We start from the raw sequence: 115,343 nt of genomic DNA, 5'->3' as shown, positions 1-115,343 counted from the left end.
TTCGCTAAAGATATGGGCGTAAAAGTGCTAAATGTCGAGCCTGCAGAGGAACATTTGGATATTATTTCTAGATTGTGTGATAAATACGATATTAAGGCAGCACTTCATAATCATCCCCAACCCTCGAAATATTGGACACCGGATGTTGTCCTCGCTTCGCTGAACGGTAGAAGCAGTCGTATGGGAGCGGCAGCTGATGTTGGCCATTGGATGCGTTCAGGGTTAGATCCGGTAGCATGTTTAAAACAACTGGAGGGTCGTCTTTTTCATTTACATTTTAAGGATTTGAATACTTTTGGAGATAAAAAAGCACATGACGTGCATTGGGGAACAGGAAAACTTCCGCTTCAGGAAGTTGTTAACGAGTTAAAACGTCAGAAGTTTTCGGGGATGCTCTCCGCAGAGTATGAGTACAATTGGGAGAATAACAAAGACGATGTAAAACAAAGCGCAGCAAATTTACGAGCGATATTGTAAATAGTGTAATACATGAAAAAAGCAGATAATAGATCTGCTTTTTTCATGTATTACTTATTCGCCGATTACTTCTTTGAACGCAGCAGGATTGTTTTTTAGAAGATAAGCCATACTTCGGATCACCCTATCATGTTTTTTGACGAACGGATTTTCTTCGTTCCAGACATATCCAGCAAGTACAGCACATATTTTCTCCTTCACGTCTTGATTTTCAGGTCGATGAAAAAATAAGGTTTGTAGGTTTCCGGTGTACCATTCCTTTACGTAGGTCGTGAATACGTCTATTCCACTTTGCATATATGCTGCAAAATCTTGCTCCCAATTGACGTTTTCGCCGTTGATTTGTTTCCAAGCTAGTTTAGCAGCTAAAATCCCCGACTCGGTTGCAAAACAAACTCCCGAAGAAAATACCGGATCCAAAAATTCTGAACTGTTGCCGGTTAGTGCAAATCCTTCGCCGTACATTTTGGTTACTGCAGCTGAATAATTTTTCAGATGAACAGGATCGAATAAAAATGAGGTATTTGCAAAACGTTGCACGTAAAAATCAGATAGTTGGATCGCTTTACGCAATGCTGCGGTCGTATCACCATCAGTAGATAGTTTGTCGATAAAATCCGTGTTTGCTACAATTCCAAGGCTCGTGTTTCCATTGGAAAAAGGAATAACCCATAACCAGACTTCGGTGTCTAGAACATCGAATGAGATCTGTGTGCCTTCTGTACCTTCCGGTCTGTTGATGTCATTTACATGCGAGAAAATAGCGGAATGTGGGTTGAGTTGAGAAGGTTTGTCTAAGTGTAGTAGCCGCGGCAATACACGGCCATATCCACTAGAGTCAATGACAAATTTGGCTTTGATTTGAGACGAATTTCCTTTTTTATCAACCAGGGTTGTTATAGAATCTGTTCCCTGAAATGTAATATCGGTAACAGTAGTTTCAAATGCGATATCTACTCCCTTTTTTATAAGGGAATTTGCCATGACTTGGTCAAAGTCTGCTCGTGGAATTTGCCATGTCCAGTCCCAACCGTCACCAAATTTCCTGCTGAAATCAAAAATACTGATAATATCCCCCTTAATAAAACGTGCTCCGGGTTTTGGTTGAAAGTTTTGCATATTCAGATCATCAAACAATCCTGCTTCATCAAAATGGTCCATCACACGGGGGATTAGGCTTTCGCCGACAACCAAGCGAGGAAATTTTGTTTTTTCAACTACTTTTATTTTTGCTCCCTGCTTTTGTAGATACCCTGCGGCAACACACCCGGAGGGACCGGCGCCAATGATTAAAATATCAACATCACTTATACTCATTCCTAAAGAATTAAATTTAAATATGTTACTTTTGCGATGCAAAGCGAGAGCAAAAGTAACATATTATCTTAACCGAAAAGAAGATAATCTTAAGTTTGAAAAGTTATAATAATCACTATTAATGATTGCCATCAATAAAGAATTGACTCTGGAAGGGTTCTCAAATATTTTACTGGGTCAACAAGAAGTTACTATTTCTGAAGAAACATGCAAAGTCGTGAAAAAAAGTCACGATTTTTTAAAATCATTCATCGAAAATAAAATAATCTATGGTATCAATACCGGATTTGGCCCCATGGCTCAATACCGGATCCAAGATTCTGACCGCATTCAATTACAATATAATTTGATTCGCAGCCACTCTGCAGGTACTGGGGAATTGTTGCCGCCGGATGTGGTGAAGGCCGCAATGCTAACTCGTCTAAGCAATATTTCAAAAGGTAAATCAGGTATTCATATCAGTGTTGTTGAACGGCTACAGGATTTTATTAATCTGGACATCACACCGGTGATCTTTGCACATGGAGGTGTAGGAGCAAGCGGCGATTTAGTCCAGCTTGCTCATTTGGCACTTACGCTGATTGGCGAAGGTGAAGTGATCTACAAAGGTCAAAGAAGGGAAACAGCGACTGTGTTTGCCGAATTAGGGTTAGCGCCAATCGAGGTTGTCATTCGTGAAGGTATTTCGTTGATTAATGGGACTTCGGTGATGACTGGTGCAGGATTAGTCAACTATTTTCATGCGAAGAAATTGTTGAAATGGTCGGTGGAGATGTCGTCTATTATGAATGAATTGGCGAAAGCTCATGATGATCATTACTCGACTACGCTCAATGAAGTCAAAAAGCATCAAGGTCAACAGGATATTGCCCGCATGATGCGCGAACATCTCAGTGACAGTCAGCTGATCCGTAAACGTGAAGATGATTTATACTCGGGCAATAATCTTGAAGAGATTTTTAAAGATAAGGTACAGGAATATTATTCACTTCGTTGTGTACCACAGATTTTGGGACCTATTTTGGAAACAATCGGTGGTGTGGGCAGCGTGTTGGAAAATGAAGTTAATTCGGTAAGTGATAACCCCATTATTTCAGTAGAAGATGAAAATGTGTATCACGGGGGGAACTTTCATGGAGACTATATTTCTCTCGAAATGGATAAATTAAAGTTGGCCATTACCCGTCTGACTATGTTGTCTGAACGTCAGCTGAATTACTTGATGAATTCAAAAATAAACGAGATCCTTCCTCCATTTGTGAATATGGGGAAATTGGGTTTTAATTTCGGAATGCAAGGGGCGCAATTTACAGCTACATCAACGACAGCCGAAAACCAAACGTTATCCAATTCGATGTATGTGCATAGTATTCCGAATAATAACGATAATCAGGATATTGTAAGTATGGGTACAAATGCGGCCATGATCACCCATAAAGTCATTATCAATGCCTATGAGGTTTTGGCGATTCAAATGATATCTTTGGCACAAGCTGTTGACATTTTATCTTATCAAAATTTAGTATCTTCAAGAACGAAAAAGATATATGAGGATATTCGTCAGATTATTCCGGTCTTTTCAGATGACAAACCGCTTTACCCGGCTATTAAAGCGGTAAAGGAATATTTAATGAAGTAAATTTATCAGTATGATCTGTGCATTAGTAACGGGAGGTTCTAGAGGGATAGGACGCGCAATTTGTGAAAAATTGGCCGCAGATTCTGACTATTACATCTTGATTAATTATCAAGGTAATGAGGAAGCAGCGAAGCAATGCCTATCACTAGTTGAAGGAGCTGGTGGCAAAGGAGAGATACTAAAATTTGATGTGTCGGATTCCGAAGCGGTAGAAACAGCATTACAATCTTGGGTTGATAGAAACCCGGAAGCTGTTGTTGAAGTCATCGTTAATAATGCAGGTATAGCGCGGGATGGTTTATTCATGTGGATGAAAAAAGCAGACTGGCAATCGGTACTCGATATTTCGCTTAATGGCTTTTTTCATGTTACAAATTTCTTTATCCAAAAAATGCTGCGTAACCGTTATGGGCGTATTATTAATATTGTATCCGTGTCGGGGGTGAAGGGTACCGCAGGACAAACGAACTATTCGGCAGCGAAAGCCGGAATTATAGGCGCTACGAAGGCGCTTGCGCAAGAAGTTGCTAAACGAAATATCACAGTCAACGCAGTGGCTCCAGGATTTATACGTACCGATATGACCGCGGATATGGATGAAAAGGAACTCGTAAAGATGATTCCGGCGAATCGTTTTGGAGAGGCTGAAGAGGTAGCAGACCTAGTTTCTTTTTTGGCTTCAAAAAAATCTAGCTATATTACAGGTGAAGTTATTAATATTAACGGAGGTATTTATTCTTAAGTAATTATGGATAAACGGGTCGTGATTACAGGAATGGGCATCTATTCCTGTATAGGAACAAATTTAGCCGAGGTAACGAAATCGCTTTTTGAAGGTAAATCCGGTATTGTGGTCGACCCGGAGCGGATTTCTTTTGGATTTAAATCACCACTTACAGGGATGGTTCCAGCTCCCGACCTGAAAAAGATATTAAGTCGTCGTCAGCGAATCAGTATGGGCGAAGAATCCGAATATGCGTACATGGCTACGATGGAGGCCTTACAAAATTCCGGTATTGACATGTCTTATTTTGAGCATAACGAAGTCGGGATATTATTTGGAAACGATAGCGTTTCGAAGGCCGTTATCGAAGCAACAGATATTGCTAGGGAAAAGAAGGACACCCAATTAATTGGCTCTGGCGCTATCTTCAGATCAATGAACTCCACTGTAACCATGAATTTAGCGACCATTCTCGGATTAAAGGGCGTTAACATGAGCATCAGTGCCGCCTGTGCAAGTGGTTCTCACGCAATAGGCCTCGGGTTCATGTTTATTAAACAAGGACTTCAGGACGTTATTATTTGTGGAGGTGCACAGGAAATAAACCCCTATGCAATGGCAAGCTTTGATGGATTAGGCGTGTTTGCAACGGATATCGATCATCCTCAAAAAGCTTCCCGTCCATTTGATGTGCACCGAACGGGGCTTGTTCCGAGTGGAGGGGCAGCAACAATCATTTTAGAAAGTTACGAATCTGCTGTAAGCCGTGGCGCTCCTATTATTGCTGAAGTAGTGGGATATGGTTTTTCATCAAATGGTGGACATATTTCCACACCAAATATCGAAGGCCCGACTATTGCCATGCGTCGTGCCCTTGAACAGGCTGGTATATTCCCTGAACAAGTGGAGTATATCAATGCGCATGCCACATCCACGCCACTGGGAGATGCCAATGAGGCAAAAGCTATTTTGGAGGTTTTTGGTAAAAAGCCTTATGTAAGTTCTACTAAATCAATGACTGGGCATGAATGTTGGATGGCAGGGGCAAGTGAAATTGTATATTCAACATTGATGCTTCAAAACGGTTTCATAGCACCTAATATTAATCTGGAATCGCCAGATGATGACGTTAAAGAATTAAATTTAGTTTCTACAACAATTAAAAAAGAATTTGACATATATTTGTCTAATTCTTTTGGATTCGGTGGTACCAATTCAGCGATAGTGGTTAAGAGATTTAAATAAATGAGTAATACAGATATTAAGCAGAAAATAAACGACATATTGATTGAAGAATTTGAGGTGGATGAAGAGGTGATTAAACCAGGTGCCCCATTAAAGGAATCATTAGATTTGGATAGTTTAGACTATGTGGATTTAGTCGTTTTGATCGAATCAAATTTTGGAGTTAAATTGGGAGAAGCTGACTTTTCGGGTATGACGACCTTCCAAGATTTTTATAATGTGATTGAAAAGAAGATCGCGGCGAAATAATTGAATATAATATGAGCCAATGGGACGGAAAGTCTAAAGGAACACTCCTTGGCTATAAAATATTTGTTTTCTTGATCAGAAAACTTGGCGTCCGTACTGCTTACGGACTTCTTGTTTTTGTGGCATTTTATTATTTCATTTTCTACCCGGCTAACTTTAAAGAAATTTTCTACTATCTCCATAAACGTCAAGGTTTTTCAAGATGGACGTCTTTCTGGAAAGTTTACCAGACTTACTTCGTATTCGGACAGACTATCATAGACAAAGTAGCCATCTCTTCAGGATTGAGGAACCGTTTTACATACGAGTTTGACGGCATCGAGCACTTAAAACAAGCGTTGGAAGAGAAAAAGGGAGGCATTTTAATTAGTGCACATGTTGGTAATTTTGAAATTTCCGAACGTTTTTTTTCTGAACTTAATGTAGATTTTCAAATCAATCAGGTTACGGTAGACCAGGAAGTCTCAATCATCAAAGAATATCTGCAAAGTATTGCCGATAAATCCACGATTAAATATATCTTTATTAAAGACGACTTGTCGCATGTATTTGATATAAATGATGCGCTATCGAATAATGAATTAATATGTTTTACGGGAGACCGCTATTTTGATGGATCTAAAGTGCTGGAAGGAGAGCTTTTAGGTAAGAGCGCTATTTTTCCGGCAGGACCATTTCATTTGGCGTCTCGCTTGGGTGTGCCTGTGATCTTTGTATATGTGATGAAGGAATCTAATCTCCACTATCATTTGTATGCGCGTGTGGCGGAAGGTGTCAAACGTAGGGATGCACAATCGGTACTGAGAGCATACACGGCGAGTGTAGAAAAAATAGTAAGAAAATATCCCTTACAATGGTTTAATTTCTTTGATTTTTGGAAGAGAAAATAGTAACAGCAGATGAAGAACGTTTTAGTAATCTACTTTAGTCAGTCTGGACAACTGCAGGAAATTGCACAATCTATTTGTGGTCCAATGCTAGCCGATCCGGAGATCAATGTAGATGTTTATGAGATAAAAATGGTGCATTCCTTTCCTTTCCCCTGGACAGGAAGTGCATTTTTCAATACTTTCCCCGAGACATTTCAACAGATTCCCGAAGAAATTCACCCGCCTTCTCCAAGTGTTATGGAAAAAGAATACGATTTAGTATTGTTTCACTATCAGGTATGGTATCTGAGTCCTTCTATTCCCATCAATTCTTTTTTGAAAAGTAGATATGCCATGCCTTTGCTTAAGGGAAGGTCGATCATTACGGTAAGCGGAACCCGTAACATGTGGGCAAAAGCGCAGGATAAGGTAAAAACGCTGATCGTATCCAATGGAGGTGTGTTAGTCGGGAACATTGCGCTAACGGATCGGCATCCCAATTTAATCTCTGTCATTACCATTGTAGACTGGTTATTTTCAGGAGTGAAAAAGAAAGCTTTTGGAGTTTTTCCGATGCCGGGAGTTTCCGAGGAGGAAATTAAAAGTTCAGCAAAATTTGGTAGAATAATTATTCCCTATTTAAAAAATGGTAATTTTGAAAAGCTGCAAAATGAATTGGTAGAGAATGGGGCGGTAAAATTTAGCTTCTTCTTGGTTTCGATGGATCAAAAAGGTAACCGTATGTTTGATATTTGGTCCAAATTGATTTTAAGGAATCCTAAAAAGAGGAAAGCATTGGTAACGATGTTTAAATATTATGTGATATTGGCATTGTATGTGTTGTCACCGATTGTATTTGTTATAGAATTAATATTATATCCGGCACTATATTTTATAAAAATTAAAAAAGACAGAGCACATTATCTAGGAGTTTAAATGAACGAAGTATATATTAATAGAATCAGTAAATTTTTGCCTAATGATCCTATTTCTAATGACGAAATGGAGGATTATCTAGGAAAGATTAATGACCGCGAATCGAAAGCAAGACGGATTGTGTTGCGAAATAATGGTATAGAGACCCGATATTACGCACTTACTAAAGAGGGGAAGCCAACTCACACAAATGTAGAGCTGACGGCTAATGCAATTCGTAATCTATTGGATGATGAATTTTCTGGCGATCAAATCGAATTGATTTCCTGTGGTACATCTTCTCCAGATTATTTGATGCCTTCTCACGCGGTAATGGTTCATGGCGAATTGAAAAATGGCCAATCAGAAGTGAATTCCGCCTCCGGAAATTGCTGTGCGGGTATGAACGCATTGAAATTTGGCTATCTTTCTGTAAAGTCCGGAAACACGACCAATGCGGTGTGTACGGGGTCGGAGCGAATGTCTTCGTGGATGTTAGCCGATCATTTCAATAAGGAGGTTGAAAATCTTAAGGAATTGGAGGAGCAACCTATTATCGCATTCAATAAAGATTTTTTGCGTTGGATGCTTTCCGATGGTGCTGGTGCGTTCTTATTGCAAAATAAACCGAAAGGGGAATTGCCGTTAAAAATTGAATGGATAGAAGGGTACTCGTATGCGCATGAACTGGAGGTGTGTATGTATGCTGGCTCGGAAAAACAAGAAGATGGCTCCTTAAAATCATTCAGTGATTATCCTGCTGAAGAGTGGTTGAATCAATCCATTTTTGCGGTGAAGCAGGATACCAAGTTATTGGATAAATATATCCTGGATAAAGGGGTGGAAAGCACCAAACATGCGCTGGCAAAACATCATATCACGCCAAATGATATAGATTATATTTTGCCGCACGTCTCCTCGCACTATTTTGTAGATGGACTTTACGAACGATTAGTGAACGCGGGACTCGAGTTTACGCGGGAGAAATGGTTTTTGAATTTGAAGACCATAGGAAATGTAGGGGCAGGGTCGGTGTATCTTATGTTAGAAGAACTCGTAAATTCGGGCAAGCTAAAAAAAGGGCAGCACATCTATCTGTGTGTTCCCGAAAGTGCACGATTTACGTATTCATATGCTTATTTAACCGTTTGTTAGTCCAAATATGAACTTGCCCATCCATGACGATCAAATTTTGAAGTTAATCCCGCAGAGGCATCCTATCATTATGGTAGATACGCTATATACCTATGTGGAAGATTACCTTTTGTCTGGTCTTCATGTTCGTGCCGATACATTGTTTGTTGATATTGAAACGCTTCAAGAATGTGGATTGTTAGAGCATATGGCGCAATCGGTAGCTTTACACACAGGCTTTGATTATTTCCGGAGAAATGAAGAAGCTCCTACAGGCTATATCGGATCTATGCAGGGTGTAGAATTGCTTGCCTTGCCAAAAGTGGGTGATGAAGTACAGACCGAAGTACAGATTATTCAGGAGTTTATGGGTGTTACCTTAGTGAATATCACCTCCAAAGTAAGGGGTGAGGTGATTGGAAAGGCACAAATGAAAACGGTTATAGCTTCGAGTTAATATGTCATCGGCAGATAATATCATCGAGATACAGGCATTTTTACCACATCGAAAGCCCATGCTTATGGTAGATCACATCGCAGAAATATCGCCCGACCATGTAATATGCCATTTTTTGATTCGGGCAGACAATGTGTTATTAGCTGATGATCTTTTCCAAGAAAGTGGGTTAGTAGAAAATATGGCTCAGGTATGTTCTTCTATTGTCGGACAAACCTATTATGAGAAGGACTACAACGCGGAAGTCGACGAGCGGGCGATTGGATTTATTTCGGGCATAAAAAGTTTGCGTATTTTAGCACTTCCGCAGGTAGGAGATCTATTGATTACGGAAGCGACATTGACATCGCAGTTTGATGGGCATGACTACAGTATCTGTACCATGCAGGTGTCCAGCAGGATCGGAGAAAAACGTTGTGCAGAGGCGGAGATCAATTTATTTTTAAAAAAGAGGAATAAATGAAGAAATCTGAAGTTCCACAGGATGATGGAAGAGTAGTTCAAAAAGGATCGCGGGAGTTGTATTATGCACTGGATGAAAATGGCGAATATACAACGGCATTGAGTACGGGTTGGGAAGCCAAAAATATCGTGCAAGACCATACGATGGAAGTTTTGCAGCAAGAAATAAACAGGGCCAGGGCAGATGTTAAAGCGGGGTTGAGCAGCCCAATTCAATACTTTATGTTACTCAACCGGATGGATTGGGGTTTACTTGCTGAATATACGGGGTATTGGAAATGGCGCGTGAAGCGACATAATAAACCCGAGGCGTTCAGAAAGTTATCAGATAAACAATTGCAGAAATATGCAGACGTGTTCGAAATTACTGTGGAGGAATTAAAAAATTATAAAGGAGATTAATGCAATTAGATTTTACACATCACCAAACGGCTCATTGTGAAAATGGTGTTGCGTCAAATTTATTGCGCAACAAGGGCTTAAATATTAGTGAGCCGATGGTTTTTGGTTTAGGGTCAGGATTGTTTTATGTATATCTTCCCTTTTTAAGGGTTAGCAATGCCCCCGGATTAAGCTATAGGCCTATGCCGGGATGGATATTCGGAAGAATGGCGCGTCGGTTAGGCATTAAAATAAAACGTCAAAAGTTTTCGAGTAAAGAGCGGGCGCAACAGCAACTGGATGATAACTTAAAAAATAATATTCCTTCGGGATTACAAGTGGGCGTATATCATCTGCCTTATTTTCCCGACGATTACCGTTTCCATTTCAATGCCCACAATATTGTTGTATATGGAAAAGAGGAACATGAATATCTGATCAGTGATCCAACCATGGAGGGTGTAAATCGCTTGACAGATAAGGAATTGGAAAAAGTTCGCTTCTCGAAGGGTGTACTAGCACCAAAGGGACATATCTATTATCCAACGTATATCCCACGGGAAGAAACGATAGATTGGGAGAGGGCAATCCTCAAATCCATTAAAAAAACCTGTAATGATATGTTGGCACCTGTGCCTATCATTGGGGTTAGGGGAATGCGGATGGTAGCCCGTGCAATATTAAAATGGCCAAAGAAACATGGCGTTGCAAAAGCAAATTATTATTTAGCCCAAATGGTACGTATGCAAGAGGAAATTGGTACGGGCGGAGGAGGTTTTCGCTATATTTATTCGGCTTTCTTGCAGGAAGCGAGTAAAAAGATCAATAACCCTCGTTTGCTTCAGCTTTCGGTAGAAATGACTGAAATCGGTGACTTATGGCGTGATTTTGCTGTAGCGGCCTCCCGTGTTTATAAAAAACGTAGTAACCAAGAAAATATGTATGTGGCCTTATCTACGGATTTAATGAAATTAGCTGATCTAGAAGAAGCATTTTTTAAAAAACTTAAAAAAGTAGTTTGATGGACGTACAGGCTATTATCCATGTAGAGAACCTTTCTAAACAATATAAGAACAGTGATTTCGTGGCTGTAGATAATCTGTTCTTGGATATTCAAAAAGGCGAAATTTTTGGCCTCTTAGGACCAAATGGAGCAGGTAAAACTACATTGATTTCTATGCTCTGCGGTCTGATAAAACCAACTTCGGGACATTTTTCCATTGATCAGAAGACCTACAAAGAAAATGGTTTAGCGATACGTAAATCTATTGGTGTAGTCCCGCAGGAGTACGCGCTTTATCCTACCCTGACTGCGCATGAAAACCTAAGTTATTTTGGGGCTATGCATGGGCTGAGAGGACGAGGTCTTAAGGAACTAGTCAATGTTTCACTAGAAAAGATGGGACTGACGCGTTTCGCGAACAAACAGGTAGGGACATTCTCGGGTGGTATGAAAAGGAGGGTAAATTTACTGGCTGGTGTGCTGCACCGTCCTAAAGTGCTTTTTCTGGATGAACCTACGGTAGGGGTCGATGTACAATCCAAAAATGCAATTATTGATTTTTTAAAAGAACTTAATGGGCAAGGGGCAACCATTGTTTATACATCTCATCACTTAATTGAAGCACAAGAATTATGTGATCGGATCGCTATTATCGAGGGCGGTAAAATAATCGCTCAAGGTACACCAAATGCATTGATTAACTCGGTTGTAGATGCACGAAATTTAGAAGATGTTTTCATTGCAATGACAGGAAGGGGGCTTAGAGATGGTATATAAACTGGGAATGGCGGTCAAAAAAGAATTGCTATTGCAAATACGGGATATCGGTGGGCTCATCATCCTCTTTGTGATGCCGTTGTTGCTTCTTATCACGATTACCGTCGTGCAAAAAGGATCTTTTGATTCGTTGACAGGTGCCAAAATTCCGGTATTACTGGTAGACAATGATCAGGACTCTATCTCGTATGCTATCCAAAAGGAATTGGGATCAATAGGAAACTTTACTTTAGTCAATCAAATAAACGGTATACCGGTCATAGAAGAAGAAGCGAAACAGGCCGTATTTAAGGGCGATTTCCAACTCGCGATTGTATTACCTGCAAATATGACGTCGGATTTGAACAGGCAGGTGCAGCAGAATGTGGATCGCATTATGAGCGAATTCAGTTATGCAGAGGAAGATACCGTAGCCGTTGAAAATCTACCGGTAGCCGGCAAAGAGATTAGACTATATTTTGACCCCGCGACTCAACCTTCGTTCAAAACCGCAGTAAAAAGCTCTATTGATAAACTAGTTGCCACGATCGAAACGGGACGCATCTATGCTAAATTTCAGGAGCAGCTCAGCGATGAGGTAGACGATGCATTTGAACAGAAAGCATTCATCTCCTTTAAAGAAATCGGTCCTGAGAAGGAAGGCGAAGAAATAAAACCCGATGCCGGCCAGCATAATGTACCAGCATGGACGTTATTTGCGATATTTTTTATCATCGTTCCGTTATCTATTAATATTGTAAAGGAAAAATCGCAGGGTACGATGATTCGCTTAATTACAAATCCTGTTCCCTATTATGTATTTATTTTGGGTAAAACGATTAGCTATCTTTTTATTAGTCTGATACAGTTTTATCTGATGTTAGCCGTTGGTGTCTACTTATTTCCACTAATGGGGATTCCGGCTTTTGAAATAGACAATAACTTTTTGAAACTTTCGGTGTTAGCGATATTTTCTGGGTTGGCTGCGATTGGAACAGGTATAGCTGTAGGGACGATTGCGACTACACAAGAGCAGTCAGCACCCTTTGGTGCTACTTTCGTTGTGATATTGGCGGCAATTGGCGGGGTGTGGGTTCCCGTATTTATTATGCCCAAGGTAATGCAAGTTATTTCTAAGATTTCACCGATGAATTGGGCGTTGAACGGATTTTATGATGTATTGCTTCGGAATGGATCATGGATAGACATCATGCCTGAGATTATTTTGTTATTTTTGTTTTTCGGGCTTACCATAGCCATAGCCATTATATATGATAAAAAGAAAAGAACTATATAACGAAATTCTTCACCTCAGCGTTTCGAAAGAAGTGAGTATTCGCTTTAATGAGGTGGATTCGTTGGGTATCGTATGGCATGGTCACTACATTTCTTATTTCGAAGATGGAAGAGAAGCTTTTGGCGTGTTACATGGAATAGATTATCTTACGGTACAACGTGAAGGTTATACTACACCGATTGTAAAATCAATCTGTGAGCACAAATTGCCACTTCGGTACGGTGATGTATGCCGTATTGAGACCACCTTTGTGGATACACCTACGGCTAAATTGATCTTTCGGTATCGTATTTTTAATGCGCATAATCAGTTGGCATGTACCGGAGAAACTGTTCAGGTTTTTTTAGATGCAGCGAACAATCTAGTGTTAAATACACCGGCTTTTATCATGGATTGGAAGAAAAAAATGGGTTTATTATAGCGTGTTTTCTCCTATATACATATCGGATATGAATTGTGTAACTCCTTTAGGTTTGGATTTACAGCACAATTGGACTGCCTTATTGGAAGAGAATACCGGGATTGATGTGCATACAGTGGGGAGTTTTGAAAATATCTATACGGCGAAAATAAAAAATCTTCCAACCGTTCAGCCAGATTTGACTTATTTGGAAACCATGCTCTATTTGGCGCTAAAACCGCTGATAAGATCAAAAATCCTACATGCAAAAACAGGATTTATTCTGTCAACAACGAAAGGGAATATAGATTTTTTATCGGAGGGAAAATCAGAAGAGGCAGAGTTGAATAAGCTGGCTGTTAAAGTAGCGGGTCTTTTTGGATTTATTACAGCGCCTATCGTAGTCTCACATGCATGTGTGTCAGGACTTTTAGCCGTTTCGGTTGCGAAAAGGTTGATACAGATGGGACAATTTGATGAAGTTTTCGTGCTGGCGGGGGATAAGGTAAGCGAATTCGTAATATCTGGATTTAATGCATTTCAAGCGATGAGTGCCAAGCCCTGCAAACCATTTGATGCAGAACGTGATGGTGTAACACTAGGCGAAGCTGCTGGCGCTATTTTGGTGACCAAATCGCCGGAACATGCGTTAGTAGAAATTGTAGGTGAAGGGGCGATCAACGATGCCAATCATATTTCGGGCCCCTCGAGAACGGGAGAAGGATTATATCGAAGTATTTCTTCGGCGTTGAACGAAGCAGGTATCGACGCCTCTGCGATTGATTTTATATCAGCGCATGGAACAGCTACATCCTATAATGATGAAATGGAAGCAATCGCTTTTGACCGTTTGGGAATGCATGAAATTCCGGTCAATAGTTTGAAAGGATATTATGGACATACGCTAGGCGCTTCTGGGCTGTTGGAATTAATTGTTTCTATTCTATCCCTGCAGCATAACAAATTGATCCCCACCAAAGGATTTGTAAGTAGGGGCACGTCGAAGGATGTCAATATCATCACCCAAAAGATGGATGTTCCGTTAACCTATATGTTAAAAACGGCTTCGGGCTTCGGTGGTAGTAATGCCGCAGCAATTTTAAAAAAAGTTAATGGATAGTCCATTGTACATATCGCATTATTGTAAAATAGAAAAGGGACTTATTTCTGTTGATGGAAATGTTATTTTTCATGCAGGCGAAGCTCAATTTTCTGATTTTATCAAGCAGGCTTTTAAGTACCAACAGCTAGATTATCCCAAATTTTACAAAATGGATAATCTAAGCAAACTGGCTTTTTTATCCGCCGAAGTGCTGTTAAGAGATGAGGAGGATAAAGAAGATATTGCATTGGTTTTGGCCAATAAATCGGGAAGTTTGGATACGGATGTAAAGCATCAGGAGAGTATTCAAGATGCCGCTAATTTTTATCCGAGTCCGGCTGTTTTTGTATATACGTTGGCCAATATATGTGGAGGTGAAATTAGTATCCGCCATGGTATGAAATCCGAGCAGGTCTTTTTCGTGAGTGATGCATTCGATGCCACCACGATTTTCAACTATGCGACGTATCTATTAGCAAGCCAGAAGGCAAAAAAAGTATTATGTGGCTGGGTTGAACTTTTCGAAGAAAATTATAAAGCAGTTTTGTATCTTGTTGAACGTTCGGGAACTAAGCTACATACAATAAATAATATTAATCAATTAGTTAAAAATTAAAAATGGAAGAGTTAAAAGAGGAACTAAAGGGTAAAATCATTGAAGTATTAAACTTGGAGGATGTTGCGGTAGCTGATATCGATGATTCTGACGCTTTATTTGGTGATGGGTTAGGTCTGGATTCTATTGACGCATTGGAGCTTATTGTACTTTTAGATAAAGAATATGGTATTAAATTGAGTGATCCTAAACAAGGTAAATCCATCTTCGAATCTGTAAATACCATGGCAGAATATATTGCTAAAAACCGAACAAAATAAGAGCCTGTTTAAATTTTATTGCTCACTACATGACAAAAAATGAAAATCATATAAAAACCACGAAGTGCTCTGCGAAGCAAAACGCGTCATTGCGAGAAGGTACGACGAAGCAATGACGGTGACAGATTTTTTGTCATGTACTAAAATATTATTGTTAAAATTTTAAACAGGCTCTAAATATGCAGAACGGTATTGCTATCACAGGTATGGGAATCGTATCGGCTATCGGATTATCGGTGGCTGATAATCTCAATTCTTTACGCAATGCACAGAAAGGGATTACTCAGGTAGATAATTTCGAGACTTCTTTGCGGGATAGGGTGCGCGTAGGGGAGATAAAGCTATCCAACGAGCAGTTGAGCGAAAAATTGCATCTCCCGATTGATAATAGTATGACACGTACGGGTATGTTAGGGGCTTTGGCCGCCCAACAGGCTGTAGCAAATGCTCAGATTGACGTGACATCACAAAATTATCGGACCGGACTGGTTTCTTCAACGAGTGTCGGAGGGATGGATATCACCGAGAAGTATTTTTACGCATACGAAAACCGACCCGAGCTTCATCGCTACATTGCCAGTCATGATGCCGGTGTATCTTCTCAACATATCGCCGACCACTTAGGCCTGAAGGGCTTCGTTACGACGATAAGTACGGCCTGTTCATCTGCTGCAAATGCCATCATGTTGGGTGCTCAACTGATTAAATCCGGTAGACTGGACCGCGTGATTGTAGGAGGTACGGATGCATTGAGCAAGTTTACATTGAATGGATTTAATACGCTAATGATTCTGTCAGATACCTACTGTAAACCCTTTGATCAAAACCGAAAAGGTTTGAATTTGGGTGAAGCAGCAGCATATTTGATCCTGGAATCGGATGAAATCGTCCGAAAGGAAAATAAAAAAGTGCTTGCTTATCTTTCGGGATATGGCAATGCCAACGATGCTTTTCACCAAACAGCCTCGTCCGAAAATGGTGAAGGAGCGTACCTGGCGATGCAAAAAGCATTTAAAATAGCTAGACTAAGTCCGCAGGATATTGATTACATCAATGCACATGGTACGGCAACACCAAATAATGATTTGTCGGAAGGCCGTGCCTTGATTCGGGTATTTGGTGAGCGGGTGCCGGCATTTAGTTCGACCAAAGCATATACGGGGCATACATTGGCTGCAGCAGCAGGAATAGAAGCGGTCTATAGTATATTGGCCTTGCAAAATGATCTCCTATTTCCGAATCTCAACTTCGAAACACCGATGGAAGAATTTCAATTGTTGCCGCAAATGAGATTACTTCACCAATCCGTAAATCATGTATTGTCCAATTCCTTCGGGTTTGGAGGAAATTGTTCTACTTTAATATTCTCAAAAGCCTAATGAAGAATCCGTGTTATATTAATGGAATAGGAGCGGTCAATGCACAAGGTACTTGGAGCGATGATCCTTTTACCCATATAGCAGAGATCAGCAATCCGTTGACCATGGCAATCCAGCCTTCTTATAAAGAACTCATACCCCCGGCAATGATTCGAAGGATGTCAAAGGGGATTAAAATGGGGATATTTGCTTCGCAACAAGCTTTGGATGACGCAGCGATGGGTCAGGTAGATGCGATTATCACGGGTACGGGTTTGGGGTGTTTGGAGGATTCCGAAAAATTTCTGAGGAATGTGTTGGATAATGATGAACAGTTTTTGACGCCTACTTCATTTATTCAATCTACGCACAATACTGTAGGTGCACAGATTGCGCTAAGATTGGGATGTAAATCGTACAATTTTACCTATGTGAACGGAGCGACATCGTTTGAATCTGCTTTATTGGATGCCCTTATACAAATGGAATCTGAAGAAGCAAATCACGTTTTGGTAGGTGGAATAGACGAAATTGCTGGGCAGACTTTTGTTCTTAAGCAGTTAGTCCAAGAGGTGAAGGCCAATGGAACAGAAGAAAAGCTTAGGGATTCGCAATCTCCAGGAGTCAATTTCGGAGAGGGTGGAACCTTCTTTGCGTTGAGTACCGCAAAAAAAGACAATACATATGCCCAAATTTTAGACGTATCTATCCAGAATAAGTCAGCAACAGAGGAGCTCACAGACTTTGTTACGTCTTTTTTAACCCGAAATCAAATTTCTTTAGCAGATATATCTGCAGTTGTCATAGGCAATAATGGCGATTTGGTATACGATAAATACTATACCTCCTTTTGCACTTTATTCGCGGACAAACCGCAGATTTTCTACAAGCATCTTGTTGGGCAATCGGATGTAGCGGCCGCATTTGGACTAGCTACGGCTGCGTTTGTTTTAAAGAATCAGATCATCCCAGAAGCTATTCAATGGAATGCAGTAAAACATTCTGCGTTGAACTATGTTTTACTATATAACCAATACTTGGGAAAAGATCATAGCCTCACTTTATTGCACCATGTGGAAACATAAAAACATAGTCCCCATTTTACTTGTGCTCGGAATTATAAGCGCATTACTCGCTTTATTTGCCGTTAGCTCATGGTGGTGGGTGTTTTTGGTTGTGTTCGTATGGTTGGGCATTACGACATGGGGTTCTTTTGATGTCCGACAAAGCTATTTTACAGATGTATTTTATAAAAAACAACGTGAAAGCCGTCGAAGAATTGCGCTTACTTTTGATGATGGGCCTACCCCGATGACACTTGAAATTTTGACGTTACTAAAACAGTATCAAGCTAAAGCCACTTTTTTCTGTATTGGAAAACAGATTAATAAACATCCGGATATCTTTAGAAAAATTATAGAAGAAGGGCATACGATCGGCAACCATACGATGAATCATTCTAAAGGATTTGGTTTTTTGAATGCACATCAAGTGGAACAGGAAATTGACAGTTGTGATGCATCTATTAATGATATTGTGCCGCATAAACCACGTTTTTTTAGGCCGCCGTTTGGTGTAACTAATCCTTCTGTCGCTAAAGCAGTCCAAGAGACTAAACATCATGTGATCGGTTGGAGTAATCGTTCGTTGGATACCCTAATTACGGATGAGAATAAAATATTTGATCGTGTGTCAAGACGTTTGGTGCCGGGAGATATTGTTTTGTTTCACGATACATCGAATAAGACGCTTCGTGTGGTAGTCCGTCTCTTAGAATACATGCAGCAGGAAAACTTCGAATCGGTAACGGTCGATGAATTGTTAAATTTGCAGGCGTATGAACATTAATATAGTTGTATTTACTTTTTTTTGTTGTTGGATGTCGATAGGTTTCGCCCAGGAGCAAAAAATGTCAGTTTCAGATATCGCAAATTTCCAAAGTGCTATGCGTAAGTCCGTTCAGTTGAAAACATTAGCGGCCGATTTTACACAGTATAAAAAAGTGAGCTATGTAAAGAATGAACTGGTTTCCTCAGGCAAGTTTTACGTGAAGAATCCAGATAAATTGGCTTGGATCTACCGTAATCCAGTCTCTTCTGCCTTAATTTTTAAAGATAAAAAAATCACGATAGAAGAAAAGGGTAGTAAAAAAACGATGGATGTGTCGCGCAGCAAGCAGTTTGAGAAGATTAGTCAGGCTATCCAATCCAATATGAACGGGGGAATCTATCAAGGTAACGAGTTTTCATCTTCTTATTTCCAAACCAATAAGCAGTATATTCTTAAGTTAGATCCTATAGCAAAGGACGTGAAAAAAGCGATGAAACAGCTCGTCCTTTATTTTGATAAGTCTAGCTACCAGGTTTCTGAAGTAAAGTTATTAGATAACGCTAACGGGTTTACCCGATTTGTCTTTAGTCATCATCGGGTGAATGAAGCCATTGCTGATGCTATTTTTGAGTTGTAAAAATCTAGTTCATAAAAGAAAAGGGTGAGCTAGTGCGATTTTAAATCTCTAGGATATTACGCCTTCTGTAATCGCTAAAAGTCGATCCCTTAGTAATAAGCAAGCACCTATTGCCGCATGTTTTTCACCATGTGTAGATACAATAAGTTTGGTATCTCTATGGACGATGGATAGAGAGTATTTATTGATTGCATTTTTTAAAGGTAGGCTAAGGTATTCTTCCGATCTGGCCAATATACCCCCGATAATAATGAGTTCGGGATTGAAGATGTTGATCAGTGCGGCTACACCCCGTCCCAATTTTTCGCCAATTTCGTTGATGGCTTCAATAGACAAGGTGTCATCTTTTTTTGCCGCGTGGACAATGTCGTGAAGCCGGATGTCTTCTACGTTTTGGAATTTTTTTGTCAAGAGGCTTGATGCTCCATTTTGAATTTCTTGCAGTACCTTGTTACGAAGCGCATACCCTGAAGCTTCTGTTTCCAGACATCCTTTTTTGCCACACTTGCAGATAATATCGTTATCAAAGATGGGAATATGTCCAAACTCACCCGAAAATCCAGATTTTCCATAGTACAATTGGTTGTTAATCATAATGCCAAGTCCGATGCCATTGTCCACATTGATAAATAAAACATCTTTCTCAGTAGTCACCAGTTCGCTCGAGAATTCACCGTAAGACAGCGCTTTTGTGTCGTTCTCCAAAAAGGTCGGGATCCCGAGTTCTTTTTCAAAATAGTTGGAAAGTGGATCTTCGTAAAAATTGAAGTAACTATAGGAATAACCAGTGCGGTAGTTGATGCGTCCGGACAGATTAACACCTATCCCCAGCACTTTTTCTTTCCGTACATTATGCTTGTTGAAGAAGTCGTTGATCTCCTTACAGATATTATTGAGAGACTTTTCATTGTTTTCCAGGTGGAATGGGATCTCATCTTTGTGAGCGACGAGATCTTTTTTCATGTTGATCATCGCTATGCTCAAATAATCATGACTCACCTGAACACCTACAAAATAAGCAGAATTGGCCTCCAGACCATAGTTGTTTGGTTTTCGGCCCACATTGGAAGTTAGCTTACCATAGTCTTTTACCAATTTTTCTTCGATAAGCTCGTTTATGGAATCGTTTATCTTCGGGATACTGACATTAAATTCTTTGCTCAATTCTGCGATGGTTCCTAATTCGTGTGTGGCGAAATAAGCTAATAATTTCTTCTTAAGTTGTATATTCTTATAAGCAACACCACTGATGTTAGCCTTATGAAGATCGGAGAGAAAACTGGAGCTCATAGTTAAAATAAATCTTTTGTGCAATAGAACTTGTAAATATAATAAATATTACGATTCGTGCCGCTATTCTAAAGCATTTCTCTGTTAAAAATAGAACAATATTAAAAAAAATTAATAATTAGTTGTTTTTAATAAAATTTATTTATAAAATTGAATTCTGTTTCAGCTGTTTCTGTTAAGCTGGTATAAACAAATTGTGATAACTAAGTTCTTCTATAGGAAATACTATTAATTCAGGTAACGTGGAAAATAATCAAACAAAAAAACTAAGTCCGGCATTTTGGATACCGACAACGTGGTTTGCGATGGGGCTGCCCTTTGTGGCATTGTCGGCGGCTAGTTCTCTTATGTATAAGAATATGGGTGTATCGGATACCCAGATCGCTTTTTGGACCTCATTGATTATGTTGCCCTGGACTTTGAAGCCCTTGTGGGGCCCTTTTTTGGAACTGTATAAAACGAAGAAGTTTTTTGTATATACCACGCAGATCTTTACAGGGGTGCTCTTTGGACTTGTGGGTTTAACCTTACAGCTGGATAGCTTTTTTGCCTTTTCGATAGCTGTGCTGACGATCATTGCTATCAGCGGTGCGACCCATGATACGGCAGCTGATGGGGTGTATCTCAACGAGCTCAGTGCGAAGACACAAGCTAAATATGTGGGTTGGCAGGGTGCCTTCTATAATATCGCTAAGGTGTTTTCTGGAGGTGCTTTGGTGTATTTGGCGGGGGAACTAGAAACAACAATCGGTATTGCCAATGCTTGGATGGTCGTCATGTTTGTCTATGGTGTTATTATGGTGTTTTTGGGCTTGTATAATATGCGTGTGCTTCCTTCCAGTCAGCAAGTGGCAACAACAAGTTCGCTCAAAGAAGGTTTCGACACATTGAAAGACGTGGTGATTACTTTTTTTCAAAAGAAGAACGTGTGGTATAGTTTGTGTTTTATTGTATTCTATCGATTTGCCGAAGGACAGGCCATCAAAATTATACCTCTATTTTTTAAAGCATCTCGCGCCGAAGGCGGGTTAGGTCTCAGTACCTCCGATATAGGTTTGATGTATGGTGTTTTTGGCGCTGCAGCCTTTGTGTTAGGTTCTATAATAGCAGGTTATTACATCTCTAATAGGGGGCTTTCCCGTCGGACTTTGTTGATTTTGTGTTCGTTTTTTAACCTTCCTTTTGCGGCTTATGCATTTTTGTCCATTACCATGCCTACTGATCTGTTAACTATCGGTACGGCGGTTGTTATTGAGTACTTTGGGTATGGGTTTGGCTTTGTAGGGCTTATTTTGTTTATGATGCAGAATATTGCCCCCGGGCCTTATAAGATGGCTCATTACGCTTTTGGCAGTGGTCTAATGAACCTAGGTTTTATGATTCCTTCTATGGTAAGTGGCTTGCTGAGCGATTATCTGGGGTACAAAGAGTTTTTTATCTGGGTACTCATTGCGACTATTCCGGCTTTTATTGTGACCTGGTTGGTGCCCCTGCGTAAGCCCGAGGAGGCCGATTAATCGTTGCAGCTAACTATCGGTTTTATATAAATAAATCTACTTTATTGTTATCGTTATTGATAATATATGCTAATTATAGCATTAATTTTAAAAAAAATTAATAATAAGTTGTTTGTTTAAAATATTTTTTCTTATTTAGTAGTCTAATTATATCTGTGATTATGAAATCGATTTATTCATTTTTATTGCATATCCTTTTGTTGTTATCTGTGTCTTGCCAATCAGATATCACCAAAGAGATACCTGCTTTAGTTGATCAGAATCCTCTAAAAGAAGACCAGTCCGTGAAATTTCCTAATCACTGGATAAAGCAGTCGGGAATCGACGAGTTGAACGGGGTAGACTTGTATAAAAGCAATACGACTGTTGGTGTCAAGAAAACAAATATGTATGTGATGGTGATTGATCCAGCTAAAGTGGAGATGAAACCAATATTGTCTTCTGCTATCTATGGCAAAAGGGTGTCCGCATATTACAACGATGAGCCGGGTACAGTATATGCAGCAGTGAATGGTGGATATTTTTGGGACGGGACATCGTTGAGCGTGGTTCGCTATAATGCAGAGATTTTATCAGACAATATTCGCGCTATTTATCAGACTTACAATGGGCAAAATACAGCGTATTATCCAACACGAGCTGCATTTGGAATAGACATAAATAACAAGCCTACTGTAGGGTGGGTGTATAGTATTCAGAATAAAGGCCCTCTCTATATTTATCCTCAGCCTAGCTCCAATGCTGCAGGAACTATCCCGCAGCCTATGCCTACAGCCAGCTTTCCCACCGGAGGAACTTTATGGGATGCTCATTCGGCGATCGGTGGATCTCCTATGTTGGTCAAAGATGGTGCAATAAGATTGACAGATAAAGAGGAAATGATATCCGTAGACAATACATCTTCCAGACCTAGGACGGCGATTGGTTATCTGGAAAATGGTTTGGTTTTAGTTTTTGTTGCAGAAGGTGGCAATACAACGGAATCTGTCCCGGGATTAACATTACTAGAGGTTGCCAATCAAATGATGGATTTAGGTTGTAAGGGGGCCATAAATTTAGATGGCGGTGGTTCTTCTACTTTATATGTAAACAATAAACACACGATCAAACCTTCTGATCCTTCAGGAGAAAGGACAGTCAAGAGTGCCTTAGTTTTTAAGAAAAAATAATTTTTATGCGTGTACTTATATTTTTTGTATTTAGTTTTTTTGCTTTTCAGGAGGTTTTTGCTCAATTAAAAACGGATGTGATTATCGTCGGTGGCGGTGCTAGTGGAACGATGTCTGCGATTCAGGCCTCTAGACTAGGTGTAAGTTCTATCGTGATAGAAGGGACGGTTTGGTTGGGAGGAATGTTGACATCGGCAGGTGTTTCTGCCATAGATGGCAATCACCAGTTGCCATCAGGCTTGTGGGGTGAATTTCGTGAACATCTTTATGCACACTATGGAGGGCCAGAAGAGGTGCAGACGGGATGGGTGAGTAAAACCTTATTTGAACCTTCTGTCGGTAATAGTATTCTGCAAAGGATGGTGAAAGAGGAGAAAAATATCCAAGTTTTTTTCGAGTCTCGTTGGTCTGACGTAAAACGTGTAAATGAGGGCTGGACCTTAAAAGTGACAACAAAAAATGGTAAGACCACGACCATCGAAGGAAAGGTGTTGATTGATGCAACAGAGCTTGGGGATATAATGGTTGCACTGCAAGTGCCCTATTATTTGGGTATGGATAGTAAGTCTTTGACCAATGAACCTTATGCTTTGGCAGAAGCGAATGATATTGTACAGGATCTGACCTATGTGGTGACCCTGAAAGATTTTGGAAAAGGAGCCAATAAGACAATTAAACAGCCAAAAAACTATAACAAGGAAGAGTTTGCAGGAAGTTGTGATGTGTCGGATCCAGCCACCTTAAATAAAGACAATAATGATTGCTTTAAGATGTTGACATATGGACGCTTGCCTAACAATAAATTTATGATCAATTGGCCGAAAAAGGGGAACGATATCTATTTGAATATCATCGAAAAGACACCGGACGAAAGAGAGAAATTATTGGAGGAAGCGAAGCAGATGACATTACGGTTTGTCTACTACATTCAATCGGAGCTTGGTTTCACAAACCTGGGGATAGATTTTGATGAATATCCGACAAAAGACGGTTTTCCGATGATCCCTTACCACAGGGAGTCCAGGAGATTGCAGGGTAAGTCGTTATTTTCTCTGCAGCATGTCATGACTCCGTTTGATACGCCTGAAGCGTATTACCGTACGGGCGTGGTTGTGGGCGACTACACCGTGGATCACCATCATTATAAATATGGTAATGCTCCAGAAATCGATTTTGTCAAGATACGTGTACCTTCTTATAATGTACCTCTTGGGGCGTTGCTACCGAAGAGCTATGAGGGATTAATTGTGGCAGAGAAAAGTATAGGGGTAAGTAACATTGTGAATGGCGCGACACGTCTACAGCCTGTGGTGTTGGGGATCGGTCAGGCTTCGGGTGTTTTAGCGGCGCTAGCCGTAAAACAAAGCAAATTACCGTCTGAAGTATCTATCCGAGATGTACAATCGACGTTGCTGGATCACAAGGCGTATATCATGCCTTACATAGATGTGCCACCCACAGATCCTCAATTCAAAGTGCTGCATAAAATCGGTGCTACGGGCGTCTTGAAAGGTACGGGTATTCCGTATAAATGGGCAAATCAGACTTGGTTTTATCCAGAAAGGGAAATCAGTGAGTACGAATTAATGCAGGGTTTACGCTTGTTTTACCCAGAATTGGAATCCAACTGGAATGCTTCGGGTGAGGCGCTTACGGTAAAAGGATTGCAAGAGATTTTAGCTTACGTTAAAAAAGAATTGACGCTCCCAGAGATCGGTCAAACGCTTCGAAAGGAAGGGTTTCGCGGCCCTGTTGAAGCCGCAACATTGCTCACCCGTAGATGGACGTCCGTTTTGCTGGATACACACCTTCAGCTTTTCGACCAGCATGTAGATTATAAAGGAAATATTATACAACAAAAATAAATTTTAAACCCTTAATTATGATGAATTTAAACTTTAAATCGTCTTATCTTTTTAAGACATGCTGTTTGTTTTTCATGCTCATGCAGGTTTTTGTCGTTCAAGCACAGGTTCAGGTGAGCGGAACTGTTCATGGAGATCAAAATGTTCCGATTTCAGGAGCTACTGTAAAACAGCGTGGAACAACGAAAACGGTTTTGACCGATGGAAGTGGAGCCTTTCGATTGAATGTAGAGCGTTATCCTGTAGAAATCGAAGTAACGTATATTGGTTATCAAACAAAGTCTTTAACCATTACAAATAGTAATGCGGTAACTGTATCGTTAGATAGCGAAACTTCAGAAATCGATGAAGTCGTGGTGGTTGCCTATGGTACGCAGAAAAGAAGGGATGTTGTTGGTTCTGTTGCCCAGATTAATGGTGACGAAATTAAAAAAGCCCCTGCTATGAATATTACAAATACTTTGGCAGGGCGATTACCGGGATTGGTCTCTTTGCAGACTTCGGGAAGACCAGGGAACGACGATGCAACGCTCTATGTACGAGGTATTAGTACGTACGGGAGCAATAGAACGCCTTTGATCATTATTGACGGTATTCAAAGACCATCCTTTAGTCATTTGGATGCCTCAGAGATCGAGGCGGTTACGATATTGAAGGATGCTGTTGCTACTTCCACTTATGGCATTCAGGCGTCCGGCGGAGTTATCCTGATTACGACCAAGCGCGGAAATACAGGTAAACCGCGTTTCTCGTATGATGCTGCATTAAATATCGGGCAAAATACGCGTTTTCCTAAATATTTGAATGGACCAGACTATATGGAGTGGTTTAATAAGGCTATTGAAGTAGATAATGATTACCGTGAGCAGAATAACATTGCCGCCATACCTTATCTTTATGCTCCGGAATGGATTGAAGCAGTCAGAAATGGGACGAATACAAATCCATTACTCGGTGATACCGATTGGGTAGGTATGCTGTTGGCAAATAATAGTAAATCACAACATCATGGTCTAACTATTGACGGTGGTACCGATCGCGTTAAGTACTTTACTGCAATTGCTCATTTGGATCAGGACGGCGTTATCAAGAATACAAACTTCAAGCGCTATAATATTCGTAGTAATGTGGAGACGAAGATCAATGACTACATTACGGTAGGCGTTAATCTGGGCTTGCGTCAAGAACAGACAAATACGCCGGGTATATCTCCCGATCATGGAGCTTTTTCGAGCCCTTTTGATCAAGCAGTACGAATGTTACCCAACGTTCCCATGTATGCGGAGAATGGATTGCCTATTACCTACAATGCCAATGGAGGATACGTCAATCCGATTGCTTCAGTCGAAAAATCTGGATACCAACGAACGAGGAGAAATGTACTAGAGGGAACGGCAAATCTGAACGTGAAGGTGCCGGGAGTCGAAGGATTAGAGGCTCGTGTTATTGCGTCTTATGATGTGGCAGGTAGGGAACAAAAAAGTTGGTTGACCCCCTACGAAACGATGGGGTTAGGACGGGATCAGGTCACAGGAACTTTTCTCTACATGAATACCTTGCCGGGAATTACAAAAAATACGTTGAGGCAGAACTATAGTGCGAATTATCGTAAATCGTTCCAACCAGCAGTTAGCTATAACCGAACATTTAACGAAGATCATTCGTTAGGAGCCCTATTGGTTTACGACTGGTCTCAAGCAAGCAGTAATATCTTTTCAGCAGGTGTCAGTAATTTGCCGATTACGCTGATTCAAGAAATGGATTATGGTAGCGTTGCTACTGATGATCAGATAAGACCTACGGGTTCATCTGGATTGGTGGATTCGAGAGCTGGTTATATTGCACGATTGAATTATGGATACAAGGGACGTTACTTACTAGAAGCTGTGTCTCGTTGGGATGCGTCGATAAATTTTGCGCCACAGTATCGTTGGGAGATCTTTCCTGCGGCTGGACTGGCTTGGGTAGCCAGCGAAGAGAATTTTGTTGCGGATAACTTTTCGTTTCTTGATTATCTAAAATTCAAAACCTCCGTAGGGCGCTCAGGAAATGACCGTCAGGGATACGGAAGTTTTGCATATTTACAGACACTTTCTCAAACGGCTAGTCCGTCGGTTGTTGTTGACGGGGAGCCTGTTAGAGCGGTATTTACTAATGCGTTATCCAATCCTGATTTGAAGTGGGAAACCACGACTACCTACAATGTAGGGTTTGAGTCCATCTTTTTGAATGGAAAGTTTGGATTTGATTTTGAATGGTTTTACAAGTACACAAAAGATATCTTAGGAAGTCCTACTGGGCTTTATCCTATGTCGATTGGCGGGTACTATCCGTCCATTGTAAACATTGGAGAATTTGATAATCGGGGATTTGATGCACAGCTTCGTTTCAACGAAAGCTTCGGGGATTTTAAGGTTCGTTTGACTGGTAATCTGAATTGGTCTCGTAACCGATACTTGAAATTCGCTGAAGGGGATAATATTACTTCTTGGCAAAGCTTGATCGGTAAACCGTTGGGTACAAAAATCGGTTTTATCGTAGACGGTATGGTACAGACTTGGGATGAAGCTAGAAATACACCGTCGCCTTCATCGGGCGTAGTTGCTCCTGGTTTTTTCAAATATAGGGACTTGAACGGTGATGGAAAGATCACCAGAAATGACGACATGACTTATGTGGGACGGGCAAATGTACCAGAACTTATGTATGGCTTTAACATCGATTTATCTTACAAAGGATTCGATTTGGCGGCCTTGTTTCAAGGAGCCGGTCTATCTAGTGTAAATCTTGCGGGAACTTATGCCAGTGGGGTCGACGATAACACCAATTATACCCGGACATTTTACGGATATGGAAATTCACCTTACTTTTTAGTAGAAAATGCATGGCGGCCGGATAATACCGATGCTGAGTTCCCAAGGCTCACGGCGAATAGAGGTTTGTTTTCTCCCCACAATGCCCATAAAAATTCCGCATGGGAGAGAAGAAGCGATTATTTGCGGTTAAAGTCTCTGCAATTGAGCTATACATTTCCAAAAAAATGGATGTCAATTGCTTCGATAGAAACGCTCAGGATACATTTCACAGGCTCTAACCTAATGACTTGGGACCACCTGAAATATTTGGACCCTGAAATGCCGAATGTCAACAACGGCTTTTATCCACAGCAACGTATATATGCTTTTGGCGCTAATATTACCTTTTAAAAACACTGACGATGAAAAAGACAAAAAAAATAAGCCGATTTCTTGCAGGGCTCGCTTTCATAGTAGGAATATCACCTTTTCAAAGCTGTGATATTGATGTAATACCGCAAGATCGATATGTGGAAGAATTAATTTGGAGCGATCCGTCCACAATAGAAATGTATGTGAATGGCCTGTATGCTGAGTTTAAGACCTTTGAATTTGGTCGAATATCGAATCTAGGTTATGATAATGCTACCGATGCTTTGACGGATATCATGAAGTACAATTCGACGACAGCTGGAAACGGAACAGTTAATATTCTTGCTTCCAATGCCAATCAGTTCGGTCCGGGTAGTGTAGGGATCAATTACTGGGGTAATGGATATACCAGAATTCGTAGAATTAATGAATTTTTGGATGGGTTGTATACTAAATCATCGTTATCCGATGGAGATAGATTGAAGTATGAGGCTGAAGCCCGTTTTGTCAGGGGGTATACCTATTTTTGGTTGCTCCGCTTACATGGTAGTGTTATCTTATTGGATAATTTATCACAATACGCTACGAAAGACCATGCACGCTCTAGTGAAGAAGATGGTTGGAATTTTGTTGCCGCAGATTTTGCCTTTGCAGCGGAGCATTTGAATAAAACCAATTTGTCAGGAAGGGCTACTAAAGGAGCAGCGTACAGCATGTTGGCACGCGCTTGGATCTATGCGGCATCTATAGCGGAAAATGATCGGAAACAGTTCAACTCCGATCCATTGACTGGTATTCCGCAGGAAAAAGCGTTGGGCTATTATACCAATGCGATGAATGCGGCCAATGAAGTGGTCAAGTTGGCAAATGAGGGATTGTACGAATTGGATGCTAACTTTGCCTCAATATTTCATAATAAAAACACGAAAGAAGCCATCTTTCGCGTGGATTTTTCTGCGCCATTAGTAAGACATCAATACGATCTTGGATTTGCTCCACCACGAGATGCGGCAGGTACACTGGTTTACGGTGTTCCAACAGCAGAGCTGGTGGATGAGTTTGAGATGAAAGATGGAACCAAGTTTTCTTGGGGTAACCCTACTCACCAAGCAAATCCATATGCAAACAGAGAGCCACGCTTTTATGCGACGATTCTGTTCAATGGAGCCAAATGGAAGAATAGAACAATTAATACAACGGAGGCGGACGCGGTAGAAGGTATCGTGCAGTACGGTCTATCAGGAGACCCGAAGCGTACTGTGACTGGGTATTATACTAGGAAATTATTGGATTCAACAAATACAAATTTTGTTGTCAATGGAAGTACACAAAGTTGGATAGAATTGAGGTACGCTGAAGTGCTGTTGATATTAGCGGAGGCTCAAGCCGGAGCAAATCAATTGGGCGATGCGGTAGGTACGCTTAATACGCTTCGTGGTAAAAGAGGTCTTCCCAATGTGTTTTCAAATACCAAGGCCGGTGTTATGGAGTTGATCGAGCATGAGCGGATAGTAGAACTGGCATTTGAAGGGCATCGGTTCTGGGATTTACGACGGTGGAGAAAGGCCCACACGGTACTGAATGGGGTGCAGTTTACAGGACATAAGGTAGTTCCGGCAGGTAACTCATTCAGTTATGAAGTTGTATCTGCCGACAATACAAACCGGAGCTTTACCGGGGCATTGTACTATTTGCCTATTCCCGAAGCAGAAGACTTAAGAAACAATGCCTTAGATCAAATAAAAGGATGGTAATAACGTTAGAAAAAATAAAATGAAAAGACTTGATAAAAACATAAAGATATTCCTTTTTCTAATAGGGACGCTATCTATATTATCCTGCCAAAAGCCGGAATATAGAGACCGGTATGAGGAAAATCTCATCAGTGATATATTTGCTACCCATGATGGAAGAGGGAGAGACCGTTTATTTGAAGCAAGGGTAGTTGATGATAAAATTTATATAGACGTAGATTATTATCATCCTATTGATTCGGATAATGAGGTAAATCTGTCTAAGCTGTTTCTACGTGCCACAGTGCCTGCTGATGCTACAGTTTCCCCTTCATTGAGTGAACTTTGGGATCTCACGACACCTAAACAGTTAACAATCACATCTGGGGCTGGTTTGACTAAAACATATACCGTCATCGCGAATAAGCAAGGCAATACAGATGTTTCTAATGCAACGTTGAAGTTTGAAGACGTAAATGGAGATAATCAGGAAGTATCTGCTATTATTATTGGCAGTAATATCAATTTTTCGCTCGTACCAGGGACGGTCATGAATAATGCAAAGTTATCTTATACAATCAATAGACATTCTTCCGGCTCTGTAGCAAATAACGGAAATATTGATTTGAGCTCTCCTAAACCTTTTACGGTTTCGTCTGTAGGCAATGCAAGCAAGCAGTATACGCTTCAGGTTGTTGAGGCAGTGAAATTGGCTAAAGGTATTCGTCCCGGTAGTGCTAAGATTATGTTTGCGAAAAAGCTGAAAAGTGACTTAGGTATTTCGGTAGACAATATGACGGGTGGTATTGCAGCGACAGGTCGCTACGTGGTATTGAATACAAGAGATCAGAATAGTATCTACATCGATGCGTTTACCGGAGCGAAAGTCGGGGAAATTGATTTAGGTCCTGTTAGAGGTAGTCTTCGTAATTTCTATACAACAGCAGATGATGCAGGGAATATTTTTGTGTGTAACTTGACTCAAAATGATGGTAATGTATTTAATATATGGAAGCTATCTTCGGTGACGAGTGCCCCTCAATCCTTTATCTCATGGACTACCACTGGTGCTTATGGTAGAAAGTTGTCTATTATCGGAGATGTAAATACCAACGCTATCATTACTGTACCGGTAGTGGGGGCTTTGTCTAGCAATTTCGCCCGCTGGAGAGTAGTGAACGGGAGCTTGGTGTCGCAAACACCCGAAATCGTCACGATATCGGGATATTCTTGGAGTAACAACAATATTGACGTGATCTATACCTCGCCAACAAGCATCACTAGCGAATACTTTGCTGTTGGGTATGCCGGCAGTAATCCGATAAGTAACAGTTTGGCTAGGGTAAATGGCGCGACCAACTCCGTCATGACTACCTTAAGCCAGTTAGGAACCAATTTTATCAGTAACGCGGTAGATTATATAACATTCAACAATGGGAAGTTTGTGTCATACAACCATGTAAATGGCCAGCCTTGGGGTTCCGCAGATCAGGTGTATCTGATCGATGTTGATGGTGGGTTTTCCGGTGATCCTTCTCTTTCTCCTTCGACAACTCCAGGATTAGTATGGGCTGCCGAAAAGGGCAAGTACGGATGGGTGGCTGGAAATGTACAAAATGGTAATGGAACCGGCGATGTTGCGATGACGGTCTCTGAAAATGGCTACTTCTTGTATTTATACTTTATGTTTACCAACGGATATGTGGTGGGCGTACAGTTTGATTGTGTGGATATTCAGTAAACAGAACGAGCGGTTAACTATGGCAATACGGAACTTCATATTCCGTGTTGCCTTTAAAAATTTAAGATATGAGACATACATTATTTATTTGGGCAATTGCACTCTTCGCAATGGTGTCCTGCTCAAAAGATGAGAACCCTGATAAGAAAGGCCCGGATACGGAAAATCCCGATCCAATTGAAAATAAGCGAGAAGTATTGGTTTGGGTCGACGCCAGTTCTAATGTTTTCGGAACCTATGGACGGTTTGATACTAAGGAGGGAATCACTGAAATCTTGGATATACTAAAAGATGTAGGAACTACAGGCTTGGTTGTAGGGGTAAAAGCAAGTTCAGGCTATACCATGTATCCCAGCGAGTACACAACGGAGGTTACCCAACGGGATGGAAAGACCCGATTGACCGATTATGTTCCATTTATAGTGTCGGAGGCAAAGAAAAGAAACTTTAAAGTGTATTTATCCATAACAACCTTTGTAGATGGTGATCGTAGGGGATTTGGCTATGTCTATGATAACCCCACCTATAGAAGCAAGTACGAGTCGATTGTGGTGAAGAATACCGCAGGTGAGTTAGGGCCTATTTCCGAAACGGGCAAAAATATTTTTGTCAATCCTGCCGCTCCTGAGGTTCAGGAACGAGCTTTAAATATTGTAAAAGAAATTGTACGTAAGTTCGATCTAGACGGGATGATCTTGGATTATGGTCGCTATACAGATGTTTCTGCTGATTTTTCGGAGATAAGTAAACAGCAGTTTATTTCATTTTTGGAAACTAAATATAACGATACACAGGCGAAAAACATGAATTTCCCAACTGATATTGTCTCGTCTTGGCGGGAAAATTCGGGACAAATACTTCCAGCAACAACAGGTAAGTATTATAAACAATGGTTGATTTACCGGGCACAGGTCATCAAAGATTTTATGATTAAAACTCGGACGGCTGTCAAGACGATCAAACCCAATGTAGAGTTTGGCGTATATGTGGGCGGTTGGTACAGCACATACTATCAAGTGGGCGTAAACTGGGCTAGTAAGGATTACGATCCTTTTCAGGACTTTGAAGTTCGCTTTGACTGGGCGTCACCGGGCTATGGTGCTACTGGTTATGCCGAAGAGATGGATATATTGATGACCGGCAATTACTTCACGCAAATTAAGTTGGCTGATAACCCTGTTACGTCGACCATGAAATATCATTGGTGGAGCATCGAAGGATCACTGAATGGGGCTTCTTATATCACTCGAAATAAAGTGCCGCTATTTGGTAGTCTAGATATCGGTAATGTCAGTTATGCCAATACGGGTGAGATCACGAAAGCTATTCGTTACGTCTTGTCCAAGACCAGCGGCGGTATTATGTTGTTCGATGTGGTACACATGTATGCCCCGCAATACAATCAGCTCAAAGAGCCTTTGTTTGATGCGGTCAAGGCAGGTATTAAAGGGAATTAATGATGAGGAGAAGTATCGGAATACTTGTGCTATTGTTGAACTTCGGTTTGATGATAGGTACATCTTATGCGCAAGAAGTCGCCGAACAACATCGGGAAAGAATCAAGCAGTTAAGTCCGTCTATCGAAAAATTCGAAGTTGAAGATGCGAAGAACGGCGTTGCAACTGGAGGTATCCTGTTCGTGGGAAGTTCTTCTTTTACGCGTTGGTATCATCTGCAGGAGTCTTTTCCGAACCATCAGGTTCTTAACCGGGGTTTTGGTGGTTCGCAGCTGTTTGATATACTTTACTTTTTTGATCGGGTGGTGATGCCTTACAAGCCATGCCAGATTTTTTTATACGAGGGGGACAATGATATCGCTTCAGGAATGTCTCCGGAGGAGTATTTGGAGGATGTCATCACATTTGTTCGCTTAGTCGAGGTAAAACTGCCCGGTACCCGGATCAGTATACTATCGACCAAGCCTAGCCCCGCTCGTGTGAAATGGCAGACTAATTATTTGAAAGCCAATCAACTCGTGCGAAATTATACAGAAACTAAACCACATCTTCAATATGTCGATGTAGCCCAGATATTGTATGACCAAAAGGGTGTACTCCGTCCAGAACTGTTTGTGGAAGATCTGATACACCTGAATAAAAATGGGTATGACATATGGGAATCTATTATAGCGCCTTATCTCGATGATAAGGCATTAAAAACAAAGAAATAATACGAATGAGATATTTGATTGCATGTATGATATTGGCTTTGGGAGTACTTTTCAGTAGATGTACACCCGATGGAAGTCAAGGAAAAGAATTCGAAGATAGAAATATCTTGTGGTTTGATGCTACGGCCAACTTTGATCGGTTTTGTGATAAAGATTCTATTTTGTTTTATCTTCAAAAATCGAAAGACGTAGGTATTACGGATGTCGTGATCGATGTGAAGCCGATCACGGGCGAAGTTTTGTATCCCAGTAAAATAGCTCCTGTCATGACGTCGTGGGGCAAGAGTAATGTAGTCAAAGATACCACATGGGATATGCTGGCCTTTTTTATAGAAGAAGGACATAAATTGGGGTTGAAAGTGCATGCCTCTACCAATGTATTTGTTGCTGGGCACAATTTCTTCGACCGGGGTGTGGTGTATGCCGATAGCCTTAAGGCGAAATGGCAAACCTTGTCTTATCTTCCTCAAGGCTTGACCCCTATATCTGCGCAGAAGAACAAGTATTCTACGATGTTGAATCCCGCTTTACCAGAAGTACAGGGATACCAGCTTTCGATTCTCAAGGAGCTTGTGGCGATGTATCCCAAACTAGATGGAATAATCCTAGATAGAGTGCGTTTTGATGATCTGAATGCTGACTTTTCCCTTGCGAGCAAGGAAATATTTGAAAGCTATATTGGTAAAACAGTAGAAAATTATCCAAATGACATTTTTTACTTTGAGGAAGCCAAACGGAAAGAAGGACCACTCTATAAAGATTGGTTAGAATGGCGAGCTAAGGTTATCCACGATTTTGTCTATACGGCACGGCAAGAGCTGAAATCTATCAATCCCGATATTGTCTTTGGTGACTACACGGGTTCATGGTATCCTTTGTATTTTGATGTGGGTGTGAACTTCGCCAGCAAGGAATATGATCCGGACAAAGAATTTGACTGGGCGACACCTAAGTACAAAGACTATGGATATGCAGAGGCTTTAGATTTGTTTACGACCGGTAACTACTATTTTGAAGTAGAAAAATCGGAGTTATTGGCACAAGCAGATACGACAGAGAAAACTCTAGAATCTGGTCTTGTCGTGAAGAAAGAAGACTGGTATACGGTAGAAGGGGCTGCCGAATTGGTCAATCGTGTGACGATGGGCAAAACACCTGTCTACGCAGGGTTGTATGTGGAACAATATAAAGATCAGCCAGAACAGTTTGTCAAGGCATTGCAGATGTGTCGCAAAAAGTCTCAGGGATCGATGATTTTTGATATCGTCCATATCATTAATTATGGATGGTGGGATCAAGTTAAAGCCGGTTTAGAAGATTAATTTTTATGATGAAATCGAGTATATTACTAGGGCTGATTGTTGCGGTTTTTGTACAAGGTGCAGCAGCCCAAACCAAGATCCCTGCGGATAAAATAACTAAAATACTGGTGTCTGCCAAACGCGGTGATGTCGTGGTGTTGGATGACTTCCTGACAATGGATTTCCCAAAGATCAGCTATGATAAAACGGTAGTTCCAGGCCCGCAATATATCATCTCTGATGATCCTGAATATATACGTATTCCAGAAGCAATAGCCATGCAGGAAAGTGTCGATCCAGGTGCGGTGCGACTGTACGTATATAATGTGAATGGCGTGAAGGAACCTCAAAAAATACCAAGGAAAATAACTGCGGTAATAAAGAATATGGGTAAGGAGAATATGCATTTGAGGATGTTGAGATATTCTTCTCAAAAGCCGAGCCTGAATTACTTCCATATCGGCAAGCAAGGTCTATACGACTATTTCACTTCTTATGTGGAGAATCATGTTCGGACAGTCAAACCGGGAGAAGTCATTGCGATTGACGAGCAATTGGAGGAGAACGTGGTACTTTACGATGAGTTGGTTCATGGATTTTATGAATTTGTTGTCGATCAACCTGGATTAATCAGCGTGCTGCAAACATCGCCAGAGAAGGACGGTCCGAATGCTTTTCATGAGATTGATACGATCATACCGTTTAGCCATGTGAATGCGGGTCGCGGTATATTTCCAATATCTAACTATAAAGTCACAAATAAAGATATCGTAGATACAAAGGATGGAGTATCCCAATTGATCGTAGCGGATGGAGAGGATGACCCTTGGATTACAGGGACAATAGGTGACAGAAAGGAATTTGCGAAAAATGCAGGCAATTATGGTGTGTTGTACAATACCCATATCAAATGGAAAAGTACGGATGGCAAAGGATTGGCATTGATTACCTGGAATTGTCGATCGGCGGATAACCAATGGTGTGGCGGCATGGGGTTGACCATGGAAATGTTCGATCAGGAGGGCAATAAATCCGTAATTCAGTATCCTTCCAATCAGTTGGTTACGAAAGCGGCTCCTGAAGCGATTTTGCTTGGTGTATATAAGCCAGATCCTACGAAGGATATTCAAGAGATTAACTTTACTTATTCTCCTCCAGGAGCTTCCTGTTTACCAACACCGTTAATTTTAGTTCCTATAGACCTTGTTAAGTAATTTTTGTGATGGTTTTTCGTAGATTACTCTATTTCATTTTTCTTTCTCTATTTGGCTTTGCTCACGTGCATGGACAATCCCGTATTTCTGGATATGTACTTGATGACAAAAAAGAGGGGGTTGAAAGTGTAGTTGTAAGCTGTGGTGTTCATATGGCTCAAACGACAAAAAAGGGATACTATGAACTAGAAGTTTGTGCCGATGAACAGTATGTGCAAATCTCGGTTCCAAAAGGCTATTTGGTTAAAAACGAGGGTACCGTCCCTATATTCTTTCAAAAGATGGATGTAAATAAAAAAGTTTACAATTTTCATTTGATAGAAAACCAAAAGGATGATATTAATCATGTTTTTTTTGCACAGACAGACGTGCAGGCTGCAAGTGAAGCGGAATATGATCTATATCGAGAACACATCGTTTCGGATATGCATGCTACAATTCGTCAGTATACATCCGAAGATGTTTTTGGGTTGGATTTAGGGGATATCGTAGGAGACAAACCGGATTTGTTTCCTTACTATCTCCAGTCCATGAAGTCATTGCCTATGCCCTTCTTTCGGGCGATTGGAAACCATGATATGGCGTATTGGGGACGTTCTCATGAAACCTCCGAGAGACACTTTAACAAGCATTTTGGTCCGACGGTGTATTCTTTTAATAAAGGTAATACTCATTATATCGTATTGAATAACAATTTCTTTATTGGTAGAGAGTATTTTTATATGGGTTATATTGATGAAAAAACTTTCAAATGGCTTGAAAGAGACCTGTCGTACGTTTCGAAAGATCAATTGCTCTTTCTCATTCTTCATATCCCAACCCGTCAAGGAGAAAATAATTCGTCTTTTACCTACAACTATTCGAATATTGGCGGGCAGACGGTTAATGCATCGGCTTTATACGATGTGCTCTCTCCTTATAATACCCATATTCTATCAGGACATATGCATTGCAATTTAAACGTCGTCCATAAAGAAAATCTTTTCGAACATGTTACTGCAGCTGCGAGTGGAACCTGGTGGCAGGCGGATATATGCACAGACGGTACCCCAAGTGGGTATGCTGTATTTGAGGTCAGTGGTAATGAAGTAGAATGGTACTACAAGAGTGCTGGTTACGATCGATCGCATCAACTGCGGGCCTATTACGATGAGGAGACAAACTGCGTAATAGCAAATGTGTGGAACTACGATCCGAAGTGGAAAGTTGAGTGGTTGGAGAACGGGATCGATAAAGGGAGTATGGAGCAGTATGTAGGAGTGGATCCATTAGCAAAAGAGTTGTTTTCGGATAAGCGTAAATTAAAGTACGATTGGATAAGCCCTTCTTCAACTAAACACTTGTTTCGTACAACAGCAATAAATGCTGACTATGATATAGAGATTCGTATAACGGATCGATTTGGTAAGGTATATACACAATCTTTAAGTAAAAAGAGATAGAATATATGACTGTCAATAGGAATTACGGCATAGACTTCCTTAGGGGGATTGCCATCATCGGTATGGTGCTGGCTGCGGTTATCCCGTGGACAAGGGATTTCCCTGGATGGATGTATCATGCACAGGTGGGACCTCCAGATTTTAAATTTAACCCTAACAATCCGGGAATCACATGGGTTGATTTGGTATTCCCATTCTTTTTGTTTTCTATGGGGGCAGCATTTCCTTTGGCATTACGAAGTAAGCTGCTAAATAAGCAGTACGGGACAATTTTATTTGGTTTGATGCGTAGGGGACTATTGCTGGTGTTTTTTGCTATTGTACTAGCTTATTTAACGCCCGAAAATTTAACAGCTGCGAATTGGATCAATTACTTGACTGCATTGGTTACATTTTTTGCTTTCTTCTTGGTCTTTATGCGTTTTGATGGGAGTCTAGTAAAGAAATATGGCCTACAGCTTCTGGGATTTCTATTGATTGGTAGCTTGGTATGCTACCATAGTGCCGTTGTGGGCAATGCCTTTGACAAGGCGAAGAGTAATATCATTATTTTAGTGTTGGCCAATATGGCCATCTTCGGATCCCTATGCTGGTTGCTGACAGCGGGTAGTTTTGTAGCGAGATTGGCTATACTTGTTGCTTTTATTGGGGTCTGGTTCTCAAAGGATGTAGAGGCTAGCTGGACACAAACATTATGGAGCTTCCACCCGTCGGTCAACTGGTTCTATAACTTTTCATTTTTGAAATATTTATGCATCGTGTTGCCGGGGTCTATATTGGGCGATCTGCTGATACAGCATAAAGCAATAGCGAACAATAATTATTCTGGAGAGGACAGGTCAAAAGTTGGATTGTTAAGCCTGTTAAGTTTGGCATTTGTGGTTTTTCATATGGTCACCTTGTATATGCGCTTACTACATCTGAATTTGCTTGGACATATGCTGTTTGTAGTATCGTTCTATTTATTTTTTAAACGAAATAAAAACGGTCAATTCTCTTTTTATCGACTATTGATAGGCTGGGGAATAGGGTTTGCATCTGTAGCCTTGTTTTTCGAGCCACTGGATGGAGGAATAAAGAAAGACCCCTCTTCTTTCAGTTATTGGTTTTTGAGCAGCGGGCTGGCTTTTGTCTTCTACATATTCTGTGACTATTTGACCAAGAATTTTCCCAACAATAGGGTGATATCTGCAATAGTGAAAAATGGACAAAATCCGATGATTGCCTACTGTGTGTCTGCTTTTTGCATTACGCCTATTTTGGGGTTGCTATATATGCTTCCTGTGTTTGATCAGTTAATGGATGTAAGCCCTTATCTATGGCTAGTGAGGACTGCACTCTATGTTTTTTTGATGGTGTTGATAACGAATGTGGCAACAGATAGGAAATGGTTTTGGCGTTCATAATGTTTAATGAGATAAAGATGAAGTATTTAATTGGTGTTGCTTTATGGTTTTCGATACTTGGTGTTTCGGCACAAAGTCTGGTTGCTATTGATAGCAACTATGTGTTTTCGGGTTATATGGAGAGGTTAGGGCAGTACCGACAAATGCCTGTGCTGCCCCGTGCGATTGTTTTTTTAGGGAATAGCTTGACCGATGCGGGCAAGTGGAACGATATCATACCTGGTCAACCAGTGTTGAATAGAGGGATCAGTGGCGATATTTCTTATGGTGTATTTGCGAGATTGGATGAGGTTGTTCGTCATCAGCCTAAGAAGGTGTTTTTGATGATAGGCATCAATGATCTGAAGCGAGGTGTGCCGACAGAAAATATTGTCCAAAACTATATACGTATCGTGCGTATAATTCAACAAGAGTCGCCTAAAACTATCATTTATCTCAATAGTATCTTACCGGTCAATCCGAGTAAATTAATAGAGTCGTTCAAAGCGGTGAAAAATAGCGACATCGAGATTTTGAATGATGGGTTGAAATCGATTGCCCAAAATCAGAAAAGCATTCATTTTGTGGATCTGCATCAGATTTTTGCGGATGACAATGGGGATTTAAAAGCAGATGTTACACCGGATGGTATTCATCTGGAAGTATTTGCTTACGTGGAGTTGGTTAATTATTTGAAAAAAGTAAAAGCACTGTAATCATGAAGAAGATCGCAATGATTGTGTTAGGAATGTTGGGGATTGTACAGCTATATGCTCAAGACAGTACCTATAACAATTGGTACTACGAAGGTCGGGAGAAATTATATCAGGAACTTGAGGGGACGAGATACGACGTTGTTTTTTTTGGTAATAGTATTACAGAAAGAGGACCTTGGCAAGAGTTGATCGGACGTAAATATACAGTCGGGAATAGGGGGATAGGAGGTGATAATACATTTGGTATGAAAGCCCGTATTGCTGATGTTGTGAAGTCAAAACCGAAGAAAATATTTTTGATGATGGGGATCAATGATGTGGGAGGTGGACTGCCTGTCGAATGGAGTCTGAGAAATTATGAAGAGATCATCCGAATCATCCTCAGCGTAAGTCCTAAGACAAAAATATACGTCCAAAGCATTTTACCTCTCAATGAATCGGTTTTGAAATATGACTACTTGTTTGGAAAAGAACAGCTGATCAGAAATTTAAACAAGGGTATAGAAGAGCTGTCCCACAAGTATAATCTGACCTATGTCAATGTTAAGGAAGAGCTGGCGGATGACGATGTATTGGAGAAGGAATATACGATGGATGGCATACATGTCAATACGGAGGCTTATATCCGCTGGGTGAATTATTTGAAAGAAAAAAAATATTTATAGATGAAGATAACAGGAACTTTTTTGGATGAGATCAGCCATGATATACCTCACCAAAACTGGGGCGTAGAAGAATGGGATCGTGATTTTGGATATATGAAGGCTGTAGGAATTGATACGGTCATCTTGATTCGGAGTGGATATCGTAGGTTCATTACCTATTCATCCTCTTGGCTGATCGATAGCATGGAATGTTATGAACCACCTGCAGATTTAGTAGAGATGTTCTTGCAGTTGGCGGATAAACATGGTATCAAGTTTTTCTTTGGTCTATACGACAGTGGAAAATATTGGGATACAGGTGATATGCAACATGAGATCGATGCCAATCGATTTGTGATAGATGAGGTTTGGGAGAAGTATGGACATTACGAAAGCTTTGGTGGGTGGTACCTGAGTATGGAGATCAGTCGCCAAACGAAAGGTGCGGCCGGTGCTTTCCGTATTCTGGGTGAACAATGTAAAGCCGTCAGCGGCAACCTGCCTACTTTTATATCCCCATGGATAGATGGTAAGAAAGCCGTCATGGCGGCATCCTCGACACTGACAAAGACAGATGCTGTATCTATCAAAGAGCATGAGAACGAATGGAACGAAATTTTTCATGAAATACATCATGCTGTCGATGCGGTAGCATTTCAAGATGGTCATATTGACTATCATGAGTTAGGAGACTTCTTTGCGGTGAATAAGATGTTGGCGGATAAATATAAGATGCAGTGCTGGACGAATGCAGAGTCATTTGACCGTGATATGCCCATCAAGTTTTTGCCAATCAAATTTGAGAAGCTGCGATTAAAGCTAGAGGCTGCACGGAAGGCCGGATACGACAAAGCAATCACGTTTGAGTTTTCACATTTTATGAGCCCACAGTCAGCTTACACACAAGCAGGGCATTTGTACAACAGGTATAGGGAATATTTAGAAACATTGAAATAGTATTGAAGAAAAATGAAGGAATTTGTAGATAGATATAAAGCAGAGCTACTGGAAAACGTAATGCCATTTTGGGTGAAAAACTCAAATGATAACGCACATGGTGGTTTTTTTACATGCTTAGAGCGGGATGGTCGTGTTTTCGATACGGACAAATTTATGTGGTTGCAAGGGAGGCAGGTGTGGACAATGTCTATGCTATATAACCAGGTAGAGCAAAATGAGACGTGGAAGGATATGGCCATACAGGGAGCTTCTTTTATACTGAAGAATGGGCGGGACGAAAATGGCGATTGGTACTTTGCATTAGACCAAGCGGGCAAGCCCCTGGTGCAGCCTCATAGTATTTTTTCGGATTGTTTTGCCAGTATGGGCTTAGGATCATTGTACAAAATTACGGGAGAAGATCAATATGCGCAGGTTGCACATGATACGTTCAAACGCATATTGGAGCGGCAGACTAATCCTAAAGGAAAATATAACAAGGCATACCCTGATACGCGATCGCTAAAGGGATTTTCTTTGCCGATGATCCTGAGCAATCTGTCCTTGGAGCTTGAACATATTGTCGGTACGGACACGGTAGAAAATTTGATCGACCAAGTTATTCACGAAGTGATGGAAGTTTTTTATCAGGCAGATACAGGTTTGATTATGGAAAGCGTGCATTTAGATGGGTCTTTTTCGGATACATTCGAAGGGAGATTAGTCAACCCGGGGCATATCATTGAAGCCATGTGGTTTATGATGGATTTGGCAGATCGTAGGGGTGACCGGACGCTGATGAATAAGTGTGTGGAAATTGCATTACGTGCACTAGAGTATGGCTGGGATGATAAATATGAAGGTATTCTTTATTTCAAGGATATCTTGAATAGACCTCCGCAGCAGTTGGAATGGGACCAAAAACTTTGGTGGGTCCATGTCGAGGCTTTGGTATGTATGGCCAAAGGTTATGCTTATACCGGAAATGAGAAGTGTAAAGTATGGTTTGAAAAATTAGATCGTTATACATTCAAGCATTTTGCGGATTCTGCCTATGGGGAATGGTTTGGGTATTTAAATAGACAAGGAGAACCGTTATTAACACTGAAAGGAGGCAAATGGAAAGGATGCTTTCATGTGCCTAGAGCTCTTTATACTATCTACACGGTATTGGAAAAAGTCGATGACAAAAAATTATTGGTAAAGTAAAATGGCACGTTTAAATTTATTGGAAGAGACAAGGTTTGAGAAGCTACCGGTCTCAGTATATGCTGACCAGGATGCAGGCTCGATAGAAATCGCTGCTCGGATAGCGGCATTGATTGTTGCAAAACAAGAGAAGCGAGAAGTAGCTGTGCTGGGTTTGGCAACTGGAGCTTCGCCTGTTAAGGTTTACACAGAGTTGGTTCGCTTACATAAAGAGGAAGGACTTAGTTTTAAGAATGTAGTGACATTCAACCTGGACGAATATTTTCCGATGTCTCCTACATCGGACCAGAGCTACGTCCGTTTTATGAAGCGTCATCTGTTTGATCATGTTGATATAGCGGAAGAAAACATACATATACCTGACGGGACAATACCCGTAGAGGAGGTTCATACATTCTGTGAGTCGTACGAGCACAAGATATCCAGCTATGGTGGGATAGATATCCAGCTGGTGGGTATCGGTCGTACAGGGCACATTGGATTTAATGAACCAGGATCCGCTCCTAATTCAGGAACACGCTTGGTGACCCTGGATGATCTGACCCGCAGAGATGCCTCCCGCGATTTCGGTGGCAAGGAGAATGTACCTGTCAAAGCGATCACCATGGGTGTAGGCACTATTTTTAAGGCAAAGAAAATCTTGCTTATGGCCTGGAATGAAAAGAAAGCTGCCATAGTCAAACAGGCTGTTGAAGGAGAAATATCGGCTGACATACCCGCGACCTACCTGCAGCTCGCGGCTCAAGTAGAGGTTATTCTGGATAAAGATGCGGCCTCACTACTGACTAGATTTGATACACCGTGGCTGGCCCATGATGTGGTGTGGACGTCAGGGATGACCAAAAAGGCGGTGGTCTGGCTTTCGATGAAGCTCAATAAAGCGATACTGAAACTTACAGACGAAGACTACAATAATAATGGGATGGCGCAGCTGGTCACTGCGCATGGCCCTGCATATACAATCAATATCCAGATATTTAACGAACTGCAACGTACGATTACCGGTTGGCCAGGTGGAAAACCTTGTGTGGACGATAGTCACCGTCCAGAGCGAGCGGAGCCGGCCCGTAAGAATGTTATCTTGTTCTCCCCTCACCCCGATGATGACGTTATATCTATGGGCGGTACGTTTATCCGTTTGGCAGATCAAGGACATAACGTGCACGTGGCTTATCAGACCTCGGGTAATATGGCTGTCTGGAATGATGATGTAATTCGTTATCTGGAATTCGTACAAGATTTTGCAAAAGCCATAGATGACGATAACGGTGCTACAAGGAACATCTATGAGCATGTGAGAGCATTCTTTGCGACCAAGCGTCCAAACCAGACCGATCCGGAAATCATTCGTCGGATTAAAGCGCTCATTCGTAAAGGGGAGGCGATTGCTGGAGCGAGGTTTGTCGGGTTAGCAGATGAAAATATCCATTTTCAGGATTTGCCATTTTACGACAAAAGTAAATTCCATAAAGAGGTCTCTTTTGAAGACGATATTCGGCAAACAATGAAATTACTGCGTGATATACAGCCGCAACAGGTTTTTGCAGCAGGCGATTTTGCTGATCCACATGGTACACATAAAGTGTGTTTTGACATTATTCTCGAAGCAATGTTAAGATTAAGGAAGACAGAAGAATGGACAAAGGATTGTTGGTTATGGCTTTACCGAGGTGCATGGCATGAATATCCAGTTAACGAGATCGAAATGGCAGTACCTCTTTCGCCTCAGGAGACGAAGCGAAAAAGATTAGCCATCTTTAAGCATCAGTCACAGAAAGACTTGCCTGTATTCCCTGGAGATGATCCACGTGAATTTTGGGTAAGAGCGGAAGATCGCACGCGCGAAACTGCCGGGTTGTATCATAAATTGGGGTTAGCAGATTATGAAGCTATAGAAGCTTTCTCACGTTGGAAATTTGAGTTATAATTTTTTTGTAAGAAAATAAAGAGTTTCAAACGATTTATTTACCCTTGCTGAGGATGCTGCAGGCTATAGCTTTCTGTGGTATATTTATGATGGGAATTAGTTTTCGGACTTGCCCGTAGATCGTAGATTTTATATTTCTAAGAAGCACTATCTTTTTTTTTGCTTAGCTGAACTTATTTTGACACCGATTTCAATAACCGACATTGTAAAACTGTATTAGTAAAATATACGTTATGATAATAGATAAAGACTCTACCGCCACTATTGCTTATCCACGAAAGCTTAGGTTTTACCAGTTACTATATTTCCAAGTTTTATTTGCTATTGTTTGTGGAATATTGCTTGGTCATTTTTATCCACACGCTGGGGAGCTCATGAAACCAATGGGCGACGGATTCATCCAGTTGATAAAGATGATCATTGCTCCGGTGATATTTATTACCGTATCAACAGGCATAGCCTCTATGCGAGATATGAAAAAAATAGGACGTGTGACTGGTAAAGCCTTTTGCTATTTTTTTAGCTTTTCAACAATAGCTCTTGTCGTAGGGTTGGCCGCTAGCAACCTGGTGACACCTGGTAAAGGGTTGCATATTGACCCTGCGTCATTAGATATCAGTAGCGTTTCGGAATATCTTACAGGAGCAAAGGAATCTAGTATTTTGAACTTTATTCTCAATATTATTCCACAAACTTTAATCAGTCCATTGAGCGGTACTAATATCCTTCAAGTATTGTTTACTGCAATATTGTTTGGCATAGGGATATCGTTAACACACGAAAAAAGCAAGCCCGTTTTGGATTTTTTACTTGCGTTAGCGCATCCAATATTTAAAATAGTAGCTATACTTATGAAGCTTGCTCCTGTAGGTGCTTTTGGTGCGATGGCTTTTACCATTGGTAAATATGGAGTAAGTTCAATGACCCATCTAGTCTTATTGGTTGGAACTTTCTATGTTACTTCAGCGTTTTTTATTGTTGTTATATTGGGAGCAGTAGGATATTATAATGGTTTTTCAATTTTCAAGTTGCTTCGATATCTTAAAGATGAGCTTTTGCTAGTACTTGCGACGAGTTCTAGTGAATCGGCACTACCCAGCTTGATAGATAAATTAGAAAAGGCGGGATGCGCCAAGCCAGTGGTCGGCCTTGTGGTGCCGACAGGCTATTCTTTCAACCTAGATGGCACCAATATCTATATGACGCTGGCTGCATTGTTTATTGCGCAGGCTTGCGATATTAATCTTGCTCTGGAACAGCAGGTTTTACTCCTGTTGGTGGCCATGCTGAGCTCCAAGGGAGCGGCCGGTGTATCTGGTGCAGGTTTCATTACACTGGCTGCGACATTGGTTGTGGTGCCGGAAATTCCCATAGCTGGTATGACGCTCATTCTCGGTATAGACAAATTCATGTCCGAATGTAGGGCTTTGACGAATCTTGTGGGAAATGCGGTTGCTACCATAGTTGTTTCCAAATGGGAAAACCAATTGGATGTCGAACAATTGGCTGCTAAGCTGGATGAGAGAGTCGTTCCAGTTGGATATGAACTGGGTGAAATAATTCGAAAAAATTAGTCAGGCTATCCAATCCAATATGAACGGGGGAATCTATCAAGGTAACGAGTTTTCATCTTCTTATTTCCAAACCAATAAGCAGTATATTCTTAAGTTAGATCCTATAGCAAAGGACGTGAAAAAAGCGATGAAACAGCTCGTCCTTTATTTTGATAAGTCTAGCTACCAGGTTTCTGAAGTAAAGGTATTGGATAACTCCAATGGATTTACCCGATTTGTCTTTAGTAATCATAAGTTGAATGAAGCTATTGCTGATGCTGTTTTTGAACTGTAAAATCTGAATTATAAGCCTAATTAATGGGATGTAATTGAATCTCAAAAGCAGATTACAATTGGTGTTTTTTTTATTTGGTATAGTGAATGCAAAGCATTTTATCTAAGTTTGAAAGCTAAAGAGGATATATGCTTTTACAAGACTTTTATACGTTGCGGGCGTTGGAGCAGATCGATGATCAAAAATATATCGCGTGCATTACGCTGAATAAAAACCATGATATTTTTAAAGGACACTTTCCAAATCATCCTGTTACTCCGGGGGTATGCATGATTCAGATTATTAAAGAGCTAACCGAAAGTATAGTGGAAAAGCCGCTCTTTATGCACAAAGCTTCGAATGTTAAATTCATGGCGCTGATTAATCCAGAAATTAACCCTGATCTAAAATTAGAACTTGACATTTCGGGATCCGGAGAGTCAGAATATAAAGTAAAAAATGTCAGCTACTTTGACAACACCGTCGCGTTGAAGTTGATAAGTACGTATAGATTGAAGTAATATGAAAATTTTAGTAGCTTTAGTTCTTTCCTGTTTCTGGATTTCTCCAATTGACCTGAGCACTATTCGTGCCGATTTTGAGAAAGCGGAAAATTCGAAAGCAAATACCGAACACATCTATAATCTATTGAAAGGTTATGATAAAGGTGACCCTGTTATCCAAGCCTATAAAGGAGCTGTATATAGTTTACAGGCACGGTATGCTACGGAGAAAAACGATAAGAAAGAATTATTTGTGGCTGGTGTGAAAGATATAGAAGCGGCTGTAGAGAATGCTCCGAATAATGTGGAGATTAGATTAGTACGTCTGATTATTCAAGAGAATACGCCTAAGATGCTCAAATATAAGATGGATATCGAGACTGATAAGAAAATGATCTTGGCGAATTTTTCTGCTCAAAATACTGCTGTAAAAGGTCTTATAAAACGATATGCGACAAAACGTTCTGCAGTTTTCACCGCTTCAGAAATTGACAAGTTATCGAAATAAAAGCGCTAAAGATGCATGAGCCTATCCATATACAAATGAGCCGATTAGGTATAGTGGTCATTGTACCGACGTATAATAACCATAAAACCCTACAACGTGTTTTGGATGGGGTGTTAGCATATACCGATCAGATCATTGTTGTGAATGATGGTTCTACAGACGATACCTTACAAATCCTAAAGACTTATTCGCAACTGCATCACATCACTTTTTCGGAGAATAAAGGTAAGGGGATGGCTTTGCGCTCGGGGCTAAAAAAAGCAAAAGAATTAGGTTTCAATTACGCCATAACCATCGATTCTGACGGACAGCATTATGCCAGCGATTTACCCATTTTCGTGGAGGAAATAAGTGAAGCTGCACAACCGGTGCTGTTGATAGGCAGTCGGAATATGTCGCATGAATCGGTTCCCAAAAAAAGTAGTTTTGGGAACAAATTTTCTAACTTTTGGTTTTGGTTCGAGACTGGAATTAAGTTGAGCGACACCCAGTCCGGATATCGCGCCTATCCGTTAGCTGTAATTCCGGACCATTTCTACACGCGAAAATTTGAATTTGAGATAGAAATAATCGTAAGATCAGCCTGGAATGGTGCTCCTGTAAAAAACGTGCCTATTCGGGTGTTGTATGATCCGGAGGAACGGGTATCCCACTTTAGACCATTCAAGGATTTTACGCGAATCAGTGTGTTGAATACGGTATTGGTGTTCTTAACCTTTTTCTATATTATTCCACGCAATTTTATCCGTTCTTTCAAAAAAAAAAATCTAACTGATTTTGTGAAAGAAAATATTTTCGGAAGTGACGATTCCCCTGAAAAAATGGCTGCTTCCATTGGCCTAGGAATATTCATGGGTATAGCACCTGTTTGGGGTTTTCAGACAGTTATAGTGATTACTTTGTCTGTTTTTTTGCGCTTGAATAAAATTTTGGCTTTTACCTTTTCAAATATTAGTCTTCCCCCTTTTATCCCCATAATTATATACGGCTCCTTAGCGGTCGGAAGTTTGCTGATACCTTCGGTAAAACAGCAAAGTTTATTCCATCCCGATGAGATTAGTTTTGCAATTATTCAATCCCATTTAGTTCAATATTTAGTAGGGAGTCTTATCTTAGCTACAGCAATGGCATTACTGACCGGTTTTGGTAGCTATGTGCTGATCAAATTAAGAAATAATAAGGCTGTATCTGCTGATTAATGCACAACGTATTTTACCATATCTATTGTTGGGTGCAACGAAATCGTTTTTTTTCGTGTGGTGTTACCGCATTATTTCTTTTCATCTCCGGATATTTAGCATCCCAGATTCGCTTTGAAGAGGATATCACACAGATTATTCCTAAAAGTGAGAAATCGAACCTAACGACCAGAGCAATCCAACAAATCAATTTTTCAGATAAAATCACTGTTCTTTTGGAGAAGGGAGATGAAGGTAGCGTCGACGATGTCGTTTCCCTAGCCCAGGAAATTGCAGATACGCTATCACAGGATACGTTGTATATTTCTGAAATCATAGGACAAATAAGCAATGAAGATCTCAGGGAAACATATGATTTCGTTTTCCAAAATCTGCCGGTTTTTTTAACATCAACGGATTATGACAGCATCGCGAAAAAAATTGCTCCCGCAGCAATAAAGGCAAAAGCAATTGCCAATTATCAAACATTGATCTCACCTACGGGATTTGTGGCTGCCGATTTCATTCAAAAGGATCCGTTAGGATTGGCCGTTCTGGGATTGTCGAAATTGCAGGAGATAAATGTAGGAGAGCATTTTATATTGTACAATGGATTTGTTACTTCTAGGGATTCCAGTGCTGTGCTTCTGTTTCTAACTCCTAAATATACCGGTGTTGAAACGGAACATAATAAAGCTTTTACGGATGAATTATATACGACACAGCAGAGATTGAATGTTAAATATCAAAATAAGGCTAACGTTTCTTATTTCGGTTCGACCTTAGTGGCTGTTGCGAATGCTGATCAGATAAAATCAGACATTGCGAAGACGGTGCTGATTTCAATGAGTATTTTGATGATTCTTCTGGTCATTTTTTACCGTAGGATCTATATTCCGTTACTCGTGTTTATCCCCACGATTTTCGCAGGTTTGTTTGCTTTAGCATGTATATATGTATATAAGCCAGTGATATCCGCCATTTCGATAAGCATAGGAGCAGTTTTAATCGGTATAACGATAGATTATGCACTGCATGTGCTGACACATTATAAGAAGAATACGGACGTTAAAGCCTTATATAAGGAATTGACGAAACCCCTTATCATGAGTGGGGCGACGACTTCTGTAGCCTTTTTATGTTTGTTGTTTGTACATTCTGATGCACTGATAGATCTCGGTATTTTCGCAGCTATCACTGTCTTCTCTTCCGCGATATTCACGTTATTGATCATCCCCCATCTTTATAGCGCAAAGAAGGAATTAATACACAACAGTTTTATAGATAAAATTGCAGCGTTCCCGTTTGAACGCAGTAAGGCCCTGATCGGAGTCTGTCTGCTATTGATTTTTGTTAGTTTTTTTACGAGTCGTAATATCACTTTTAATGATGATTTGTCGGCATTGAATTATATCCCGACAGATTTGAAAGAGGTGGAGCAAAAGCTTGACAAGTTAACGAATTCATCTGCTAAGTCTTTGTATGCAGTGGCTACCGGAAATACGTTAGATACAGCATTAGACCGTAATGCAGAAGTTGCCAACCTATTATTGGCTGCGAAAGAACGTGGAGAAGTCATTAGTTTCTCCAATAGCAATACGCTGCTGCGGTCTGCACGGGATCAGCGTCAACAGATCGCGGAGTGGAACTCTTTTTGGCAGTATCACAATAAAAAAGCGCTGGAAAGACAGCTGCAACGAGAAGGAGCAGCTTACGGTTTTAACGCTGATGCGCATCAGGAATTTTATAACCTTTTGGCAAAGGATTTTACACCGTTGACCTATAGCGATTTTCAGGATGTACCGAATATCGGGTTAAAAGACTTTGTAGCAAACAAAGGACAATTTTTTACGGTATCGAGTTTGGTAAAATTGGAGGAAGTGCACCGAAAGGAAGTTATCAGGTCCTTGGAATTGTTGGAAGGTGTGGTCGTGGTCGATAGGAAGCAATTAAACGAAACATATTTAGGAAAACTTAGAGACGATTTTAATTCGCTTGTCGGTTACTCATTTGTGGCAGTTTTGCTGATACTTTGGTTCTTTTTTAAACGAATAGAATTGGTTTTACTGGCTTCTATCCCGATCGGACTGACGGGGTTAGTTACTGCTGGCTTAATGGGGATCTTCGGGCTTGAATTCAATATTTTCAGTGCCATTGTTTGTACGTTAATATTTGGACATGGTGTTGATTTTAGTATTTTCATGACAACGGCACTTCAAAAACAATACTCCACAGGAAAGGACGAATTACAAATCTACCGCACATCAATCTTATTGGCTGTTTTGACAACTGTTTTGGCGATCGGTGCACTTATATTTGCCAAACATCCGGCATTGATTTCTATTTCTTCTGTGTCGCTAATCGGCGTGTTTGCTGCGGTTATCATCACCTTTGTTTTCTATCCGATATTATTCCGATTTTTTATTTCTGATCGCGCAAAAAAAGGAAAATCTCCTTTTACGTTAACCATCTTATTATTTTCTATTTTGCTTTTTGCCTACTATGGTTTGGGATGTTTGATCATGTCGGGTGTAGGGAGATTTATTTTTCCACTTCTTCCGATAGGTAAAGAGCGGCAGAAAAGCTTGTTCCGCAGCATGACAGGGACGTTCATGAAGTCGGTGTTGTATTTCCATCCATTAACACGCAAGAAGACCCTTAACTTGTATCGGGAAAATTTTAAAAAACCAGCTGTTATTATTGCTAATCATAGCTCTTTTTTAGATACACTTACAATGGGCATGCTGATCCCGAAGATGATAGTGTTGGTAAACGACTGGGTCTGGAGATCCCCGATTTTTGGAAATGCTGTTCAAGCTTTGGGATTTTATCCGATAAGCAAGGGAGTAGAAGAAAGTTTGGATTTTATTCGGCAAAAAGTTGAAGACGGTTTTTCGGTTGTTGTTTTTCCAGAAGGAACGCGCTCTTATGATAATAGGATCAGACGTTTTCACAAAGGCGCGTTTTATTTGGCGGAACAACTTAAAATGGATATCCTTCCTGTTTATATACACGGAAATGGAGATGTATTGCCAAAGGGTGATTTCATGATATTTGGCGGAAAATTGACCTACGTTATCGGCAAACGGATAGCAATTGACGATTTTACTTTTGGGGTCTCCTATCCAGATCGAACGAAAATCATATCAGCCTATTTTCGGCAGGAATACACAATATTGAGGAGAGAATTGGAAGATGAGAATTATTTTATATCCAAAATAAATATCGCCTACCTCTATAAGGATCAGGAGATAATGCAGTCTGTGCGGTTAAGTTTGGAAACGAATAAGATGCTTTTTTATGATCTGAATGCACATATATCTGGACAATATAATGTCGTAGTGCATATTTCTGATACCTATGGCGAATTGGATTACTTACTGTCCTTACAGGATGGGGCTAGAAAATTGGTGGGCGTCATAGCTGATCAAGAAAAACGAGAAGTGGCCAACAGTATTTATTGGAAGCAGCACCGATGCATTCGATTCGAAGGGAAAATCGAATTGGGCGATATTTTGTTGATATCATGTCTGTTGCGGGTTAATGAAATAGCAGCGATTGATTTTGCTGGTTTTTCAAACATAATAAATGTAAACACGTTGAATGATTTTGATTTCTTGATCCAACAAGGCTTCGAAAAAAACTGTGTTGGAAACAAAATTGAACTTTACAAGAAAGTAATATGAACCTTAAAGAGTTTGATATCATAATAGTGGGTAGCGGATTGGGGGGGCTGGTGTCTGCTGTCGTGATGGCCAAGCACGGTTATCGCGTTTGCGTTCTCGAAAAAAATAATCAGTTTGGAGGCAATTTGCAAACTTTCTCGCGGAATAAGAAGATATTTGACACGGGAGTACACTACTTAGGCGGATTGGATGAAGGACAAAACTTGTTTCAATATTTCGCCTATCTTGGCATAATGTCATCGTTGAAACTGGAGCGTATGCCAACAGTTTTTGATGAGATTCTATTTAGCGACGATGAAAATAGATATCCCATTGCGCAGGGATATGACAGGTTTGTAAATGAACTGCTGACTTATTTTCCAGATGAAGAGGTCGCTTTGCGAAAGTATGTAACGGATTTACAGGATACATGTAAGGCGTTCCCGTTATACAATCTCGAAGATAAACAGGACTATTCGAAACAGGTGTTAGATTTAAGCGTAAAGAAGTATTTTGACGATCTCACGGCTAATAAAAAACTGAAAGCGGTGTTGGTGGGGACTAGTTTTTTGTATGCGGGAGAGGAATCGAAAACACCTTTCTATGTGCATGCGCTTTCTGTTAATTCATATATACTAAGTGCTTTTCGCTGTGTAGATGGTGGAAGTCAGATTAGTAAGTTGTTGATTCGGGAACTCAAGAAACTTGGGGGTAAAGCTTACAAACGCCAAAAAGTTATAAAATATCATTTAAGGGAGGGAAAAATTTCTGAAGTAGAAACGACGGAGGGTAATCGGTATGCAGCTGATTTATTTATTTCAAATACAGATCCGAAATTAACATTGCGTCAAATAGGACGGAATCATTTCCGTAACGTTTATTTTGAACGTATTACAGCGTTGCCTGTTACAGTGTCTTCTTTTAGTGTGCATCTGGTACTTATGGAAAAAAAAGTTCGGTATAGCGCATCTAATCTTTTTTATCATCTGAATTCGGACTCGGTGTGGTCAGCGTCTGGATATTCAACAACCACTTGGCCAGCAATGTATATGCTTTCTATGACGGAAGACAAGCAAAATGTAGGTTTTGCGGATACGGTGACCGTTCTCACCTATATGCGGTTTGATGAAGTAAGGGAGTGGAATGATACGTTGAATACCGTTACAGATATCGGGGTTCGGGGAGCGTCATATGAAAGATTCAAACTACAAAAAATAGATCAAATGGTGACCGAGGTAGAAAAGGAAATTCCTCATCTTCGTGAAGTTATTAAAGCAAGCTATGCCTCTACACCGTTATCTTATCGTGATTATATCGGTAATTTTGAAGGAAGTTTATACGGACCTTTAAAGGATTACAATGATCCGCTGAGAACAATGATTTCTCCGAAATCAAAAATTCCGAATCTTTATTTTACAGGGCAAGGGATAAATATGCATGGAATTTTGGGAGTTACTATAGGTGCGGTAGCTACTTGTGCCGAAATTTTAGGACATGCTTATCTAATTCGTCATATCCGGGAATCGTTATTTTCTTGATATCTGGATTTAATAATTGGCTTTGATTTGTTTGTAGTTTATTATCTTCGGGTAATTTTAGCATTGTGTGTATAGCATGCCTGATGTTGATATACGTGTCCCAATATAGAAATAGAAGCATTTAAGATGGATGAGAATACGATAGCCTACCGTTCGATGGAGGAAATTAAATACTTTCAAGAGCAGTTACTAAAACTTCAGTTGCGGTATCTGGATGATCATTCTCCATTCTATAAGCAGTTGTTTTCTACCCACAGAATTGACGTGAAATCCATTGAAACGATAGAAGATCTGAAAAGATTACCCCTCACCTCCAAGAATGATTTACAATTGTACAATGATGATTTTTTTTGTGTTCCTCAACATAAAATTGTCGATTACTGTACGACCTCCGGTACCTTGGGATCACCGGTGACTTTTGGTCTAACGGATGCGGATCTAGAGCGATTGGCGAAAAATGAAATGCAATCTTTTCAAATTGCAGGTGTTCGAAAAGGCGATGTGGTGCAGCTGATGACTACGATAGATCGTAGATTTATGGCTGGATTAGCTTATTTTTTGGGTCTCCGAAAATTAGGCGTTGGGATTATTCGCGTTGGATCAGGTATTCCGCAGATGCAATGGGATTCTATTCTGAAATACAACCCGCATTATTTAGTTTCTGTTCCTTCTTTTGTTTTAAAACTGATAGAATTTGCGGAGCAGCATGATATTGACTATAAAAAATCAAGTGTAAAGGGTGTGATTTGTATAGGTGAAGCGCTTCGTGATAAAGAGTTGAACAACACCGTGCTAACGCAGCGGATCTTGGAAAAATGGGATATAAAATTGTATTCCACTTATGCTTCTACGGAGATGGGCGCCGCTTTTACGGAATGTGAATATTTTCAGGGAGGCCATGCTCAGCCAGAGCTGATTATTACAGAAATATTGGATGATGAAGACAAGCCTGTTGCTGATGGCGAGAGCGGAGAGTTAGTTGTCACAACATTGGGTGTGCAGGGACTACCTCTGTTGCGATTCAAAACTGGTGATATTGTACGTAAGTATACAGAACCATGCGCATGTGGACGTAATACGTATCGAATAGGGGCGGTGGAAGGTCGAAAACAACATATGGTGAAGTATAAGGGAACAACATTATATCCACCGGCAATGCATGATCTCTTAGCTGGTTTTCCCCAGATTTTGCTTCATCAAATTGAAATTTCAAATAATGAAATTGGGACCGACGAGATCATTATTCGTGTATCCTCTTCCGATATATCAGAAGAATTTTTGAATGAAGTGAAGGATCATTTTCGCGCTAAGTTGCGTGTTGCGCCAAAGATCGAGTTTGTCGCTTTTGAGGAATTGCAGCGATCGGTTTTCAATCCGTTAAGCCGCAAGCCAATTACTTTTGTCGATAACAGAGAAGCATAAAATATATGTTTTCTGTTATCTTAATAATTCCTTCAAATCATCGGGAGATAACGATTTGACAAAACTTTCTTCTGTTGTGATCAACGCCGTAGCGATTGACTTTTTGCGGTTTTGTAAAGCCACTATCTTTTCTTCGACGGTATCTTTACTGATGAATTTGTAGATAAAAACATTCTGTGTTTGTCCGATGCGATGTGTTCGGTCAATAGCCTGCTGTTCCACAGCGGGATTCCACCACGGATCGAGGATAAAGACATAATCGGCTTCTGTTAAGTTTAATCCTACACCTCCGGCTTTGATTGATATCAGAAATACTTTTGTGTCTTTGTTTGCCTTGAAGTTTTGCACAGCATCCGCCCGATCTTTTGTTGCGCCGTCCAAATAGGCATATTTGATTTTTTGCTTGTCAAAATGTGCTTTGAAAAGCTGGAGGTGTTTTACAAATTGAGAGAAAATTAACACTTTATTCTGTTCCGAAGAAATAGACTCTAGCATTTCTAAAACTGCTTGGAATTTACCTGAATTTTCGTCAAAATTTTCATCAACCATTTTTGGATGATTAGCCAGTTGCCGCAGCCTCGTTAATCCCTGTAATAGCGTGATCTGTGACGTTTTTCCATTTTGTTGTACGATTCCATCTAATAGTGCATTGCGGTACTCTGACTTCGTGGTTTCGTACATATCGCTCTGTTTCTCTGTCATTTCACAATAAATGATCTGCTCCGTTTTAGGTGGCAGTTCCGTGGCGACTTGGTTCTTCGTGCGGCGGAGAACAAAAGGTTTTATAATGGCTTGAAGCCTTTGCGCTTTTTCCTCATCTTTTTTCTTCTCAATGGGTACAACAAATTCCTTTTGAAAGAATGCATAGCTTCCCAAAAGACCTGGATTAGTAAAGTGCATTTGCGACCAGATATCGGAAACTGAATTTTCAACAGGTGTTCCGCTCAGTGCTAATTTGTTTTTGCTTTTGAGTGTTTTTATCGACTTGAACGATTTTGAAGTTGGATTTTTAATATTTTGACTTTCATCTAAAATAATGTAATTGAAAAAAAACTTTCCTAAAATCGCCTCGTCGGACCGTACTATGCCGTAAGTGGTAATCACGAGATCAAAATGTGAAAATGCATAAGGATCTTTGAATCGATTGGATCCGGTATGTAATAAAATACGCAATTTAGGAGCGAATCTATCCGCTTCCTTTTGCCAGTTGTATACCAGGGAAGTGGGGAGAATCAATAAAGAGGTCTTGGCATGGTCAGTGCTTTTGAAATCTTCTTTCTGCTTCTGTAAAAATGCTAATGTTTGTACGGTTTTTCCAAGTCCCATGTCGTCGGCTAGTACACCTCCGAACTTGAATTCCTGCAGAAAATGAAACCAGTTATAACCGGCTTGTTGGTAAGGTCTTAGCTGTCCGTTGAAATGAAGAGGGGGATCAATAGCTATGATTTTTTCAAAATTAGAAAGATGTTGTAGTTTGCGGCTCATAGTAAGTGCCGTATGTTCGCTAATTTCATGTAGCAGGCCAATATGCGCTTTATTAAATTGCAGCATATCTTTCTTTACGGAAAAATGGAAGAGGTGTTCATATTGTGCAAACCATTCTTCAGGAAGAATGGCAATCTCTCCGTTTGGTAATTCAAATTCTTGAATGCGATTTAGGATATGATCTCTAAGCTGAATAAAAGGTATTTTATAGGGGCCAAAATTGGCAAAAGCGCGTACATCAAACCAATCGTTATCTTCGCCAACTTCTATATCTAAGGAGGTTTTTCCGATAAAAAAGCTTTTTTCACCCGTTTCTTGTTGAATTATAAAACCTTTTTCAAGAAGATCATTCTGGTTTTCATTTAGCCAACTAAAAATAGATTTTCCGTGATCGGTGATGTAGCTTCCAAATAAGGCATCTAATTTTTTTAAACCGAGTACATGGAGGATTTCTCGTTGTTTTTCTTCCCAACTAACTGATCTTTTGATACGGATGAAGGTATACAGGTCTTCTTTCGATTCGTATAGCATACGGACTGAAACTTTATGTTCTCCCCCGGCCGAAAAGGAATAATCTCCATAGGTAAAAGAAAGTTTGAGATGGGACTCCCCTTCTTCCACATAATTTAACGTTAAAACCGGGATAGCATCTTCTTTAATGGTTTTAATGTCAAATCCTTCTGCATATACATTATGTTTTTCAATTAATCCAGTTACAAAAGTCTCGAAATATTTTCGTTCTGTAGTACGGCCCACAGCAATATATCTTTTATTTAAAAAGGGGCTGAGCTTTTTACCTTCCAAAGGTTGGTCAAAATGATATAACGTGTTTTCCAATAACAGCCAGGCTTGTTGATTGATAATTACTTCCGCATTTTTGAACATAAACTCCATACGGTGTCCATTATATTTTAGTGTAGGAAAGTAACGGGTTTCTTCTTCATTACGTCTAAAATGAAAGAGAATGGAAGTGGGTTGATCCGCAATTTTAAGTATTTGATCCGCGGGGTATCCATCTTTTTTACTCATCAGAAATAAAGGCTTGTTGCCAATAAGTTCCAATGCCTTTAACATTTTTTGGTCTAGTTTAGGACGAATATAACCATACAGCTTTTGGTCAAAAACTTTAGAAAAGTAGTCCATTGGACGGATTGCTTTCTTATGAAATCGCTTGATGACATGTGTTTGCTCAATTTCATCCAAAAGCTTGATTATTTTATAATCGTCTTCGTCTAAAGCCGATTTAAATTCATCTACCGTATTGGTAAAAACCCGCTTGTATGATAAGGAGTCTGAGCCATTGGAGTTCAGCTGAACGATATGAGGCTCAATTAAATAGCCTAAATAAGGATGTTCTCCTAATGAATATATTAAACGGTACGGTACGGAATTATCTATCTTTTGCATCAAAACCAATTTCCCCTTAAAAAAGGCTTCTAATATACAGATAAATTCACGTTTAAGGGCGGAAGTCTTAAATAAAACAAACTAAATTTCACCGTCGAAAACAAAAGTAGCTGGTCCTTTAAGGAATACATTCGTGAATGTGTTACCTTCTTTGTGAAAAGAAATGTACAACTGCCCCCCCATTACACGTATAGGAAATTCTATATCTCCTTCTCTATTTTCGTGGATTGCCATAGCCATGGCCGCAGCCGTAGCCCCAGTGCCGCAGGCATAGGTTTCGTCTTCCACACCTCTTTCGAAGGTTCGCAGAAAGTAGCCTTCTCCTTCTTTTTCAACAAAATTTACATTGATACCATTAACGCTATAGCTGTCATTATTTCGGATTGCATATCCTGCATCATAAACAGGGAAGTTTTTTAAATCTTCGACTATCTTAATATAATGTGGAGAACCGGTATTGAGCACATATGCGTCCGAATCGCGATTAACTTGAGCAACATCGATCATCCCCAAATTTACCTGTGTGCCGTAAATATCTGCCATATGTTCGCTGTCTACTGCCAAAAAGGCAGTTTTATTTTGAATGAGACCTAGATCTCTGGCGAAAGCGACGATACATCGGCCGCCATTACCACACATGGTACCCTCACGCCCGTCTGCGTTGTAATAGACCATTTCAAAATCATAATTTTTCGTATCTTGAAGAAGCATTAACCCGTCTGCGCCGATTCCAAATCTTCTTTCACATAGATCGCGTACCAATGTTTCGTTTTCACGGTCAAAAAAGCCTTTTCTATTGTCAATCAAGATAAAATCATTACCTGCACCCTGATATTTAAAAAATTTTATTTTTTTATGCATAATTTGAAAATCCACTATAAAATTAATATTCTTGTTACAAAGTTTTTGATCTGTGTTAAATCTTGTTAAATTGAACCGTGACGCTGGTTTGTTAACAATTTTTAACTGACAAAACTTGCATGATGGCTGTCAATGGTATTACATTTGAATATACACAATTGAGAATAAGTAACAGACTAAATTTTAACAAAGTTAAGATTATTACAGCAAATAAAATATGAAGAAAATAGGAATCACTTTATTAACAGCTGTCTTAGGGGGAGCTGTAGCAGTAGGAGGCTATAAGCTGTTTGAAACTAAGCAGATGGACAACATGTCTTTTGAAGAAAGACAAAAGGTTTACTACGCGAATAATCCGGCGGAAGATATGGTGTCTTCAAGTGGGAATTTAGATTTTACACAGGCTGCTGCTGCAGTATCTCCGGGAGTTGTTCATATTAAAGTCACGATGGCAAGTCGCGGATCCCAGCGTGGAGGTGGAGGTTCTCCTTTTGATATGTTTGAAGAGTTTTTCGGCATGCCGCAACAAAGACGTGCGCAACCGCGTCAACCACAGCAGGCTTCTGGGTCGGGTGTGATCATTTCACCGGATGGTTATATCGTAACGAACAATCACGTGGTGGAAGATGCAGATAAAATTGAGGTGCAACTTACTGACAAACGTACATTTGAGGCGAAAGTAATTGGTAAAGATCCCAATACCGACTTAGCGCTTCTCAAAGTGAACGGTACAGGTTTGCCAATGGTAAAATTGGGCAACTCGGATAACGTACAGATTGGCGAATGGGTGTTGGCAGTGGGATATCCTTTGAGTTTGCAGTCTACGGTAACAGCGGGTATTGTGAGCGCGAAAGGTCGACAGATAGGAATATTGGGCGAATCGCAACAACAGCCTAGAGGCTATGGTTACGGTCAGGGCCAAGGACAAGAGGAACAAATCGTAAATACGGCGATTGAGTCATTCATTCAAACGGATGCGGTAATTAATAAAGGGAATAGTGGTGGAGCACTGGTAAATGCAAAAGGGGAGTTGATTGGTATCAATTCGGCCATTGCATCTCCAACGGGTGTATATGCAGGTTATGGGTTTGCGATCCCTGTCAATTTGGCCAAAAAGATTTTAGACGATTTTAAAGAATTCGGTAGCGTGAAGCGGGGATATGTGGGCGTCAGTTTTAGAGATGTTTCTGAACTTTCGCCGGATCAGAAAAAAGAATTTGGTGTGACGGATATTATTGGACTATATGTTTTTGACGCTGTAAAAGGTGGCGGAGCAGAGGCTGCGGGAATAAAAAAAGGTGATATCATTACTAAAATTGATGGTAATCTAATTTATTCTTCATCTGATTTGCAGGAACGTGTAGCTAGATTACGCCCCGGCGATAAAGTGAAAATTTCATATAAGCGTGAGGGTAAGGAAAGGGAAACGACTATTACCTTGAAAGGAGAAGAAGCGAAGGCTAAAACGGAAGAAGAAGGTAGCAGTGCCAGTGCGACAGAAATCTACAATAAGTTAGGTGCTAGTTTTATTCCGGCTACAGATTCCCGCAAGAAAGAACTGGGAATTAGTTCGGGTGTAGTGGTAACACAGGTACATCGCGGCGGTGTATTCGAGTATTTTGGAGTGGAAAAAGGATTGGTCATCACAGAAATTAACGGCAAACCCGTAAATAATGTGGACGATGTGGAAACGGCACTCGGAAATACGAAACGTAATATAGTACGTGTAACGGGTGTTCCAGAAAGAGGCAGTCGAGTAGAATTTAATGTGCCGATTGAATATTAATTTTCATAAATAGTTTATATTGTTAGTATGTGGTTTTCTTCGGGAAACCACATTTTTTATTTACAGCTTTGGATATATGGTTATGTTATTACATTCAGTTCGTGAATGCAAAGCATTTTTTCTAAGTTTAGGACATGAAAATTTTAATGGTTTGTTTGGGTAATATCTGTCGCTCACCCCTAGCGCACGGAATAATGTCACACTTAGTTAGATCGGAAAATTTGGAATGGGAAATTGATTCAGCAGGTACTGGTGATTGGCACGTTGGGCATGCGCCTGACCATCGTTCGATAGCTATCGCAAAAAAATACGGAGTAGATATCTCTCAGCAACGCGCACAACATTTTACAACGCAGTTATTTGATAAGTATGATCTGATCTTTGTCATGGACAGACAGAACTTACAAGATGTGTTAGCGCAAGCAAAAAATGCTCAGGAAAGGGCGAAAGTTAAATTGTTTGTAGATAATGATATTGTACCGGATCCTTATTTTGACGATGCATTATTTCTACCCGTATATGAAATGATTGAAAAAAGATGTGTAGAATTGATTAAGTCAATTGCAAAATCTTAGTTTTTATTCGGTCAATTCGGTATTTTGTTGAATGTTGTTAATTAGTTTACGGTTTCGATTTTTTAACCCGGTATTTTGCCGTGTTCATCAAAGATAATTTTTACTTTTGGATTATCATATGAAGATTGCAGAAGTAAATAGAAAGTGGGAAGAGTTGCGCGGTGTCATCGCCGAAAACTTTGATATGGAACTACCCGACATGAAAGTGATGCTTTTTCTGATTGGCGTACAAGAATTGGGACAAGGTCCAAAAAAGTTTTCGAAGCGCGAGAAGGAAGAGCTTATGCATATCGCGACATGTCGATTGTTTAGTGCTATGGGTTTTTATGATCTTAAAGGACTGGATGAGGACGGCTGGCCGCACTGGGAATTGGTAAAACCTGTTCCAAATTATACATTATTAGAACAGGAAATGATCATGAAGTCGTTGATTATAGATTATTTTCAGGAATTAGAAATTATTTAATAGATGAGGAAATTACTCACTGTCCTTTTATTACTGGTTTGTACCGTAGTGCATGCCCAGAAGCCTACACATTATTATGTTAACATTTTTACGAGCCAAGGAAATGCTATTTTGAAGTTATATAATGAAACACCTAGACATCGTGACAACTTCGTAAAGTTGGCGAAAGAGGGTTTTTATGATTCTTTGTTATTTCATCGTGTTATCCATAATTTTATGATACAAGGAGGTGATCCAGACTCTAGATATGCGGCAGATCGTGTGCAATTAGGTAATGGCGGACTTGATTATAAAATCCCGGCTGAAATTCAATCGGATTTAATCCATAAAAAAGGAACCATTGGTGCTGCTCGGGATAATAATCCTGCTAAGCAGTCTTCTGCTTCACAGTTCTATTTCGTTCAAGGGCGTAAATATTCACAGGCAGGACTAGATTCTTTGGAACAATTTCGAATGCAGGGTAATAAGCTATCAGCTATGCAACGGCAAGTGTATTCATCAGTAGGAGGAACCCCTCATCTCGATGGAAATTATACCGTTTTTGGAGAGCTTTTGACAGGACTTGAAATTGTGGATAAAATAGCTGTAGTTGCAACAGACTCTTTTGATCGCCCATTAAAAAATGAACGAATGGCAATGCGGATATTGACACGAAGAGAGGCTATTAATTTGGAACGTGAAAACAGCGGATTGCCGCCACAGAATGGCTTTTTTACCAAATTGTTTGACTCTTTGAAATCCAAATATTATACTGTTCAATAAATAAAACCGAGCTAATTGATAGATGATTTTAAACCGCCGAAGGCAAGATGAAACTTAGTGGAGTGTTTCATGAATTCATTTGAAAAACTATCGATAATGAATAATGCTTTTGGAAGCAGATATAACTGAATAAACAATAATTTAGATGAAAATCGTAACCTATAATGTCAATGGAATACGGGCTGCCCTTAAAAAAGATTGGTTAGGCTGGCTGAAAGCAGTAAATCCGGATATCGTATGTTTGCAAGAGATAAAAGCAACTGTAGATCAGGTTCCTGAAGTACTTTACCTTGAACAAATGGGCTATGAGCACTACTGGTACCCTGCTCAAAAAAAGGGATATAGCGGAACAGCGATATTCACAAAAATAACGCCTAACCACATTGAGTATGGTTGTGGACATGAAGATTATGATTTTGAAGGACGAATAATTCGGGCTGACTTTGACAATATTTCTGTAATGAGCACGTATTTTCCTTCCGGTACTACCGGAGATGTCCGTCAGGAATTCAAATACCGTTTTTTGGATGATTTTAAAGCATATACAGATAATCTAATTGTCGAAAAACCTAAATTGGTTATTTCAGGTGATTTCAATATCTGTCATCGTGCCATCGACATCCATAATCCGAAATCTAATGCAAACACGTCTGGATTTTTGCCTGCCGAGCGTGAGTGGATGGAGAACTTTGTCCAATCGGGATTTATTGATACCTTCAGACACGTTAATCCTGACCCACATCACTATACTTGGTGGAGCTATCGTGCAGGTTCGAGAGCGAAGAATTTAGGCTGGCGCATAGATTATAACATGGCTTCTCCGGCCTTGTTGGATCATATTTCATACGCAGGTATTCTACCTGATGCGGTACATTCAGATCATTGTCCTGTTATTTTGGAGGTAACATAAACGAGTTTATGTATTCTTAGCTGATACTATAACTCGCTGAGCACTTGCTGGTCTCTTCCACTTTGCAGGAAACTAATTTTGCGGTCGTATCTGCCAATTGTTTCGGTCCTATAACTTCTACCAAATATTTAGCAATATTCTCAGCTGTGGGATTAAAGGGTACAATTACCAAACTTTCTTCTTGAATTTCAAGAAGCTGCTGTAATAGTTCATCCTTTTCCCATATTAAAAATTTATGATCGAAATGATGTTCTAGCCACTCACATAGACGGCTCTTTATGACGGAAAAATCCAGTACACGTCCAACCGCGTCTAGTTCAGACACGGTAATCGTAAAATGAATACGGTAGTTATGGCCATGTAAAAACCGGCATTTTCCTTCATGGCCGACTACACGATGGCCACAGGAGATATCGTGATATCTGTCTGCTGTTATCATAGAAGCAAAGATAAGAGCCTAATGAGGCATTTACGTGTATTATTTTATTAATCTTGTTGGTAGCTGTTCTATATTTTCCAGGGATAATTGTTGCATAACCTGATAAAGCTGTGCTTTGAAAAGGTTGATGGTATTTTCTCCACCGTCATCACCTAAAGCTCCCACACCATACATAAATGGCCGACCCATAAAATTAAAATCTGATCCAACGGCATGTGCTCTGGCTAAATCCACACCTGAACGGATTCCACCATCCAACATAATTTTTATCTTTTCTTTATACGCTGGGTTACTTGCCAATTTAATCAGGGAATGAATAGAAGATTCTCCGGCATCAATCTGGCGACCGCCATGATTAGAAACAATTACACCATCTGCTCCAATCGCAATTGCGGCCTGCATATCTTCGTCAGTGGTGATGCCCTTAAGTACGAGGGGTCCTGTCCAGATATCGCGAATAGCCTTTACTTTTTCGACATTCACCTTTCCGGTAAAAGTCCTATTCATGAATTGTCCCAGTTGGGCTAAATCCAACCCTTTTTCCATGTATGGTTTTAATGTGGCAAAAGAGGGAATGCCATGTTGCAAAGTCTTAATTCCCCAGGTCGGACAAACCATCGCCTGTAGAATATTAGAGATATTCATTTTCGGAGGCATGGATAAACCACTTTTAATTTCACGGTACCGTAATCCGAAAGAAGGTACATCAACCAATACCACTAAAACAGGGCATTGGACATCCTTTAACCTTCTTAATATATCATCCCGTAGTCTATTTTCAGTTGGGTGGTAAAGCTGAAACCATGCTTTACCATCTGATACCTCCGCAATTCGCTCTATGCTACTCGTTGATACGGTACTTAACATATAAGGAATGTCGTGTTTTGCAGCGGCTTTCGCTAATATTTCTGGTGCATTTGGCCACATCAAACCTTGAAGTCCGATAGGGGATATACCAAATGGGGCACTGTAGCGCCTGCCGAATAGTTCTACAGACATATCAATATCATCTGCTACATGTAGATATTGTGGCTTTAACAGAATATCGTCGAAATCACTTTCATTTCGGGCTAGGTTCAACTCTTCATTACATCCACCTTCAAGATAATCAAAAGCAAATTTAGGTATTCTTTTTTTTGCTTTCTTTTTAAGGTCAGCTATTGACGGATACTGTGATTTGTAAGGAAAATATATTTTTTTTGACATGATTATAACATGATAGGGTTTAGCATGCAAATATCATAATATTTATGTTAAACTCTGTCATGTACTATGATGGAATTTATATTTAATGACGATTTGATCCAGCGCTGTGTGTTATTTATTTCTTCCACCTGTTATCTTTGCAATTAGCCAGACAATCAGCGCAACTACCAATACTACGACAATTATGCCCGTCCATACACCTGCTTTGAAGATACCTTCAATAATAGAACAACCAGTAAGTAATGTGGAAACCGATGCTACGAGTGAAATGGGGATTATTGTTTGACGTTTCATAAGTATGTAATTTTCTTTCCTTTTGTAATAACATCTTAAATGGCAATTTTGTTTATATTTTGCAGATGAAGTCGCTGTTTCCGGATGGTACAAAAGCGAGATCCAAAATTTTAGATGGTTTAGTAGACTTACCTTTTTATTATCAGATGAATAAAAGGAAGGGGGATAAAAAAATCCCGAGGCTTACACTTCGGGATGTGATATTTAATATTGCTAAGTCTAAAAATTTATTCTGCTCTTAAGATTTTTGCAGCCTCAACCATAGATTCTAGCGCCGCTTTGGTTTCTGGCCAAGCACGGGTTTTCAATCCGCAGTCAGGATTTACCCAAAGTTGTTCTGCAGGAACCACAGCTTTTGCTTTTCGTAATAATTCGACCATCTCCCCTGTACTAGGTACACGTGGTGAGTGGATATCATATACTCCAGGGCCGATATCGTTAGGGTATTTGAAATCAGCTGCAAAAGCATCTAATAATTCCATTTGCGAACGTGAAGTTTCGATCGTGATAACGTCAGCATCCATTGCTGCGATATCTTCTATAATGTCGTTAAACTCTGAATAACACATGTGCGTGTGAATCTGTGTATCATCGTCTACATTCGAAGAAGAAACACGAAACGCACGGACGGCCCAATTTAAATAATCTTTTTGATCAGCTTTACGTAATGGAAGACCTTCACGAATGGCTGGTTCGTCAATTTGGATAATTTTGATTCCCGCTTTTTCTAACGCTTGTACTTCATCTAAGATTGCTAATGCAATTTGGTAAGTCGTTGTAGAACGAGGTTGGTCGTTACGTACGAAAGACCATTGCAAAATCGTAACTGGACCGGTTAACATTCCTTTTACTGGACGCTCGGTCAATGTTTGCGCATAGGAAGACCAACGTACGGTCATGTCTGCCGGGCGGTATACATCCCCATAGATCACGGGTGGTTTTACACAGCGAGATCCGTAAGATTGAACCCATCCGTTTTTCGTGAATGCGTAACCTGCTAATTGCTCACCAAAATACTCTACCATGTCATTACGTTCGAATTCTCCATGTACTAGTACATCGATGTCCAACTGTTCTTGCAAACGGATTGTTCTTTCGGTTTCTTCTGCAATCTCTTTGTCATACTGTTCCTGAGAGATAGCTCCTTTTTTCAAATCAGCTCTCCATTTCCGTACATCTTTCGTTTGAGGGAAAGAACCGATCGTTGTTGTAGCAAATGCCGGTAGGTTAAATTTTGCTTGTTGAGCAGCTTTACGGGCAGGGAAAGGAGACGTACGTTTGGCATCATCATCTGTGATATTTGCGGTACGTTCTTTTACTTCGGGTTTATGAATTAAAGGTGAGGTGCGACGGCTTTCAGCAGCAGCTTTGTTAGCCTCAAAACGTTCAGCTGTTTTAGCATCAACTTCACCATCAGCCAAGATTGCTAGATCTTTGACTTCTGTTAGTTTTTGTTTGGCAAACGCCAACCAGTTTTTCACTTCTTTTGGAAGCGATTCTTCGTTGTCTTCATTATCCAAGTCGAAAGGAACGTGTAATAATGAAGAGGAAGGTGCAATCCATACGCGGTCTTTTCCTAATGAATCTACCGCTTGATTGATTAATGCTAAAGATTTTTCGTAATCATTTTTCCAAATGTTACGTCCTTCAACTACGCCTAACGAAAGTGTTAATGTAGCGGGCACTTTAGCTAATACCGTGTCTAATTGTTTTTCGCCACGAACCAGGTCTAAGTGAAGCGCATGAACTGGTAAATTTAATGCCGTTTCTTCGTTGTCGGCTAATGCTTCAAAATAGGTAGCTACAACTAACTTGATACCTTGGGCAGCAGCAGCTAATTTTTCGAACACTTTGCCATACAAAGCGCGTGTTGCGTCATCAATATCCAGTGCTAAGAAGGGTTCGTCGATTTGAACATATTGCGTACCCGCTTCCGCTAATTTCGATAAAATTTCTTCGTAAACAGGTACTAATTTGTCGATCAAATCTATACGATTGAAATCGGTTTCTTTTTCTTTACCAACTAAAAGGTAAGTGATAGGGCCAATTAGTACAGGTTTTGTTTCGATGCCCAATGATTTAGCCTCATTGTATTCATTTAAGAATTTTTCAGAAGTTAATTTGAATTCTTGATTTTTAGTAAATTCAGGGACAATATAGTGGTAATTCGTGTCAAACCATTTTGTCATCTCCATTGCTGTTACGTCAACGCCTTCCTGTTGGAAACCACGGGCCATTGCAAAATATAAATCTAGATTATATTTACGGTCGATTTTGTTCAACAGCGAATTGTAACGTGCTGGGATAGCTCCCACAGTCAATGACAAGTCGAGTACCTGGTCGTAGAAAGAAAAATCATTCGAAGGAATTAAATTAATTCCTGCCTCTTTTTGAGTTTTCCAGTTGTTTTCGCGAATAGATTTAGCCGCTTGTAATAATTCTTCCGCAGAAATCTTTTTAGCCCAATATGCTTCATTGGCTTTTTTCAATTCGCGGAATGGCCCCACTCTTGGGTACCCTAAGTTGTTGGTAATTAACATACTCTTATCCCTGTTTTAATTTTTTACGTATAAAAATTTTTGCTGTAAGAGAAAGAGACTTAGATTAGTTCCTTCAGCTTATCTTTCCCCTTCGGAGTAGAATGTAGCACCTTGTCAAGAGACAGGTTGCTAAGGCTTCAACGGGTCTAGTCCCTCTGCCTTTCTCTATAAGCGCTGCTAATATCGAAATAAAAATTGATATTACAAAAAAGAATAAAAAAAAGATAAAAGAGCAAGGATATAAGCTACTTTTAATCTAGCTTACAAGTAGCTTATATCCTTTGCCGTGGACATTAACAATTTCTACGTTAGGATCTTCTTTTAAGTATTTTCTTAGCTTACTCAAGAAAACGTCCATACTTCTGCCTGTGAAATAGTTGTCGTCATGCCATATTTTTACCAAAGCTTCTTCACGTGTTAATACGTCATTTTTCTTTAGACACAGGAGGCGTAATAACTCTGCCTCTTTCGTAGAAAGCTTTTGTTGCTGGCCTTTGTATGTGACCACTTGACTGGTATAATCAAAGAAGTAATTCCCGATCTCAAATTTATCTGCCAGCTCTTCTTCCTTATCTTTACTGACACGTTTTAACAATGCTTGTATACGTAGCAATAATTCTTCTACACGAAATGGTTTGGTGATGTAATCATCTCCTCCCAATTCAAAAGCTTGGGTTTTATCTTCCATCATACCCTTCGCTGTAGCGAATATTATTGGAATGGTTTGGTCCATCTTACGTACATCCTTACCTAGCGAAAATCCATCTTTCTTAGGCATCATCACATCAAAGATGCATAGGTCAAAACGTTCTTTTCGGAATTGTTCCAAAGCTTGATCCCCATCCTGACACAGTACAACATCATATTTGCCTTTTAGTTCTAGATAATCTTTTAGTAATTCCCCTAGATTAGGATCATCTTCAGCTAATAATATCTTTTGCATAACAATTATTTTTAAGTTTGTAACCTCCATTAATTGGATTTCAGAGGAAGGGTGACCTCGAATTGTGTTCCCTTATCTTTTTCGCTTTTCACTTCTATACGCCCGTCTAATCGCTTAATTATATCGCTGACATAACTCAGTCCCAATCCAAATCCTTTGACATTGTGGATATTTCCAGTTGGAATTCTATAGAATTGATCAAATATTTTTTCTTGCTGTTCTTTGGTCATTCCCATGCCTTTATCTGCCACCGTTAATATAATATTACCTTTTGAGTTATATGTTTTTACGGTAATTTCAGGAGCTTCAAGACTATATTTTATCGCATTGTCAACTAAGTTAAACATTACATTAGAAAGATGCAATTCATCACCAATTACAATGTCTTTTTCGGCAGATAAATCGATGCTTATTTTACCGTTTGCTTTTTGAAGCTGCAGTTGCATGCTGTCCAATACGCTTGATACTAAGTCATTTACTTCAACATTAACACGCTCTATTTTTAGATTCTCCTTTTCTAGACGCGCAATATTTAATACCCGTTCGATATGTGATCCTAAACGGACATTTTCATCATAGATGATGTTAGCTAGTCTATTTACCCGTTTTTCATCGGATGAGATTTCGGGGTCGCGCAGAGATTCGCTCGCAATCATTATCGTCGCGACAGGTGTCTTGAATTCATGCGTCATATTGTTGATAAAGTCAGTTTTCATTTCTGACATTTTCTTTTGCTTGAAAATGATGCTAAGTGTATATACGAAACATCCTATCAATAATGCGAATAATGCCAGTGTAGGCAATATAAGATAGCTCATATTGTCTGCGATAATAGACTTTTTATTCGGAAAGTATACGGACAGCAGCCCGGGCGTCTGATTGTTGGCGTCACCCTGAAAAAGCGGAGTGCTATAGCGTGTAATCTTTTCTGTTGAATTGAAATTAGCAGCCGTTTGGATGTTAAAGATTAGATTGTTGTTGTGTCTGTCTCTAATCTCGATATTGAATGGTGTGTGAATGTCGCGGCGATCCAGTTCATCTTTGATCAATCGCTGTACTGATGTAATATTAATACGTTCCCGAAGTGGTTTTTTTGCTAATTCCATGGCAATAGCTACCTGTTCTACCAACTCTGGATTCTTACCGCCCAAAATTGCAACGGAATCTTCTAAGCTAAATGCACTTTCCAGTTTCCGTAAATTTAATTCTTTTAGTTTTCGCTCATAATTGTATAATTCGAAGGCGATTTTATCACTGGATTTCGGAGGGAGAACGATCGTGTAGAGCTTTGCTTTTCCGGTGGTACCGTCTATTATCGGTATGCCGTATCGGACACTATCGTCTTTTGCCGCAATAAGTGGCACATTTACGGTCGCGACAATGCTTACATCGTTATTGATAAAATTTCCATCTCGGCTAGGTCCTTGGCTGATTTGAATATCTACATATCGTTGATATGCCGGACGCCGGATATAGGTTTCATAAAACGAATTCTCTAATTCTACTGCATTCCCATATTCGTCTTTTAATTCACGTTCCGCATCACGGAATCGGTTTTCGATTTCGATTTGTTTTTGCTGGAGCACTTTTATTTTTTCTTGAATGTCCAATTGTTCACTTAAAAGACGTTCTTTTTTTCGTTGTTTCTCTTGATCCTCTAAATATTTTGTTTGGTTCATTTTTTGCTGTTCTCGAGTAAAAAGATAGATTTCTCTGCGCTCTATGAGTCCAGAAACAGCATTTAATGAAGCCATCACACCTTCGTCAAATAGTTTTGACTTTTGTTGGTATGTTTCTCGAATAAAATAATACTGCATAGCGACGACACCTAGTAAGGCAATCGACATTAACCATATTATTAATGCAATACTTCTTTTTTTCATCTATTTATTTTTATTGATCTCTTGTCTGTTTTTATTAGCATCAATGAGACCGGTTTTAATTAGCCCCACAACCCCATACGTAAACCTGATCGAGAAAAGTTGCTTCGCAGCTGCCTTCGGCGGTCGCTAAGTTTTCAATGATGAGAGCTCGATGAATTCACGAACCTAGCTGTCATTTCGTACAAAAATAGCAATGAAAATAGCTGTTTATGCGCATTTAACACTATTTAACAGCTTATTTTATAGTTGATTAAGCTCCTGTTTATTAATATGCTAAAGGTGTTAATCGTTCCCTAGCACAATATACGAACAGTTAAACGAAAATATTTCCGAATCTATAAACATATAACAGAAAAAGCGGAACTTCATATGAAGTTCCGCTTTTTCTGTTATATGTTGTATTCTAGATTATTATTTTAACTCGGATATACGAATAGTGTTCGTTCTTCCTTTTTCGTGTAGCGGAGTTGAAGAAGTATTAATTACGATTTGACCAGGTTCTACTAATTGATATTCTCTAAGTAAACCATTTACGTCTTGGATAGTGCCATCTGTGCTCTCGTATTTTTCATAAATAAACGTATTGACCCCCCATACTAAGCTCAAAAGACGCAATAAAGTTTTATTGCCCGTGAAAACATAAATATTAGCGTCAGGGCGGTAGCTGGCAATTTCCATTGCTGTATATCCCGATGTCGTCATGACGGCAATTGCTGATGCTTTTGTTTTCTCCGCTAAGAAAATAGAAGAGCTGCAGATTGCGTCTGGAATTTTAGTGATATCGATATAGGTATCTTCCTTAGAACTGTAATAAGGGTAAGAAGTGGATTCTACATGTGTAATCACTTTGGCCATAGTCTCGATAACAATTTCAGGGAATTCGCCGACTGAAGTTTCACCGCTTAACATCACAGCGTCAGCGCCATCTAGAACGGAATTTGCGACGTCGTTTACTTCTGCGCGGGTAGGACGTGGTGTCGTGATCATACTTTCCAACATCTGCGTTGCGATAATTACTGGCTTTGATAAATCACGACATTTTTGAACAATGATTTTTTGAAGACCCGGAACTTCTTCCATTGGTAATTCAACACCCAGATCACCACGGGCTACCATTATTGCGTCTGTAGCTTCAATAATCGCGTCAATATTTTCAATGGCTTCTGGTTTTTCAATTTTCGCAATGATTTTCGCATGGCTTCCTTTCGCGGCGATGATTGCCTTACCTTGTTTGATGTCTTCTGCAGAACGGACAAATGACATAGCAATCCAATCTGCACCATGATCTAATGCAAAGTTAAGGTTGTCTAAATCTTCCTCCGTCAATGAAGGAATGGAAACTTTTGTATTTGGTAAATTTACGCCCTTTCTTGAAGTTAAAACACCACCATGGACCACTTCACAGTTTACCGTATCTAAATGATTGGTGTTGATGACACGTAATTGGAGTTTTCCGTCATCCAACAAGATGATTTCGTCTTCTTTTACATCATTAGGAAAATTTTCGTAGGTAATATATATACGATTTTCGTCTCCAATTAATTCGTGTGTAGTGATTTCTACCGTAGATCCATTGATTAATATGGCGCCGCCTTCTTTCATTTTTCCAATACGGATCTTAGGTCCCTGTAAATCTGCTAAGATGCCAACATTGAAAGGGTTTTCAGCGTTAATTTCATTGATAGTATTGATAACTTTTAGGTGATCCTCTTGACTCCCGTGAGAAAAATTTAGACGGCACACATCAACGCCTTTGGCGATCATGCGTGTTAGCACTTCCTTATTGGAAGAGGCAGGGCCTAGAGTTGCTACTATTTTTGTTCTTTTTTGAATCTTCTTCATGTAAGTATTCTTTTGTTCCTCTTTACTTTGTTATAAGTGCCTGATAATTTTCAGGAATCATTAATTAGGCTGATATTTACAATGTGTAGTTTTTACACTTTGTAAATAATTCGCTAAAATATTAGATTTTCTTTAGATTTCAATGTTATTGGGTCAATTTCTTTTACTAATAATATATCTTTTACTTTTTTCAGGTTCTCGACAAGAGTTTCTAAATCCTCTTCATCGATGAAATGCTTTATGATTAAGAAATAATCGAAATTAGCTGCTTCAGGTAATAGGATGCCATTTTCAACACTTTTGTTATTTATAATATAAAACTCATATTCATAGGAGTCGTTACAATATCTATACGTCGGAAAATGATGGATATTATCTTTTTTGTTCTTTGATTTTTCGAATACAATGTGATAATCCAATTCTTCTTGGCTTTTATTTTTAAGATTATTATTGTGATCCAAAGGGTCTTCTTTGCCGTAGATGAATTTAAGTCCGGTATGCTTGTTAATGAAATGGCAAAGTCTATAATCACGGAGAGAAGAACTGACGCCAATTAAAATAAAATCCAGTTCAAGATCAAAATCTGTTTCTAATTTGAATGTTATTTTATTCAAGGTGTTTGTAGTATTGATTTTTTACGAAAATACAATTTATGAAAGGTTTTTGTGTTGCCGATGTGTAATATTTATATTAAATTAGAATATATTTGCAAAAAGATAATTCTTTTACTAATATTGAAAGAGGTTTGTTAGAGCCATTTAGGGGCACAAAACTCAAAATTATTGTTCTTTATTTTTCGCTAGGAATCAAAAGAGTTTGATTTTTGGGGAAATTTATTTTTCTTTGCACAGATTTATTAAACAATTAAACTATAAAATCATGTCAGATATCGCATCAAGAGTAAAAGCAATTATCGTAGAAAAGTTAGGTGTAGATGAAAACGAAGTAACACCGGAAGCTTCTTTCACGAATGATTTAGGTGCAGACTCACTTGATACAGTTGAGTTGATCATGGAGTTCGAAAAAGAATTTAACGTTGCAATTCCTGATGACCAAGCTGAAAATATCAGTACCGTAGGTCAAGCAATTGCTTATTTAGAAAAAAACGTTAACTAACTAATTTTATTAGGCCAAACATAATAAATGGAGCTTAAAAGAGTAGTTGTAACAGGATTAGGCGCTCTTACACCATTGGGCAATACCGCTCCAGCATACTGGGATGGATTGCTTAATGGTGTAAGTGGTGCTGCTCCTATTACGCAATTTGATGCATCAAAGTTTAAGACACAATTCGCTTGTGAAGTAAAGGGTTTTGATCCGCATGAATTTATGGATCGAAAAGAAGCACGTAAGGTCGATCCTTTTGTACAGTATGCTATTGCTTCAACTGATGAAGCGGTAAAAGATGCTAGTTTGAACTTTGAGCAATTGGATACAAATCGTATAGGAGTCATTTGGGGATCTGGGATTGGTGGATTGAAGACCTTTTACGATGAAGTATCCGCTTACGCCAAAGGGGATGGTACACCTCGTTTTAATCCGTTCTTTATACCCAAAATGATTGTGGATATTGCTCCAGGTCATATTTCCATGCGTTATGGGTTACGTGGGCCGAATTTTTCTTGTGTATCTGCATGTGCATCTTCAACAAATGCTATGATAGATGCGTTTAATTATATCCGAACTGGTATGTCGGATATAATCATTACAGGAGGTTCGGAAGCCATTATCAATGAAGCTGGGATAGGTGGATTCAATGCATTACATGCGTTATCTACTCGAAATGATGATCCCCAAACTGCCTCGCGTCCTTTTGATAAAGATCGTGATGGATTTGTTGCGGGTGAAGGTTCGGGTACTATTATCTTGGAAAGTCTTGAACATGCGCTAGCAAGAGGCGCGAAGATTTACGCGGAGATAGTAGGAGGTGGTATGAGTGCCGATGCAAATCATATTACCGCACCGCACCCCGAGGGTTTGGGTGCGAAATTAGTGATGACTAATGCGCTAAGGGATGCTAATATGGACGTTACGCATATTGATTATATCAACGTACACGGAACATCAACTCCTCTGGGAGATATTAGTGAAACTAAAGCCATAAAAGAATTATTTGGTGAACACGCTTATAAACTGAACATTAGTTCGACTAAATCTATGACAGGTCACTTATTAGGTGCTGCTGGAGCTGTTGAAGCTATTGCGTCGATTTATGCTGTTCAAAATGATATAGTACCGCCTACTATTAACCATTTTACGGATGATCCAGAATTGGATAATAAATTGAACTTCACTTTCAATACTCCTCAAAAACGCGTGGTTAATGCCGCTATGAGCAATACCTTTGGATTCGGTGGTCACAACGCTTCTGTTGTGATTAAAAAATACAAAGCTTAATAGTGTGGTTAGGCTAAAGATCTTAATAGGTAGTTTTGCAGCTACCTATTTCTTCTTATAGTAAGAAACATGTCTTTAAGTATTTACAAGCTCTATTTGTCGCCTCAGAAAGCTTATATTAAGAAGCTTAAGAATTTACTTGGATTCGTTCCAGGTAATGTTAAGTTATATCAAATGGCTTTTCGGCATAAGTCTGCTGCGAAAATAATTAAGGAAGGTGTGAAAAACAGCAATGAGCGCCTGGAATTCTTGGGAGATGCTGTATTAGGATCTGTTGTAGCCGAATTGCTTTTTAAACTTTATCCCTATAAGGATGAGGGTTTTTTGACGGAGATGCGTTCAAAAATTGTCTCCCGGGCCAATTTAAACCAATTATCCCGAAAATTGGGACTGAACGAATTAATTCAGTACGACGCGCGGATGATAAGCTATCCAAATAAACAAGGCTCGTTACTGGGGGATGCATTTGAAGCCTTGATTGGCGCAGTGTACTTGGACAAGGGGTATCAATTTACTCGAGAATTTTTGCTGTCACGGATTATAAAACCCCACGTTGATATACACACACTGGAGAATACGGAGACAAATTTTAAAAGCCGTTTAATTGAATGGTGCCAACAGGAAGGTAAGGATGTACAATTTGTACAAACAGATAACCCTGAAGGAGAATCGTCCAAGATGTTTAGTATACAAGTGCAGGTAAATGGTGAAGTGTGTGGCTTAGGGCGTGATTTCAATAAGAAGAGTGCGGAAAAGCTGGCAGCGGAACGTGCCTGTGAATTTCTGAGGATTATCGAATCGATATAGCGCTTCTTTTTAACTTTAATTCCTTTTTTCTTATTCACTTTCTTATATTACCTTTGCGCTATGGCAATAGTAAAACCCTCTTTGGCAAAAGGTACGCGAGACTTTTCTCCAATCGAAATGGAGAAACGTAATCATATTTTTAATACCCTGAAAGTTGTTTTTAAAAAGTTTGGGTATAATGAAATTCAAACTCCCTCTTTTGAAAACCTGTCTACACTGACAGGAAAATACGGAGATGAAGGCGATAAATTGATTTTTAAAATATTGAATTCCGGGGATTACTTAACAAAAGCTCCTTCGGAGTTGTTGGCGTCCAAATCCTCCAATAGACTTATTACACATCTTTCGGAAAAAGCTTTGCGCTATGATCTAACAGTTCCATTTGCACGCTATGTCGTTATGCATCAGAATGATATTTCTTTGCCTTTTAAACGTTTTCAGATTCAGCCCGTATGGCGAGCAGATCGACCTCAGCGAGGTCGGTATCGGGAGTTTTATCAATGTGATGTGGATGTAGTAGGTTCCGACAGTTTGTTAAATGAAGCAGAGTTTATTTTAATCTATCAAGAGGCGTTAAAGGCTCTAGGGCTAATAGATTTTACAATTAAAATCAATAATCGTAAAATATTAACGGGAATTGCAGAAGTGATAGGTAAGCCGAAGCTTATTGTCGACATGACCGTGGCGATAGACAAGTTAGATAAAATTGGTTTGGAAGGTGTAAATAAGGAGCTTCTGGAAAGAGGTTTTACAGAAGCTGATCTAGAGACGCTGAAGCCGATTATCTTGTTAGAAGGGACTAATCATGAGAAGCTTAAACAATTAAAATCTGTTTTATCTTCTTCCGAAAATGGGCTAAAGGGGATTGCGGAGATTGAGGAAGTATTCGAGTATGTGAAGCAATTCGAACAATCCGAAAATACATTGGATACGCTGGTCGAGGTGGATATCACCCTGGCAAGAGGACTGAACTATTATACGGGATGTATATTCGAAGTTAAGACCAATGAAGTCGCAATGGGAAGTATTGGTGGCGGAGGCCGTTACGATGATTTAACTGGAATGTTTGGTCTAAAAGGCTTGACAGGAGTCGGGGTTTCTTTTGGAGCTGACCGTATTTATGATGTCTTGGAAGAGTTGGATCTATTCCCTAAAAAGACGATGGCAAGTACAAAACTGTTGATTGTGAATTTTGATAAACATTCCGAATCCTTTACATTACCTTTACTTTATAAGTTGCGTCAAGAAAATATTGCTGCGGAACTTTATCCCGCGGCGGTAAAATTAAAAAAACAAATGAGCTACGCTGATGCTAAGGCAATTCCATATGTGTTGTTGGTAGGAGAGGAAGAGATTCAATCTGGAAAGGTAACACTAAAAGATATGGAAACAGGCGAGCAGCAAAATCTAAAGGCAAGTGAATTGATAGGTTTGTTAAAGGGTTAGAAAGCTAGAGAGTTAGAGAATTAGAGAGTTAAGACATACTTTTTTGACAGAAAACAGCTATTTCGTGCTAAAATATTGTCCAATATGTCGTTATAAATTATTAGATTTGTAATCAGTTTAGTAAGAAACAAAGACTATAAAATGAGTTCAACACCTATAACAAAAGAAACATATTTAGAGTGGTATAAATCCATGCTACTCATGCGTAAGTTTGAAGAAAAAGCTGGTCAATTATACGGACAGCAAAAAATCCGTGGTTTTTGTCACTTATACATTGGTCAAGAAGCGGTGGTGGCTGGTACTATTTCGGCAACAAAACCTGAAGATTCATTGATTACATCTTACCGTGATCACGCACACGCATTAGCAAAAGGTGTATCTGCAAATGCATGCATGGCTGAATTATATGGTAAAGCTACGGGCTGTTCTAAGGGTAAAGGCGGTTCGATGCACTTCTTCTCGAAAGAGCACAAGATGATGGGGGGGCATGGTATTGTAGGCGGTCAGATTCCGCTAGGAGCGGGTATAGCATTTGCCGAAAAATACTTAGGCAACGATAATGTGAATGTATGTTATATGGGAGACGGTGCTGTTCGTCAAGGTGCTTTCAACGAAACATTAAATATGGCAATGTTATGGAAGTTGCCTGTAATATTTGTTTGTGAAAACAATGGATATGCCATGGGTACGTCTGTAAAACGCACGACGAATATGATGGATATCTACAAAATGGGTTTAGGCTTTGATATGCCGAGTATGCCTGTAGATGGTATGGATGTCGTAGCAGTGCATAATGCAATGGATGAAGCTGTTCAACGCGCACGCGCAGGCGAAGGCCCTACTTTCTTAGAAATTCGCACCTACCGTTATAAAGGGCACTCGATGTCTGATCCGGCAAAATACCGTACGAAAGAAGAACTTGAAGAGTATAAAGGTCGTGATCCATTAATTACTACTAAAGCTGCTATCTTAGAAAATAATTATGCCGATGACACCTGGTTTAAGGAAGTAGAGGCAGAGATCAAATCTATTGTGGAAGAATCTGTAAAATTTGCAGAGGAATCTCCATATCCTAGTGATGATGAACTGTACAACGATATTTATGTACAAGAGGATTATCCTTTTATATTGGACTAATTCATACTAATTACTTTAACATTTAAAGATATAATCTACTATAATACATGGCTGAAGTAGTAAAAATGCCGAAAATGAGCGACACCATGACTGAAGGTGTGATTGCTAAATGGCACAAAAAAGTTGGAGACAAAGTTAATTCTGGAGATCTTGTTGCAGAGATCGAAACAGATAAAGCGACAATGGACTTTGAGTCTTATCAAGAAGGCACATTGTTGTATATAGGGCCAAAAGAAGGTGAGGCAGTAGCAGTAGATGCTATCATCGCGATCTTAGGTGAAGAAGGGGAAGATTACAAAGCTTTATTGAGTGGTGAATCAAGTGAAGCAGCTCCTAAAGAGGAACAAAAAAAAGAAGGTGGTTCTTCTTCGGAAGGTGAATCAAAAACGGCCGATACAGGTAAAACAGTAACTCCTGAAGAATTGGATTGTACTGTTATCACTATGCCGTTATTAAGTGACACCATGAAAGAAGGAGTCATTGCTCAATGGAATTTTAAAGTAGGTGATACCATAAAATCTGATGATGCGATCGCAGATGTAGAAACAGATAAGGCGACAATGGAAGTGACAGCTTATGCTGATGGTACTTTATTGTATGTCGGCTTAGAAGCTGGAGAGGCAGCGAAAGTGAATGATATTATCGCTATAGTTGGTCCCGCAGGTACAGACGTTACACCTTTATTGAATCAAAAATCTACACCTGTAGCAGCGTCGGAAGAAAAACCTGAAGCGAAAGAAGCGAAATCAACGTCTGACTCTTCTTCAGTCGCAAGTGCTTCTGAATCGTCGTCGTTATCAGATGATTCACGCGTAAAAGCCTCTCCTTTAGCACGTAAAATTGCGAAAGATAAAGGCATCAATTTAAATGATGTAAAAGGTTCTGCAGATGGTGGTCGCATTGTTAAGAAAGATGTAGAAGGCTTTGTTCCTACAGCTAAGGCTGCTCCATCTCAGGAAAATGCTAAATCTGAAACGAAAGCAGTAAGTATTCCGCAGTATGTTGGAGAAGAAAGATATACTGAGACAAATGTTTCGCAAATGCGCAAAACAATCGCCCGTCGTTTGGGTGAGTCGTTGTTTACTGCACCGCATTTCTATTTGACGATAAGTATAGATATGGATAATGCAATAGCTGCTCGTGCCCAGATCAATGATGTAGCTCCAGTAAAAGTGTCATTTAATGATATCGTTATTAAAGCTGTAGCTATTGCGTTGAAGCAACATCCTGCAGTTAATTCTTCATGGCAAGGCGATAAGATACGCTTTAACGAACATACAAATATTGGTGTAGCTATGGCTGTAGAAGACGGTTTGTTAGTTCCTGTTGTGCGCTTCGCTGATGGTAAATCTTTATCGCATATTTCTGCAGAAGTGAAAGATTTTGCACAGAAAGCTAAATCGAAAAAACTTCAGCCGGCAGATTGGGAAGGATCTACATTTACCGTGTCGAACTTAGGTATGTTTGGTATTGATGAATTTACTTCGATTATCAATTCTCCTGATGGTGCTATTCTTTCTGTAGGTGCTATTCAGCAGATTCCTGTCGTTAAGAATGGTGCTGTTGTTCCAGGAAACATTATGAAGCTGACGTTAGGCTGTGATCACCGTGTGGTGGATGGCGCTACCGGCGCGCAATTCCTGCAAACATTGAAGGGGTTGTTAGAAGCTCCGATCCGTTTACTAGCATAATCGAATTTTAGTCAAAATACGGGGCCACTTTAGATAATAAAGTGGCTTCTTTTTTAGTTGTTGTCGTAAACATACGACTTGATAATTATCGAAAAATATTTTTATTAGTGAGATTTACATTACTTCAGTTCATTTTTATTCTTTCTTTTATTGGGTTGTCTGGTTGTTCAAGTACCGAAAAAAAACAGGCGGAAGTCGTGCAGAAGCAAGCAGAACTTGATAGTATAGCTTTAGTGTATGATCCGGCTGAAGCCAATAGGCAGATTGATGAATTTATGTTGAAATTACATAAGAAATCTGGCTTCAATGGAAATGTGCTCGTGGCCAAAAAGGGTAAAATCATTTATCAGAATTCGTTTGGATGGGCTGATTATCTGCATAGAGATAGCCTGAAAATTGATTCTAAATTTGAACTTGCCTCTGTTTCTAAACCCATGACAGCCCTTGCTGTTTTACAGTTGGTAGAAAAAGGAAAGGTTAAACTGGAGCAGCAGGTAAGTGAATTTTTCCCCGGTTTCCCCTTTGAAGGTGTAACGGTTAGGCAATTGTTGACACATCGTTCAGGCTTACCTAATTATGTGTATTTTGTAGAGAAATTATGGCCTGATCGGAAGAAGGGAATGAGCAATTTGGATGCTATCAATTTGCTGATCGAGCATAAACCTAATCGATATGGTGCGCCCGACGGAAGATTCCATTACAATAATTCCAATTACATGCTTCTAGCCGGGATAGTGGAGAAGGTCTCGGGACTTGATTTTGGTGTTTACATGATGGAACATGTTTTTAAACCAGCGGGAATGAAAAATACTGCAGTTTTGTCCAAAGCGGTCTATGAAAAAATTCCAACTAATGTAATAGGGCATGATCGTACATGGCGGCGCTCGGTGGTTCAAGACTATTTGGACGGACCCGTAGGCGATAAAGGAACTTATAGCACTATACAAGATATGTACTTGTTGGATATCGCCCTACGTGAAGGGAGGTTGTTGGACAAATCAGTTTTGGATTCTGCATACGTTCCGCGAAGTGATGCAAAAAAAGGTGTCTTTAGTTATGGATATGGCTGGCGTACATTTACACCGGCAAACGGACAAATCGTTTATCATACCGGTTGGTGGCATGGGTTTAAAAATCTCTATGTCCGGGATTTAAAAAATGATATCACAATTGTTCTTTTGTCAAATTTTGTTAATAGTAGCTTAAATCAATTGGATGACTTGTATAAAATCTTAGAAATGCCTATTTTGAGACAAAATGCTTATAATGCAAATGGAGATTTTGTTGTTAATTAATTATATAATATGAAACCAAGATGTAAATAGTATTTGATACATAAGGCAATTATTATTTACATTGAGCGCTCATCAACCGTTAAAAAATAAATAGATGAAAAAAACTTTGATTTTAGGCGCAACTACTAATACTACTCGGTACTCTTATTTGGTAGCGAATAAATTGGTGCGCAAAGGACATTCTATAGTCAATGTGGGGCGTAAGGTAGGCGAAGTGGCAGGTGTTGCGATAGAACCTGCAGAGACTATCCATACGGATATCGATACCATTACGATGTACGTAGGTCCTCAAAATCAAGCTCCTTATTACGACTATATTTTACAAACCAATCCAAAACGTGTCATCTTTAACCCAGGCTCCGAAAATCCGGATTTACAGCGAAAATTGGAAGAAGTGGGCATTGCAACAATAGAAGGCTGTACCCTGGTTATGTTGAACACCGGACAGTTTTAGAAATAGAAAACATTCTTAAAGGCCGATCGTAGTGATCGGCCTTTTTTGTTGAAAGGAATAACTTCCTAGTCATGAAAAATTTCTAGGAAGTCTAGGCAGTTTCTGTTGGGAGTAAGCTGTGGCACAGGGAACCCTTCAACGTTAGTTGATTTCAATCGGCGATAGGAAAACATCTTTAAAGGGAGAATGGATATTAAGACTAAAATTTTTTAGAAGTTTAAGGTTAACTGGGCTGACAAGTCGTTTTCCACGCTCGTTTTCCTCGTCTGCTTTCAAAATGAGATGTAGTCGCTTGTTAAGCCGGGTTATATGGGAGGGTTCGTAAAATAGTTCATAATGGTCTTTCATAGTAACTTTTAAGGCTGAGCGGATTTCTTTGGCAAAGGAGGCGGCGTGACCAAATTCCGATGCGTTTTCTTTAGAGCGCTCGGCTATGTTGTTAATTTCATTTTTATTCTTCTTACCGACCTTTTGCCTTACCCGATATTGGTCGTCTGTTTTGTGAAAATTGAGGTTACCTATATTACCTTCTAGTTTGATATCGCCTTTTTTTTTGGTTAAGCTAAATGTAAGAAATTCTAAAATGGAAATAGAGGATATACACATATAATGAATAAATAATGTAAGTTTTATGTATATAAAATGTATATCTACAAGCTATGGTATACCTACATAATAACTACATTATACCTGTGTGAAATTTGTTTGTCATTTAAGTTTCACAAAAAATAAAATCACCATTGTTTCATATTGACATATCGAAATAGATAAAGTGTCGGTTTTTGAAATGTGGAAATACACCGGCGGAATACAGCTTGTTTAAATTTATTATTATCTTATCTGCTGCTGTATGGTATATGGATATAAAATAAAAAAATAATTCACTAATTATTTGATAGTTATAAAAATGTTTGTACTTTTGCAGTCCCTTAATGGGGATAGTGTGTCTTGAGCGAAGCCCTACTGCTTCGATGGACTTTAATTAATTTATTTTATAACATGTCAGGAATTATTGGTAAAAAAGTAGGAATGACCAGCCTGTACAACGCAGAGGGTAAGAATATCCCTTGTACAGTAATTGAGGCTGGGCCGTGCGTGGTTACGCAGATACGTACGGAAGAAAAGGATGGCTATTCCGCTGTTCAATTAGGCTATGATGATGCCAAAGAAAAGAACACGACAGCGCCTTTGAAAGGACACTTCGCAAAAGCAGGAGTGACTCCTAAGCGTAAACTAGTTGAATTCAAAACTTTTGAAGATGAGAAACAACTAGGAGACATCGTGGATGTAACACTTTTTGCAGAAGGCGAGTACGTAGATGTAGTCGGTACTTCTAAAGGTAAAGGTTTCCAAGGTGTAATGAAGCGTCACGGATTTGGTGGTGTAGGTGGTGCGACTCACGGTCAGCATAACAGACTACGTGCTCCAGGTTCATTAGGTGCTTCTTCTTGGCCTTCACGTGTATTCAAAGGAATGCGCATGGCAGGTCGTACAGGTGGTGACAGGGTAAAAGTTCAAAACTTACAAGTATTGAAAGTTTATGCAGATCAAAACCTAATCGTTGTTAGTGGTTCCATTCCAGGAGCTAAAGGTTCTTATGTAATCGTAGACAAATAGTAGAGATGGAAGTTAAAGTATTAAATTTATCAGGTAAAGAAACAGGTGCCAAGGTGCAACTGCCTGAGTCAGTATTCGGCGTAAAGCCAAACGACCATGCGATCTATTTAGATGTGAAACAATACTTAGCGAATCAACGCCAAGGAACTCACAAATCGAAACAACGTAATGAAATCGCGGGTTCTACTCGTAAATTACACAAACAAAAAGGTACAGGTGGTGCTCGTGCGGGTTCTATCAAATCTCCATTGTTTAATGGTGGTGGCCGGGTATTTGGTCCACAGCCTCGTGACTACAGCTTCAAATTGAATAAAAAATTAAAGCAATTAGCACGTAAATCAGCGTTAAGTTACAAAGCACAAGAAAGTAACATTGTGGTATTGGATGCAGTAAGCTTCGATACGATCAAAACAAAAAACTATGTGTCTTTGATAAGCGCGTTGAACATCGCTGACGAAAAAACTTTATTGGTTTTGCCAGCGTATGATAACAATGTTTATTTATCAAGCAGAAACTTGAAGAAAGCAAAAGTTATTGTAGCATCAGATTTAAATACATATGATGTATTAAATGCTACTAAATTATTGTTGACTGCAGATTCTGTTAAAACTTTGGAGGAAGCATTAGCTAAGTAATATGGAAATTATTAAAAAACCTATCTTAACTGAGAAAGCTTCAATATTGACGGAGAAATTAAACCGTTATGCTTTCAAAGTGGATCATAGAGCAAACAAAATTCAGATTAAATCAGCTATTGAAGAAATGTTCGGTGTTACAGTATTAGCAGTGAATACAGCAGTAGTTGCAGGTAAAGCAAAGAGCCGCTACACGAAAGCAGGCTTTGTATCTGGAAGAGCTCCTAAATATAAAAAGGCCGTCATTACAATTAAAGATGGTGAAACTATTGACTTTTACAGTGTTATATAAATAAAATGGCAGTTAAAAGATTCAAACCGGTAACCCCTGGTACTCGTTTCAGAGTAGGTGCAGACTACTCTGATGTTACAACTAACGTTCCTGAAAAGTCGTTGGTAGTAAAAATCAAGAAATCAGGCGGTCGTAATAACTCCGGTAAAATGACTATGCGTTATCTCGGTGGGGGACATAAAAAATCATACCGATTGATAGATTTCAAACGCGATAAAAAAGATATCCCCGCAACAGTAGCAACGATCGAATACGATCCAAACCGCACTGCACGTATTGCGTTATTGCATTATGCAGATGGTGAGAAACGTTACATTATTGCTCCAACTGGCCTTGTAGTAGGTCAAACTGTTGTAGCAGGTGATAAAGTAGCCCCAGAAGTAGGTAATACATTACCATTAGCAAATATTCCGCTAGGTTCTATTATTCATAATATTGAATTGAACCCAGGTCAAGGAGGCTCAATAGCACGGTCAGCTGGTACATATGCACAATTGTCAGCACGTGATGGTAAGTATGCTATCATTAAATTGCCTTCAAGTGAGACACGCATGATCTTATTGACATGTGTTGCGACTATCGGTTCCGTATCGAATGCGGAAAAATCTAATCAAGTATTAGGTAAAGCAGGTCGTAAACGTTGGTTAGGTCGTCGCCCTCGCGTACGTGGTGTAGCTATGAACCCGGTAGATCACCCTATGGGAGGTGGTGAAGGTCGTACTTCAGGAGGTCACCCTCGTTCACGTACAGGTGTGTTAGCTAAAGGCTTCAAGACACGTTCGAAGAAGAAAATATCAAATCGTTACATCATTGAGAGAAGGAAAAAATAATGGCTCGTTCAATTAAAAAAGGTCCTTATATCGATCACAACTTAGAGAGAAAAGTTCTTTCTATGAATGAAACTAACAAAAAGTCAGTTATCAAAACATGGTCTCGCAGATCTATGATTTCCCCTGATTTTGTTGGCCATACCTTCGCAGTGCACAACGGGAATAAATTTATTCCAGTTTATGTAACAGAGAATATGGTAGGTCACAAGCTTGGAGAATTCGCGCCTACGCGTACATTCAGAGGCCACGCAGAAAAGAAAAAATAATAGGTAATGGAAGCAACAAAAAAACTCAAAAAATCTGTCTTAATTAGACAGCGCAAAGAGCAGGAAAAAGCTCAAGTAGGAGGAGCTTCTACTGCCAAGTTATTGAACTGCCCTACTTCACCTCGCAAGATGCGTTTAGTAGTGGATCTAATCCGTGGCGTAAAAGTGGAAAATGCTTTATACATTCTTAAGCACTCAAGTAAAGAAGCTGCTGGTCGTGTTGAAAAATTATTATTATCAGCGATCAAAAACTGGGAAACTCAAAATGAAGGAACTTCATTAGAGAACTCTGCTTTGTATGTGAAAGAAGTATCAGTAGGCGGAGGCCGTCAATTAAAAAGATTACGTCCGGCTCCACAAGGTCGTGGATATAGAATTCGCAAGCGTTCAAACCACGTAACGTTGGTAGTAGATAGTTTAAATAACGTTAACAACTAATTTATTATAGAATGGGACAAAAAGCAAATCCAATAGGTAGCAGATTAGGGATCATCAAAGGATGGGACTCTAATTGGTTCGGAGGAAAAAACTATTCCGATAAATTAGTTGAAGATGAGAAAATCAGAAAGTATCTTTCTGTGCGTATCGCTAAAGGTGGTGTAGCAAAAGTTGTTATTGAAAGAACTTTGAAACGCATCACAGTTACTATCCATACAGCTCGTCCAGGTATCGTTATCGGTAAAGGTGGTCAGGAAGTTGACAAGATCAAAGAAGAATTGAAAAAATTGACTAAGAAAGATGTTCAAATCAATATTTTCGAGATCAAACGTCCTGAGCTTGATGCTAAATTAGTAGCTGAAGGTGTTGCTAAGCAATTAGAGGCGCGTATTTCATTCCGTCGTGCAATGAAAACGTCAATCGCTTCTACGATGCGTATGGGTGCAGAAGGTATCAAAATCATGTGTTCTGGCCGTTTAGGTGGTGCTGAAATGGCGCGTACCGAACAGTACAAAGAAGGAAGAACTCCTTTACACACATTGCGTGCTGATATCGACTACGCTTTAGCTGAAGCATTAACTACATACGGTAAGATTGGTGTCAAAGTTTGGATCTGTAAAGGTGAGGTTTACGGTAAACGTGACTTATCTCCAAACATCGGCCAAACTTCAGGCGTAAAATCACGTGGTGGTAACGAAGGTGGTGCTGATCGCCGCGACAACCGTGGTGGAAACCGTGGCGGTCGTCGTGACAACAACAGCAACAACAATCGTGGTGGTAACCGTGGTGGAGCAAAAAGAGGTTAATTAAATAATTTAGATTTTAAAATATCTGTAATAACAGATTAATAAATACGAACATGTTACAGCCAAAAAGAACGAAGTTCAGAAAGATGCAGAAAGGCCGTATGAAAGGTAACGCTTCTCGTGGAGCGGAATTAGCTTTCGGTTCTTTCGGTATCAAAACATTGGAGCAAGCATGGATCACTAGCCGTCAGATCGAGGCAGCTCGTATCGCCGTGACACGTTTTATGAAACGTGAAGGCCAAGTATGGATCCGTATCTTCCCTGATAAACCCGTTACTAAAAAACCTGCAGAGGTACGTATGGGTAAAGGTAAAGGTGCTCCTGAATACTGGGTGGCAGTAGTACGCCCAGGCCGTATGTTATTTGAAGCAGAAGGTGTGCCTTTAGAAGTAGCTAAAGAAGCATTGCGCCTTGCCGCTCAAAAATTACCGGTTCAAACTAAGTTTGTGATACGTAGAGATTACGTAGAAGCATAATAATAGAGTTTGGTAATGTCAATAGTTTAAGCCTTACGGCCGTTACCCGTAAGGCATTATATAAACAGAATTGATAACCCAACACAACTGAGAAGCCAGCTGAAACTATTCGACTTGTCGAGATCGTTTCATTGCCATCAGTCAAAAATTAGAAAATGATGAAAAATTCAGAAATCGTAGAATTATCAAAAGAGGACTTAGCAGCTCGCCTTGTAGAAGAGAAGACTGCCCTTAACAAATTGAAATTTGCACATGCTGTTTCTGCTATTGAGAATCCAAACGTTCTTAAAGCAGCTCGCAAGTCTATCGCTCGTATCTCCACTGAGATCACGAAACGTAAGAATGCTGAAAAATCTGAAACAGCCTCTGAGGCATAAAAATTAAGTCGAAATGGAAAGAAAATTAAGAAAAACAAGAATCGGCTTAGTAGTTAGCAACAAAATGGACAAATCCATTGTAGTAGCTGTTGAACGTAAAGTAAAGCACCCTATCTATGGTAAGTTCGTAAAGAAAACTACTAAATTCAAAGCTCATGACGAAACTAATACCTGCGGTATCGGCGATACGGTATTAATCATGGAAACGCGTCCGCTGAGTAAGACAAAGAACTGGAGATTAGTTGAAATTTTAGAAAGAGCTAAATAACATGGTACAACAAGAATCAAGACTAAATGTGGCTGACAATAGCGGAGCTAAAGAAGTTTTAGTAATCCGTGTATTGGGCGGTACGCGTAAGCGTTATGCATCTATCGGTGATAAAATTGTTGTTACCGTTAAGAGCGCTCTACCTTCTGGAAACGTGAAAAAAGGATCAGTTTCTAAAGCAGTAGTCGTACGTACGAAGAAAGAAATACGTCGTAAAGACGGTTCTTACATTCGTTTCGATGACAACGCGGCAGTATTATTAAATAACAACGATGAACCACGTGGAACACGTATCTTTGGCCCAGTTGCAAGAGAATTACGTGAGAAGCAGTTCATGAAAATTGTATCACTAGCACCGGAGGTTTTATAATTATGGCTTACAAAAAAACAACAACAACTACACACAAAATCAAAATTAAAAAAGGTGATTTAGTGAAAGTTATCGCTGGTAATTCTAAAGGTGTTCAAGGAAAGGTATTGCAAATTTTAGTGGATGCAAACAGAGCTATCGTAGAAGGCGCTAACATCGTAAAAAAACACACTAAACCAAGTGCGGCTAATCCTAATGGTGGTATCATTGAGAAAGAAGCTGCTATCAACATCTCAAACTTAGCTTTAATCGATCCTAAAACAGGTGAAACTACACGTATAGGACGTAAAGTGAATGCAGATGGTAAAATAGTTCGTTACGCAAAAAAATCAGGGGAGGAGATTAAATAATGACTTACGTACCAAGATTAAAAGCGAAATATGCGGAAGAAATCCGTACGACGCTTAAAGAAAAATTTCAGTATAAAAGTGTTATGCAAGTTCCAAAACTGGAGAAAATTGTCGTATCACAAGGTATTGGAGCAGCTACAGCTGATAAGAAATTAATTGACAATGCAATTTCAGAATTGACGTTAATTACTGGCCAACAAGCTGTCGCTACTAAATCGAAAAAGGATATTTCGAACTTTAAATTACGTAAAGGCATGCCAATTGGAGCTCGCGTAACATTACGTGACAACAATATGTATGAGTTCCTTGATCGTTTGATCGCAGTATCTTTACCGCGTATCCGCGATTTCCGTGGTATCAACGACAAAGGATTTGACGGAAGAGGTAACTATAACTTAGGTATTACCGAGCAAATTATCTTTCCTGAGATTAACATTGACAAAATCAATAAAATCCAAGGTATGGATATTACATTTGTAACTTCAGCGGGTAATGATATCGAAGCATTGGAATTATTAAAGCAATTCGGTTTACCGTTCAAAAATCAAAATTCGAATAACAATGGCTAAAGAAGGATTAAAAGCACGCGAAGTAAAGCGTCAAAAATTGGTAGCTAAATTTGCAGACAAACGTGCAGCTTTGAAAGCGGCTGGTGATTATGCAGCTTTAGACAAATTACCGAAGAATGCTTCACCTGTACGTTTACACAACCGTTGTAAATTAACGGGTCGTCCTAAAGGATATATGCGTCAATTTGGTATCTCTCGTGTTACATTCCGCGAGATGGCATTAGATGGAAAGATCCCGGGAGTAAAAAAAGCTTCTTGGTAATTTAAAAAAAATATTTACTTTTGCCCGGATAAACCTGAAAAATGGTTTATCGGGTTTTTTCATTGAAGTAGTTATTTATTTCGTATCGAAATTCATTCGTATAAATGAGTTCGATACACTCGGTTTCTATTTTAATAGTAATGAAGCTTGCCTTGAACTGTATATAATTTTATAGGATGTTCAAACAGGTTTACTTTGCAAATTTTATTAACAGATAGTAGGTCAATGGCTTAGGTTAGCCAAAGAAACCATTATCCTAATTTTATATTACATAATGAATACAGATCCAATAGCGGATTACCTTACACGAGTAAGGAATGCCATTAAGGCCAACCACAGGGTTGTTGAAATTCCTGCATCGAACCTAAAAAAAGAAATTACTAAAGTTCTTTTTGATAAAGGTTACATTGCTAACTACAAATTCATCGAAGAGGGACCTCAAGGTTCAATCAAAATCGCTTTGAAGTACAATCCAATTAGCAAAGTACCGGCTATTCGCACATTGACACGTGTGAGTAAACCTGGTTTAAGAAAGTATGCAAGTGTTGACAACATGCCTCGCGTTTTAAATGGTTTGGGTATCGCTATCTTGTCTACATCGAAAGGTGTAATGACAGATAAAGAGGCTCGCTTACAAAACGTAGGTGGTGAAGTTTTATGTTACGTTTATTAATCTAGGAAAAAACACACAAAGAAATGTCAAGAATTGGAAAAGCGCCTATCGCTATCCCCTCGGGTGTATCGATAGCTGTATCAGATAAGAATCTGGTAACAGTGAAAGGCCCTAAGGGTGAATTAACACAGCAAGTAGACAGCGACATTACAGTAAAAGAAGAAGATGGTAACATCGTAGTAAGTCGTCCTACTGAACAAAAAAAGCACAAAGCATTACACGGGTTATACCGCGCATTAATCAATAATATGGTTGTGGGTGTAACAGAAGGTTACAAAACTACGCAAGAGTTAGTCGGTGTAGGTTACCGTGCTTCAAACACTGGTAATACATTAGAGTTAACATTAGGTTTCTCTCACCAGATTGTTTTTGTATTGCCACAGGAAATTAAAATTACAACAACTGCTGATAAAGGTAAAAATCCTACTATCACGTTAGAGTCTATTGACAAGCAATTAATTGGTCAAGTAGCAGCTAAGATCCGCAGCTTCCGTAAACCAGAGCCGTACAAAGGTAAAGGTGTTAAGTTTGCAGGTGAAGTATTGAGAAGAAAAGCAGGTAAATCAGCTAAAAAATAATAACCATGGCAGGAAGTAAAACAAATCGCAGAGAGCGAATTAAAAAAGGAATAAGAAAGAACCTGACTGGATCAGTTGAACGTCCACGTTTATCAGTTTTTAGAAGTAACAAAGGTATCTACGCACAAATTATTGATGATACAACAGGAAAGACTTTAGTCTCTGCTTCTAGCAGTTCGAAAGATTTTGCGGCATCAGGTAATAAAGTGGAGCAATCTAAAGCAGTGGGTAAATTAGTAGCAGAGAAAGCTGTAGCAGCAGGTATTAGCAAAGTAGTTTTTGACCGTAATGGGTACTTATACCATGGCCGTATTAAATCATTGGCTGAAGGTGCTCGCGAAGGCGGTTTAGACTTTTAATCAATATAGAAATGGCATTAAGCAACATAAAAAGAGTAAAATCAAGCGAAATTGAATTAAAAGATCGCTTAGTAAGCATCCAACGCGTAGCAAAAGTGACTAAAGGTGGTCGTACATTTAGTTTTTCTGCTATCGTAGTTGTTGGTGACGAAAACGGTATCGTGGGATATGGCCTAGGTAAAGCAAAAGAGGTTACTGAAGCAATTACGAAAGGTATCGATGATGCTAAAAAGAACTTGGTGAAAGTTCCTATCATCAATGGTACAGTTCCTCATGAGCAATACGGTAAGTATTCTGGTGGATCTGTATTGATTAAACCAGCTGTACACGGTACAGGAGTATTAGCCGGTGGTGCGATGCGTGCGGTATTGGAATCAGCTGGTATCAAAGACGTATTAGCTAAATCATTAGGATCGTCGAACCCACATAACGTGGTGAAAGCAACAGTTGACGCTTTAGCGAGTATGCGTGATGCGTATACAGTGGCTCAACACCGTGGTATCGATTTAAACAAAGTATTTAACGGTTAATTATCATGGCAAAAATCAAAATCACCCAGATAAAGAGCGTTATCGACAGAAGCGAGCGCCAAAAGAAAACTATTGAGGCATTAGGTTTAAGAAAATTGAATCACTCAGTAGAAGTTGAAGCTACACCGGCTATTATCGGTATGGTACGTAAGGTAAACCATTTAGTAGCGATAGAGACTATCTAAAATATACTAAGGGAGAGGTACTTTGTGCCTTTCCTATTAGTAGTTAATAATCAAATTGTTAATCGTTGTGTCCTGTTTAGTGAGAGCGAAGGCGCAACATAATCTTAGTTTAGAATGAACTTAAGTAATTTAAGACCAGCAGCTGGTTCAACAAAAAGTAAAAAACGTATTGGTCGGGGTCAGGGTTCTGGCCGTGGTGGTACTTCAACACGCGGTCACAAAGGAGCAGGTTCTCGTTCTGGTAACAGTACAAAAATCGGTTTCGAAGGAGGTCAAATGCCTTTACAACGTCGTGTGCCTAAATTTGGTTTCAAGAACATCAACCGTGTTGAATACAATGGAGTTAATTTAGATGTATTGCAAGGTCTTGTCGAGAAATTTAATTTAACAACTATTGATTTTGATACGTTAAAAGTTCATGGTTTAGTTTCTAAAAATGACTTGGTAAAAGTATTAGGTCGTGGCGAATTTACTGCTAAAGTAGAAGTTAAAGCACATGCATTTTCAGCTTCTGCACAAAAAGCGATTGAGGCTGCAGGTGGTTCTATCGTTAAACTTTAATACATGAAGAAACTAATCACAACCTTAACCAATATATGGAAGATCGAAGATCTACGTAAGCGTATTTTAAATACCTTACTATTTCTTCTCATCTATCGTGTTGGATGTCACGTGGTGTTGCCAGGTGTTAATCCAGATGCGTTAGTTACTGGGCAAAAAGAAGGCCTTCTAGGTCTATTGGATATGTTTGCCGGGGGATCATTCTCCCGTTCGGCTATCTTTGCTCTAGGTGTAATGCCTTATATTTCTGCATCTATCGTTGTACAGTTATTGGGGATTGCAGTTCCTGCTTTTCAAAAAATGCAAAAGGAAGGTGAGTCTGGTCGAAAAAAAATGACGCAGATTACACGTTACCTTACGTTAGCTATTACCTTGGTACAAGCGGTAGCTTATGTGAGAACACAAATTGAGCCAGCAGCTAAAACAATTGCTGATCCAATGTTTACTATTCTTTCTGCTGTAGTTTTGACTGCGGGTACGTTGTTTGTGATGTGGTTGGGTGAGAAAATCACTGATAAAGGTATCGGTAACGGTATTTCGTTGATCATTATGGCGGGTATTATTGCACAGCTTCCTGCTGGTATTACTGCAGAATGGGCTTCGCGTATGGCTCCTAGTGGTGGCGGTATTATTCCCCTATTGTTAGAGTTTATTGCACTATTCTTTGTTGTTATCTTTACTATTTTGGTAGTTCAGGGTGTACGCAAGATTCCTGTGCAATACGCTAAGAAGATTGTTGGTAACAAACAAGTAGGCGGTGTACGTCAGTATATTCCGTTGAAAGTGAATGCGGCGGGGGTAATGCCTATTATCTTTGCGCAGGCAATTATGTTCTTGCCTATGTCTTTATCGCAGTTTTTTCCAAATATTCAATCGGATTTCTTAACGTCTTTGAGTAACTATACTTCGGTAACGTATAATGTAACCTTTGCAATCTTGATTATTGCATTTACATTCTTCTACACTGCTATCATGGTTAACCCTCAACAGATGTCTGAGGATATGAAGAAAAATGGTGGATTCATTCCAGGGATTAAACCGGGATATGACACAAATCTATTTATAGATAATGTTATTTCTCGTATTACATTTCCAGGAGCATTCTTTTTGGCGATTATTGCCATTCTGCCAGCGATAGCCAGTTTATTTGGTGTAAATAATCAATTTGCACACTTTTACGGAGGCACGTCATTATTGATTTTAGTAGGGGTAGTTTTGGATACATTGCAGCAAATTGAAAGTCATTTATTGATGCGTCATTACGATGGATTAATGAAGACTGGTCGAGTGAAAGGCCGTTCAGCAGCTGCTGTAGAAGGATATGATCAATCGGCTATTTAATCTTTAATGTCGAAGGTAATTTATAAAACAGAAGAAGAGATTGAGCAAGTGCGAGAGTCTGCAAATGTACTCTCGCATTTACTTGCTGAGATTGCCAGGGAAATAAAGCCGGGTATTACGACGTTGTCTCTTGATAGATTGGCACATGATTACATTCATGACCATGGAGGTACACCAGCATTCCTGAATTATCATGGATTTCCATATTCATTGTGTATTTCTGTGAATGATCAAGTCGTGCATGGTTTCCCGAGTGATTACGTAATCAAGGAAGGTGATTTGATATCAGTGGATGGGGGTGTCAATCTGAATGGATTCATTAGTGATTCGGCTTACACGTTTGGTATAGGAGAGATTTCAGCAGAAGCTCAGCAGCTATTAGATGTTACAAAGGATGCTTTGTACAAAGGCGTAGAGCAAGCTGTAGCAGGTAAGCGCATAGGGGATATTTCTTCTGCAATTCAAGAATATGTTCAGCCGTATAATTTCGGTATTGTTCGTGAGTTAGTAGGACATGGTGTGGGCCTTCATTTGCACGAGAAGCCCGAAGTGCCGAACTATGGAAAGCGAGGTTCAGGTCCTAAATTGGAACCCGGTTTGGTAATTTGTATTGAGCCGATGATTAATGCCGGCAAGGCTGGGGTTAAGTTCTGGGATGATGGATGGACTGTAAGTACACAGGATGGTAAGTTATCTGCTCACTTCGAACAAATGGTCGCAATACGTAAAGGTCAGCCTGATGTGTTGTTATCATTTGAGCATGTTGAGAAAGTTTTGGATAAAAAGTAATTGGTTTTCAATATTTTTTATTTATCTTTGCACTCCTGTTTGTGCAGGCTGTTAACAACGTAAATAAGTAATTGACATATGGCTAAACAAGCCTCAATAGAACAAGACGGTATAATTAGAGAGGCACTTTCTAATGCAATGTTCCGTGTAGAATTAGAAAATGGACACGAGATTATTGCTCACATTTCTGGTAAAATGCGTATGCACTATATCAAGATTTTACCCGGAGACAAGGTAAAGTTGGAAATGTCTCCCTATGATCTGACTAAAGGAAGAATAACTTATCGTTATAAATAAAGTTTTGCTCTAATAGAGCTTAAATAATTAGTAAAATGAAAGTAAGAGCATCAGTAAAAAAACGCAGTGCGGATTGTAAAATCATCCGTCGTAAAGGAAAGATTTTTGTGATCAACAAAAAGAACCCTAAATTTAAACAACGTCAGGGATAATTTATTAACAAAATCGCTTAAAATAGTATATGGCAAGGATATCAGGTATAGATTTACCTAAAAACAAAAGAGGTGTGATTGGCCTTACGTATATCTTCGGTATTGGTCGCAACACTGCTGCTTATATCTTAGAGAAGGCAGGTATCAGTCAAGACGTAAAAGTATCAGAGTGGGATGATGATCAATTATCTGCTATTCGTACGATCATCAACGATGAGATCAAAGTAGAAGGTGCTTTACGTTCAGAAGTTCAATTGAACATCAAACGTTTGATGGACATTGGTTGTTATCGTGGCTTACGTCACCGTAAACATTTACCAGTTCGTGGTCAACGTACGAAGAACAATACGCGTACACGTAAAGGTAAACGTAAAACAGTTGCAAACAAGAAAAAAGCTACTAAATAATTAAGAAATGGCTAAAACTAAAAAAGCTACCAAAAAGCGTATCGTAGTTATCGAGCCTGTTGGTCAAGCTCATATCAACGCTACGTTTAACAACATTATTATTACTTTAACAAATAATTCAGGTCAGACAATTTCATGGTCTAGTGCTGGTAAAATGGGCTTCAGAGGTTCTAAAAAGAACACTCCGTATGCAGCATCTCAAGCGGCTAATGACTGTGGTAAAGTTGCTCACGACTTGGGTTTACGTAAAGTAGAGGTATTCGTTAAAGGCCCCGGGGCAGGACGTGAATCGGCGATCCGTACATTACAAACGGTAGGTATCGATGTAACTATCATTAAAGATATTACGCCACTTCCTCACAACGGGTGTCGCCCTCCAAAACGCAGAAGAGTTTAATAAAAATTATTGTTTAAGATAAGCTTCGTCAGTTATAGACTGATAGATACTTCAAACAGAAAAAAGAAATGGCAAGATATACAGGACCAAAGTCCAAAATCGCGCGTAAATTTAGAGAGCCAATTTTTGGCCCAGATAAAGCGTTAGAAAAAAAGAATTATCCTCCCGGTCAACATGGACCGTCAAAGAGAAGAGGTAAACAATCTGAATACGCTATTCAGTTGTTAGAAAAGCAAAAAGCAAAATATACCTATGGGGTATTGGAGCGTCAATTTGCTAATCTATTTGCAAAGGCATCAGCAAAACAAGGTATCACGGGTGAGAACTTCTTAAAGTTATTAGAAGCTCGTTTAGATAACGTAGTATACCGTTTAGGAATTGCTCCTACTCGTGCTGCTGCTCGTCAATTAGTTTCACATAAGCACATCAATGTTAACGGTAATTTAGTTAACATTCCATCATATAGCTTACGTCCAGGTGATGTAATCTCTGTTCGCGAACGTTCACAATCTTTAGAAGCTATCAGTACATCTGTAGCAGGAAGAGCAATCAATAAATTTGGTTGGTTGGAGTGGAACGTAAACGATTTGACAGGTACATTTGTTACTTTCCCAGAAAGAGCTGATATTCCTGAAAATATTAAAGAGAACTTAATCGTAGAGTTATACTCTAAATAATAACTGATAGATATATGCATAATCTGAAATTTGGATTATGCATATGCTATTAAGATATACTTATTGTTATAAAAAAATATTAAAAGAATATAAATGGCAATTTTAGCATTTCAAAGACCGGATAAAGTAATCATGCAAAAATCAACAGATTTTGATGGTACTTTCGAATTTCGTCCATTAGAGCCAGGTTTTGGTGTAACTATTGGTAATGCTTTGCGCCGTATTTTATTGTCCTCACTAGAAGGATATGCAATTACGTCGATAAGGTTTTCTGGCGTTTCGCACGAATTCTCTACGATCAAAGGTGTAGTGGAAGACGTAACCGAAATCATCTTAAACTTAAAACAAGTACGTTTTCAAAAATCAGGTGAGCAAGGAGATAGTGAGAAAATCTTTGTAGTTATCAATGGTCAAGATCAGTTCAACGCTGGTGATATCACTAAGTTTTCTAACAATTTTACAGTGTTAAATCCAGATTTAGTTATCTGTAACATGGAAACTTCAGTTACGCTTGAAGTTGAATTGTCAGTTTCTAAAGGACGTGGTTATGTGAATGCTGAAGAAAATAAAGTAACAGATGGTCCCGTAGGTGTAATCGCGATCGATTCGATCTATACTCCGATCAAGAATGTGAAATATACCATTGAAAACTACCGTGTAGAGCAAAAAACTGACTACGAGAAATTGTTGTTAGATATTTCTACTGATGGTTCTATTCACCCTGAAGAAGCTTTGAAAGAAGCTGCTCGTATCTTAATCCAACACTTTATGTTATTCTCTGACGAAAATATGTTGTTAGAGTCTCAAACTAAAGAAGAAACTAAGGTAGTAGACGAGGAAATTTTACATATGCGTAAAATCTTGAAAACTGAATTAGTTGATTTAGATCTTTCAGTGCGTGCATTGAACTGTTTAAAAGCGGCTGATATTCGTACTTTAGCGGAGTTAGTAACTTATGACGTAGCAGATATGTTGAAGTTCCGTAACTTTGGTAAAAAATCATTAAGCGAAATTCAAGAATTGGTTAAATCGAAAGGTTTATCATTCGGAATGAACTTGTCTAAGTACAAATTAGACGAAGAATAATTAATTAAATAATAAGCGACCTGATGCATAATTCCCCTTTTTAAGGAATAAAGAATAAAGAGAAAAGAACAAGGATAAAAATGCCCTTTAAGAATATCCTTGCCCTTTAATCCTTAGTCTTTGGTCCAAAACAGGACGGTATGCACAAAAAAACAAAACTAAAATGAGACACGGAAAAAAAGTAAATCACTTAGGCCGCACTGACAGTCACCGTAAGGCGATGTTAGCTAATATGGCGACTTCATTAATCAAACATAAGCGTATTACGACTACGTTAGCAAAAGCGAAAGCTTTGCGTCAATATGTTGAGCCATTGATTACAAAATCTAAGAACGACACGACCCACTCTCGTCGTACGGTATTCGCTTACTTAAAAGACAAAGACGCTGTTACGATCTTGTTCCGCGAAATTTCGGAAAAAGTAGCTACTCGTCCAGGTGGTTATACACGTATTATTAAATTGGAAAACCGTTTAGGTGATAACGCGGAAATGGCGTTCGTTGAATTGGTTGACTACAATGAAGTATACGGCGCTACTACTAAAACTGAGAAAAAATCTACACGACGTCGCGGTTCTTCTAAGAAGAAAGCTGTTGAAAGTGCTGAAGCTCCTGTAGAAGCTGTTGAAGAAGTGAAAGCTGAAGAAGCAGCTGAAACAACTGAAGAAGCTCCTGCTACGGAAGAGAAAAAAGACTAATCTTTTTTCTATAAGATTAAAAAAGCCTATCATCAGCGATGATAGGCTTTTTTTGTTATTGATGAGCTATTTAAGCTTTGTCTTACTTATATTTGTAACCGGCTATACACGCCTTTTATATTTTTATTCATGAACTTATTTAACGTTTATCCAATAAATCCAATCAATATTGTTAAAGCTTCAGGTTCTTCCGTTTGGGATGCAGAAGGTAATGAATATTTGGATTTATATGGTGGCCACGCTGTTATTTCCATCGGTCACACCCATCCATATTATGTGGAATCATTGACAAATCAATTAGGTAAAATTGGTTTTTATTCTAACTCTGTAGAGATCCCGATTCAACAACGCTTAGCAGAACAATTGGGCGAAGTGTCTGGCAAAGAAGATTATACGTTGTTTTTATGCAATTCAGGAGCTGAAGCAAATGAAAATGCGTTGAAATTGGCCTCTTTTTATAACGGGCGTAAAAAAATTGTCGCTTTTAGTAAATCATTCCATGGTCGTACATCTTTGGCTGTAGCGGCTACGGATAATCCAAATATTGTAGCTCCCGTAAATCAGACGGATAATGTGGTATTCCTTCCCTTTAATGATGAAGATGCATTGTCAAATGCATTTGCAAATTATGGAGAAGAGATATGTGCAGTTATTATAGAAGGTATTCAAGGTGTAGGTGGTATTCGCGAGGCTTCCATTCCGTTTCTAAAATTAATTCGTTCGTTATGTGATCAGTATGGATCTGTTTTTATTGCGGATTCTGTACAATGTGGATATGGCCGTACAGGAGATTTTTATTCCCATGACTATGCCGGTGTTGACGCAGATATTTATTCGATGGCCAAGGGTATGGGTAACGGATTTCCGATAGGGGGTATTGCTATTGCGCCAAAATTTAAAGCATCTTTTGGTTTGTTAGGTACTACATTTGGTGGTAATCATCTAGCCTGTGCAGCTGCTCTTGCTGTTTTGGAGGTCATTAAACAGCATAATCTATTACAAAATGCGGCTCAAGTGGGATCATATTTGATTGGGGAATTAAGGAAATTTGATAAGGTAATGGAAGTTCGTGGTAGAGGATTGATGATTGGTATTGATCTTCCAGAGGAGCTCTCCGCAGTAAAAAAGGATTTATTGTCGAAGAATAGAATCTTCACAGGTGAGGCAAAACCTAATGTGATACGTATATTGCCAGCGCTCAATATTACAAAGGAGATTGCCGATAGATTTTTAACCGCATTAGACGAGCGTCTAAAAGCGTAAATAAGAGGTTTAGTTTTTAACCGAGCTAATGCTCATCGATGATACATTTTAAATATGAAGAATTTTTTTTCAGTAGCTGATGTTGATAATTTGGACAGTATTGTAAAAGAGGCTCTTGAACTAAAGGCCAATCCGCATGTAAATGAAACATTAGGCAAATATAAAACCTTAGGATTGGTATTCTTAAATCCAAGTTTGCGTACACGTATTAGCACACAGAAAGCCGCTACGAATTTAGGCATGACCGTAATGGTCATGAACATGGATAAAGATGGTTGGGCTTTGGAAACGCAAGATGGGGTCGTAATGAATGGTACGACGGTGGAGCATATCCGTGAAGCCGCTGCTGTGATGGGTGAATATTGCGATATTTTGGGTTTACGTTCTTTTCCTTCTTTAAAAGACAAGGAAGCAGACTATAATGAGGATCTCTTCAATAAATTTATTGAATTTTGCGGAGTTCCGGTAGTTTCTTTAGAGAGTGCTACACGGCATCCATTACAGAGCTTGACAGATCTTATTACGATTACTGAATACAAAAAGACAATCAAACCAAAAGTAGTGTTAGCTTGGGCGCCACATGTGAAAGCGTTGCCACAAGCGGTTCCGAACTCTTTTGCGGAGTGGATGTGTAAGGCACAAGCGGAAAATCTGCTAGAATTCACGATAGCCCATCCGGCAGGTTATGAGTTAAATGAAGATTTTACCGAAGGAGCCACTATTATACCGAATCTGAAAGAAGCATTGGCTGATGCGGATTTTGTATACGTAAAGAATTGGTCTTCTTATAAAGAATATGGTGAAGTTTATCCAGTGGATGAAAACTGGATGATGGACAACGCGAAGTTAGCATTAACGAATGATGCTAAAATAATGCATTGTCTCCCGGTAAGACGCGATCTGGAACTCTCTTCTGAAATATTGGATGGCCCTAATTCTTTGGTTATTAAAGAGGCAAGTAATCGGGTGTGGGCAGCACAGGTGGTTTTGAAGCGTATACTGGAAAATTTAAAATAATAAACTATTAAGATTATAGATGTCAAATAGCACACTACATATAATAAAGATTGGTGGAAATATAATTGATGATAGTGATCAATTAGCGATTTTTCTCGAGAAATTTGCAGCTATTCCTGGAAAAAAAATATTGGTACATGGAGGTGGCAAAATCGCTACACGCTTAGCTTCTGACTTGGGACTTGAAGCAAAGATGGTCGACGGTCGCCGTATCACTGACGAAAAGATGTTGAATGTAGTGACAATGGTATACGCGGGGCTTACAAGCAAGAATATTGTCGCAACGTTGCAAAAGTACGGTTGTGACGCCTTGGGATTAAGTGGTGCAGATGCAAATGTAATTAAAGCGATTAAACGTCCTGTAAAGGATATCGATTATGGCTTTGCCGGAGATATTTTAGCAGATTCGGTAAATACATTGTCCATAAAGAAATTCTTAGATGCAGGTTTCACTCCAGTATTTTCGGCTATTACACACAATGGAAATGGACAACTACTCAATACAAATGCAGATACGATAGCCTCATCTCTAGCGTTGGCCCTTTCGGAGTTGTATGAAACTTCATTGATTTATTGTTTTGAAAAGAATGGTGTACTAAGCGATATTAGTAATGAAGATTCTGTCATTGAAAGTATCAACTTCGAAAGTTTTAAAAAGTTGAAATCCCAGGGCGTCATTAGTGAGGGGATGATACCAAAATTGGATAATGCATTTAATGCGATTAGCAAAGGCGTTAAAAATGTTTACATTGGTCACGCTTTAAATTTACACTTATTTCAGCAAGGTAAATTTGGTACCTGCTTAGCAATAAAATAATCAAACTAAACTGTATGCGAAAAGTAACCATAATTGGATCGGGTAATATCGGATTAGCACTAGCCAAAGGGTTAGTAAAATCTAATGAATATCAAGCAAATAATATTACGCTGACAAGGCGTACCCTGCAGTCTCTTCAAGAAGAGAAAGAATTGGGGTTTGATGTAAGCGCAAATAATCAAGAAGCCATTCAAGGAGCTGAAGTGATTGTCTTAGCCATTTTACCGCAGCAGATTCGCAAGGTAATGGAAGAAATCCATTCCGCATTATCACCCAACCAAATTGTAGTTTCTGTTGCGTCAGGGGTTTCTTGCGCTCATATCAAAGAGGTGTTAGGACTAGATACAGTAGTGGTACGTGCGATGCCCAATACTGCGATAGCTATCGGTCAGTCAATGACATGTATCGCAACAGATACTGCCACTTCAGAGGAAGTTGCCGTGGTAGAAAGACTGTTTGAAACAGTAGGTTCAGTAGTTGTGATCAACGAGGATTTGATGACATCTGCTACCGCTCTATGTGCATGCGGTATAGCATTCTTCCTGCGTAGTATTCGTGCGGCGTCGCAAGGGGGGGTGGAAATAGGCTTCCATGCACACGATGCGTTGAAAATGGCTATACAAACTGCTAAAGGGGCCGCAGATTTGTTGTTGCAAACGAATAGCCATCCAGAAAGCGAAATCGATAAGGTCACATCACCGAAAGGATGTACCATTGCCGGCTTGAATGAGATGGAGCACAACGGATTTAGTTCTGCTTTTATAAAAGGAATCAAATTCTCCGCCAAACAAGCGGGAGGTTTATATAATGACTAGTATTGCCCAATTAACTGAAGATAGCATTAATTTGCTTAGACAGCTGATCGCGATACCCTCATTTAGTAGAGATGAAGAGGGAGTCGCATCTTTGATTGGACAATATTTAACCAACCGAGGTGTAAAAATAAATCGCGTGGGCAATAATGTAATCGCTTACAATCAATATTTTGATAAAGACAAATCCACGTTGTTGTTAAATTCGCACCACGACACGGTCAAACCTAATCCGGGTTACACCAAAAATCCTTTCGAAGCGTCGATAGAAACAGGTAAATTGTATGGACTGGGAAGTAACGATGCCGGAGGGTGTTTGGTATCCTTGATTGCTACATTTTTATATTATTATTCCCAAAGTGACCTAAAATATAATATTTGTTTAATTGCTTCAGCTGAGGAAGAGGTGTCTGGAAAAAACGGTATTGAAGAAGCTTATAAACATGTTTCTCCCTGTGCATTTGCGATAGTTGGCGAGCCTACACTTTTGGATTTAGCAGTGGCTGAAAAGGGATTGATGGTGTTGGATTGTGTTGCTCATGGCGAATCCGGACATGCTGCCCGTGAGGAAGGCGTGAATGCAATATATAATGCCCTAGAAGATATTCATTGGTTTAAAAACTATCAATTTGAAAAGACATCATCGTATTTAGGCCCGATAAAAATGTCTGTAACGATGATCAACGCCGGTTCACAGCATAATGTTGTGCCTGCTTCTTGCTCGTTTGTGGTGGATGTGCGCACAACGGACGTATATTCCAATGAGGAAGTCTTAAACATTATTCAATCACAGGTGCAATCGACAGTAACAGCACGTTCTACACGGCTAAACCCTTCAACGATAGATTCGCAACATCCTATCGTCCTTTCGGGTATAAAATTAGGTAAAGAGACTTATGGTAGTCCCACAATGAGTGATCAGGCCTTGTTGACTATACCATCGTTAAAAGTAGGTCCGGGAGATTCGGCGCGTTCGCATACAGCCGATGAGTTTATATATCTCGATGAGATTGAAGAGGGGGTAAGGTTCTATATAGATCTTTTAAGGAACATTTTATAATGTTAGAAATACGAAAAAAGGTAGCATCGTTGACAATGATACTACCTTTTTTGTATAAATAGATCTGTATTAGATCAGTTGTTTCAGCAAACTGGTCCAACTAACCAGATCTCTTATTATTTTTTCTAATTCGTCTGCATTCACGCGCTCTTGTTGCATGCTGTCGCGGTGACGAATAGTAACCGTGTTGTCCTCCAGTGTTTGGTGATCTACCGTAATACAGTAAGGCGTACCAATTGCATCTTGGCGACGGTAACGCTTACCTATTGCATCTTTCTCATCGTATTGAATATTGAAATCTAGTTTCAATTTAGCCATGATCTCGCGGGCTTTTTCTGGCAATCCATCTTTTTTGGTCAAAGGTAAGATAGCCGCTTTTACCGGAGCAATAGCAGGATGGAATTTCAATACCGTACGGGAATCTGTTTTTTCTTCGGTAGAAAGGTCCTCTTGTACCAAAGAATTTGCCAATACGGTTAGGAAAAGACGATCCAGACCGATCGAAGTTTCAATTACATATGGAATGTAATTTTGGTTAATCTCTGGGTCGAAGTACTGCATTTTTTTCTTTGAGAACTCCTGATGTTGTTTCAAATCGAAATCAGTACGGGAGTGAATACCTTCCACCTCTTTGAATCCAAATGGGAACTCGTATTCTATATCCACGGCAGCATTCGCATAGTGCGCAAGTTTTACATGATCGTGGTAACGGTATTTGGTTGGATTAGAACCTAACGCCAAATGCCATTTTAAGCGTGCGTCTTTCCATTTCTCATACCATTCCAATTCTGAACCCGGGCGTACAAAAAATTGCATTTCCATTTGTTCGAATTCGCGCATCCGCATGATAAATTGTCGGGCAATTACTTCATTTCGGAAAGCTTTACCAATCTGTGCGATACCAAAGGGAATTTTCATTCTTCCGGTCTTTTGTACATTCAGAAAGTTTACAAAAATACCTTGAGCAGTTTCCGGGCGAAGATATACTTGTTCTGCACCATCAGCCATGGCCCCCATCTGCGTAGCAAACATTAAATTGAATTGACGAACATCAGTCCAGTTTTTAGTTCCTGAAATAGGGCAAACGATATTGTGCTCTTCGATAATAGCTTTCAGGCGGACGAGGTCATCTGCATTCAATGCGTCATCTAGATCTTTTTGCAATTGTGCTGCTTTATCTGTTTTGCCGTCTTTTTCATACCGATCGATTTTATCTTCGATCAGCTGATCGGCGCGGTAACGTTTTTTAGAATCTTTATTATCGATCATTGGATCATTGAATCCATCCACGTGGCCGGAAGCTTTCCAAGTGGTAGGGTGCATGAAAATTGCCGCGTCAATACCTACAATGTTTTCATTCAATTGCACCATGGATTTCCACCAATACGTCTTTAGGTTATTTTTCAATTCCGAACCTAATTGACCATAATCATAAACGGCACTTAGACCGTCATAAATTTCACTTGAAGGAAATACGAATCCGTATTCCTTAGCGTGAGAAATAATATTTTTGAAAAAGTCGTCTGTTTGCTTGCTCATAAGTGGCAAATATAACTAAAAGAACAAAGATAAAAGAACAAAGATTAAGGATGGGATAACAAATCCCGAACCTGCTGTGTCGCATTTTTATTGTCTACTTTTTTGATAATGTGCTGGATAATTCCGTTTTCGTCAATGATAAAAGTTGTACGGGCTGTTCCCATATATTTTTTACCGTACATGTTTTTTTCAACCCAAACACCATAATCGTTAACAATTTTTTGATCTTCATCAGCTAATAGCGTAAAAGGTAAATCAAATTTAGCGATGAATTTTTGATGTGATTGTTCGCTGTCAATGCTGACACCGATTACTTCAATCCCATCGTTAACCAAGCTTTGGTAATTGTCGCGGTAATTGCATGCTTCGGTCGTACATCCCGGTGTATTATCTTTCGGGTAAAAATATAAAATAACTTTCTTGCCTTTGAACTCTGAAAGTTGTACCGTTTCACCTTTTTGATTTTTCGCGGTGATCTCAGGAGCTTTATCTCCTATTTGTAGTGCTGCCATGTCGTTTATTGTTTAAAGATAAAATAATAAAGAATAAGGATAGTCTTTGATCCATAATCTTTATGTTATTTCGTGAATTTTGCTTCATAAACTTTTTCATTGTCTTTCCAGTCTGTTACAACAAGTTTAAATGTATGGGTTCCTTTGGGTAGCGAAGAATCAAAGCGATGCCAAAGATGTCTGTTTTTGGAATCGTATTCCATTAATATCCATTCCCCATTAATATAACCGTCAAAAGATTGGATTCCAGAGAAATTATCAGATATCGTAAAGTCTATCTTAGTTTGGGCGGATACATTTTTGCCATTACTGAGGTTACGAGGTGTAATTGAAGGAGCAATCGTGTCTACAGCGACATAAAAATTTCCAAAATTACGTGTATTTACAGTTACCCAACCATTTTCAAATTTGCCTCCCTCAGAACCAGACTCAACAGAAGCAATTAAGGCTTTGTTTTGTAAATGTGGGGGGAGGTTAGTTGGCTTAATACTTAATTTATACGTAGTAAATAGTGGAATGAAGCTGTTGTGTACTTTTTGTAATAAAGAATATCCGGTAGCCACCTGAAGCCCTTCACTGTATTGAAAGTCGAGATGGTCGTACAATACACCTATAGGCATGTCTATTTTAATATTGGGTGCCTCGAATTTGTTGTCTTCATTATAGGCAAATCTTTGGATGCTTGACGGTGCACTCACCTTTGGATTGTAAGTCGCTTTATTTTGTACTTTAAAATTTAATTCGCTGCAGTTCCCATGTACATCTTTCACTACGTATTTAACGTCATGGACGAGATCATCTTCTAGCTCGATAATTCCCCTATTTTTTAATAGCTTAAAAATGTCAATGGGGTTACCAGGATCTTTAAAGCTTTTCTGCACTTTAGCCTTTGTCGTTTTCCAATATGGATAATCGATATAAGAATGAATGCCCCTTGAAGTATTGAAATCCAATTCTTCAAAGAGGACTGTTGAAATAGGTTTTGCATCGATAAATAGCTCAATCGAATATACTCCATTTTGAAATCCACCGGCGCGATGTCTGTCAATGGTGTTGATTCCTAAACCGAATTTACCATTTATTGGGATTACTGAAGGCGAAGCTAATGTATATCGACTTGAATTGGTCGCTTTTACCTGTTGATGTCGTCTAGGCGTATGCTCATTGAAAATTTCCTCATTAAGATCGTAAATTGTAACGCCATGAATTGTAGGATTAAAATGATCATTGAAATGTAATCCGAATAATTGAGGGTTTAAAGGGTGCTGACTTTTAGTATCTCGAATTTCGAAATGCAGATGCGGACCAGCAGAACCGCCGGTATTTCCGGCATTTCCAATCCGTTGCCCTTTCGTCAGGTTTACCTGGCCGGGTTCAAGTATGATGTCTACATCAAATCGCCTTTGCTTATATTGTTCTGCACGGACGATGTTTGTGAGCACATCGTTAAAACTGTCCATGTGAAGATAAACAGAAGTATACCCATTGGGATGATCGATGTAAACCGAATTACCCCCACCTCCGATTTGCACGCGGACACGCGAGACATAACCTTCTGCTGCCGCATGTAATGGAAGACCGATTTTCTGCTGCGTGCGGTAGTCATCACCTGCATGAAAGTGTGTCGAACGCAATTCTCCAAATGTCCCCGAAGCGTCCGGAGTAATATTCAATGGATTACGAAAATATCCTTGAGGATAGTTCCGTGAGGTGATTATGTCGTTATTCTGGGCGATTGCAGAAAAATAAAGCATGCCACAGCCAATAGCCAATTTAAGTTTATGCATAACTATTTTATATTGCAGGTGAACATGGACTTACCTTCCAAAAACCCTTCCAGTTTGTCTCCAATTTGTACCGGACCTACTCCGGCGGGTGTACCCGTGTAAATTAAATCACCTTTACGCAACGTGATGTATTTCGAGATAAAGACGATAAGGCTGTCAAAATCAAACATAACTTCTTGCGTATTACCCTCTTGAACAGTTACACCATTTTTTGACAGCGAAAAGGTCAGGTCGTTTACATTTTCAAATTCCTCCTTTGGGATCAAATTGCTTATGACAGCCGAATGATCGAAAGCCTTTGCGAGTTCCCAAGGTAATCCTTTTTCTTTATGTATAGATTGGATATCCCGAGCTGTAAAGTCGATTCCTAAACCTAGTGCATCATAATATTTATAAGCAAATTTTGGGGATACATGCTTTCCTTCATTACATATCCGAAGCACCACCTCAACTTCATAGTGTATATCCTTCGAAAATTCTGGATAATAAAAATCTTTATTGTCCTTCAAGATAGCGGTGTCCGGTTTCATGAAAATTACGGGTTTTTCGGGAACTGGATTATTTAATTCTTTTGCGTGATCTATATAATTTCGGCCTACGGCTATTACTTTCATCTGCTTATTTTTTTATTATTCGTTCTAATATATATACATGAATGCGCTGCATGTCTTGTATAAACAAAAATAGATAAAATAAAAGTAATGCTGCTAGTGCAAAATCGTTAGTATATAATTCCTATTTTGCGAAGAAAAAGAGAAATTATATGATAGCACAATTAGACGCCGTATTATTTGATTTAGATGGAACATTAATTGATTCTGAGTATTTTTATTATAGTAATTGGTCTCCAATATTGGCGAAAGAATTTGGTCTCCAAATTACCTTTGAAGATTGGATACGGTATTTTGCCGGACATACTTTGGCGCGTAATGTCGGCATGCTGATGGAAAGCTATGGGATAGCAACGACAGAAGAGTTTATGTGGAAAGAAACCCGTACTAATTATGCTAAATCGGATATGACTACTATTCGACTTATGCCGTACGCTCATGAAATTTTAGAAAAATTAGCAACCGAAAATATAAGATTGGCATTAGTTACTTCGAGCTATAAAACGACGGTAGATACTGTTTTGGGCCATCATGATTTGTTGGAGTATTTCGAGTTTTTTATCACAAGAGAAAGGGTTGTACATGCAAAACCAAATCCAGAGCCATATCTGTTGGCTACGGAGATTTTAAGTCTTCCCCGGGGAAATATTGTTGCAATAGAAGATACATCGACAGGATGTGCTGCAGCAAAGGGAGCCGGGTTAACTTGTATAGCGGTGACGAAATATGGATCGGAAATCGAAAAATTATCTAAAGCAGATTATATCTTGGGTAATTTGCAGGAAGTCAAGGGATTATTGTTTGCAAATGTATGATGTACATTTATAGGTGTAGATGTCTTTTTGGAATCGTTCAACGATTTAGCAGATTAATTTAATAACTTTATTGTATTTTTAGTTTTCCGTATTATAAAATTCTATGAATAGAAGAACAGCAATAAGACAACTATTTTTTGTCGCCGGAGGTATGGTAATCGCGTCATCTTGTTCAACAGATACCGGCGGTAGTTCTATCCAACTTAACACGATAAAATTAACAGCCAAAGATGAAGCCCTTTTAGCGCAGCTTGTAGAAGCAATTATACCGTCGTCGGACAGTCCGGGAGCTAAAGAACTCAACTTGCATCTTTTTGTCATGAAGATGGTTGATGATTGTTCTAGTCCGGAAGAGCAGGAACAATTTATAGCCGGGTTAAAATCCGCTAAGAAATTAGACGGTAGATCTACGGATGAAATTTTGGCTTACTTTGAGGGGGTGCCAAAGGATGATGTATTTTTTCACCTCCTGAAGCGTCGTACGATTCAAGGTTATATGAATTCCGAATATGTGATGAAAAATAAATTAGTTTATGAATTGATTCCGGGAAGATATAACGGAGCAGTAAAAATTGAAGTATAATTTTCGATGGCAAATTTGAATATTGACACTATAAAAAATAGGAAGTATGATGCGATTGTGATTGGATCGGGCATCAGTGGTGGGTGGTCTGCCAAAGAATTATGCGAGAAGGGATTAAAAACGTTGGTTTTGGAAAGAGGACGAGATGTGCAGCATGTCAAAGACTATCCGACAACGAATATGTATCCCTGGGAATTCGAACACCGTAATGAACTACCTTATACAATAAAAAAGGAGAATCCTATTGTGAATAGGTGTTATGCATTTCATGAGGATGCAGCACATTTTTTTGTGAAGGATAAAGAGCATCCGTATGTACAGGAAAAGCCATTCGATTGGATCAGAGGCTATCAAGTAGGAGGAAAGTCCTTATTATGGGCTCGACAGACACAGCGTTGGTCTGACTTTGATTTCGATGGTCCGGCGCGTGATGGTTTCGCAGTGGATTGGCCGATAAGATATGCAGATTTAAAGCCTTGGTATGATCATGTCGAACGTTTTGCAGGTATAGCCGGAGACAAGGATGGTTTACCCGAATTACCCGATGGCGAATTCTTGCCAGGATACCCCTTGAATGTAGTCGAGAAATATTTTAAGCAGAAGATAGAATCGGCTTATCCGGGAAGGAAAGTTATTTCAGCGCGTTGCGCACATTTATCAAAGCCGAATCAGATTCATTTGGACCAAGGACGCGTACAATGTCAGAACCGTACCTTATGCCAACGTGGTTGTCCTTTCGGCGGGTATTTTAGCTCTAATTCATCGACTCTGCCATGGGCTGCGAAGACTGGCAATTTAACATTGCGTCCAGATTCCGTGGTAGATTCCATTCTGTACGATGATGATAAAGGAAAAGCGATAGGCGTCAAGGTGATTGATAGCAATACAAAGGAAGAAATAGATTTTTATGCAAAAGTGATCTTTGTAAATGCAGCAGCATTGAATACCAACCTGATCTTGCTTAATTCCAAATCCCGACGGTTTCCCGAAGGTTTGGGTAACGACAGCGGAACACTGGGGAAATATATCGGCTTTCATAATTATAGTGCACGTATATATGGCGAATATGAAGGTTTATTGGAGTATAAAACGGATGGGCGCAGTCCTGCTGGGGGCGGTTATATCCCTCGTTTTAGAAATCTTCATCGACAAGAAACGGACTTTTTGAGAGGCTATGCTGCAGGTTTTAGTGCTTGGCGAATGTCAAATTCCGATCAATCCGGTTTAGGACTTAACTTAAAGGAATCGTTACTTAATCCAACATGGGGTAATTGGGGCGTGGGATCCCATATGATGGGGGAGACCATTCCAAAAGAATCAAATTATGTTGCACTAGATGTGGATAAAAAAGATGATTGGGGTATACCTCAACTAAGAATCGCTGTTGATTATGATGACAATGATGCGAAGATGAAGAAGGATTATCTGGATACGATGGAAGAAATGTTTGTCGCAGCAGGGTTTACAAATATTCAACGGAATGAGAGTTCGCAGGCTCCAGGTTTAGATATTCACGAGATGGGAGGTGTACGTATGGGGCTAGATCCAAAAACTTCGATGCTGAACAAATGGAATCAGTTGCATGCCGTACCCAATGTATTTGTCACTGATGGTGCAGCGATGACTTCTACCTCCACCCAAAACCCATCGTTAACGTACATGGCTTTTTCCGCCAGATCTGTGGATTATATGGTGCAAGAAATGAAAAAAGGGAATTTAGTGTAATTCCCTTTTTTCATTTCTTATACCTCTACGGTAGCATCCATTTTAAAATCATCATCCATTAAATGGACAATCTCCATCGATTTTTCGTAGTTTGTTGATTTCTTAGAGAAGAAATCGTGTTGAGTCGTTTCGGTATTCAATCCATTCAATACGATTGGGTTTACCTGTTTTACTTCAAAAATCGGATCAAATCCTAAATTCATCAAGGCCTTATTCCCGTTGTAACGCACATATTCCTTTACTTCCGCAGTAAGACCTACAACAGTATACAACTCTTCGGTATATTTGATTTCATTTTCGTATAAGTCATTTAGCAGCGTTAGGAATTTCTCTTTGACTTGTTCTTTATTGGAAAGCTTTGCATATACTTCTTGAGCAATCAAACCTACAAATACACCGTGTATAGATTCATCCGCAACGATCTTTTTGATAATATCTGCGGAGGCCACCATCTGTCCTTGCCCACATAACCACAATGGAAGGAAGAAACCAGAATAGAATAAGAATGATTCCAATAATACTGAGGCGGCCAATGCCATGAATAGTTCTTCATCAGATACATTTTCTTTGTCAATGGCGCGGTAATACTTATCGATAGTTCCGGCTTTATATTGTAGGAATTTATTGTCCGACACCCAACCAAAGACATCGTTGATCTCGTTGGTTGTCGATACGGTGGTGAAAATAGTGGAGTACGATTTGGCGTGTATAGCTTCCATCATACACATATAAGATAGTACAGCTTTATTTTGCAATGAATCGATATGATCGATAATTTTAGGCATACCCGTATGACTTTGCAACGTATCCAATAAGGTTAAGCCTCCCAAAGCTTTTTTATAGCATTCTTTCATGTCCCAACTCAAGCCTTTCCAGCTGTCGATGTCTTTTGAAGGAATATATTCTGTATCGATCCAGAATTGTCTGATATTTTGTTCCCAAAACATTAGTGCATAATCGTTGTCCGGGGTATTCCAGTTTACCGCTGTGAATTGTTTACTCATTACGTATTCTATTTGTTAAAGAAGCTGAAATAGATCGATAATAAACCGTTCTATTTCAGCTCCTGTGTTTTATGTAGTAGTTAATATACTTTTATGCTGAACACGATACACATTCGTCAATGCTTGACTTGCGTGTACGAGTATAATACAAGGATTTTAAGCCTAGTTTGTGCGCATAGATATAATATTTTGATAGGTCGCGCGTACTATCTTTCGAATTCGTATGAAGGATAGTCGATACACCTTGATCGATATGTCTTTGGATGACAGAAACCAGCTTCAATACTTTAAATTGATCCATATCATAAGCTGATTTGAAGTAGAAGTAATTATCGTTCGTCAAATAAGGCATAGGATAATAGGTTGTGCTATCTCCATACTCACGCACCTCGATGATATCCACCACAGGCATTACCGATGCCGTCGCGTTCATGATGTAAGATGTAGATTGGTTAGGGGCAATCGCTAAGCGGTAAGCATGATATATTCCGTGTTCCTGCACTTGTCCCTTCAGGTTAGCCCAGTCGTCTATTGTTGGGATATGTACGCCTTCAAATAGTTCTTTGACCTTATCTGTTTTAGGGGTGTATTCGCGGTTCAGATACATATCAAAATACGAACCATCGGCATAACCTGATTTTTCGAAACCCGTAAATGTTTTGTTGCGCTCTTTTGCAATCTCCATAGATGCCTCTAGCGAATAGTAGTTCATCATCATGAAAAATGTATTCGCAAAATCTAGAGCTTCGGTCGATTCGTACATGATGAAGCTTTTTGCCAAGAATCCATGTAAATTCATAGCACCTAGGCCTACAGAGTGCAATTCGCGGTTCGCTTTTGCAATGGAAGGTACCATCTCGATATTAGTCACATCAGATACTACGGTCAACGATCGCATTGCGGTCTTTACCGTCTCTTTGATACGCTTATTATCCATTACCGTTGCAATGTTCAATGAACCGAGGTTACATGAAATACCATAACGGATTGTATCTTCTCTACCATAAATTTCAATATCAGAGACCTCTGAAACTTGCATGATTTCTGTACATAAGTTAGAAAATTTTACTTTTCCTATTCCATTCAGTGCATGTGCGCGGTTCGCATTTTCCTTAAAGAAAATATAGGGATAGCCCGATTCTTTTTGTGTTTGTGCGATCTTCACCAACATATGACGAGCATTGATTTTTTTCTTCTTTACGTTTGGATTGGTGATCAGCTCGTCGTACATCTCATCCATATCCATTTCATCAAGAGGTTTGCCATACTCTTGCATTACGGTATGTGGGTAGATTAAGTAGCACGCTTCGTCTTTCTCGGCTAATTCCATGAATTTATCAGGGATAATAATACCGATGGACAACGATTTGATACGTACTTTCTCGTCGACATTAATTTTTTTACAATCCAAAAATTCTTCTATATCAGAGTGGAAAATATTTAAATACACCGCTCCAGCACCAGGGCGTTGTCCTAACTGGTTGGCATAGGAAAATGTATCTTCCATAATCTTCATAATGGGTAACACACCGCCTGCGCGACCGTCTACACCTTTAATTGCTTCACCTCGTGCACGAATTTTTGAGATATTAAATGAAACTCCTCCACCTATTGAAGACAATTTCATCGCTGAATCGACTGCATAGCCGATACCGTTTAAATTGTCTCCTATTTCATCCAAAAAACATGAAACAAGTTCTCCAGAACGTTTTTTTCCAGCATTCAAGAATGTCGGGGTAGCAGGCTGATATTCTTGATTGATCATTATTTCGGCGTATTGGATTGCTTTTTCAACTCCTTCTTGTCGTGCTAAAAATAAGGATACTGCCACAACACGATCTTCATAGCGCTCTAAGAATTTCTCTCCGGAATCGTCGCGTAGTGCGTAGCTTTGGAAAAACTTGAAAGCCGCCATAAAAGATTGAAAACGGAATTTCTTAGTATATACAAAATTGTATACTTCTTCCATTTGTTCAAACGTAAACCATTGATAGAAATCGATGTAGTAATCATTTTCTACCAGATAATCAATTTTTTCCTTTAGGTTGTAAAAGAATACCGTATTCTTATTAACATACTCTAGGAAATAGGCGCGAACAGCCTCTTTATCTTTGTGAAGGCTGAACTCGTCATCATGTTTAATCATGATTTCGTTATTAAGCAATATCCAGTTTTTTGCTACCTCGTTTGCTATCATAGTATTGATTTTTTATGATGTCTATAAATTGATTAATATCCTCCATGGTACCCGACAGCTCAAACTTGAAAGCCATTGGAATATCATATTGTTCTGCAATTTTATCTGCAGCAACGCCAAAATTTCTTCCCCAGTTGCGGTTACCGCTGGATGTAACTGAAAAAAAGTTGCTGTGCTGTGTTTGTAAAAATTCTTCAGTCAGCGGGGGCACTTTGCCAAAATTCGTTGTAAAGGTAATAAGGTGTCCCGGCTTGTCAACAACCATATCCTTATGGATGCGGTGTGCCGTCCAGCCTGTAATCTGAATCACTTTGTCAATAAAGCGCTGTACATTGCCCGTTCTGCTATCGTAATATAAATGTGTCATGTCAGTCATGCTTTAAATAGTACGAAATTCTTATTGTGCAATAGCTGCTTCTAATTCCTCTGGTCTGAATCCTATGATGCGGTGTTTTATTTCGTCTTCTTCTAGTACAAGTACGGTAGGTACTGTTCTTACTTTGAACTTAACTGCCAATTCAGGTTCATCGAAAGGATTAACCGTTTCGTAAGAGATACCTTTGTTGTCAAGGTAAGCCGATACTTGTGCGCATGGAGCACAGTCATTTTTTTCGAATTTAATGATTCTTGCCATGTTATAGTTAAGTTTAAAAGTAACAGAAGAAGCTAACCCTCTGGTACCATGTATTTAATGAATTATGATTTTTCGAGATTGTCAAAATCTCTTGTTAAACAAATATCATATATTTTATACGCGAGCGGTAGTTATACTTTTCCACATTAATTTTACAACTTCAACAGAAATGCGCTTGGTGAAGGTGGTTTTTGTGTAATGATTTGTTTTACAGTGTGCAAGATATGTGGATAACTTTAAAATACCTTCTTGCAGTTGGATTTCTGCACTTAAAAAATGACTAATTTATGCAAAAAAAACCAGTTAATTTTTGCAGGTTATATCAAAATAATAAGTAAACTTATAGGAGTTTCCAAATGATTTGATAATACTAAAATTAAGTCATTCATTTACATGAAATAATCCATTCTAATGAACAAATTCTTCTTTCTTTGGTTCTTTCTCTTTGTGTTTAAAATTTATGCACAAGAAAATGTTACTTATCAACTGCCTTCTTCGGAAATATTAGCGCTAGCTGATTACCAACGACCACCAACTATCCGCATGAGTGAGGATAAAAATTGGATTGTGTCTGTTTATCGTTCTACATATAAAAGCTTAGACGAACTTAATCAAGAGGAGCTGCGATTAGGAGGGTTACGAATCAATCCACTAACGAATATATCAAGTACCACTACCTATTCGAATAATTTAAGGATTAAAAAAGCAGGAGAGAAAACTGATATACCCGTTTCAGGACTACCAGAGCAGGCAAAGATAGCACATGTCAGCTTCTCACCAGATTCCAAGATGTTGGTTTTCACACACACTACAGCCCAAGGTGTAGAGCTATGGTGTGTTGAGTTGTCGAACGCAAAA

119 protein-coding genes and 1 riboswitch (2 of these 120 cut by a window edge) are annotated in these 115,343 nt (G+C 39.4%); of the genes, 98 read left to right on the top strand and 21 right to left on the bottom strand.

Features of this window, described 5'->3' with window-relative positions; all coding sequences use genetic code 11:
* A protein-coding gene (locus FAZ15_RS05385) for a sugar phosphate isomerase/epimerase family protein (protein WP_136900296.1) crosses the window boundary here: on the top strand, positions 1–477 show its 3' portion. 378 nt of this gene lie to the left of the window's left edge; 477 of the gene's 855 nt are visible here — the last part of the coding sequence; its start codon lies beyond the left edge, outside the window; its stop codon occupies positions 475–477.
* Positions 478–531: 54 nt separating this feature from the next.
* On the opposite strand, the gene FAZ15_RS05380 is transcribed toward FAZ15_RS05385, so the two are convergent.
* Complete coding sequence (locus tag FAZ15_RS05380; RefSeq protein ID WP_136900295.1) at positions 532–1,794, bottom strand: NAD(P)/FAD-dependent oxidoreductase; 1,263 nt, start codon at positions 1,792–1,794, stop codon at positions 532–534.
* Positions 1,795–1,915: 121 nt separating this feature from the next.
* On the opposite strand from FAZ15_RS05380, the gene FAZ15_RS05375 reads away from it, so the two are divergent.
* The 21 genes from FAZ15_RS05375 to FAZ15_RS05275 all read left to right on the top strand — a co-directional run bounded on the left by FAZ15_RS05375 (position 1,916) and on the right by FAZ15_RS05275 (position 19,128).
* A complete protein-coding gene (locus FAZ15_RS05375; protein WP_136900294.1) occupies positions 1,916–3,433 on the top strand; it encodes an HAL/PAL/TAL family ammonia-lyase in 1,518 nt (505 codons plus the stop codon).
* Positions 3,434–3,443: 10 nt separating this feature from the next.
* On the top strand, positions 3,444–4,175 hold the full coding sequence (gene fabG, locus FAZ15_RS05370; RefSeq protein ID WP_136900293.1) for a 3-oxoacyl-ACP reductase FabG: 732 nt from the start codon (positions 3,444–3,446) through the stop codon (positions 4,173–4,175).
* A 6-nt stretch (positions 4,176–4,181) separates the two neighbouring features.
* Positions 4,182–5,402 (top strand): beta-ketoacyl-[acyl-carrier-protein] synthase family protein, encoded by a 1,221-nt coding sequence (locus FAZ15_RS05365; RefSeq protein WP_136900292.1) that lies wholly within the window; start codon positions 4,182–4,184, stop codon positions 5,400–5,402.
* Positions 5,403–5,651: an acyl carrier protein gene (locus FAZ15_RS05360; protein ID WP_136819119.1), complete on the top strand. Its 249-nt coding sequence runs from the start codon at positions 5,403–5,405 to the stop codon at positions 5,649–5,651. It abuts the gene before it with no gap.
* An 11-nt stretch (positions 5,652–5,662) separates the two neighbouring features.
* Positions 5,663–6,541 carry an LpxL/LpxP family acyltransferase gene (locus tag FAZ15_RS05355; RefSeq protein WP_136900291.1) on the top strand — a complete coding sequence of 293 codons (879 nt, stop codon included), beginning with the start codon at positions 5,663–5,665 and terminating at the stop codon, positions 6,539–6,541.
* Positions 6,542–6,550: 9 nt separating this feature from the next.
* Entirely contained in the window at positions 6,551–7,456 is a 906-nt protein-coding gene (locus tag FAZ15_RS05350) for a dialkylrecorsinol condensing enzyme DarA (RefSeq protein WP_136900290.1), read from the top strand.
* Positions 7,457–8,590: a beta-ketoacyl-ACP synthase III gene (locus FAZ15_RS05345; protein WP_136900289.1), complete on the top strand. Its 1,134-nt coding sequence runs from the start codon at positions 7,457–7,459 to the stop codon at positions 8,588–8,590.
* Between the two features lie 7 nt (positions 8,591–8,597).
* Positions 8,598–9,026, top strand: coding sequence for a hypothetical protein (locus tag FAZ15_RS05340; RefSeq protein WP_136900288.1), 429 nt, complete (start codon positions 8,598–8,600; stop codon positions 9,024–9,026).
* Between the two features lies 1 nt (position 9,027).
* A complete protein-coding gene (locus FAZ15_RS05335) occupies positions 9,028–9,489 on the top strand; it encodes an ABC transporter permease (RefSeq protein WP_136900287.1) in 462 nt (153 codons plus the stop codon).
* On the top strand, positions 9,486–9,890 hold the full coding sequence (locus FAZ15_RS05330) for a hypothetical protein (protein WP_136900286.1): 405 nt from the start codon (positions 9,486–9,488) through the stop codon (positions 9,888–9,890). The genes FAZ15_RS05335 and FAZ15_RS05330 overlap by 4 nt, the downstream gene beginning before the upstream one ends.
* Positions 9,890–10,891: a BtrH N-terminal domain-containing protein gene (locus FAZ15_RS05325; RefSeq protein ID WP_136900285.1), complete on the top strand. Its 1,002-nt coding sequence runs from the start codon at positions 9,890–9,892 to the stop codon at positions 10,889–10,891. Before FAZ15_RS05330 ends, FAZ15_RS05325 begins: the two co-directional genes overlap by 1 nt.
* The gene (locus FAZ15_RS05320) at positions 10,891–11,649 is read left to right on the top strand and encodes an ABC transporter ATP-binding protein (protein WP_136900284.1); all 759 of its coding nucleotides are present in this window, start codon (positions 10,891–10,893) and stop codon (positions 11,647–11,649) included. The genes FAZ15_RS05325 and FAZ15_RS05320 overlap by 1 nt, the downstream gene beginning before the upstream one ends.
* Positions 11,639–12,925 (top strand): ABC transporter permease, encoded by a 1,287-nt coding sequence (locus tag FAZ15_RS05315; RefSeq protein WP_162304882.1) that lies wholly within the window; start codon positions 11,639–11,641, stop codon positions 12,923–12,925. The genes FAZ15_RS05320 and FAZ15_RS05315 overlap by 11 nt, the downstream gene beginning before the upstream one ends.
* Positions 12,900–13,346 (top strand): acyl-CoA thioesterase, encoded by a 447-nt coding sequence (locus tag FAZ15_RS05310; RefSeq protein ID WP_136900283.1) that lies wholly within the window; start codon positions 12,900–12,902, stop codon positions 13,344–13,346. Before FAZ15_RS05315 ends, FAZ15_RS05310 begins: the two co-directional genes overlap by 26 nt.
* A 28-nt stretch (positions 13,347–13,374) precedes the next feature.
* The gene (locus tag FAZ15_RS05305; protein ID WP_136900282.1) at positions 13,375–14,445 is read left to right on the top strand and encodes a beta-ketoacyl-[acyl-carrier-protein] synthase family protein; all 1,071 of its coding nucleotides are present in this window, start codon (positions 13,375–13,377) and stop codon (positions 14,443–14,445) included.
* Positions 14,438–15,043: a 3-oxoacyl-ACP synthase gene (locus FAZ15_RS05300; RefSeq protein WP_136900281.1), complete on the top strand. Its 606-nt coding sequence runs from the start codon at positions 14,438–14,440 to the stop codon at positions 15,041–15,043. The genes FAZ15_RS05305 and FAZ15_RS05300 overlap by 8 nt, the downstream gene beginning before the upstream one ends.
* A 2-nt stretch (positions 15,044–15,045) precedes the next feature.
* Complete coding sequence (locus FAZ15_RS05295) at positions 15,046–15,303, top strand: phosphopantetheine-binding protein (protein ID WP_136900280.1); 258 nt, start codon at positions 15,046–15,048, stop codon at positions 15,301–15,303.
* A gap of 179 nt (positions 15,304–15,482) precedes the next feature.
* Positions 15,483–16,682 (top strand): beta-ketoacyl-[acyl-carrier-protein] synthase family protein, encoded by a 1,200-nt coding sequence (locus FAZ15_RS05290; protein ID WP_136900279.1) that lies wholly within the window; start codon positions 15,483–15,485, stop codon positions 16,680–16,682.
* The gene (locus FAZ15_RS05285) at positions 16,682–17,746 is read left to right on the top strand and encodes a beta-ketoacyl synthase chain length factor (protein WP_136900278.1); all 1,065 of its coding nucleotides are present in this window, start codon (positions 16,682–16,684) and stop codon (positions 17,744–17,746) included. Before FAZ15_RS05290 ends, FAZ15_RS05285 begins: the two co-directional genes overlap by 1 nt.
* Positions 17,733–18,509: a polysaccharide deacetylase family protein gene (locus FAZ15_RS05280; RefSeq protein ID WP_202912323.1), complete on the top strand. Its 777-nt coding sequence runs from the start codon at positions 17,733–17,735 to the stop codon at positions 18,507–18,509. The genes FAZ15_RS05285 and FAZ15_RS05280 overlap by 14 nt, the downstream gene beginning before the upstream one ends.
* Positions 18,499–19,128: an outer membrane lipoprotein carrier protein LolA gene (locus FAZ15_RS05275; RefSeq protein WP_136900276.1), complete on the top strand. Its 630-nt coding sequence runs from the start codon at positions 18,499–18,501 to the stop codon at positions 19,126–19,128. Before FAZ15_RS05280 ends, FAZ15_RS05275 begins: the two co-directional genes overlap by 11 nt.
* A gap of 48 nt (positions 19,129–19,176) precedes the next feature.
* On the opposite strand, the gene FAZ15_RS05270 is transcribed toward FAZ15_RS05275, so the two are convergent.
* On the bottom strand, positions 19,177–20,418 hold the full coding sequence (locus tag FAZ15_RS05270; protein WP_136900275.1) for an ROK family protein: 1,242 nt from the start codon (positions 20,416–20,418) through the stop codon (positions 19,177–19,179).
* 242 nt (positions 20,419–20,660) lie between these two features.
* Here FAZ15_RS05270 and FAZ15_RS05265 point away from each other — a divergent pair, with 242 nt between their 5' ends.
* The 25 genes from FAZ15_RS05265 to FAZ15_RS05145 all read left to right on the top strand — a co-directional run bounded on the left by FAZ15_RS05265 (position 20,661) and on the right by FAZ15_RS05145 (position 55,198).
* Complete coding sequence (locus FAZ15_RS05265; protein ID WP_238387158.1) at positions 20,661–21,935, top strand: MFS transporter; 1,275 nt, start codon at positions 20,661–20,663, stop codon at positions 21,933–21,935.
* 161 nt (positions 21,936–22,096) lie between these two features.
* Positions 22,097–23,104: a phosphodiester glycosidase family protein gene (locus FAZ15_RS05260; protein ID WP_136900274.1), complete on the top strand. Its 1,008-nt coding sequence runs from the start codon at positions 22,097–22,099 to the stop codon at positions 23,102–23,104.
* A 5-nt stretch (positions 23,105–23,109) separates the two neighbouring features.
* On the top strand, positions 23,110–24,969 hold the full coding sequence (locus FAZ15_RS05255; protein WP_136900273.1) for an FAD-dependent oxidoreductase: 1,860 nt from the start codon (positions 23,110–23,112) through the stop codon (positions 24,967–24,969).
* A 17-nt stretch (positions 24,970–24,986) separates the two neighbouring features.
* The gene (locus tag FAZ15_RS05250; protein WP_136900272.1) at positions 24,987–28,175 is read left to right on the top strand and encodes a SusC/RagA family TonB-linked outer membrane protein; all 3,189 of its coding nucleotides are present in this window, start codon (positions 24,987–24,989) and stop codon (positions 28,173–28,175) included.
* 11 nt (positions 28,176–28,186) lie between these two features.
* Complete coding sequence (locus tag FAZ15_RS05245; RefSeq protein WP_136900271.1) at positions 28,187–29,890, top strand: RagB/SusD family nutrient uptake outer membrane protein; 1,704 nt, start codon at positions 28,187–28,189, stop codon at positions 29,888–29,890.
* 19 nt (positions 29,891–29,909) lie between these two features.
* Positions 29,910–31,610, top strand: a complete 1,701-nt coding sequence (locus FAZ15_RS05240; RefSeq protein WP_136900270.1) for a DUF5018 domain-containing protein — start codon at positions 29,910–29,912, stop codon at positions 31,608–31,610.
* 68 nt (positions 31,611–31,678) lie between these two features.
* Positions 31,679–33,067 carry an alpha amylase family protein gene (locus tag FAZ15_RS05235; protein ID WP_136900269.1) on the top strand — a complete coding sequence of 463 codons (1,389 nt, stop codon included), beginning with the start codon at positions 31,679–31,681 and terminating at the stop codon, positions 33,065–33,067.
* A complete protein-coding gene (locus tag FAZ15_RS05230) occupies positions 33,067–33,780 on the top strand; it encodes an SGNH/GDSL hydrolase family protein (protein WP_202912322.1) in 714 nt (237 codons plus the stop codon). The genes FAZ15_RS05235 and FAZ15_RS05230 overlap by 1 nt, the downstream gene beginning before the upstream one ends.
* A 5-nt stretch (positions 33,781–33,785) precedes the next feature.
* Positions 33,786–35,102 carry an alpha amylase family protein gene (locus tag FAZ15_RS05225; RefSeq protein ID WP_202912321.1) on the top strand — a complete coding sequence of 439 codons (1,317 nt, stop codon included), beginning with the start codon at positions 33,786–33,788 and terminating at the stop codon, positions 35,100–35,102.
* A 5-nt stretch (positions 35,103–35,107) separates the two neighbouring features.
* Entirely contained in the window at positions 35,108–36,295 is a 1,188-nt protein-coding gene (locus FAZ15_RS05220; RefSeq protein ID WP_136900268.1) for a copper amine oxidase, read from the top strand.
* Positions 36,296–36,303: 8 nt separating this feature from the next.
* A complete protein-coding gene (locus tag FAZ15_RS05215) occupies positions 36,304–37,737 on the top strand; it encodes a calcineurin-like phosphoesterase C-terminal domain-containing protein (RefSeq protein WP_136900267.1) in 1,434 nt (477 codons plus the stop codon).
* A gap of 5 nt (positions 37,738–37,742) precedes the next feature.
* A complete protein-coding gene (locus FAZ15_RS05210) occupies positions 37,743–39,143 on the top strand; it encodes a DUF5009 domain-containing protein (RefSeq protein WP_136900266.1) in 1,401 nt (466 codons plus the stop codon).
* 17 nt (positions 39,144–39,160) lie between these two features.
* The gene (locus FAZ15_RS05205; protein ID WP_162304879.1) at positions 39,161–39,838 is read left to right on the top strand and encodes a GDSL-type esterase/lipase family protein; all 678 of its coding nucleotides are present in this window, start codon (positions 39,161–39,163) and stop codon (positions 39,836–39,838) included.
* 2 nt (positions 39,839–39,840) lie between these two features.
* A complete protein-coding gene (locus FAZ15_RS05200; RefSeq protein ID WP_238387157.1) occupies positions 39,841–40,503 on the top strand; it encodes a GDSL-type esterase/lipase family protein in 663 nt (220 codons plus the stop codon).
* A complete protein-coding gene (locus FAZ15_RS05195) occupies positions 40,504–41,439 on the top strand; it encodes a DUF4434 domain-containing protein (RefSeq protein ID WP_136900264.1) in 936 nt (311 codons plus the stop codon).
* Positions 41,440–41,451: 12 nt separating this feature from the next.
* Entirely contained in the window at positions 41,452–42,630 is a 1,179-nt protein-coding gene (locus FAZ15_RS05190; protein WP_136900263.1) for an AGE family epimerase/isomerase, read from the top strand.
* A 1-nt stretch (position 42,631) separates the two neighbouring features.
* Positions 42,632–44,557: a glucosamine-6-phosphate deaminase gene (gene nagB / locus FAZ15_RS05185; RefSeq protein ID WP_136900262.1), complete on the top strand. Its 1,926-nt coding sequence runs from the start codon at positions 42,632–42,634 to the stop codon at positions 44,555–44,557.
* 233 nt (positions 44,558–44,790) lie between these two features.
* Positions 44,791–46,131: a dicarboxylate/amino acid:cation symporter gene (locus FAZ15_RS05180; RefSeq protein WP_136900261.1), complete on the top strand. Its 1,341-nt coding sequence runs from the start codon at positions 44,791–44,793 to the stop codon at positions 46,129–46,131.
* A 19-nt stretch (positions 46,132–46,150) separates the two neighbouring features.
* The gene (locus FAZ15_RS05175) at positions 46,151–46,405 is read left to right on the top strand and encodes an outer-membrane lipoprotein carrier protein LolA (protein WP_136900260.1); all 255 of its coding nucleotides are present in this window, start codon (positions 46,151–46,153) and stop codon (positions 46,403–46,405) included.
* Between the two features lie 128 nt (positions 46,406–46,533).
* On the top strand, positions 46,534–46,905 hold the full coding sequence (locus FAZ15_RS05170) for a hotdog family protein (RefSeq protein ID WP_136900259.1): 372 nt from the start codon (positions 46,534–46,536) through the stop codon (positions 46,903–46,905).
* A 1-nt stretch (position 46,906) separates the two neighbouring features.
* Positions 46,907–47,395, top strand: coding sequence for a hypothetical protein (locus FAZ15_RS05165; RefSeq protein ID WP_136900258.1), 489 nt, complete (start codon positions 46,907–46,909; stop codon positions 47,393–47,395).
* A gap of 11 nt (positions 47,396–47,406) precedes the next feature.
* The gene (locus tag FAZ15_RS05160; protein WP_136900257.1) at positions 47,407–48,594 is read left to right on the top strand and encodes a DUF2062 domain-containing protein; all 1,188 of its coding nucleotides are present in this window, start codon (positions 47,407–47,409) and stop codon (positions 48,592–48,594) included.
* The gene (locus FAZ15_RS05155) at positions 48,594–52,259 is read left to right on the top strand and encodes a 1-acyl-sn-glycerol-3-phosphate acyltransferase (protein WP_136900256.1); all 3,666 of its coding nucleotides are present in this window, start codon (positions 48,594–48,596) and stop codon (positions 52,257–52,259) included. Before FAZ15_RS05160 ends, FAZ15_RS05155 begins: the two co-directional genes overlap by 1 nt.
* Positions 52,256–53,776 carry a phytoene desaturase family protein gene (locus FAZ15_RS05150; RefSeq protein ID WP_136900255.1) on the top strand — a complete coding sequence of 507 codons (1,521 nt, stop codon included), beginning with the start codon at positions 52,256–52,258 and terminating at the stop codon, positions 53,774–53,776. The genes FAZ15_RS05155 and FAZ15_RS05150 overlap by 4 nt, the downstream gene beginning before the upstream one ends.
* Positions 53,777–53,902: 126 nt before the next feature.
* Positions 53,903–55,198: a phenylacetate--CoA ligase family protein gene (locus FAZ15_RS05145; RefSeq protein WP_136900254.1), complete on the top strand. Its 1,296-nt coding sequence runs from the start codon at positions 53,903–53,905 to the stop codon at positions 55,196–55,198.
* 15 nt (positions 55,199–55,213) lie between these two features.
* On the opposite strand, the gene FAZ15_RS05140 is transcribed toward FAZ15_RS05145, so the two are convergent.
* Both FAZ15_RS05140 and dapF read right to left on the bottom strand, forming a co-directional pair.
* Positions 55,214–58,090 (bottom strand): DEAD/DEAH box helicase, encoded by a 2,877-nt coding sequence (locus FAZ15_RS05140; protein ID WP_136900253.1) that lies wholly within the window; start codon positions 58,088–58,090, stop codon positions 55,214–55,216.
* Between the two features lie 81 nt (positions 58,091–58,171).
* On the bottom strand, positions 58,172–58,951 hold the full coding sequence (dapF, locus tag FAZ15_RS05135; protein ID WP_136900252.1) for a diaminopimelate epimerase: 780 nt from the start codon (positions 58,949–58,951) through the stop codon (positions 58,172–58,174).
* Between the two features lie 217 nt (positions 58,952–59,168).
* Between dapF and FAZ15_RS05130 the strand changes: the two genes are divergently transcribed.
* The 5 genes from FAZ15_RS05130 to FAZ15_RS05110 all read left to right on the top strand — a co-directional run bounded on the left by FAZ15_RS05130 (position 59,169) and on the right by FAZ15_RS05110 (position 63,450).
* On the top strand, positions 59,169–60,737 hold the full coding sequence (locus tag FAZ15_RS05130; RefSeq protein WP_136900251.1) for a Do family serine endopeptidase: 1,569 nt from the start codon (positions 59,169–59,171) through the stop codon (positions 60,735–60,737).
* Positions 60,738–60,871: 134 nt separating this feature from the next.
* A complete protein-coding gene (locus FAZ15_RS05125) occupies positions 60,872–61,312 on the top strand; it encodes a low molecular weight protein-tyrosine-phosphatase (protein WP_136900250.1) in 441 nt (146 codons plus the stop codon).
* Between the two features lie 118 nt (positions 61,313–61,430).
* A complete protein-coding gene (locus FAZ15_RS05120) occupies positions 61,431–61,778 on the top strand; it encodes a hypothetical protein (protein ID WP_136900249.1) in 348 nt (115 codons plus the stop codon).
* 3 nt (positions 61,779–61,781) lie between these two features.
* Positions 61,782–62,540: a peptidylprolyl isomerase gene (locus FAZ15_RS05115; protein WP_136900248.1), complete on the top strand. Its 759-nt coding sequence runs from the start codon at positions 61,782–61,784 to the stop codon at positions 62,538–62,540.
* Positions 62,541–62,685: 145 nt separating this feature from the next.
* Entirely contained in the window at positions 62,686–63,450 is a 765-nt protein-coding gene (locus FAZ15_RS05110; RefSeq protein WP_136900247.1) for an exodeoxyribonuclease III, read from the top strand.
* A gap of 16 nt (positions 63,451–63,466) precedes the next feature.
* Here the strand turns inward: FAZ15_RS05110 and FAZ15_RS05105 are convergent, their stop codons facing one another.
* The 8 genes from FAZ15_RS05105 to FAZ15_RS05070 form a co-directional block, all read right to left on the bottom strand.
* A complete protein-coding gene (locus FAZ15_RS05105) occupies positions 63,467–63,889 on the bottom strand; it encodes a 6-pyruvoyl trahydropterin synthase family protein (RefSeq protein ID WP_136900246.1) in 423 nt (140 codons plus the stop codon).
* A 39-nt stretch (positions 63,890–63,928) separates the two neighbouring features.
* Positions 63,929–65,095, bottom strand: coding sequence for an alpha-hydroxy acid oxidase (locus FAZ15_RS05100; protein WP_136900245.1), 1,167 nt, complete (start codon positions 65,093–65,095; stop codon positions 63,929–63,931).
* A 111-nt stretch (positions 65,096–65,206) separates the two neighbouring features.
* Positions 65,207–65,389 (bottom strand): hypothetical protein, encoded by a 183-nt coding sequence (locus tag FAZ15_RS05095; protein WP_136900244.1) that lies wholly within the window; start codon positions 65,387–65,389, stop codon positions 65,207–65,209.
* A 227-nt stretch (positions 65,390–65,616) separates the two neighbouring features.
* Complete coding sequence (metE, locus tag FAZ15_RS05090) at positions 65,617–67,929, bottom strand: 5-methyltetrahydropteroyltriglutamate--homocysteine S-methyltransferase (RefSeq protein WP_136900243.1); 2,313 nt, start codon at positions 67,927–67,929, stop codon at positions 65,617–65,619.
* 75 nt (positions 67,930–68,004) lie between these two features.
* Positions 68,005–68,103, bottom strand: a riboswitch (SAM riboswitch).
* A gap of 82 nt (positions 68,104–68,185) precedes the next feature.
* Entirely contained in the window at positions 68,186–68,872 is a 687-nt protein-coding gene (locus FAZ15_RS05085; RefSeq protein ID WP_136819153.1) for a response regulator transcription factor, read from the bottom strand.
* 29 nt (positions 68,873–68,901) lie between these two features.
* Positions 68,902–70,755, bottom strand: coding sequence for a sensor histidine kinase (locus tag FAZ15_RS05080; protein WP_136900242.1), 1,854 nt, complete (start codon positions 70,753–70,755; stop codon positions 68,902–68,904).
* 411 nt (positions 70,756–71,166) lie between these two features.
* The gene (gene pyk / locus FAZ15_RS05075) at positions 71,167–72,597 is read right to left on the bottom strand and encodes a pyruvate kinase (RefSeq protein ID WP_136900241.1); all 1,431 of its coding nucleotides are present in this window, start codon (positions 72,595–72,597) and stop codon (positions 71,167–71,169) included.
* Between the two features lie 113 nt (positions 72,598–72,710).
* A complete protein-coding gene (locus FAZ15_RS05070; RefSeq protein WP_136900240.1) occupies positions 72,711–73,211 on the bottom strand; it encodes an IPExxxVDY family protein in 501 nt (166 codons plus the stop codon).
* Between the two features lie 265 nt (positions 73,212–73,476).
* Between FAZ15_RS05070 and FAZ15_RS05065 the strand changes: the two genes are divergently transcribed.
* The 8 genes from FAZ15_RS05065 (at position 73,477) to FAZ15_RS05030 (ending at position 81,824) form a co-directional block, all read left to right on the top strand.
* Positions 73,477–73,713, top strand: a complete 237-nt coding sequence (locus FAZ15_RS05065; RefSeq protein WP_079643602.1) for an acyl carrier protein — start codon at positions 73,477–73,479, stop codon at positions 73,711–73,713.
* Positions 73,714–73,740: 27 nt separating this feature from the next.
* Positions 73,741–74,994, top strand: a complete 1,254-nt coding sequence (gene fabF / locus FAZ15_RS05060) for a beta-ketoacyl-ACP synthase II (RefSeq protein WP_136900239.1) — start codon at positions 73,741–73,743, stop codon at positions 74,992–74,994.
* 69 nt (positions 74,995–75,063) lie between these two features.
* On the top strand, positions 75,064–75,801 hold the full coding sequence (rnc, locus tag FAZ15_RS05055; protein ID WP_202912320.1) for a ribonuclease III: 738 nt from the start codon (positions 75,064–75,066) through the stop codon (positions 75,799–75,801).
* Positions 75,802–75,861: 60 nt separating this feature from the next.
* Positions 75,862–77,247, top strand: a complete 1,386-nt coding sequence (gene hisS, locus FAZ15_RS05050; RefSeq protein WP_136900238.1) for a histidine--tRNA ligase — start codon at positions 75,862–75,864, stop codon at positions 77,245–77,247.
* A 141-nt stretch (positions 77,248–77,388) separates the two neighbouring features.
* Positions 77,389–78,384 carry a pyruvate dehydrogenase (acetyl-transferring) E1 component subunit alpha gene (gene pdhA / locus FAZ15_RS05045; protein ID WP_136900237.1) on the top strand — a complete coding sequence of 332 codons (996 nt, stop codon included), beginning with the start codon at positions 77,389–77,391 and terminating at the stop codon, positions 78,382–78,384.
* Between the two features lie 47 nt (positions 78,385–78,431).
* Positions 78,432–80,075: a dihydrolipoamide acetyltransferase family protein gene (locus FAZ15_RS05040; RefSeq protein WP_136900236.1), complete on the top strand. Its 1,644-nt coding sequence runs from the start codon at positions 78,432–78,434 to the stop codon at positions 80,073–80,075.
* 107 nt (positions 80,076–80,182) lie between these two features.
* Positions 80,183–81,370, top strand: a complete 1,188-nt coding sequence (locus FAZ15_RS05035) for a serine hydrolase domain-containing protein (protein WP_136900235.1) — start codon at positions 80,183–80,185, stop codon at positions 81,368–81,370.
* A 94-nt stretch (positions 81,371–81,464) separates the two neighbouring features.
* A complete protein-coding gene (locus FAZ15_RS05030) occupies positions 81,465–81,824 on the top strand; it encodes a CoA-binding protein (RefSeq protein WP_136900234.1) in 360 nt (119 codons plus the stop codon).
* Between the two features lie 141 nt (positions 81,825–81,965).
* Here FAZ15_RS05030 and FAZ15_RS05025 read toward each other — a convergent pair whose 3' ends face one another.
* Positions 81,966–82,430, bottom strand: coding sequence for a hypothetical protein (locus FAZ15_RS05025; RefSeq protein ID WP_136900233.1), 465 nt, complete (start codon positions 82,428–82,430; stop codon positions 81,966–81,968).
* A 393-nt stretch (positions 82,431–82,823) separates the two neighbouring features.
* Here FAZ15_RS05025 and rplC point away from each other — a divergent pair, with 393 nt between their 5' ends.
* From rplC to FAZ15_RS04855, 34 genes are all read left to right on the top strand, one after another.
* Positions 82,824–83,441, top strand: a complete 618-nt coding sequence (gene rplC, locus FAZ15_RS05020; protein ID WP_136900232.1) for a 50S ribosomal protein L3 — start codon at positions 82,824–82,826, stop codon at positions 83,439–83,441.
* A 5-nt stretch (positions 83,442–83,446) separates the two neighbouring features.
* On the top strand, positions 83,447–84,076 hold the full coding sequence (gene rplD, locus FAZ15_RS05015; RefSeq protein WP_136900231.1) for a 50S ribosomal protein L4: 630 nt from the start codon (positions 83,447–83,449) through the stop codon (positions 84,074–84,076).
* Position 84,077: 1 nt separating this feature from the next.
* On the top strand, positions 84,078–84,368 hold the full coding sequence (rplW, locus tag FAZ15_RS05010) for a 50S ribosomal protein L23 (protein WP_136900230.1): 291 nt from the start codon (positions 84,078–84,080) through the stop codon (positions 84,366–84,368).
* A 5-nt stretch (positions 84,369–84,373) separates the two neighbouring features.
* A complete protein-coding gene (gene rplB, locus FAZ15_RS05005) occupies positions 84,374–85,198 on the top strand; it encodes a 50S ribosomal protein L2 (protein ID WP_136900229.1) in 825 nt (274 codons plus the stop codon).
* Complete coding sequence (rpsS, locus tag FAZ15_RS05000; RefSeq protein WP_002997495.1) at positions 85,198–85,464, top strand: 30S ribosomal protein S19; 267 nt, start codon at positions 85,198–85,200, stop codon at positions 85,462–85,464. Before rplB ends, rpsS begins: the two co-directional genes overlap by 1 nt.
* Before the next feature lie 6 nt (positions 85,465–85,470).
* Positions 85,471–85,902 carry a 50S ribosomal protein L22 gene (gene rplV / locus FAZ15_RS04995; protein WP_136900228.1) on the top strand — a complete coding sequence of 144 codons (432 nt, stop codon included), beginning with the start codon at positions 85,471–85,473 and terminating at the stop codon, positions 85,900–85,902.
* Between the two features lie 11 nt (positions 85,903–85,913).
* On the top strand, positions 85,914–86,708 hold the full coding sequence (rpsC, locus tag FAZ15_RS04990) for a 30S ribosomal protein S3 (protein WP_136900227.1): 795 nt from the start codon (positions 85,914–85,916) through the stop codon (positions 86,706–86,708).
* 53 nt (positions 86,709–86,761) lie between these two features.
* Entirely contained in the window at positions 86,762–87,184 is a 423-nt protein-coding gene (gene rplP / locus FAZ15_RS04985) for a 50S ribosomal protein L16 (RefSeq protein ID WP_136819168.1), read from the top strand.
* 158 nt (positions 87,185–87,342) lie between these two features.
* Positions 87,343–87,561: a 50S ribosomal protein L29 gene (gene rpmC, locus FAZ15_RS04980; RefSeq protein ID WP_136900667.1), complete on the top strand. Its 219-nt coding sequence runs from the start codon at positions 87,343–87,345 to the stop codon at positions 87,559–87,561.
* 13 nt (positions 87,562–87,574) lie between these two features.
* A complete protein-coding gene (gene rpsQ / locus FAZ15_RS04975; protein ID WP_136900226.1) occupies positions 87,575–87,829 on the top strand; it encodes a 30S ribosomal protein S17 in 255 nt (84 codons plus the stop codon).
* 1 nt (position 87,830) lies between these two features.
* Positions 87,831–88,199: a 50S ribosomal protein L14 gene (rplN, locus tag FAZ15_RS04970; protein WP_002997484.1), complete on the top strand. Its 369-nt coding sequence runs from the start codon at positions 87,831–87,833 to the stop codon at positions 88,197–88,199.
* A 2-nt stretch (positions 88,200–88,201) separates the two neighbouring features.
* Positions 88,202–88,549, top strand: a complete 348-nt coding sequence (gene rplX / locus FAZ15_RS04965; RefSeq protein WP_136900225.1) for a 50S ribosomal protein L24 — start codon at positions 88,202–88,204, stop codon at positions 88,547–88,549.
* Complete coding sequence (gene rplE, locus FAZ15_RS04960) at positions 88,549–89,118, top strand: 50S ribosomal protein L5 (RefSeq protein WP_136819170.1); 570 nt, start codon at positions 88,549–88,551, stop codon at positions 89,116–89,118. The genes rplX and rplE overlap by 1 nt, the downstream gene beginning before the upstream one ends.
* Positions 89,111–89,380, top strand: coding sequence for a 30S ribosomal protein S14 (gene rpsN / locus FAZ15_RS04955; protein ID WP_136900224.1), 270 nt, complete (start codon positions 89,111–89,113; stop codon positions 89,378–89,380). Before rplE ends, rpsN begins: the two co-directional genes overlap by 8 nt.
* Positions 89,381–89,654: 274 nt before the next feature.
* Positions 89,655–90,053, top strand: coding sequence for a 30S ribosomal protein S8 (rpsH, locus tag FAZ15_RS04950; protein WP_136900223.1), 399 nt, complete (start codon positions 89,655–89,657; stop codon positions 90,051–90,053).
* Between the two features lie 23 nt (positions 90,054–90,076).
* Entirely contained in the window at positions 90,077–90,631 is a 555-nt protein-coding gene (gene rplF, locus FAZ15_RS04945) for a 50S ribosomal protein L6 (protein WP_136900222.1), read from the top strand.
* 5 nt (positions 90,632–90,636) lie between these two features.
* Positions 90,637–90,990 carry a 50S ribosomal protein L18 gene (gene rplR / locus FAZ15_RS04940; protein ID WP_136900221.1) on the top strand — a complete coding sequence of 118 codons (354 nt, stop codon included), beginning with the start codon at positions 90,637–90,639 and terminating at the stop codon, positions 90,988–90,990.
* Between the two features lie 11 nt (positions 90,991–91,001).
* Positions 91,002–91,520 carry a 30S ribosomal protein S5 gene (gene rpsE / locus FAZ15_RS04935; protein WP_136900220.1) on the top strand — a complete coding sequence of 173 codons (519 nt, stop codon included), beginning with the start codon at positions 91,002–91,004 and terminating at the stop codon, positions 91,518–91,520.
* A gap of 5 nt (positions 91,521–91,525) precedes the next feature.
* The gene (gene rpmD / locus FAZ15_RS04930; protein ID WP_136900219.1) at positions 91,526–91,705 is read left to right on the top strand and encodes a 50S ribosomal protein L30; all 180 of its coding nucleotides are present in this window, start codon (positions 91,526–91,528) and stop codon (positions 91,703–91,705) included.
* A gap of 114 nt (positions 91,706–91,819) precedes the next feature.
* A complete protein-coding gene (gene rplO / locus FAZ15_RS04925) occupies positions 91,820–92,266 on the top strand; it encodes a 50S ribosomal protein L15 (protein WP_136900218.1) in 447 nt (148 codons plus the stop codon).
* A 3-nt stretch (positions 92,267–92,269) separates the two neighbouring features.
* Complete coding sequence (secY, locus tag FAZ15_RS04920; protein WP_136900217.1) at positions 92,270–93,607, top strand: preprotein translocase subunit SecY; 1,338 nt, start codon at positions 92,270–92,272, stop codon at positions 93,605–93,607.
* Positions 93,608–93,613: 6 nt separating this feature from the next.
* Positions 93,614–94,396 (top strand): type I methionyl aminopeptidase, encoded by a 783-nt coding sequence (gene map, locus FAZ15_RS04915; protein ID WP_136900216.1) that lies wholly within the window; start codon positions 93,614–93,616, stop codon positions 94,394–94,396.
* 78 nt (positions 94,397–94,474) lie between these two features.
* Entirely contained in the window at positions 94,475–94,693 is a 219-nt protein-coding gene (gene infA, locus FAZ15_RS04910; RefSeq protein WP_002997456.1) for a translation initiation factor IF-1, read from the top strand.
* A gap of 35 nt (positions 94,694–94,728) precedes the next feature.
* Positions 94,729–94,845 (top strand): type B 50S ribosomal protein L36, encoded by a 117-nt coding sequence (ykgO, locus tag FAZ15_RS04905; protein ID WP_021071232.1) that lies wholly within the window; start codon positions 94,729–94,731, stop codon positions 94,843–94,845.
* A gap of 29 nt (positions 94,846–94,874) precedes the next feature.
* Positions 94,875–95,252 carry a 30S ribosomal protein S13 gene (rpsM, locus tag FAZ15_RS04900; RefSeq protein WP_136819180.1) on the top strand — a complete coding sequence of 126 codons (378 nt, stop codon included), beginning with the start codon at positions 94,875–94,877 and terminating at the stop codon, positions 95,250–95,252.
* 7 nt (positions 95,253–95,259) lie between these two features.
* Positions 95,260–95,649: a 30S ribosomal protein S11 gene (gene rpsK / locus FAZ15_RS04895; protein WP_136900215.1), complete on the top strand. Its 390-nt coding sequence runs from the start codon at positions 95,260–95,262 to the stop codon at positions 95,647–95,649.
* Positions 95,650–95,717: 68 nt separating this feature from the next.
* Complete coding sequence (gene rpsD, locus FAZ15_RS04890; protein ID WP_136900214.1) at positions 95,718–96,326, top strand: 30S ribosomal protein S4; 609 nt, start codon at positions 95,718–95,720, stop codon at positions 96,324–96,326.
* A gap of 93 nt (positions 96,327–96,419) precedes the next feature.
* Entirely contained in the window at positions 96,420–97,412 is a 993-nt protein-coding gene (locus FAZ15_RS04885) for a DNA-directed RNA polymerase subunit alpha (RefSeq protein ID WP_136900213.1), read from the top strand.
* A 163-nt stretch (positions 97,413–97,575) separates the two neighbouring features.
* A complete protein-coding gene (gene rplQ, locus FAZ15_RS04880) occupies positions 97,576–98,109 on the top strand; it encodes a 50S ribosomal protein L17 (RefSeq protein ID WP_136900212.1) in 534 nt (177 codons plus the stop codon).
* 129 nt (positions 98,110–98,238) lie between these two features.
* On the top strand, positions 98,239–99,372 hold the full coding sequence (locus tag FAZ15_RS04875) for an aspartate aminotransferase family protein (protein ID WP_136900211.1): 1,134 nt from the start codon (positions 98,239–98,241) through the stop codon (positions 99,370–99,372).
* A 54-nt stretch (positions 99,373–99,426) separates the two neighbouring features.
* Positions 99,427–100,389 carry a Rossmann-fold NAD(P)-binding domain-containing protein gene (locus FAZ15_RS04870; RefSeq protein ID WP_136900210.1) on the top strand — a complete coding sequence of 321 codons (963 nt, stop codon included), beginning with the start codon at positions 99,427–99,429 and terminating at the stop codon, positions 100,387–100,389.
* A gap of 19 nt (positions 100,390–100,408) precedes the next feature.
* A complete protein-coding gene (gene argB / locus FAZ15_RS04865) occupies positions 100,409–101,206 on the top strand; it encodes an acetylglutamate kinase (protein WP_136900209.1) in 798 nt (265 codons plus the stop codon).
* 14 nt (positions 101,207–101,220) lie between these two features.
* The gene (gene proC, locus FAZ15_RS04860; RefSeq protein WP_136900208.1) at positions 101,221–102,021 is read left to right on the top strand and encodes a pyrroline-5-carboxylate reductase; all 801 of its coding nucleotides are present in this window, start codon (positions 101,221–101,223) and stop codon (positions 102,019–102,021) included.
* On the top strand, positions 102,014–103,078 hold the full coding sequence (locus FAZ15_RS04855; protein WP_136900207.1) for a M20 family metallo-hydrolase: 1,065 nt from the start codon (positions 102,014–102,016) through the stop codon (positions 103,076–103,078). Before proC ends, FAZ15_RS04855 begins: the two co-directional genes overlap by 8 nt.
* A 69-nt stretch (positions 103,079–103,147) precedes the next feature.
* Here FAZ15_RS04855 and FAZ15_RS04850 read toward each other — a convergent pair whose 3' ends face one another.
* From FAZ15_RS04850 to FAZ15_RS04835, 4 genes are all read right to left on the bottom strand, one after another.
* Positions 103,148–104,617, bottom strand: a complete 1,470-nt coding sequence (locus tag FAZ15_RS04850; RefSeq protein WP_136900206.1) for a glycine--tRNA ligase — start codon at positions 104,615–104,617, stop codon at positions 103,148–103,150.
* Between the two features lie 44 nt (positions 104,618–104,661).
* The gene (gene bcp / locus FAZ15_RS04845; RefSeq protein ID WP_136900205.1) at positions 104,662–105,129 is read right to left on the bottom strand and encodes a thioredoxin-dependent thiol peroxidase; all 468 of its coding nucleotides are present in this window, start codon (positions 105,127–105,129) and stop codon (positions 104,662–104,664) included.
* A 65-nt stretch (positions 105,130–105,194) separates the two neighbouring features.
* On the bottom strand, positions 105,195–106,916 hold the full coding sequence (locus tag FAZ15_RS04840; RefSeq protein ID WP_136900204.1) for a M23 family metallopeptidase: 1,722 nt from the start codon (positions 106,914–106,916) through the stop codon (positions 105,195–105,197).
* 2 nt (positions 106,917–106,918) lie between these two features.
* Positions 106,919–107,530, bottom strand: coding sequence for a fumarylacetoacetate hydrolase family protein (locus FAZ15_RS04835; RefSeq protein WP_136900203.1), 612 nt, complete (start codon positions 107,528–107,530; stop codon positions 106,919–106,921).
* 149 nt (positions 107,531–107,679) lie between these two features.
* Between FAZ15_RS04835 and FAZ15_RS04830 the strand changes: the two genes are divergently transcribed.
* From FAZ15_RS04830 to FAZ15_RS04820, 3 genes are all read left to right on the top strand, one after another.
* A complete protein-coding gene (locus FAZ15_RS04830; RefSeq protein WP_136900202.1) occupies positions 107,680–108,342 on the top strand; it encodes an HAD family hydrolase in 663 nt (220 codons plus the stop codon).
* Positions 108,343–108,445: 103 nt separating this feature from the next.
* On the top strand, positions 108,446–108,925 hold the full coding sequence (locus FAZ15_RS04825; RefSeq protein WP_136900201.1) for a gluconate 2-dehydrogenase subunit 3 family protein: 480 nt from the start codon (positions 108,446–108,448) through the stop codon (positions 108,923–108,925).
* A gap of 6 nt (positions 108,926–108,931) precedes the next feature.
* Positions 108,932–110,650, top strand: coding sequence for a GMC oxidoreductase (locus tag FAZ15_RS04820; RefSeq protein ID WP_136900200.1), 1,719 nt, complete (start codon positions 108,932–108,934; stop codon positions 110,648–110,650).
* Between the two features lie 17 nt (positions 110,651–110,667).
* Here FAZ15_RS04820 and nrdF read toward each other — a convergent pair whose 3' ends face one another.
* The 4 genes from nrdF to FAZ15_RS04800 form a co-directional block, all read right to left on the bottom strand.
* The gene (nrdF, locus tag FAZ15_RS04815) at positions 110,668–111,654 is read right to left on the bottom strand and encodes a class 1b ribonucleoside-diphosphate reductase subunit beta (RefSeq protein ID WP_136900199.1); all 987 of its coding nucleotides are present in this window, start codon (positions 111,652–111,654) and stop codon (positions 110,668–110,670) included.
* A gap of 91 nt (positions 111,655–111,745) precedes the next feature.
* Positions 111,746–113,851 (bottom strand): class 1b ribonucleoside-diphosphate reductase subunit alpha, encoded by a 2,106-nt coding sequence (nrdE, locus tag FAZ15_RS04810; protein WP_136900198.1) that lies wholly within the window; start codon positions 113,849–113,851, stop codon positions 111,746–111,748.
* A complete protein-coding gene (gene nrdI / locus FAZ15_RS04805; protein WP_136900197.1) occupies positions 113,811–114,218 on the bottom strand; it encodes a class Ib ribonucleoside-diphosphate reductase assembly flavoprotein NrdI in 408 nt (135 codons plus the stop codon). Before nrdI ends, nrdE begins: the two co-directional genes overlap by 41 nt.
* 30 nt (positions 114,219–114,248) lie before the next feature.
* Positions 114,249–114,485: a glutaredoxin family protein gene (locus FAZ15_RS04800; protein ID WP_136900196.1), complete on the bottom strand. Its 237-nt coding sequence runs from the start codon at positions 114,483–114,485 to the stop codon at positions 114,249–114,251.
* A 411-nt stretch (positions 114,486–114,896) separates the two neighbouring features.
* Between FAZ15_RS04800 and FAZ15_RS04795 the strand changes: the two genes are divergently transcribed.
* Positions 114,897–115,343, top strand: partial view of a S9 family peptidase gene (locus tag FAZ15_RS04795; RefSeq protein WP_136900195.1) — the 5' end (the start) only. It continues 1,956 nt past the right edge of the window; the window shows 447 of its 2,403 coding nt (coding positions 1–447); its start codon is at positions 114,897–114,899; its stop codon lies off the right edge, out of view.

This window comes from Sphingobacterium olei, from assembly GCF_005048855.1.
Taxonomy (GTDB): Bacteria; Bacteroidota; Bacteroidia; order Sphingobacteriales; family Sphingobacteriaceae; genus Sphingobacterium; species Sphingobacterium olei.
The sequence above is the reverse complement of the archived record's forward strand: the minus strand, read 5'-3'. Positions and strand labels throughout refer to the sequence as shown.

Coding starts and splice junctions, on each gene's coding strand:
- FAZ15_RS05380 (WP_136900295.1), bottom strand. CDS start 1,794: ATGAGTATAAGTGATGTTGATATTTTAATCATTGGCGCCGGTCCCTCC.
- FAZ15_RS05375 (WP_136900294.1), top strand. CDS start 1,916: ATGATTGCCATCAATAAAGAATTGACTCTGGAAGGGTTCTCAAATATT.
- fabG (WP_136900293.1), top strand. CDS start 3,444: ATGATCTGTGCATTAGTAACGGGAGGTTCTAGAGGGATAGGACGCGCA.
- FAZ15_RS05365 (WP_136900292.1), top strand. CDS start 4,182: ATGGATAAACGGGTCGTGATTACAGGAATGGGCATCTATTCCTGTATA.
- FAZ15_RS05360 (WP_136819119.1), top strand. CDS start 5,403: ATGAGTAATACAGATATTAAGCAGAAAATAAACGACATATTGATTGAA.
- FAZ15_RS05355 (WP_136900291.1), top strand. CDS start 5,663: ATGAGCCAATGGGACGGAAAGTCTAAAGGAACACTCCTTGGCTATAAA.
- FAZ15_RS05350 (WP_136900290.1), top strand. CDS start 6,551: ATGAAGAACGTTTTAGTAATCTACTTTAGTCAGTCTGGACAACTGCAG.
- FAZ15_RS05345 (WP_136900289.1), top strand. CDS start 7,457: ATGAACGAAGTATATATTAATAGAATCAGTAAATTTTTGCCTAATGAT.
- FAZ15_RS05340 (WP_136900288.1), top strand. CDS start 8,598: ATGAACTTGCCCATCCATGACGATCAAATTTTGAAGTTAATCCCGCAG.
- FAZ15_RS05335 (WP_136900287.1), top strand. CDS start 9,028: ATGTCATCGGCAGATAATATCATCGAGATACAGGCATTTTTACCACAT.
- FAZ15_RS05330 (WP_136900286.1), top strand. CDS start 9,486: ATGAAGAAATCTGAAGTTCCACAGGATGATGGAAGAGTAGTTCAAAAA.
- FAZ15_RS05325 (WP_136900285.1), top strand. CDS start 9,890: ATGCAATTAGATTTTACACATCACCAAACGGCTCATTGTGAAAATGGT.
- FAZ15_RS05320 (WP_136900284.1), top strand. CDS start 10,891: ATGGACGTACAGGCTATTATCCATGTAGAGAACCTTTCTAAACAATAT.
- FAZ15_RS05315 (WP_162304882.1), top strand. CDS start 11,639: ATGGTATATAAACTGGGAATGGCGGTCAAAAAAGAATTGCTATTGCAA.
- FAZ15_RS05310 (WP_136900283.1), top strand. CDS start 12,900: ATGATAAAAAGAAAAGAACTATATAACGAAATTCTTCACCTCAGCGTT.
- FAZ15_RS05305 (WP_136900282.1), top strand. CDS start 13,375: ATGAATTGTGTAACTCCTTTAGGTTTGGATTTACAGCACAATTGGACT.
- FAZ15_RS05300 (WP_136900281.1), top strand. CDS start 14,438: ATGGATAGTCCATTGTACATATCGCATTATTGTAAAATAGAAAAGGGA.
- FAZ15_RS05295 (WP_136900280.1), top strand. CDS start 15,046: ATGGAAGAGTTAAAAGAGGAACTAAAGGGTAAAATCATTGAAGTATTA.
- FAZ15_RS05290 (WP_136900279.1), top strand. CDS start 15,483: ATGCAGAACGGTATTGCTATCACAGGTATGGGAATCGTATCGGCTATC.
- FAZ15_RS05285 (WP_136900278.1), top strand. CDS start 16,682: ATGAAGAATCCGTGTTATATTAATGGAATAGGAGCGGTCAATGCACAA.
- FAZ15_RS05280 (WP_202912323.1), top strand. CDS start 17,733: ATGTGGAAACATAAAAACATAGTCCCCATTTTACTTGTGCTCGGAATT.
- FAZ15_RS05275 (WP_136900276.1), top strand. CDS start 18,499: ATGAACATTAATATAGTTGTATTTACTTTTTTTTGTTGTTGGATGTCG.
- FAZ15_RS05270 (WP_136900275.1), bottom strand. CDS start 20,418: ATGAGCTCCAGTTTTCTCTCCGATCTTCATAAGGCTAACATCAGTGGT.
- FAZ15_RS05260 (WP_136900274.1), top strand. CDS start 22,097: ATGAAATCGATTTATTCATTTTTATTGCATATCCTTTTGTTGTTATCT.
- FAZ15_RS05255 (WP_136900273.1), top strand. CDS start 23,110: ATGCGTGTACTTATATTTTTTGTATTTAGTTTTTTTGCTTTTCAGGAG.
- FAZ15_RS05250 (WP_136900272.1), top strand. CDS start 24,987: ATGATGAATTTAAACTTTAAATCGTCTTATCTTTTTAAGACATGCTGT.
- FAZ15_RS05245 (WP_136900271.1), top strand. CDS start 28,187: ATGAAAAAGACAAAAAAAATAAGCCGATTTCTTGCAGGGCTCGCTTTC.
- FAZ15_RS05240 (WP_136900270.1), top strand. CDS start 29,910: ATGAAAAGACTTGATAAAAACATAAAGATATTCCTTTTTCTAATAGGG.
- FAZ15_RS05235 (WP_136900269.1), top strand. CDS start 31,679: ATGAGACATACATTATTTATTTGGGCAATTGCACTCTTCGCAATGGTG.
- FAZ15_RS05230 (WP_202912322.1), top strand. CDS start 33,067: ATGATGAGGAGAAGTATCGGAATACTTGTGCTATTGTTGAACTTCGGT.
- FAZ15_RS05225 (WP_202912321.1), top strand. CDS start 33,786: ATGAGATATTTGATTGCATGTATGATATTGGCTTTGGGAGTACTTTTC.
- FAZ15_RS05220 (WP_136900268.1), top strand. CDS start 35,108: ATGATGAAATCGAGTATATTACTAGGGCTGATTGTTGCGGTTTTTGTA.
- FAZ15_RS05215 (WP_136900267.1), top strand. CDS start 36,304: ATGGTTTTTCGTAGATTACTCTATTTCATTTTTCTTTCTCTATTTGGC.
- FAZ15_RS05210 (WP_136900266.1), top strand. CDS start 37,743: ATGACTGTCAATAGGAATTACGGCATAGACTTCCTTAGGGGGATTGCC.
- FAZ15_RS05205 (WP_162304879.1), top strand. CDS start 39,161: ATGAAGTATTTAATTGGTGTTGCTTTATGGTTTTCGATACTTGGTGTT.
- FAZ15_RS05200 (WP_238387157.1), top strand. CDS start 39,841: ATGAAGAAGATCGCAATGATTGTGTTAGGAATGTTGGGGATTGTACAG.
- FAZ15_RS05195 (WP_136900264.1), top strand. CDS start 40,504: ATGAAGATAACAGGAACTTTTTTGGATGAGATCAGCCATGATATACCT.
- FAZ15_RS05190 (WP_136900263.1), top strand. CDS start 41,452: ATGAAGGAATTTGTAGATAGATATAAAGCAGAGCTACTGGAAAACGTA.
- nagB (WP_136900262.1), top strand. CDS start 42,632: ATGGCACGTTTAAATTTATTGGAAGAGACAAGGTTTGAGAAGCTACCG.
- FAZ15_RS05180 (WP_136900261.1), top strand. CDS start 44,791: ATGATAATAGATAAAGACTCTACCGCCACTATTGCTTATCCACGAAAG.
- FAZ15_RS05175 (WP_136900260.1), top strand. CDS start 46,151: ATGAACGGGGGAATCTATCAAGGTAACGAGTTTTCATCTTCTTATTTC.
- FAZ15_RS05170 (WP_136900259.1), top strand. CDS start 46,534: ATGCTTTTACAAGACTTTTATACGTTGCGGGCGTTGGAGCAGATCGAT.
- FAZ15_RS05165 (WP_136900258.1), top strand. CDS start 46,907: ATGAAAATTTTAGTAGCTTTAGTTCTTTCCTGTTTCTGGATTTCTCCA.
- FAZ15_RS05160 (WP_136900257.1), top strand. CDS start 47,407: ATGCATGAGCCTATCCATATACAAATGAGCCGATTAGGTATAGTGGTC.
- FAZ15_RS05155 (WP_136900256.1), top strand. CDS start 48,594: ATGCACAACGTATTTTACCATATCTATTGTTGGGTGCAACGAAATCGT.
- FAZ15_RS05150 (WP_136900255.1), top strand. CDS start 52,256: ATGAACCTTAAAGAGTTTGATATCATAATAGTGGGTAGCGGATTGGGG.
- FAZ15_RS05145 (WP_136900254.1), top strand. CDS start 53,903: ATGGATGAGAATACGATAGCCTACCGTTCGATGGAGGAAATTAAATAC.
- FAZ15_RS05140 (WP_136900253.1), bottom strand. CDS start 58,090: ATGCAAAAGATAGATAATTCCGTACCGTACCGTTTAATATATTCATTA.
- dapF (WP_136900252.1), bottom strand. CDS start 58,951: ATGCATAAAAAAATAAAATTTTTTAAATATCAGGGTGCAGGTAATGAT.
- FAZ15_RS05130 (WP_136900251.1), top strand. CDS start 59,169: ATGAAGAAAATAGGAATCACTTTATTAACAGCTGTCTTAGGGGGAGCT.
- FAZ15_RS05125 (WP_136900250.1), top strand. CDS start 60,872: ATGAAAATTTTAATGGTTTGTTTGGGTAATATCTGTCGCTCACCCCTA.
- FAZ15_RS05120 (WP_136900249.1), top strand. CDS start 61,431: ATGAAGATTGCAGAAGTAAATAGAAAGTGGGAAGAGTTGCGCGGTGTC.
- FAZ15_RS05115 (WP_136900248.1), top strand. CDS start 61,782: ATGAGGAAATTACTCACTGTCCTTTTATTACTGGTTTGTACCGTAGTG.
- FAZ15_RS05110 (WP_136900247.1), top strand. CDS start 62,686: ATGAAAATCGTAACCTATAATGTCAATGGAATACGGGCTGCCCTTAAA.
- FAZ15_RS05105 (WP_136900246.1), bottom strand. CDS start 63,889: ATGATAACAGCAGACAGATATCACGATATCTCCTGTGGCCATCGTGTA.
- FAZ15_RS05100 (WP_136900245.1), bottom strand. CDS start 65,095: ATGTCAAAAAAAATATATTTTCCTTACAAATCACAGTATCCGTCAATA.
- FAZ15_RS05095 (WP_136900244.1), bottom strand. CDS start 65,389: ATGAAACGTCAAACAATAATCCCCATTTCACTCGTAGCATCGGTTTCC.
- metE (WP_136900243.1), bottom strand. CDS start 67,929: ATGTTAATTACCAACAACTTAGGGTACCCAAGAGTGGGGCCATTCCGC.
- FAZ15_RS05085 (WP_136819153.1), bottom strand. CDS start 68,872: ATGCAAAAGATATTATTAGCTGAAGATGATCCTAATCTAGGGGAATTA.
- FAZ15_RS05080 (WP_136900242.1), bottom strand. CDS start 70,755: ATGAAAAAAAGAAGTATTGCATTAATAATATGGTTAATGTCGATTGCC.
- pyk (WP_136900241.1), bottom strand. CDS start 72,597: ATGAAGAAGATTCAAAAAAGAACAAAAATAGTAGCAACTCTAGGCCCT.
- FAZ15_RS05065 (WP_079643602.1), top strand. CDS start 73,477: ATGTCAGATATCGCATCAAGAGTAAAAGCAATTATCGTAGAAAAGTTA.
- fabF (WP_136900239.1), top strand. CDS start 73,741: ATGGAGCTTAAAAGAGTAGTTGTAACAGGATTAGGCGCTCTTACACCA.
- rnc (WP_202912320.1), top strand. CDS start 75,064: ATGTCTTTAAGTATTTACAAGCTCTATTTGTCGCCTCAGAAAGCTTAT.
- hisS (WP_136900238.1), top strand. CDS start 75,862: ATGGCAATAGTAAAACCCTCTTTGGCAAAAGGTACGCGAGACTTTTCT.
- pdhA (WP_136900237.1), top strand. CDS start 77,389: ATGAGTTCAACACCTATAACAAAAGAAACATATTTAGAGTGGTATAAA.
- FAZ15_RS05040 (WP_136900236.1), top strand. CDS start 78,432: ATGGCTGAAGTAGTAAAAATGCCGAAAATGAGCGACACCATGACTGAA.
- FAZ15_RS05030 (WP_136900234.1), top strand. CDS start 81,465: ATGAAAAAAACTTTGATTTTAGGCGCAACTACTAATACTACTCGGTAC.
- FAZ15_RS05025 (WP_136900233.1), bottom strand. CDS start 82,430: ATGTGTATATCCTCTATTTCCATTTTAGAATTTCTTACATTTAGCTTA.
- rplC (WP_136900232.1), top strand. CDS start 82,824: ATGTCAGGAATTATTGGTAAAAAAGTAGGAATGACCAGCCTGTACAAC.
- rplD (WP_136900231.1), top strand. CDS start 83,447: ATGGAAGTTAAAGTATTAAATTTATCAGGTAAAGAAACAGGTGCCAAG.
- rplW (WP_136900230.1), top strand. CDS start 84,078: ATGGAAATTATTAAAAAACCTATCTTAACTGAGAAAGCTTCAATATTG.
- rplB (WP_136900229.1), top strand. CDS start 84,374: ATGGCAGTTAAAAGATTCAAACCGGTAACCCCTGGTACTCGTTTCAGA.
- rpsS (WP_002997495.1), top strand. CDS start 85,198: ATGGCTCGTTCAATTAAAAAAGGTCCTTATATCGATCACAACTTAGAG.
- rplV (WP_136900228.1), top strand. CDS start 85,471: ATGGAAGCAACAAAAAAACTCAAAAAATCTGTCTTAATTAGACAGCGC.
- rpsC (WP_136900227.1), top strand. CDS start 85,914: ATGGGACAAAAAGCAAATCCAATAGGTAGCAGATTAGGGATCATCAAA.
- rplP (WP_136819168.1), top strand. CDS start 86,762: ATGTTACAGCCAAAAAGAACGAAGTTCAGAAAGATGCAGAAAGGCCGT.
- rpmC (WP_136900667.1), top strand. CDS start 87,343: ATGAAAAATTCAGAAATCGTAGAATTATCAAAAGAGGACTTAGCAGCT.
- rpsQ (WP_136900226.1), top strand. CDS start 87,575: ATGGAAAGAAAATTAAGAAAAACAAGAATCGGCTTAGTAGTTAGCAAC.
- rplN (WP_002997484.1), top strand. CDS start 87,831: ATGGTACAACAAGAATCAAGACTAAATGTGGCTGACAATAGCGGAGCT.
- rplX (WP_136900225.1), top strand. CDS start 88,202: ATGGCTTACAAAAAAACAACAACAACTACACACAAAATCAAAATTAAA.
- rplE (WP_136819170.1), top strand. CDS start 88,549: ATGACTTACGTACCAAGATTAAAAGCGAAATATGCGGAAGAAATCCGT.
- rpsN (WP_136900224.1), top strand. CDS start 89,111: ATGGCTAAAGAAGGATTAAAAGCACGCGAAGTAAAGCGTCAAAAATTG.
- rpsH (WP_136900223.1), top strand. CDS start 89,655: ATGAATACAGATCCAATAGCGGATTACCTTACACGAGTAAGGAATGCC.
- rplF (WP_136900222.1), top strand. CDS start 90,077: ATGTCAAGAATTGGAAAAGCGCCTATCGCTATCCCCTCGGGTGTATCG.
- rplR (WP_136900221.1), top strand. CDS start 90,637: ATGGCAGGAAGTAAAACAAATCGCAGAGAGCGAATTAAAAAAGGAATA.
- rpsE (WP_136900220.1), top strand. CDS start 91,002: ATGGCATTAAGCAACATAAAAAGAGTAAAATCAAGCGAAATTGAATTA.
- rpmD (WP_136900219.1), top strand. CDS start 91,526: ATGGCAAAAATCAAAATCACCCAGATAAAGAGCGTTATCGACAGAAGC.
- rplO (WP_136900218.1), top strand. CDS start 91,820: ATGAACTTAAGTAATTTAAGACCAGCAGCTGGTTCAACAAAAAGTAAA.
- secY (WP_136900217.1), top strand. CDS start 92,270: ATGAAGAAACTAATCACAACCTTAACCAATATATGGAAGATCGAAGAT.
- map (WP_136900216.1), top strand. CDS start 93,614: ATGTCGAAGGTAATTTATAAAACAGAAGAAGAGATTGAGCAAGTGCGA.
- infA (WP_002997456.1), top strand. CDS start 94,475: ATGGCTAAACAAGCCTCAATAGAACAAGACGGTATAATTAGAGAGGCA.
- ykgO (WP_021071232.1), top strand. CDS start 94,729: ATGAAAGTAAGAGCATCAGTAAAAAAACGCAGTGCGGATTGTAAAATC.
- rpsM (WP_136819180.1), top strand. CDS start 94,875: ATGGCAAGGATATCAGGTATAGATTTACCTAAAAACAAAAGAGGTGTG.
- rpsK (WP_136900215.1), top strand. CDS start 95,260: ATGGCTAAAACTAAAAAAGCTACCAAAAAGCGTATCGTAGTTATCGAG.
- rpsD (WP_136900214.1), top strand. CDS start 95,718: ATGGCAAGATATACAGGACCAAAGTCCAAAATCGCGCGTAAATTTAGA.
- FAZ15_RS04885 (WP_136900213.1), top strand. CDS start 96,420: ATGGCAATTTTAGCATTTCAAAGACCGGATAAAGTAATCATGCAAAAA.
- rplQ (WP_136900212.1), top strand. CDS start 97,576: ATGAGACACGGAAAAAAAGTAAATCACTTAGGCCGCACTGACAGTCAC.
- FAZ15_RS04875 (WP_136900211.1), top strand. CDS start 98,239: ATGAACTTATTTAACGTTTATCCAATAAATCCAATCAATATTGTTAAA.
- FAZ15_RS04870 (WP_136900210.1), top strand. CDS start 99,427: ATGAAGAATTTTTTTTCAGTAGCTGATGTTGATAATTTGGACAGTATT.
- argB (WP_136900209.1), top strand. CDS start 100,409: ATGTCAAATAGCACACTACATATAATAAAGATTGGTGGAAATATAATT.
- proC (WP_136900208.1), top strand. CDS start 101,221: ATGCGAAAAGTAACCATAATTGGATCGGGTAATATCGGATTAGCACTA.
- FAZ15_RS04855 (WP_136900207.1), top strand. CDS start 102,014: ATGACTAGTATTGCCCAATTAACTGAAGATAGCATTAATTTGCTTAGA.
- FAZ15_RS04850 (WP_136900206.1), bottom strand. CDS start 104,617: ATGAGCAAGCAAACAGACGACTTTTTCAAAAATATTATTTCTCACGCT.
- bcp (WP_136900205.1), bottom strand. CDS start 105,129: ATGGCAGCACTACAAATAGGAGATAAAGCTCCTGAGATCACCGCGAAA.
- FAZ15_RS04840 (WP_136900204.1), bottom strand. CDS start 106,916: ATGCATAAACTTAAATTGGCTATTGGCTGTGGCATGCTTTATTTTTCT.
- FAZ15_RS04835 (WP_136900203.1), bottom strand. CDS start 107,530: ATGAAAGTAATAGCCGTAGGCCGAAATTATATAGATCACGCAAAAGAA.
- FAZ15_RS04830 (WP_136900202.1), top strand. CDS start 107,680: ATGATAGCACAATTAGACGCCGTATTATTTGATTTAGATGGAACATTA.
- FAZ15_RS04825 (WP_136900201.1), top strand. CDS start 108,446: ATGAATAGAAGAACAGCAATAAGACAACTATTTTTTGTCGCCGGAGGT.
- FAZ15_RS04820 (WP_136900200.1), top strand. CDS start 108,932: ATGGCAAATTTGAATATTGACACTATAAAAAATAGGAAGTATGATGCG.
- nrdF (WP_136900199.1), bottom strand. CDS start 111,654: ATGAGTAAACAATTCACAGCGGTAAACTGGAATACCCCGGACAACGAT.
- nrdE (WP_136900198.1), bottom strand. CDS start 113,851: ATGATAGCAAACGAGGTAGCAAAAAACTGGATATTGCTTAATAACGAA.
- nrdI (WP_136900197.1), bottom strand. CDS start 114,218: ATGACACATTTATATTACGATAGCAGAACGGGCAATGTACAGCGCTTT.
- FAZ15_RS04800 (WP_136900196.1), bottom strand. CDS start 114,485: ATGGCAAGAATCATTAAATTCGAAAAAAATGACTGTGCTCCATGCGCA.